Here is a 112366-nt window from a genome sequence, read left to right as displayed (position 1 = left end):
CTCGCTCGGCGACCTGCTGGTCGACCTCGCCAGCGCCCGCTCGCCGGACGAACCGCGTTCGGCGCATGCGCATCGCCGGCAGAAGGCATTCGCCGCGCCGCTGGTGATCGCGCTCGGCGCGGCGATCTCGGCGCATCCCAAGGTGCCCGAGATCGAGCAATTGCTGGCTGCCGGCGCGGCGGCGATGAACATGCTTAACGCGATCCACGCGCTTGGCTACGGCGGCTTCTGGTCCACCGGACCGGACAGTTATGAAGCGCGCCTGCACGACGCGCTCGGCTTCGCCCCGAACGAGCGTCTGCTCGGCTTCATCTTTGTCGGCACGCCGAAAACACCGGGGCAAGCGCCGACGCGTCCAGCGCGCAGCGCACACGTGCGCGAATGGCAACCGACGCAACCGGCTCAAAACTGAAGCAAGCGCCGCAACGGCGACAAACGTATAAGCACCCGACGCAGGCGCTGCGTCACCGCCCATCCGTCGCACGCGACAAGCGCTGGCCTGCGACGCGGCACCCGTCCCATCCGGCCGGCGCGATTCATGGACCGTGTCCATTCAGGAGCATCGATGAACTTTCGCTCTCAACACAGCAGCCGTCCGGAGCTGATCGACGATCATCCGGCCGACACCGCCGATGCGCCCGACCGCACCGTCCTGAGCGCCGTCCGCACATGGCTGCGGCCCGCTTGTGAAACGGCGCGCGGCGGCGTGCACTGGCGCGACATTCTCAGCGGCGTCGGTTTGCGGCAGGACGGCATCGAACACTTCGATCTGCTGATGCGCTCGCTGATGCACGTGTCGTATCGTCCGCTCGATATGCGCTGCCGCTGCGCGAGCGACCTCGGCAAGGACGAAGCCGTGATCCTGCAGACCATCGCGTTGCTGCAAAAAACGCATAGCGGCGCGGCGTTGCGCATGTTGAACGAATGGCTGCCCGCGCCCGCGGTGAGCGGCGTCCTGAAGCTGCTTCGCTGGTTCGCCATCGATCTGCTCGACGCCGGCGTGGAACTCGACGTGCAAGCACGGCGCGTCACCTACATGCATTGAGGAAGCAGGCCTATGTCATTGGAACTGAACCAGGCTTGCCCAGCGGCTTCGCGCGAGCGCGACAGCCGCGAGTCACGCGAAATCGTCGTTGAGCGCGGGGCCGGCGAAGCTGCCGTGCAGGCCGCCAGCATTGCACCCTTCACCGCGGCATCGCCCGCATTCCTGTGTCATCCGCTGACGCGCAGCTATCCGTACCACGTCGCCGCGCCGCGCGCAGGTGAGTTGCATCTTTGGCGGTTCCGCTGCGAATGGCTGCCGGTGCCGGTGCAGGAAGGCGATACCTGGTTGTCGAAGGGCGAACGCGAGCGCGCGCGGCTGCACCCGAACGCCGCGTTGCGCAAACGCTTTATCAGTGCGCGCGTGGTGGTGCGCTGGATCGTTGGGAACCTGTTCGACTGCGAACCGCACGCCGTCGATCTGCAAGACGACGGTAACGAGAAACTGCGGGCGCTTCATCCTCGCGACGGTCGTGGCATCACGATCGATATCGCGTACGGCGGCATCTGGATCGTGATCGGCGTGGCGTCGGCGACGCTGGGATTGAGCGTCGTCGTGCCCTCGCCCGGCGTGGCGCCCGACGAGACACCTGAAGCTTCGCGCCGGCGCGCTCGCTACGGCAGTCTTTGCAACGCGCTGCGTTACGCGCCGGCCGACATCGATATCGAACTGCTGTTCAGCCACACAGCAACCGGTGCGTTCGATTTTGCGGAACATGGCCGTTGGCATGTGCTCGATGTCCCGATGGCCGGCAAGATCCACGCGGCGGTCGCGCTTGCGCAGCCGGCCTGGCAGCCGCTCACTCACGTGCACACGTTCGGGTGGCCGAAGGCTTTGGCGTTCGGGCAGGCAAACGCCTAGCGCGCCGAGTCGGTCCGCGACTACCGGAAAGGGGTCACCGACCACGCTACGCATGCGGCGTAGGCGTCCGGTGCGGCAAGCCAGTACGCCGCGACATCGCGCATATCGGCCGGAATCTGCTTGCGCAGCGTCACGCGCGCACCCTCGCGCGGCAGCACCGTCAAATGCTGCAACCCGCGCGTGATGCCCACGCCCGTTGTTTTGACGAGCGCTTCCTTGGCGACCCACGCGTCGTAAAACGCAGCGCTCCGCTGTGCCGCGTCGAGCCGTTCGATCCACGCGGTCTCTTCCTGGTCGAGCGTCAATGCCGCAATCGAACGCCAATCGAATTTGTCACTGCACTGCTCGATATCGACACCGACGCGCCGAACCGCCGACATCGCGATCAATCCGTGCGCGCCCGCATGCGATACATTGAAATCGAAGCGATCCGAATCGGCGAGATGGGGGCGGTGGTTGGCGTCGGGCGCAAAACGCATGGCGTGCGCCGCGATATCGAGCCGCCTCGCGAGTTCTTCACGCAACGCTGCGCGTACGCTGACGAAGCGCAGCGCGTCTTCATGGCGGCGGAAATTGCGGGCTCGCGTGCGTTCGTCGTCGCTGAGAGATACAAAGGCAGGCGCGTCGAGCGAAGCAGTGAAGTCGATGTCGATCCGCCACAATGCAATGTCGGACGGGCCGTCGTGAGACAGCGGAACAGGGTCAATGGAATACATGGTTCGGACGTGATGGGTGCAATCGCGGACGTATAGCCGCGACTCTACCCGATATCACGTCCGAAGCCGTCGGTCTTCAGCGACCCTTCATGCCTTCGACGTATCGCTGACATGGTTCATCAACTGGCAAAGGGTGGGGTGACAGCGAAGAGACTGCGGCGCGTTCTCCACACAGTTCACGAACTGCCGCGAGCAGAGTGCCTCATTCGACGAGGTTGCCTTGGAACCACTGGCGATTTTTTCACGGCATGCCGCAAGCGTCGCGGCCAACGCTTTCGCACTCAAAGGATTGGCGTAATTGACCGTTGGGTAATCGCCGAACAACTGAGCTAATGGCGAATCGTCGACGGACGCTATTTCTCCGACCGCGAGTTGCGTGGCAATCTGCAACACTTCGCACTCGACTTCGAAAAAAAAGGATTCAGGCACGTCCACATCTGGCGCGTAATGGTTGATCCAGAGCAACGCCGATTCGACAAACTGCGCGGGAGAAAGCCATCTTCCGTCGACTTTCATCGACGCCAACTCTTGAACGACAAGGTCGCTAATCAAAAACAATTTCATCTCGTGTCTCTTTCCGGCCGAACGCGGGAAACTTCCCACGGGCAACGCACGAGGACATGGTGCGCCGGCACGAAGCAATCTGGCCCACCGAAACGTCACACCCTACGCATCCCTGCTCAACAAGCCGGCTAGTATGAGGCAGCACCTCAGCCACTTTGCTAAGAAGAATCTGATAGTCGGAAAGAAACAATTGAGAGAAATCGCGGGTTATTTACCGCGAGTTTCAGAGCAAGCGCGCGCAACAAATCATTACTATCGACGTCTTCCCAAATCTGCGTTGCGCAAGGTTAATTTTGATTGCACGAGGTGCTTAAGCGGCTAACGGACGCGCTTCACCATTTCGCGCCGGCATGTCGATTACGCCCTCGCGGGCATACCGTATCGCTTCGAGCAGCGTGGCGTGATCGCCGATATGGTTGGCAAGAAGCAGGATGAGTTGCGCATTGGCCGACTGGCTCTGCGCATCGTCGAGATCGCGATGCATATCGATCAATGCCTCGTAGAAATCGTCGGGGCGGGCGAGATTCGGTTGCGTGTTAAGTGTCATGTTTGTCTCCAGCTATTTTTTGCCGATGCCGCGCGCGTGTCACTCAAGCCGCGTTCTGCGCACGTTCAAGCCGTGCCTTCGACGCACAGCGCGCGCTTCAACGCATATCCGACATCACCCGCATCGAGTTGCCGCCAGCGCGCGCAGACATGCTGGTCCGGACGGATCAGATAGAACGTGCCGGGTTTTGCGTCGTAACGTGCGTGAGCCAGTCCTTCGATATCGTGCGCGACTTGCGCGGCCGACGACGTAACGGCGTGCGGATCGCCACGCGTCACCAAGACGAATTTCAACGGAATCGGTCCCGCGCGCAACGTGTCCAACGCGGCCTGACTCGACTGGTCGATACCTTGTTCGCCGCAGAACAGCACGCCGGTGAATTGCTGGCCGAGTTGCCGCAGCAGCCATGCCGGTTGTGCCGCGACTTGCACCGGCGCATCGACGCATGCCGCGCCCGGCAACATCGCTCCTTCAAACTCGTCACGGTCCGCGGTATTGAGCGGAGAATCACGCAACACCGCCGGCACGGACAGCCGGCCGCTGTTGGCCAATTGCCGCGCAAACGGATGATGGCGCGAGAGCTTCAGCACCGCGTCGCGGAACACGCGGCTGACAGGACTCTTCGGCGTAATGAAATCGGTGGAGCGCGTGGAGTTACGGATGTTCTCATCGGCGGCGAATTCGCGTTCGCTTGCGTAAGTGTCGAGCAAAGCATCCGCGGCTCTGCCTTCGAGCACCATCGCCAGTTTCCATGCGAGGTTTTCCGCGTCCTGCACGCCGCTATTCGCGCCACGCGCGCCGAACGGCGACACGCCATGGGCCGAGTCTCCGGCGAACAACACGTTGCCATGGCGGAAGCGCTCCATGCGCAAACACGAAAACGTATAGACGCTGACCCATTCCAGCTCGAACTTTGCGTCCGGTCCGAGCAACGCGCGCACGCGCGGAATCACACGCTCCGGCGTTTTTTCCAGCACCGGATCGGCGTCCCACCCTAACTGGAAATCGATCCGCCACACGTTATCCGGCTGACGATGCAGCAGCACCGATTGATTCGGATGAAACGGCGGATCGAACCAGAACCAGCGTTCGGTCGGAAATTCCGCTTCCATCTTGACGTCGGCGATCAGGAAACGATCTTTGAACGTCACACCTTTGCTATCGAGTCCCATCAGATTGCGAATCGGACTGCGCGAGCCGTCGGCGGCGACGACATAGCGGCCGCGTAACGCATACTCGCCATCAGGCGTGTCGACTGTCAGCATCACGCTGGCGTCGTGCGTGCCGGGCGTGCCATTTTGCTGCACGCCGACCACTTTGCTTTTCCAGCGGATCTCGAGATTCGGCATTTCCTGCGCGCGTTCGAGCAGGAAACCTTCCACGTAGTACTGCTGCAGGTTGATGAACGCGGGCCGACTGTGGCCCGCTTCCGGTTGCAGATTGAACGTGTACACCAACTCGTCTTTCAGGAACACTTTGCCGACGTTCCAGCTGATGCCCTTCTCCACCATCCGCTGACCACAGCCGAGGCGATCGAAAATATCGAGCGAGCGCTTCGAAAAGCAGATCGCGCGCGATCCCGTGGACAACGAACAATCGTCGTCGACCAGCACGACCGGCACGCCCTGCTGCGCGAGGTCGATCGCGGTAGCGAGACCCACTGGCCCCGCGCCGACCACGATCACGGGATAGGCCGCCTGTTCCGCGCCGCCCGGCGTGCTCTGTTCGCGGCACGGTCGATATTCGAACGACGGCGTCTGGTAGTTGATACTCATCTTGTGTCTCCGTCCTTCTCCGCTTTGCTGGCCTTGCTGTGCGTCTGTTCTTGTCAGGCTTGCAGCGCGTCCCACATTTCCTTGTCGCGCTGCGCGGTCCAGATACGCGGATGCGTGATGCCGCTCGCTTCGTCGAAAGCACGCGAGACGTCGAACGGCAGACAGTGCTCGTAGATGAAGACGTGGCCGAACTTCGGATCCATGGCCTTGCGCGTGTGTTCCATCGCGGCCTTCAGATCGAGCTTCTGTTCGACAGCTTCACGGCCTTGCTGCAGCAGCGTGGTGACGAAATCTTTCGTGTAATCGAGACCCTTGTTGACATCTTCCGGCGTGGTCAGCGCGGGGCCGCGGCCCGGCACGAGCTTGTCGGCTTTCAGCGCGCGCAACGCTTCGAGCGTGGCCGGCCACTGTTCGAGTTGCGCGTCGCCGCAATAGCAGGCCGCGTCGTACTCGACCAGATCCCCGGAAAACAGCACCTTTTGCGACGGCAGCCACACGACCGTATCGCCCTTGGTGTGACCCGCGCCGAGATGCGCGATGCGCACTTCGAGCTTGCCGAGGAACAGTGTCATCTCCTTCTCGAACACCAGCGTCGGCCACGTCAGGCCCGGCACCGTTTCGACGCCGGCAAACAGACGCGGGAAGCGTTCGATTTCCGACTTCATGTCCGCTTCGCCGCGCTCGACGATCATCTCGTACGTGCCGCGGCTCGCGATCACTTCCTGCGCGCCTTCCTCGAAATACGCCGATGCGCCGAGCACGCGCACCGCGTGGTAATGCGACAGCACGACGTATTTGATCGGCTTATCCGTGACGCTGCGAATCTTCGCGATGAGGTCTTGCGCCATGGCCGGCGTGGCGGTGGTGTCGACGATCAGCACGCCGTCGTCGCCGATGATCACGCCCGAGTTCGGATCGCCTTCAACGGTGTACGCGTAGGCGTTCTCGGATAGCTTGGTCCACGTGACTTTCTTGACTTCCAGATCGGCCTGCGATGCGAATGCCTTTGCCATGCTTGTCTCCCTCAAAAGTTGGACATAAGGCGAGACGGCCGGCTGCGCGAATGCCGCGCGGACTGACGGTATTGGAGGATTGTCTCGCCCCGTTTCTTGACTCTATAACTGCGCCGGTGTGTCGGGGTGAATGCATCTTAGGGCGGCGCCGGTTTATTTGTCAATAGCGAAATGTATCGCTATACGCTAATCTTGAGAGGCCTAATATGAGGCTAGGAAGGCACAAGCTTCGGCTAACATGGACCCTTTTTCACGGACGAGCGCGGGTGTGAGCAAAGCAGGGAAATCGGCCACGGGCAAAGGCGCGGGCGGCAGCGAGACGGCGGACGGCGGCAAGACGCAGCGCGGCATTCAGAGCGTCGAAGTGGGCGGGCGCGTGTTGCTGGCGCTGGCGCAGGCGCGCACGCCCCTCGCCTTGTCCGACCTCGCCGGCGCGGCGCAGATCGCGCCGGGGCAGGCGCACGCGTATCTGGTGAGCTTGAGCCGGCTGGGCTTGATCAAACGCGACGAATTGTCAGGCCGTTACGAACCCGGTCCGCTATCGTTGCGGCTCGGTTTGCTGCATCTGGAAAACCAGCCGGCGTTTCGCGCCGCCGTGCCGCGCGTGGCTGCGTTAGCTGAAGCGATCGGCTTCAGCGTCGCGATCTGTATTGCCGGGCCGCAAGGGCCAACCATCGTCCGCTATGAGCATGCGGGCTTTCCATTGCACGTCAATTTGCATGTCGGCACGGTGATGTCGTTGCCGGCGACGTCCACGGGACGGGTGTTTTGCGCTTATTCGCGGCGCGAGGTGCTTGACGCAATGTGGGCGAATCAATCGGGCGCGATTGGCAGCGCCATGACACCGGCAGATCAGAGCGCCGCTTTCGAAGCCACACTGGACGCGATCCGCGCGCACGGCCTCGAGCGCAGCGTGGATGTGCCGAGTCCGGGCATCAGCAGTCTGAGCGCGGCCGTGCTGGATGCCGCCGGCCGCCTGGCGCTCGCGCTGACGGTGATCGGCTCGACCGGCGCAATCGACGTCGCCGCCGACGGTCCGATCGCGCGCGCACTGCTTGCGACGGCGCGCGACATCGGCGCTGAACTGGCTATCGCCCCTTCCTTGCTGGCTTCTTCCGCATCGTGACCGATTCTTTCGACACTTCTCACACTCACCCCGCCGCCGATGCGAAACCGCAGCGCGGCATCCAGTCGCTCGATAGCACGGGCGAATTGTTGGCGGCGCTGGTCGCGGCGGCGCGGCCGTTGAACCTGCGCGATCTTGCGGCGGCTGCGGGCATGCCGCCGGCAAAGGCGTTTCCGCATCTGGTGAGTCTGCTGAAAATCGGCTTGCTCAATCGCGATGCATCGGGCTGTTTCGAAGCCGGGCCGCTCGCGCTGGAGTTGGGTTTGATCGGTTTACAGCGCTTGTCGCCGACGCGTGAAGCGGAGCCCGAAGTGGTCGAACTGGCGGCCTCGACGGGCATGAGCGTCGCGATGGCGGTGCTCGGTCCGCTCGGGCCGACGGTCGTGCGTCTGGAGGAATCGGCGCGGCCGCTGCATGTGAGCCTGCGGGTCGGCACGGTGATGTCGCTGGCGAATACGGCGATCGGCCGAGTGTTCGCCGCCTATGTCGCGGACGATGTGCGCGCGGGTTTGCTGGTGCAGGATCATCTGCGGTTGGCGGGGGCGGATGCGGCGGAGGTTTTTGCAGGAAAGCCGGTGCCGGCGGGCAAAGGTAAAGCGGCGGGCGGCACGGACACCGCGTCGGCGTTGCCGCCACTGACGCAAGCCTACGCGCAGCGTCTTGCGCAAATCCGTGCGGATGGAATCGATACGGCGCTCAGCCGGCCTGTCCCGGGCATTGATACGCTCGCCGCGCCGGTGCTGGATCATACGGGCAGCATCTGCCTCGTTCTGGCGTTGATGGGCCCGAGCGGCAGCTTCGACAGTGAATTGGCGGGTGGGCCGGCGCAGACTTTGCGCGCCGCGACTTCGAGGTTGTCGCGGCGTTTTGGGTGGATGGCATAGCTCCGCTGCCTCTCAATCTCCCGCCGCCTCCGGCTCATGCGAAGCCAGCCTTGCCTTCGCATGCCGCATCTTCTCGAGCGTCTTCGGCCCGGCCTTAAGCGCGACGCCGATCGCCAGCGCGTCCATGATGCAAAGATGCACGAGCCGCGACACGCCCGGCGTGTTCGGATCGATCGGGCTCGGCACGCGCAGCAGCAACGGAATATCCACTAGCCACGCAAGGCGCGAGCCGACATTGGTCAGCGCAATCGTGGTCGCGCCGCGCTCCTTGGCGATCTGAATGCTCTCGTTGACTTCCACACTGCGGCCCGAATGCGAAATCGCGAAAGCCACATCGCCCGGTTCCATCAGGCCCGCGTAAAGACGCTGCAAATGCCCATCCGTAAACGCCGTGGATGCGATATCGAGCCGCAGAAACCGCAGCGCCGCATCTTGCGCGACCAGCCCCGAACCCGAACCGACGCCGAAGAAGAACACTCGCCTCGCGCTCGACAACGCCGCGATCGCACTCTCGACCACCGCCGGATCCAGCGCGCCACGCGCATGCGTGATGCCGTCGACCGCCGCCTCGCCCACCTTGTCCATGAGCGTCTGCACGTCGTCGTCGCGCGCCACCGCCGTGGATGCATAGGGCAACCCGCCCGCCACGCTCTGCGCCAATTGCATCTTGAAGTCGCGCAGACCATGCGCACCGATAGCGCGGCAAAAGCGCGTGACGGAAGGCTCGGACACCTCGGCGCGCTGCGCGAGTTCGGTGATGCTCGCGCGCATCGCGAAGTCGACGTCGCTCAGCACCATCTCGGCGACCTTGCGCTCGGCGGGCCGCAAATTGGCGAGTGCGCTGCGGATGTGGGGAATCAAGTTCGGTGCGGACACCCGGTGTTCCTTCAAAGCGCCCCCAGACCTGTCGCTTCGCGCCAGGCCCCCGACGGGGTGAGAAAACCTGGGGCGGCCCGGCGCATTCTCATGCGTTAAATAAATCCGCGTCGCGTCGCAGCGTCAGTGCGCCTGAGGCAAGCTCGTATCGGCCTCAAACGGCAACACGCGGTTCAGACCAGCCTGCGTCCACTCTCCGTATCGAACAGATGAATATGTTCGGCCGGCAAGCGCAGCGTGACGCGCTGGCCGGGCTCGATTTTCGAGCGCTGACGAGTCGTCACGCACCACGTGCTGCCGCCTATTTTCCCGTACAAGTGAGTCTCCGCGCCAGTCGGCTCGACCACTTCGACTTCCATCGTCGCGTCGGGTGTCGGCGTCATGGTTTCGATGTGTTCCGGCCGCACGCCGAGCGTGACCTTCGCGCCGACCACCGCCGACGCGGGCGCACCTTCCAGCACGATCTCGCCGCCACCCGTGAGGTTCAACGCGAGGCCCTGACCTTGCGCGCGGCTCGCGATCACGCCTTCGGCAAAGTTCATCGACGGCGAGCCGAGAAAGCTCGCCACGAACAGATTCGCCGGATGGTCGTACAGTTCCAGCGGCCGGCCGATCTGCTCGATCCGCCCCGCGTTCATGACGACGATGCGGTCCGCCATCGTCATGGCTTCGATCTGATCGTGCGTGACGTAGATCACCGTATTCTTCAGCCGCTGATGCAGCGCCTTGATTTCGGTGCGCATCTGCACGCGCAGCTTGGCGTCGAGATTGGACAGCGGCTCGTCGAACAGGAACAGCGACGGCTCGCGCACCACCGCGCGGCCCATCGCCACGCGTTGCCGCTGGCCGCCCGAGAGCGCGCGCGGCAAACGGTCCAGATAGCCGCCGAGGTTCAGCATCTTCGCCGCGGCTTCGATCCGCGGCTTGAAACTCGCCGACGACTCCTTGCGAATCCGCGGTCCGAACGCAATGTTTTCGTAGACGGACAGATGCGGATACAGCGCGTAGCTCTGGAACACCATCGAGATATTGCGCTGCTGCGGCGCGAGACTGTTCGCGCGTGTGCCGCCGATCATCAGATCGCCGCCGCTGATTTCCTCGAGTCCCGCCACCATGCGCATCAACGTGCTTTTGCCGCAGCCCGACGGGCCGACCAGCACGACGAACTCGCCGTCGTCGATGTCGAGATCGATGCCGTGCACCACTTGCGTGTCGCCATAGCGTTTGAAGATGCCGCTCAGTTGCACTGCTGCCATGCTGTCCTCGCCGTCTTGCTTCGTTGACTCGATCTCGTGCTGATTGCGCTTTGCTTCAGGCGTTTCAGAGCGACTCGAGTGTCAGTTCTTCCGCCATCAAACGGTTGCCGGCCATCAGGCCGCCGTCGACCGGCAGCGCGACGCCGGTAATCACACGCGCCATCGGCGAGGCCAGAAACAGCACCGCGTCGGCGATGTCGTCGGGCGTCGCGAAGTCGCGCAACGGGTACCACTTTTTCAGATCTTCGAAGACCTGCGGGTTCTTGTCGACGCGCGCCTGCCACGCCTGCGTCTTCACGGTGCCCGGGCACACGATGTTCGCGCGAATGCCGTAGCGGCCTAGTTCGAGCGCGAGCGCTTTCGTATAACTGATGAGCCCGGCCTTCGCCGCGCTGTACGCCGGATGACCGAGCGCGGCCATGCCGTTTACCGAACCGATCAGCACGAGCGCGCCCTGCTGCCGCTCGATCATCGACGCGCGCACCGCTTCAACCGTGTGATACGTGCCGTTCAGATTCAGATGGATGTCGCGCTGCCAGCTCGCGACATCGGTCGTGGCGAGCGTGAGACCTTCGGCCGCGCCCGCGTTGGCGACCAGCACATCGACCGGACCGCGCAGTTCGACCGCGGCGGCCACCGCTTGCTGCACTGCGGCGGCGTCGCCGAGATCGACCGCGATCGGCGTGACGTGCGCCTCGCCGAGCTGCTCGCTCAAAGCTTTCAGCGCGGCGGCGTCGATGTCGAGCGCCAGCACGGTATCGCCCTGCTCCACGAAGCGCTTGCACAACACGCTGCCGATGCCGCCGCAAGCGCCCGTTACCAACACCACACGATTCATTGTCCGCCTCGTTGTTCAACCAAGCCGCCAGTCCGGATTAGCGTGTAAATTTCCTACAAATCCGTCAACGCAGCAGTTGCCTAGTCATCCCGAAGATTGGGTATCCGTGACATCGCATTGCGCAGAATATCCCTGCTTTACAGCATCTTAAGCACAAACTGGCTGGGAAAAAATATGGCAGACCCTACGTGACAAGCAATTTTTCCTCATGTAGGATTTTTACAAACAAAGCAACCCAAAGCGGCCGGCGACGGCAGCAAACCACCCCCCCATTGCTGGATGGGATCGGCGCAAGCGCTAAAACGTTCGCTCCGTTCGACCGCCTTGCGTGGGACCGGAGTCAGCACTAAAGCGCTAATTCCGTTCGACACAGGAGAGAGAGAAATGTCGTTGCATGCCCGTGCTTCCCTCGCGCTAGGCAAAGTTGCCGTGGCGCTCGCGTTTGCAGGTATCGCCGTCGCGGCTCACGCCGACACGGTTCGCGTGACCGTCGCGCACTACAGCGACGCGACCGCGCCGTACTTCGAAAAAATGGCCCGCAACTTCGAGAAGGCCAATCCCGGTACGACGATCAAGATCGAAGACGTGAACTGGGACACGCTGCAACAGAAACTGCAAACGGACATTTCCGGCAACGCCAACGCCGACCTCGCGATCGTCGGCACGCGCTGGCTGCTCGACTTCGTGAAGGACGATGTGGCCGAGCCGCTCGACGGCTACATGGACGCGAACTTCAAAAGCCGCTTCATCGGCCCGTTCCTCGCGCCGGGTGAAATCAACGGCAAGGTGTACGGCCTGCCGATCGCCGCGTCCGCGCGTGGGCTGTACTACAACAAAGACCTGCTCGCCAAGGTCGGCTATCCCGACGGTCCGAAGACCTGGAACGACGTGATCGAAGCGTCGAAGAAACTGAAGGCGCAGGGCATTGCCGGTTTCGGTCTGCAAGGCAAGGAAATCGAAACCGACGTCTACTATTACTACGCCCTGTGGACCAACGGCGGCGACGTGGTCGGCAAGGACGGCAAGGCGGCTTTCAATTCGCCGGCCGGCATCAAGGCAGCCACGCTGTACAAGACGATGATCGATCAGGGCCTGACGCAACCGGGCGTGACCGGCTATAGCCGTGAAGACGTGCAGAATCTGTTCAAGCAAGGCCGCGTTGCGATGATGATCTCCGCACCGTTCCTCGCCAAACAGATCAAGAAGGAAGCGCCGAACCTGAAGTACGGCATCGATCCGATTCCGATGGGCACGACGCACGCCACATACGCCGTCACCGACTCGATCGTGATGTTCAAGAACTCGAAGGTGAAGAAGTCGGCGTGGAAGTTCCTCGACTATCTGTTCACGAAGGAACCGCGCGTGGAGTTCACCACGACCGAAGGCTTCCTGCCGACCACCAAGGCTGAGGCAACCGATCCGGCATTCAACGACCCGGATACCAAGGCCTTCGTCGCGCTGCTGCCGACCGCCCACTTCGCGCCGACCGTGACCGGCTGGGAAGACACCGCGAAGGCCGTGACCGACGCAATGCAGTCGATTTATTTGGGCAAGGCGAAACCGGCCGACGCATTGAACGCGGCGGCCGCCCAGGCTAACAAGTCGCTCGGCAAGTAACACGCGCAGTCTCGCAGTGATCTGCTGAACCCGCAACGCGCGCCGCCCCTGCAAAGGCGGTGCGCGTTTCGGTCGTAATGCACTATCCGGCCCATCCCGTCGCGCCCGCCCATTAATGCGGGATGCGTCTTACGATCGAGCACGCATGAGCCGCTCCGCTTCTTCGCGCCTGCAAGCGCCCTGGTTGCTGATTGCGCCGAGTCTGGTACTGGCGCTTTTCATCATCAGCTATCCGATTTTCAACATCGTGTGGCAATCGCTGCACGAGGTCTCGCGCTTCGGCGCGATTCGCGACTTCACTGGTCTGCAGAATTTCTACACGATCTTCAGCGACCCCGCGTTTCTTGCCGCCGCCCGGCGGACCCTTGTCTGGACTATTTGCGTGGTGGGCGGCACGGTGCTGATCTCGGTGCCCGTTGCGCTGGTGCTCAACCAGGATTTCTATGGACGCGGTGTGGCGCGCACGATCGTCATGTTGCCGTGGTCCGTCTCGCTGACCATGACCGCCGTGGTCTGGCGCTGGGCCTTCAACGACGACTACGGCATGGTCAACGTCACGTTGCAGCGGCTCGGCCTGATCAGCGGCCCGATTCATTGGCTGGCCACACCGGAGCTCGCGTTTCCCGTCGAAATCGCAGTCGGCATTCTGGTGTCGGTTCCATTTACGGTGACGATTCTGCTAGGCGGTTTGTCCTCGGTGCCCGGCGATATTTACGAAGCCGCACGCATGGACGGCGCAAGCGCCTGGCAGCAATTTCGCAAACTCACCATGCCGCTGTTACGGCCGTTCATCAACATGACGATTCTGTTGAACGTGATCTATGTGTTCAACTCGTTTCCGATCATCTGGGTGATGACGCAGGGCGGCCCCGACAACAGCACGCACATTCTCGTCACGTATCTTTATGAGCTCGGCTTCCGGCTCGGGCGTCCCGGCGAAGCCGCGGCGGTGTCGCTGATCATGCTCGTCATGCTGTTCATTTTCTCGATCGCCTATCTGCGCCTGCAGCCCGCGAAAGAAGGAGATCCGTCATGAGTCTCAGCGTCAAGATGAAGCGCTCGCTGTGGTGCTGGCTCGCGCTGTCGCCGCTGGTCGTAGTAGTGTTGTTTCCGTTTGCCGTCATGCTGTTCACCGCGTTGAAGCCGGCTTCGGAGATTTTTGTGTATCCGGCGCGCTGGTTGCCGGTGCATTGGCAGTGGAGCAATTTCTCCGATATGTGGGTGGCGGCGAATTTCGGCGTGGCGCTGCGCAATAGCACGGTGATCAGTTTGCTATCGACCGCGCTTGCGCTGGCCGTCAGCTTGCCGGCGGCGTACGCGTTAGCCAGATTCCCGTTTCGCGGACGCGGGCTCTACCGTCAGTTTCTGCTCGTCACGCAGATGTTGTCGCCGATTCTGCTCGTGGTCGGCCTGTTCCGGCTGGCAGCGATGATTCCTTATGGCGACGGCAACCTGGTCGATTCCAAGATCGGCGTGATCGTCTCTTACGCGGCCTTCAACATCGCGTTTGCCGTGTGGATGCTGTCCTCGTACTTTCAGACGGTGCCGCGGGATCTGGAAGAGTCCGCGTGGCTCGAAGGGTGCGGACGGACCAAGGCGGTCTTCAAAGTGTTCCTGCCGCTCGCGGTGCCTGCGATCGTCGTCACCGCGATCTTCACGTTCATCAATGCGTGGAACGAGTTTGCCGTGGTCTATACCTTGATCCGCTCACCCGAGAACAAGACGCTGACCGTGCAGGTGACCGACATGGTCGCTGGGAAATACGTGGTCCAGTGGCACCTGGTGATGGCGGCCACGCTCTGCGCGACGTTGCCGGTTTCCGTGGTATTCGCGTGGTTGCAGAGGTATCTGGTGAAGGGGCTCGCGTTGGGCGCCGTGAAATAGATGCCGGGGCAAGCGCGAAACTGCATGAGCAGGTCGCGCTCGCCGTATCTTTCGCTTTCGTGTTACTCCGTGCCGCGCACAATCCGCAGATCGCGCTCGACGCCGTCGCCCAATGCCGCCAGCGCTTTCTTGTAGAGTTCGCTGTCGTAAGCGGCGATGGCCGCTTCGTAGGTCGGAAACTCGATCACGACCGTCCGCTCCTTCAAGCCTTGCTCACGAGCCTCTTCCGCTGCGCCACGCACGATGAACTTGCCGCCGGCAGCCGTCACCGCGGGTACCGCAAGCTGCGCGTACGCGGCCAGTTTGGTTGCGTCCTTCGTCGCGCGATATGACGTCACCCAATATCCCTTGCTCATTTGAAGCTCCTTTCAATGTTGGAAAAGCAGTCGTTATCGTGCACGACGGCGTAGAGGGATTATGACGCCTGCCGGCATCCCTGTTGCCCGCGCGATCGATGGCTCCAACTGCGGCAGGTGAATTGTAAGACGCCGGCTCGCGTTCCGTCACGAGCGCAGTCCTGCAAATACCGGCAATACGGGTTACGCTGTCTGCGGATTTCGTTTTGACACAGGACCGGAACACAGCAATGACCCAAGCGCTCACAATCGATTTTGTCTCCGATATCGCATGCCCATGGTGCGCGATCGGCCTCTCCTCGCTCCAACGCGCGCTCTCGCGTCTTGGCGATGCCGTCGACGCGCAAATCGTCGTGCATCCGTTCGAATTGAATCCGGACATGGGACCGGACGGCGAGACCATTGTCGACTATCTCAGCAAGAAATATGGCCGTACGCCGGAGCAGATCGCCGAAGCGCAGGCCGCGATCCGCGAGCGCGGTGCGAGCGTCGGATTTACTTTTGGCCCGCGCACCCGCGTGTACAACACCTTCGACGCGCACCGTCTGTTGCATTGGGCCGGCATCGAGGGTAAGCAGTTGGCGCTCAAGTCGGCGCTGCTGCAGGCCTATCATTCCGACGGCAAAGACCCGAGCGATCACGAAGTGCTGGTCGAAGCCGCACAGTCCGTTGGGCTGGATGCCGTGAAGGCGCGTGACGTACTGCAAAACGGAACCTATGCCGCTGAAGTTCGCGCAGAGGAACGGAATAACGAGGCAATGGGTATTCAGTCGGTGCCGGCCATTATCTTCAACCGTCGCTACCTGGTGAGTGGCGGACAGCCTGTCGAAACTTTCGAGCAGGCCATCCAGCAAATTCTGGCCGAAGCGGAAAACGAGGGTTCACAGGACACGTAACGCAGAGCGTCGTGCCCTCATCGTTCCGATCGCTCAAGCTTTAGAGCAACAAGCTCGCACGACAACGCATGCCCTGCAAAAACAGGGCATGCGTGTTCACATTACTCGACGCGAGCCTGCTTAGAACGCGTGACGCATGCCCACGGTGACCGCCACTTGCGTGTTGGTCGCGGACGGCGACAACGTGTTGATCATGGCATGCGAGAGGACGGAGTCCGCAGGCGCGCCGTGCACGTTCTGATAGACGCCTTCGAGATAGAAGTCCGTGCGTTTGCTGATCGAGTAGTCGGTTTGCAGCATGGCCGTGTTCCATCCCGGCGACGAGCCGTTATACGCGCCATGTGTGTACGTGTACGCGCCGGAAACGCTCAACGCCGGCGTAAGCGCGTACTTTGCGTTCACCTCGTAGTTGTCGAGCCGCAGCGAACCGCCCAGCGATCCAGCCGATGTATCGCCCGAACCGAGGTAGCTGCCCGTGCCGAACGAGAACACGCCCGACGCGTTGTCGATCTGAGCGTGGCTCCAAACCAGCCCGACCGTGGCCGGCCCGAACGTGTAGTTGCCACCCAGCGACCAGATACGCTGGCGTTGTGCGATGAAGTTCGCGCTTGCATCGCCCGAAGTCACCGCGCCGGCGCCATTGCCCGCGTTGTTCAGTTGCAGATAGCCGGCGGCAAGATTCACCGGACCTTGCGCATACGAAACGCCGAAACCGTAAGACCGGTTATTCCCGAAGTCGCCCGCCTTGTTGCTGAACGAGTACATCGTTTCGAACGTCACGCCGCGATAAGTCGGGCTCGCGTACTTCACCGAGTTGTTGATCACGACGGAATTCGCAGCAAGATTGTCGTTTTCGAACGGATGCGCGGCCATGCTGCCGCCCGACGTGTTGAACTCCGCGGTGAGCGGTCCGACGAGGTCGTTCATCACGTCGAACTGGCGGCCGAACGTCAAGGTGCCGTACGGATCGCTTTGCAGGCCGACCCATGCCTGAGAACCGAAACCATCGCCGGAGAATGCCTGCGCTCCGTTGTTCAGCAGGAAACCTTGCTCGAGTTTGAAGACCGCGTGCAGGCCGCCACCCAGATCCTCTGAGCCCTTGAGACCGAAGACCGTGTTCTGGGTCGAGCTGCTCACCATCTGCCAGTTGCTATGCCCAAACTGATTGTTCGTATAAACCAATCCTGTATCGATGAGGCCGTAGAGCGTCACGCTGCTTTGCGCATGCGCCGACATCGCAAATGCGCCGAAGAGCGCGGCCGCGAGTAAAGACTTTTTCATACTTGTTGGCTCCGTGATCAAGCGGTAATTGAGGGTATCAATTGCTCTTTCCACCAGCGCCGTGAACACGCATGCAATACATTTACAACCGTTGTTGCGCAAACTGCGAGAAGCATAAGTAATTATTGGATATTTATTGCGCGACACGTCAATTCAATGGCTATGCCGAGGCGTGCGCTTATCTATTGCATGGTTTTCAAGTCGGCTCAGTCGGCGCGTGCTAACCAGCGCGGCGGAAACGAGCCCCCCGATCATAGGGCGGTGAAAATAAATGCGGTGTCAAAAAATAAGCGGCGTGGCGTCAAAAGAACAATGAGGGGCCGAAGCTTATCGTGTTGCGGCGTGTGCCGGAAGTCAGTGTGGCGCGATATTAACGACGCAAATCGCGTGAAAGGAATACGTAATTTAACTGGAAGAACTCGTTTTGGTTCATCCATTCGTGGTCGTTCAACGCTTCCCGGCACTGCCGCTTAAGGTTCTCTTAAGGGACCGGCTTACATAGTTCGGCCACTCGCGGTTCGTCTTGTCAAAACAGCACGACGTGATTCCCGACGACTTCTTTCTGGCGGCGACCTGGTATTCAGCGGGTCGGCCGCCGCTTCTCCATTGCCACGACATCCATCAACATTCATAGAATTCTGGAGCGAGCCCGCCTGCGGCCCACGTTCCCACGAGTCCTGGTGCTGGAGTTTTTTCAAGAGCACGCTCGTGACCACTTCACGGCCGAACAGGTCTATAAGCTTCTCAACGAGGACATACGCAACATGAGTGTCGCCACGGTCTATCGTGTGCTCGGCCAACTCGTGGACGCGGATCTATTGTCTGGGGTGGCCTTTGGCGACGGTCGCATGGTCTACGAGCTGAATGACGGAACCCGGCACGATCATCTCGTCTGCACGGTCTGCGGTCGAATCTATGAGTTCTTCGATGCGGAAATCGAGGCGCGACAGCAGTCTATTGCGAACAGCCTCGACTTCACGGTGACGGGACGTCAGTTGGTTTTGTTCGGCATGTGTGCCGGCTGTAGAAAGAGCGGTGCGCAGGCAAATGCGGTAGCGAGGAAATAGAGACTCGCGACGCCGCTCGTTAGCTCATACTTGCGCCGGGGGAGCTTCTGCCGCTGCGGTTGCCGCGGCTGCGAAAGCTCGGAAGTTCGCCGGCTGGGCAAAGGCGAGATACTGTTTGTAGCGCCTGACTTGCAGGCACCGAGGCTCATGGTTTTTTGAAGGCGCTATACAGCGTCTTAGCGAGCGCGCTCAACTCGCCACCGCTCTCGCGAAGCGACGCGATCTCCGCACCGCTTTCAAGCGTCCCTTCCACTCTGCCACTCCGATCGCGCTTGATCGCGTCCAGAACAGCCTGCGGCAGCGCGGACAGTTGGTCGACTACGTCGAAATCGCCCAAGCCCGTGAGCATGGGATTGTCGGAGCCGCTGAGCATGGACCGCGCGTCGGCCTTGAAGAGCACGAGCGGTTTGCCCGCGTGCCACGCCAACGACGCCTCGACAACCGTGCCTTCATCGGCAACGCGGCCGTTGAGATTGGCGACGACCACATCGCAACGCCTGAGCAACTGATACGTATCCAGACTGAAGATGGCGCGGTCGAGCAGCTTCGCGGCTTCTTCAACCGACGCGCCGAGCTTCTCGAGTTCCGGCTTCAGCTTCGCGAACTCCAGACCGTCGCGATGCGGAAGAAATGTCGTCAAACCGGCAGCCTCCAGCGTGGCTGCAATCGAATCCATTTCGCTTCGTTCGGCTGCGTTGAAGAGCGGACCCGCGCAATACACTCGTGGCATCTTTTTTCGTCTCCTGAGGACGGAGAAATCGTGAAGTATTCTCGCAACGCGTGTCGGCATGCGATTGCGCTGCGAGGACCGTTTACGATAACCGTCGAGGAAGCAAAGTCAATGCAGAGCGTCGGCTACTCATTGCCAGGCATATGCGGCGCGCAGACAAGTACCTGCGCTACGCACTACGCCGCCCTCTCGCGCTCCGCTCAGTCGTAATGCCGATGCTTATGATGACGCTTGCCCGATCGGCCGCCACGGGAATAGTCGTCGGCGTAGGAGTTGGAGCGCGAGATGTTGCCGCCGAGCGCCGAACCCGCGCCGCCGCCCAAGGCTGCGCCCACGAGACCACCGCCGCGGCCGCCCATCGCATTGCCGGCCGCCGTGCCCGCGCCGCCGCCCAGCGCGCCGCCAATAATGGCACCCGTGCGCTCCCTGCGGTTCGACGTGACCGCGCCGCCGGCGCCGCCGCCCACTGCGCCGCCGAGCACGGCGCCCGTGCTGCCGCCTACCGCGCCGCCCAGCGCAGCGCCGGCCACGCCGCCGAGCGCGCCACCCAGCGCGTTGTTCATATCGCCGGCCATTGCCGACAACGACGCCGAAGCCGTGAGCGCTGCAACGGCAACAATCTTGAGGATTTTCTTCGACATAAAAAGCTCTTTCACAGTTGTTGACGGCGCCGAGTATAACCGCGCTTCTGAAAGGCTTTTGTAACCACGTCTCGCCACATCGGTAAGACGTGTAACAAAATGATCGAAGTGGCGAGAGCGGAGGCTTCTATTGCTTCAAGCCAAACATGAATAGAAGATCGTCCGTGGCTTCCTGAATATCCATCGGATAGCTAATTATATTGATAGTCGCGCCGACGAAAATGGCGAGCTGCCCGTAGACCCGAGCAGCTCGCCAACCGCGCATTCGAACCTTATCCGCGCCGCTTCTTTTTCAACTCCACCGTCTCGAACAATTCGTAGTTTTGCGTCGGTACTTGATCCGCGCCGGGCGCGTGATAGTAGTTCATCGTGATCGTGGTCTCGCCGCCCGGATGCCCCGGATCATGATCGAACACCGCGATACCGTAACCGGTGCCGGTATCGCGTTGCGCCGACCAGATCGCGTCTTCCACGGCGTCCGCGCTCGCGCGCACGAAAGTCCCGGCCGTCGCGCCGGCCACCGGGCGGTTGGGCCGCGTGAAAATACGCGCCTGCGGCAGCCCTGTGCCGGCATCCACGCCATAGACGTCCAGTGGCGCGCTCGTGCCGCCGCCGCCGAGAATCAGGTGAATGGTGCCGTGGCTCGTATCGAACGTCGATGCGCCCGGCGACACCGCCGACATCACCGGTTTCGGCTGCAACGTATCCACCGGCCGGCCGGTCGCGATGTCGGTGCCCTTATTGTGGTTGCAACCGCGCACGGGGTAGCTGCGCTCGTAGTCATGATCGTGACCGCACAGCACCAGGTCCACGCCGTAGCGATCGAACAGCGGCAACCAGGCCTCGCGGATGCCCTTATCGGACCCGTTGCCGGTCTTCGACGAACTCAGCGCGTCCTGATGCATCTGCACGATGATCCAGTCGACCTCGTCGTCTCCGGCAGCATGATGCAGTGTCTTCTCGAGCCAGCGCGTCTGCTCACCGGCGCTATAGCCGCGCACATAGAGCGACGTGCCGGGTTGAATGGGCGGATTGCCGGTGCTCGCAACCGGCACCAGCGGGTCCGGGCCGGCGACGAACGCGGCCGCGTCCTGATAGACGACATCGTCGGCATCAAGCGAAATGAACAGCACGGAGCTTACGCGGAAGCTGTACCAGCGGCCCTGAAAGCGCGTGTGATTGTCCGGCAGCGTATAGCGCGCGAGATACGAAGCAAGGCCCTGTTCGCCGTTGTGAAACTCGAGCTCGTGGTTGCCCGGACACGGCATCCACGGCCGGTTCGACGCGGACGTCTGGCAGTTGTTGCCGAAGTCGCGCCACACGTCCGGCTGGTGCGTCGGATTCAGATTGGCGTAACACAGGTCGCCGTTGAGCAAGTGAAACAGCGGCTGAAAGCGCTCGACCGCCTGCACCGCGAAGCGGCTTTGCGGCGACGACAAAACCCAGCCGGTATTCGGCGTGGCGAGATCGCCATAGCTGGTCCAGCGAAACGGCGCGCGTCCGCGCGGCGCAGTACGGAAACTGGCCGTGAAGGGTTGCGCCGCGTTGCTGTCGTTGTCGGCGCTCACCTCGTATTCGTAGCTCGTATCGGGTTTCAGGTCTCGCAGACGCGCGTGATATGTGAACACGATCTCGCCGTTGAGGCCGTCTGTATAGGTGCTTTGGACGCCATGCACCGTATGTTTCCCCTCGCGTGCGCCGCTCACGCGCACCTGCGGGTTGACCGCCGGCGCAAGCGACGCCCATGACACCGTGACCTCGCGGGTCGGATCGTTGCCCCAGGTCAGATGGACCTGCTCCGGTGTGCCGTCGGGTACGCTGTTCGCCGCGCGCGCGGCCGATGAAAGCGTGCCCGCCGCCGAAGCGAGACTGGACGCGCCGGCAAACTTCAGAAACCCACGACGCGAGACGATGGAAGCGCCTTGATCGGTCGGCGAAGCCTTAGCGATTTTTCTGTTCGACATGTCTGGTGTTGTTGTACGGAGGTGGAAGGACGCCGACGCGCAGGCCGGGCACACCGCGTTCTTCGTGAACGGCGAGTGCGCTGGAAACCGGCGCGTAACGGAGACGACCAGCCATCGTAGTCGCCAGGCTATGACACTCAGATGAAACCGCGTGAGGCGTGAAGCGTTCGCCCCCATTCGAAGCGCAACGGCGCGTCAACGACACGCGATGATTCGATGATGACGAGAAGCGAGTTTCGCGTTGAATACCGGTGTGCACCGAGCGAACGCCGGGCAGCGGCACATGCAGAGAATGAACGGACAATTGACGACACTCAGAACAGAGCGCCGGATTTGCCGGCGCATGGATTCCACCGTGGATCATGCGACCGGCGGCAAAGCATCACTCACGTCTGCGGATTCGTGTCGTCCGTAGGCTGGGTGTTGTCGGCGACGTCCTGCTTGTCGTCGTCTTTCTTTTCGATCATTGATTCCAGCTTGCCGGCGCCTTCAAAACCGGCGATAGCGGCGATGCCTTTCGTTAGCAAACCCGCTTCCGGGTCCACTTTTTCTGCTGCTTCAACGGCGGCGATCGCGCCCGCGATTTTTCCTGCTTCGTCCAAGAGTCCCATGTCGCTCTCCTCGAGAAAAAGTGAGCTTGCATCGTCTCATGAAGTCGACGCGTTGTCGTCAAATGTAAAACCGAAATGACGATTAGCTGACACCGCTGAAAGGAACGACGAACTTTACGTTTAGTAAGTGTCGGGGCTATCGTTGGGGCGGCTGCGGGTTATTCGCCGGGTTGGTATCGAATCGGGAGACGCGTTGTATTCCGTCTTCACGGACCAACTGCAATAGTTCGTTCTCCAAGATATCGGCAATATCTTTACCGTAAACTTCGCTGCCATTCACATAGACCGTAAACGAGCGCAAGTACTTCGCTTTCTTTTCCGGGTTCTCGATCGTCTCGCGGGTCCACTGATAGAGCGGATAGTTTTCCGTGCCCTCGCGTTCTGCTTCGCTTACATAATCGGCGAATGCATCGAACTGGCATTTCAACGTGGCGTCGTGCCGGCGCAGAACATTTCGGAGTGCGGCATGCGAAGCACAGGTCGGGTCAGCACGTAACGTGTCGGCCAATTCCGGCGAGACCGTAATCCGCAATTGAAATTGCAAGGCAGGTTCCATAGTCGCCTCAGTGTCGGCATTCATGAACGCTCATTCTTTATCCGCGGAATGCGCGGCAACCTTTTCTTCGATCCGCGCAATCTCGTGGCTTTGCACCGGCTTGCCGAGCAGAAAGCCTTGAGCATGCGTACATCCGCATACGCGCACGAAGTCCAGCTGCTCTTGCGTCTCGATGCCTTCAGCCGTAGTCGGTATGCCGATTTCCCGCGCCAACGCGACGATCCCGCGCACTACCGCCGCCGATTCTCGACGATGCACGGACTCCTTGACGAACGAGCTATCGATCTTGAGCTTGTCGAACGAAAAGCGCACGAGCGTCGACATGGTCGAAAAGCCTGTGCCGAAATCGTCGAGCGCGAGACCGATGCCTAACGCACGCAGCCTGCCGACATTGCGCCGGGTCACGACATCGTCGTCCAGCAGCACCGTCTCCGTGACCTCGATATTCAGGCGTTGCGGCGGAAGCTTCGTCTTGCGGAGAATCGCCGAAACGGTCGAAGCAAACGACTCCTCCCGCAATTGCACCGGCGATACATTCACGGCGACGGTGACTTTGTCTCGCCACGTCACCGCTTCCTTGCACGATTGCAGCAAAGCCCACTCGCCCAAGGACAGAATGAGGCCCGTACGTTCAGCGGTGGGAATGAACGCGGACGGCGACAGTTCGCCGCGCGTGGGGTGGGTCCAGCGCATCAGCGCCTCGCGACCGGTCACCGCACCGCTGCTGAGATCGACGATGGGCTGGTACTCCATGCGCAAACCGCTGAACGAATGCAGCGCGCCTTCCAGATCGCTGCGCAGAAGACTCAGGCTTTCATCCGACGCGTGCTTCGCCGCGTCGAAAATAGCGAATGCGCTTTTGCCGCTGCGCTTCACGGCATACAACGCGCGGTCGGCGCAAATCAGCAGTTGCGGGCCGGTTTTCGCGTGCTCTGGATAAAGCGAGACACCCACGCTCGCGCCGATATGCACCAGCGCCTCGCGCAGCGCGAACGGGCGCGCCAAAGTCTTTACGATGCGGTCCGCCAGAATGCGGACGTCGCGAGCCTGCCCCGTGCCATCGGAAAGCGCCACGAACTCATCGCCGGCCAGGCGTCCTACGAGATCGCCGCTCGGCAACACTTCACGCAAGCGAATTGCCGCCTCCTGAAGGATCTGATCGCCGGCGGCATGGCCCAGGCTGTCATTGATGGCCTTGAATCCATCCAGATCGATCAGTAGAACAGCGAACGATTGGTCTTTACGCAGCGCGCCCATCTCCGTGCGTTCGAGCAGCAGTTCACTGATACGCGCGCGATTGGGCAAACCGGTGAGGCTGTCGTGATGGGCGAGCCGGTGGCTGTTTTCCCGCGCCAGAAGCAACGCGACCGTGTCGCGATTGCTGCGCAGCGCAACCGTAAAGAACCCGGCGGCGCAGAACGGCGCCTGGAAAAGCAGCACCAGTTTGCCGGAGCCGGGCGACAGCGCCGCCCCGGCAGCCAGCAACCCGAGAATGAACGTGATCTGCAGCAATACGAGCCGAGGGGTACCCGCATTACGTCCGGCCAATCCGCCGATAACGCCCACGGCGCAAACGTTGCCAAGCAGGAACAGTGTCTGGTCTCCACTGATATTGCACAGCAAGGTGCCGTAGCCGAACAGTACGCTCCAGAGGAGGCTCGCAAACAGAAACGCGGAGGTAGGAGTCGGCTGACCCTTGGCGCTGCGCGAGCAGCACAACCAGATCAATACGAGCCGGGCAATCAGCAATGCAACAACGGCACTGCCCCAGCTCGCGTAAAGAGCCTTGGGATAAAGGTAGTAAGCGGTGGCGCAGACGCTGATTTCACAGATCGACGCGAACACGATCGATGCGGTTCGCGTGAACAGATTGGCAAGCAATATCTGGCGATTATCCGCGCTCAAATCCTGAGAGGAAGAGACGACCCACTTGAAAAATGGAGACCTTGGTTCGCTGAAAGCCATGACCTACGCATTTTTAATGGTTGATAAATCGAAACCCGCGCGTATTGCGATTATTGCGTAAACATAGAGGATCGGGTTAATTCGACTGACGAAACAAGTTGATCTCTCGCCGGGTGGAAAAAATGACCTACCGCGAGCCACGTGCCTTACGCTTGGTCCGCGCCTGTTCACGCTGCGTATCGGCCTGCTCGCGGATCATATCGATGAGCGCCCGTAACCCGGCGGGCGCGTGACGGCGGCCGGGATAGTACAAACACAGCCCGTCGAGCGGCGGAGTCCAGTCTTCAAGCACGCGCACCAGCGTGCCCGCCTGCAGATCCGCGGCGACATTCCATTCGGTCAGATAGGTCACGCCAAGTCCGGCGCGCGCCGCTTCCAGCATCAAACCCGGCTCGTCGAGCGTCAGCGCGCCTTTTCCGTCGATCCGCACCGTTTCGCCGCGCCGCTCGAACTCCCATTGATAGATCGCACCGCTCGGCATGCGGGTGCGGATACAGCGGTGCGCGTGCAGATCGGCGGGCGTGCGCGGCGCTTTGTGCTGCGCGAAGTAAGCGGGACTGCCGACGACCGCGAAGCGCTGCTTGTCGCCGAACGGCACCGCGATCATGTCCTGCGGCACCGTTTCGGCCAGACGGATACCCGCATCGAAACCATCGACAACGATGTCGATCAGCCTGCCCTCGGTGACGAGATCGAGCTTCATGTCGGGATAGCGCTGTAAAAACGCGATGAAGAGCGGCATGGCTTGCTTCGCCGCGCCCACCGACGCATTGATGCGCAACGTGCCCGACAGCGTGTCGCGAAAGCTGCCGGCCTGCTCGATTGCGACGCGGATCGTGGACAGCGCCGGCGCCACGCTGTCGACGAATTGCGCGCCCGCTTCCGACAGCGCCACGCTGCGCGTCGTGCGATTGAAAAGCCGCACACCGATACGCGCTTCGAGCGCCGCCACCGCATGACTGAGTGCGGACGTCGACACGCCGAGGTCGGTCGCGGCCGCCCGAAAGCTGCGATGGCGCGCAACGGCCAGAATCGCCTCCAGTTCACCCAGACCCGAAGTTTTCATTGTCCCAAATTGCTCAACGTAACGTGCGCGATTGTACGGCTAGTCAACGCAATGCCGACAATCTATTGTGGTTCGTTCGAGACTTCTCTGGAGCAGACATGCAAATCATCGACAGGATTTATATCGACGGCGCGTTCGTCACGCCGCACGGCAGCGAAATGTTCGACCTATTCAATCCGGCGACGGAGCAAGTGATCGGCCGGGTGCGCCTCGCCGACGCGCAAGACGCACGCGACGCCATCGCCGCCGCGAAACGCGCGTTCCCCGCCTTTTCGCGCACCAGCCCGCGTGAACGCATCGACATGCTAAAGCGCCTGCATGAAGCGGTCGTGGCAAAAGAAGACCAGCTTTACGAAGCGATCACCGAAGAATATGGCGCGCCGGTGTCGCGTGGCCGCTGGATGGCGCGGCATGCGAGCGCCGTGCTGCTCGAAGCGGCGAAGGTATTGCAGGACTATGCATTCACGCGCCGCGCGGGCAGCGCCGAGGTCGTGATGCAACCGTTGGGTGTCGCCGGTTTGATCACGCCGTGGAATAGCGATGCTGGCTTTATCTGCGGCAAGCTCGCCGCCGCTCTGGCCGCGGGTTGCACAGCCGTCATCAAGCCGAGCGAGATGAGCGCGATCCAGACGCGCATCGTTAGCGAGGCGCTTCATGAAGCGGGCTTGCCCGCGGGCGTGTTCAACATCGTGACCGGTCGCGGCGACACGGTGGGTGCAGAGATCAGTTCGCATCCCGATGTCGCGAAGCTGTCGTTCACGGGTTCCACGGCCGTCGGCAAAACGATTTTACGCGCGGCGGCCGACACGTTGAAGCGCGTGACGCTCGAACTCGGCGGCAAGTCGCCCGTGATCGTGCTCGACGATGCGGACTTCGACAACGCGGTGCCGCTCGCCATTCAAGCCGGCTTCATGAATAGCGGCCAGGCGTGTATCGCGGGTACTCGCATTCTGGTGCCGCGGCAAAGGCTCGCGGAGTTCGAAACGCGCGCGCGGGAAGAGGTCGCGCGCAGCCAGTCAGGCGATCCGCGCGACCCGCAAACAACCGTCGGCCCGATGGTCAGCCAGAAGCAATGGGAGCGCGTGCAGCGTTATATCCGCATCGGGATCGACGAAGGCGCGCGCCTGATCGCGGGCGGCGAGGGACGGCCGGATGGCGTCGAAGCGGGCTGGTTCGTGCGCCCGACCGTCTTCAGCGATGTCACGAACGACATGACGATTGCACGTGAGGAGATTTTCGGCCCGGTGCTGTCGATCATCGGCTATGGCGACATCGACGAGGCCGTCACGATCGCCAACGATACGAGCTACGGCTTGCAGGCTTATGTGTTGTCGCGGGACACGCAACGCGCGCACGAAGTCGCGTCACTGATCGAAGCGGGACGCGTCCTGGTCAATACGTTGGCTCACGAACCGGCCGCGCCGTTCGGCGGCTTCAAGCAATCCGGCATTGGGCGTGAATACGGAACGTTCGGGCTGGAAGCGTTTCTGGAGCCGAAGTCGGTGCTAGGTGTTTTCTGACGGGTCATCGCCGGCCTGGAAGCCTCGCGAGTCGAGTATCGATGTACGATGCCGTATAGTGGATGCACCGCTGATTTCCAGCGGCGTACCCGTAGATCGGCGCGATGGGGGACTACGAGATGACATTCGCAAATACATCGATGAACGGCTCTCGCGAGCCCGTGCCAGAGTCGCTGCAGACCTTGGTCGAGTATCTCGAACTCTCGCTCGACCGGGCGGCGAGCGTGGTCATGACGCGCCACACCAATGACGTTTGCACCGTCTACCTGGGCGACCCGGCCGGTCTGATCGAGGAAATGAAGAAGCTCGGCACGATTGCCATCCCGCTCGCCAATGAGATGCTGGAACTGACGCGCTCGGGCGTCAACGAGATGGAGATCGGCGGCCAGGCGTATCGCTTTGTGCGCACTTTCACGCAAGTCGAAGACGCCGCAGCGGTCGTTTTTTCGGCGGCCTAGACGGCGGTGCGGATTGGTTTTACGGCGGGTTGCACGACGGGTTGCCCGGCATGTCCGTCACTCGCCCGCGCTCGCGGGCGCGGCCGCGGGGACGCACTTTCCGGTCCGCCGTTGACGACCCGGCGATCCGCCGCGTTATACTCTGCCGATGGATACGAAGCCGATCACGCTGAACAGTTGGTGGCGCGCCTGACTTAGGCGGCCCGTTTCCACTCGACCATCGAAACGTGATGCCGCCAGTCCTGGCGGCATTTTCGTTTCTGCACGCCGACGGCTGGTGGTATCGACAAACGCACAACCCCAGACCATGACAGACGCAAAACCGACCACGAATCAACCCATTATCCTGACCGGCGACCGCACGACCGGCCCGCTGCATCTTGGCCACTACATCGGCTCGTTGCGCTCGCGCGTGCAGCTCCAGCACGAGGCGCAGCAGTTCCTTCTGCTGGCCGATGCGCAAGCCATGACCGACAACGTCGGCCGGCATCAGAAAGTCACGGAAAATGTCATTGAGGTCGCGCTCGACTATCTGGCCGTCGGCATCGACCCGGCAAAGTCGACCATCTTCATCCAGTCGCAGGTGCCCGAGCTGGCGGAACTGACCCAGTACCTGCTCAATCTCGTCACGGTCGCGCGCCTCGAGCGCAACCCGACCATCAAGGCGGAAATCGTGTTGCGTGGTTTCGAGCGGGACATCCCCGCCGGCTTTCTGACTTATCCCGTCAGCCAGGCCGCCGACATCACCGCCTTCAAGGCGACGCGCGTGCCTGTCGGCGACGACCAGTTGCCGATGATCGAACAAACCAACGAACTGGTGCGCCGTTTCAACAACACGGTCGATCAACAGGTGCTGGTCGAATGCGAAGCCGTGCTCTCGCACGTTGCACGGCTGCCGGGCATCGACGGCAAAGCCAAGATGAGCAAGTCGCTCGGGAACGCGATCACGCTGGGCGCGACGCCGGACGAAATCACCAAGGCCGTGAACAACATGTACACCGACCCCAACCATCTGCGCGTCAGCGATCCGGGCCAGGTGGAAGGCAATGTGGTGTTCGCGTTCCTCGACGCGTTCGAGCCGGACGTCCCGATGGTCGACGAACTCAAGGCGCATTACCGCCGCGGCGGACTGGGCGACAGCGCGGTCAAGCGCGTGCTCAACGAACGGCTGCAGTCACTGATCGCCCCGATTCGCGAGCGCCGCCGCGAATTCGAAGCCGACCGTGCCGAGGTGCTGAACGTCCTGCGCCGCGGGACGATGCGCGCGCGCGAAGTGGCGGGCGCAACGGTATCCGAGGTGAGAAATGCGCTCGGTCTGAACTACTTTCAGAACTGAACGAAAGCCGGCGAGCGGCGCTCCGCAGTCGAGCGTCCGCTTGCAAGGCCTATGATTTGCCTTTGAGCGTGAATGGAGCCAGCAGGGACTGCACATCGATCTGCCGTCCCTGAAGCAGAAGCAGCCTTGCGTGAAGCACCGTGTTTTCAAGAACCAGCTTGGCGGTGCTCAGAAGGTATAGCGCATGGATGTCGGACACCGACATGTTGCCGGCCTCGACCTGGTGGTGGCGCTCGACGAGCGAGGTCATCACCAGTCGCCTGAGCTCCTGCTCGCCGAAAGGAAGGTCGGCGTAGTCGATCGGGTCGTCGGCTTCGACTTCTCGCAGCATGTCAACAAGCGCTTCCGTGCTTACTTCCATGTTTCGGCTCCCACGTTGTCGGTTAGGAACAGCATCGCCAGACTGCGTCGTGCAATGTTCCCAGACTAACGGGTCTATTTGGGCGAGTCCAGTGGGAATGCGAGGCAACGCGCATAGCGGGTTAGGCCGTGCTGCGCGCGTGACGCGTGGCCAGCGCGGCGCGTGGTCAGCGCGGCGCGCCAGAAAAGTGCCGCCAGCAACGACAAACAGTTGGATCGCCGCCACGTCTTCCGCTCTCAGGTAGCCAACAGCGTCACCTTCACGTCGCTCGACTCTTGTCCACTTTCGCCGGAGCACTCGCGGACGTTTTGTTCTTCTTCAAATGGGTCTGGTTGTACACGATAGCGGCGCGGACGAGATTCTTTAGCGCGCGCGCATTGACCTTATCGCCTTCCAAAAAATCGATCGCTCGTCGCGCGTTGCCTTCGAGACCCGCGTTGAATAGCTTGTCAGGATCATCGAGGCCGGCCCCATGTGCAAAGGTAACCTTCACCTTCCCTTTGTGCGCGTTGGCGACCGCGATCATGCCGTCCCGAGACCACACCGGGCTGCCCATCCACTTCCATTCTTCGATGATCTCCGGGTCGGCCTCAAGCATGACCTTGCGGACACTCGCGAATGTTTTGCCACGCCAGTCCGTTAGTCCGGCAATTAGTTCGTCGATCCGTTCCGATGCATCTATTGGTTCTTTATTCATCGAATCTGGTCTCCTTTAATGCCGCCGCAAGCGAATGAGTGGGTATATCGTTTAATCGTCTGGAATATAAGCACTGAGATCGCGAGCGAGTCAAACGGGATACAGCGTGCCGTCCTTATGCACGAACTGGCCGTCGGCGTTGGCACTCATCATGTCGATGTCGGAGCAGGTGGTAAGGTCATGCGGGTTACGCGAACCCACCTCCAGATATACCGCCATCGCGGAGGAATGGTTGATCAGATGATGGCCATTGCCGGTCCCTTGCGCAAACGCCGCACAATCCCCCGCGCGCAATAGTGTCTCGCCGTCGTCTTCGATGAGCGTCACCTCGCCTTCGAGCACATAGACGAACTCGTCCTCGTGGCTGTGCCAGTGACGCTGGCTGGACCAACTGCCGGGCGGCAAGGTCATCAGATTGACGCCGAAATCGCGAAGGCCGCCCGCCTCGCCCAGACGCTTTCGCGTACGTGCGGCACAAGGCGCGTCGAATGGCGGTGGGTAGCCCGAGCCATTACGCGCAGGCACAGCGGCGGTGTCGACCTTGGGCATACCGGCTCCTTGTGCCGTTCAAAGACTCGCGGAAGGAAAGTCGCAAGTGCGCCAATCCGCAGCGGGATATGCCGACCGATTCTCTACGATTTCCCGCGACCTGTCGAATGAGGGAAATCAGCGCGTGTGTATCGCCGACAATTGGTATCCTGTCAGATCGAACTCACGGAACATGCGATGACAAAACCAAAAAAACTCGCGCTTCTCGCGCTGGCATTCACGATGTTCGGTCTGTACAAGTTATTTGTCGTTTTCCAGGACATGCAAACCGGCTGTATCCAGTTTCAAACTCATCGAACATGCAGCTACGAAAACGCGGAAAATTTCCAGGGCATGCTCGATCTCGAACTGATGTTGGCATGCGCTTGGGCCGCGGGCGCCGTGGTCTGCTGGATGGTCGCCGCGCAGGCGCATAAACAGGAGCGGTGACTGACCCATCACATCGATGCCCGGCAACTGAATTAATTCGCTTAACTGCTGAAAACCCAACTCGACGTCCCTGCGTGCGATAAGCGCGCCGACCGGAAAACCGGGCGGGGGCCTGCACAATAGAGGGGTCTGGATTGAAATCGCAAACTGCCGGATATACGGCGCCGGCTCGAAGAGAACACAGAAGCGGGGCGTAAAACGGGAACGGGCGCGCGGAGGGCTCGATAAAAAAACATGTCCAGCGCGATGGGATAAGCGGGCCACTCCGAGGGAGTAAGCTTGCCGTCGATTTGCAAGTTTGAGCCGCGCAACGCGTGCGGGTTTTTCCTGGTCTCAGCCTGCGTCGAAAGCGGCGTCACCGGATCGTCGTAGGAGTATGTCCAACTTCTGTAACGAAAGGAGAACACACCATGGCTACCGGAACGATCCACCTCCACCGCGTATTGCGCGCCACGCCCGAACGCATCTATCGCGCGTTCCTCGAACCGGATGCGATAGTGCGGTGGCTTCCGCCGTACGGTTTCACCTGTCAGGTCCACCACATGGATGTTAAGGTCGGCGGCACCCACAAGATGTCGTTTCGTAACTTCGGCACTGGCCACGGTCACTCGTTCGGCGGTGAGTATCTCGAGCTGGTGCCGTTCGAGAAGATCCGCTACTCGGACCGTTTCGACGATCCGAATCTGCCGGGCGAGATGCAGGCCACCATTTCATTGCGGCAGGTGTCGTGCGGAACCGAACTCACCGTTTTGCAGGAGGGCGTGCCCGAGGTCATTCCTGTGGAGATGTGCTACCTCGGTTGGCAGGAGTCGCTTGTTCAGTTGGCGAGGCTCGTCGAGCCAGTGATTCCTGATTAAAGACGCACGCGCCACCGGCGTGCCCGATGGCGCTCCAGATGCTTGCAGACGCGATCAGTCGAACTCGACCTCAGCCTCGCATTCCACAGGCACGTTGAGGGGAAGCGCCACGCCGACTGCCGACCGGGCATGCGTTCCGATGTCCGGCCCGAACAGCTCGAGAATCAAATCCGAGAAGCCGTTGGCGATTCGCGGCATCTGATCGAAAGTTGGCGCCGCGTTGATCATTGCAAAGACACGCACCCATGCCGTGATGCGATCGAGATCGCCGAGCGCGTTCTGAAGACTAGCCAATTGTGCAAGCGCTACAAGGCGTGCTGCTGCGTAGCCTTCGTCTGGCGAAACGTCGGCGCCGACTTTGCCGACGGGTTGTGCAATCGTTCCGTCCGGATTGAGCGGCACATGGCCCGAGACGAATGCTCGCGTGCCGCTCACGCGCACCCAGGCGAAGGGCAACGACATGCGCACGTTTGCCGGCATCTGCAACGGCTGTGGCAAGGTCAATCCCATTTGCGCCAGCTTTGCCTCGATTCTTGCCATCGCCGTCTCCTCAAAATCCGCGAAAAACGTTAGAGGCGGGCAATCCGCTTCTCAAGTCGAAACATGCGGATTGCCAATCAAGCGCCCCCTACCCGAGTTCGATAGGCTGTCCATGCGGCGTGCGGCGCGCCGCCGCGTCCCACGCGCCGCGGCGACGGAGAAGCGAGTCGTCGGTCACGAGTCCCTTGATCGTGCTGATGCGCTCCAGTGCTGTCAGCCAATGCGCGTAGTAAGTGTCGCCGTGGTCCGCGTCTCCGGCGGCCTGCGCGTCGCGAATTGCCTCGTTTAGGAACGCAGCCCACTCGCCCCAGGTGAACATGCCGCGCTCGTGCAACGCCAGCGTCATCGCAAACGCCTGCGCTTCCCACGGTGCGTTGAAAACCGGCCCTGTGTCGTCGCACGGCAGTGCCGGCAACGCAGCGCGCAGTTCGGGCAGTTTCGTTTGAGCGTCAGTCATCGTGGGCAGACGGTGGTTCGAGATAGGGTTCCCAACAGTCGACGCACACCGACGCCGCAGTCGTATCACCTCCCCATAGCTCCGCACCGTCGAAGCGCACCGTGTAGAGCCATTGCGGCTGCTCGCCCAGGCCGAGCGCGTTGGCGTCGGGAAAAACGTGCGCGCCATGCACGGCAACAATGTGCCCGCGTTTGCCGCGACAATAACGCGGCAAACGCGTGTGCGAGGAAGGATTCATTTCCCGGGCCCGCACCCAATCGCCGATGGCAAACTTCGCTTCCGCGCCTGCGGGCCGATCGACCGGACTGCCCCTGAACAGCGCCGCCGATACGTCTTTGGCCATCAACACGCGCGGAATAGGCGCCGCTTGTGTCCTCGACTCGCCTGACTCGATTTCGTCGGCCGTGGCGAGACCCGTGCTCAGGATGAGTGTCTTCAAACCCTCGAACCAGATCCGGTAGTAGCTGCTGGATAGATATTGCGCCGGCGGCAAACTCTCCCGCGCCGCACGCGACATGTCGATGTTCCACTTGCCGGTTGCGCCCATCGCGATCGTGGTCGCGTGCACCCTGCGCTCCCAGTCGGCGTGAAACGGCGAGACGTCGTTGTCCGGATTTATCGGCCCGAACGACTGCATGCCGCCAAGGTCCTGCGCGCCGTTCATGGTGTCCCCCGTGTCGAGTCAGGAGTCTTCGGCAATCCCGTGCCGATCATCGAATCACGCGTGACCAGTTCGGCCAGCGCCTCTTCGGAGAAGCCGTCAGTTCCTGGCGGCTGCATAGGCAACACGAGATATCGAACTTCAGCGGTGGAATCCCACACACGAAACTCGACGTCCACCGGTAATTCGAAGCCGAATTCCTTCAGTACACCACGGGGATCGATAACAGCACGCGAGCGGTAAGGCGCCGATTTGTACCACACCGGTGGCAGTCCGAGCACAGGCCACGGGTAGCACGAGCACAATGTGCAGACCACCATGTTGTGCGTCGCGGGTGTGTTCTCCAGCACGATCATGTGCTCGCCCTGCCGCCCCGTGTAGCCGAGTGATGCGATTGCCGCGGTGGCGTCGTCGAGCAGCCATTGCTTGTACTCTGGATCACGCCACGCCTTTGCAATCACACGGGCACCGTTGCGCGGCCCGACTTTGTGCTCATAGGTTTCGACGAGTGCGTCCAGCGCCTGCGGATCGACATACCCTTTTTCGACCAGCAGCGACTCCAGAGCACGAACACGCAGATCCATTTCCGACAAAGCACTACCGTGATGGTCGTGCGTGTGGGTGTGCGGGTGCGCGTGGGGGTCGCCATCGGAGTCGTTACCGTTCATCGCCATTCACCGCGAGCAATAAAGGAGAAAACAAGTATGGTTCGCACGGAGCGCAAATGCAATCTCGGCTAGGTCGAGCGTGCATTGCAGGGGCATCCTGCGAGGATAAAACCGATCGGCGCCCGCGAAATTCCAATAGAAAGCGCCATTCATGTGATCCGCTTCAACCGCGAAGCTCCCGCCGTCATTTCAACAATACTTGAAATATAAAAGCGAAGGGCGTATCGTTCGGTCATGAACTCGAACCTCGTGGTACGCGCGCTTGGCGCACTCGCTCATGAATCTCGCCTGGCGATTTTCCGCCTGCTCGTTGTCGCCGGAAAAGACGGCGTGGCGGCCGGTGAAATCGCGCAACAGCTCGGACTCTCGCCGTCCAGCCTGTCCTTTCATCTCAAAGACCTGACGCATGCTGAATTGGTGACGCCGCGGCAAGACGGCCGCTTCGTCATCTATTCGGCGAATTTCGATTCCATGACGGATCTGATCGGCTTCCTCACGGAAAACTGCTGTGCCGGCGCGACGTGCGCCGCCACGGATCATCCGGGCTGCTGGGAAAAATGACCAGTACTGTCAAGACGATTCGCGGCGCGCCGTCCGCGATTGGGTTCTTCGAGCGTTACCTGACCGTGTGGGTCGCGCTGTGCATCGTGTGCGGCGTCGCACTTGGACAGTGGCTGCCTCTGCCGTTCCAGGCGATCGGCCGTATGGAAGTGGCGCAGGTCAATCTTCCGGTCGGCATGCTGATCTGGGTGATGATCATTCCGATGCTGATCAAGATCGATTTCACCGCCATGACGCAGGTGAAAAGCCAGTGGCGCGGCATTGGCGTCACCTTGTTCGTGAACTGGCTCGTCAAGCCGTTTTCGATGGCGCTGCTCGGCTGGATTTTTATCCGGCATGTCTTTGCGCCGTGGCTTCCCGCCGCTCAACTCGACAGCTATATCGCAGGCCTCATTCTGCTGGCCGCGGCACCCTGCACGGCCATGGTGTTCGTCTGGTCGCAGCTCTGCAAAGGCGACCCGTATTTCACGCTCTCACAAGTGGCGTTGAACGACTCCATCATGATCGTGGCCTTCGCGCCGCTGGTCGCGCTTTTGCTGGGTCTATCAGCCATCACGGTGCCATGGGACACGCTGATCACATCAGTCGGTCTCTACATCGTCGTTCCGGTCATCCTCGCCCAGTTACTGCGGCGGCGTCTTCTGACCAGGGGCGACGCCTATTTCCAGCAGGTCGTCGCCCATCTCGGCCCCTACTCGATCGGCGCGCTGCTCGCCACGCTGGTGTTGCTGTTTGCCTTTCAGGGACAAGCCATTGTCGACGAACCGCTGGTCATCGCCATGCTCGCGGTGCCGATTCTGATTCAGGTGTTTTTCAACTCGGGACTTGCGTATCTGTTGAATCGCCGGCTCGGCGTTGCGCATTGTGTGGCGGGTCCGTCGAGTCTGATCGGCGCGAGCAATTTCTTCGAACTGGCGGTCGCCACGGCGATCAGTCTGTTCGGATTCCACTCCGGCGCCGCGCTGGCCACCGTTGTCGGCGTGCTGATCGAAGTGCCGGTGATGCTGCTGGTGGTCGGCGTCGTCAATCGTTCGCAGCACTGGTACGAGACGAAACACAGCGTGAAAGGACAACGTGTATGAGCGTCACGATCTATCACAATCCGGATTGCGGCACTTCGCGCAACACGTTGGCGATGATTCGCAATGCCGGCATCGAGCCGGAGATCATCGAGTATCTGAAGAGCCCGCCGGATCGGGACACGCTGAAGAACCTGATCGAACGCGCGGGCCTTACCGTGCGAGACGTGCTACGCGAAAAAGGCACGCCCTATGACGAACTCGGTCTCGCCGATCTCTCGCTCAGCGATGAGCAATTGCTCGACGCGATGCTTACCCATCCAATCCTCGTCAATCGTCCGATTGTCGTCACGCCGCTCGGTGTGCGCTTATGCAGACCTTCCGAAATCGTGCTCGACATCCTGCCCGCCGGGCAACAACGCGCGTTTGCAAAAGAGGACGGCGAACAGGTGATCGATAGTGCGGGGCGCAGGGTACGTTGATGCTGGAGTGACAGTCCCGCCGTTACTGACCCGACGCGTGTGACCTGAGAAACGCCACATAGCCGTTCTGGGTCTTGAGGATCTTCTCGGCGCACTCATCGTAGTCCGAACCCTTTGCATTGTCCGGCCCATACATACCGCGGCACTGCGCAAAGAGCGTCAAGGTCGCGCCCGAACCCTTTGCCGCGCGAGTCGCCGAAAACGCCACCTTGCCTGAACCACTCGGCACGTCGGTGTCGATTGCCACCGCGTCCGCGCGCGTCACGGCCGTATCGGAATGCTGCTCGATATAGCGTTTCGTCAGCGCCCAGGCGGCGTCGCAGTTCGCCGGTTGGCAGTCGACCGCCGCATTGCGTTGAGCGGCGGCAAGATTGGTTTCGTTGTGGAGGAACTTCTGCTCTTGCTGCTCCTGCTTTTCGGCAGACGAGCAAGCGGTCAATACGAGCGCAACGAGCGCAAATACGGCGGTCTTTTTCACGAGTAATTTCCCTGGCCATGTTCGAGCGCGATTATAGCTGCGCGCCGGAAGCGTTCGCGGATTCGCTCGAACGGCATGCGCCCATGATTGCCGCTTCTCACTTTCGCCAAGTAGCCGCGGCGTAGTGATGATTTGTTCGTCCGCCAGGTTTCGACAAATACAACGCCGAATCGCGAACCGCGTTACTCACTCGCCTTGCTGTTCCTTGACCCGCTTCCGGTGAGCGGCCACCTTCGCGCGATTCCCGCAAATTGCCATGCTGCACCAGCGGCGCGCGTGACCCCGCGTGTGATCCGCGAACATCAACGTACAGCGCGGCCCCTCGCAGGCCTTCACGTGCGTGAAGTCCTCGTCGCACACGAGGTTCGCCAGCGCTTCGGCGATCGGCATCAGCAATGACTCCGGCGACTTCCAGCGCCGGTTCGCCCGGAATTCAAAGGGCGGCACTTCGCCCGTCGCAGCGGCGACGATTTCTCCATATCGGTCGTCGCGCTCGAGCAGTTGATTCAGCGGCGCGAGTTCACGCAAATCTCTCGCGGTCAACGGCCGCCCCTTTCTCTTCCGCGCAAACACCCTGAACCACTCGCGCAGCGCGCGAGCCTGCGCCGCAACGGCGTCGAGTTCGGCCGGCGTGGACTGCGACCGCAGTGCCGCAAGCGCTGCACGCGGGACCATTTCAGCTTGCTCAAGCCAGTCCAGCAATCCGCCTCCATCGCTGATCCAGTCGACCTGTTCGTCCACCGGCGTCGCGATCGAGTTCAGAAAATCGAGGCCCGGCGCGTCGGCTATGAATATCGCGGGAATTTGGCGGTAGTCCATTTTCTTGTAATCAATCTGCAATGACGATGACAGTATCGTAACCGCTAAAAATCCACTTGACAAGTTACACCCTGAATAAGTAACCTTTAAAACAACTTCAAATAGGTTACAAAGAAAAAGCGAATCCGGCTGCATTTCGCAAGCAGCATTCGCTATCTTTAAAGGAGCGGGACATGTCTTCTGGCAATGTGAGCGCGGTGCTAGTGCACGGCGCATGGGCGGACGGATCGAGCTGGAGCAAGGTGATCGACGGTCTGAAGAAACAGGGGATCGATGCCGTTGCGGTTCCGCTGCCGCTTACGTCGCTGAGTGAAGACGTGGCCGCGCTCGACCGGACGCTTGAGCGGATCGAAGGCCCGGTGGTGCTCGCCGGTCATGCGTATGCCGGCGCTGTGATCGCTTCGAGCCGGTCCGAAAAAATTAGGGCATTGGTCTACGTCGCCGCGCTGGCACCCGATGAAGGCGAGACGGTCGGCGACGTGTTTTACCGCGGCGAAATGAATCCGCTGGCGCCGACACTCGCGCCGGATCGACACGGATTGATATGGCTGCCGCAAGAGGCATTCGCCCAAGCGTTCGCGCAACATGCAACTCCACAAGCGTTGGCGGTGCTCGCCGCGGTGCAGCGTCCGATTTCCGTGTCGTGTATCGGCGAAGCAGTCGGGCGCCCGCTGTGGAAAGACCGTCCAAGCTGGTTCCTGATCGCCGAACAGGACCTGATGATCAACCCTGAAACGCAGCATTTCATGGCAGTTCGCATGAATGCGCATGTGCGGTCGTATCAGGCCGACCACACGCCGATCGTGACCGCGCCGGACGCCGTCACGCATGTCGTTGCCGAAGCGGTCCAGGCAGTCTCCGCTCGTTAAGGTTATCCGCGAGTTCCGCGCGAGTTGCGATACCAACATCACACGTCGCGCGTCGTCACCCGTTCAACTCTGCTCCCTTCAGGAGAAAAATCATGACTTCAATCGCTTATCGTCACGCCGACGTCGACGGCTTCAAGGTGTTCTATCGCGAAGCCGGGCGCAAGGGCGCGCCAAAGCTGCTGCTCCTGCACGGCTTTCCGAGTTCGAGCCATATGTTTCGCGACCTGATTCCGAAGCTCGCCGACCGTTTTCATATCGTCGCGCCGGATCTGCCCGGCTTCGGCCAGTCAGACATGCCAAACCGTGACGATTTTGCGTACACGTTCGACAATATCGCCAACGTTATCGAGCGTTTCACCGAGGCGATCGGTTTCGACCGTTTTGCGGTCTACGTATTCGACTACGGCGCGCCGACCGGTTTCCGTCTCGCGATCCGACATCCCGAGCGGATCACCGCGATCATTTCGCAGAACGGCAACGCCTACGAAGAAGGATTGAGCGAAGGCTGGAATCCTATCCGTGCCTATTGGCAAGACGCTTCGCCGTCGAATCGTGATGCGCTTCGCGCTCTGCTGACGCACGAGACGACCGTCTGGCAGTACACGCACGGTGTATCCGATACGGCGTCCGTCTCGCCTGACGGTTACTCGCTCGACGACTTCTATCTAAGCCGGCCGGGTGCGCATGAGGTACAACTCGATCTGTTCCGCGACTATCAAAGCAACGTCGCGCTGTACCCGGCATTCCAGCAATACTTCCGCACGCATCAGCCGCCGCTGCTTGCCGTGTGGGGAAAAAACGATCCCTTCTTTCTGCCCGCGGGCGCCGAAGCATTCAGGCGCGACGTTCCCGGCGCCGTGGTGCGTTTCTTCGATACCGGCCACTTCGCGCTGGAGACGCACGCCACGGAAATCGCCGCGGCCATTTCGGACTTCCTCGACCACTGACCTATCTCAAGCGAGGGAACGCCCTTCATTCAATCATTCAATCAGGAGAAGCAACATGCCCAGCAAAGTCGCCATCGTGACGGGCGCAAGCCAGGGTATCGGCCGTTCGACGGCCGTCAGACTGGCGCGGGATTTTGATTCGATCGTGCTTGTGGCCCGCAACCGCGCGAACCTTGAAGAGACCGCCGTTGAGGTGAAGAAGGCCGGCGCGGAGACGCTCGTTATCGACGCCGATCTCGCCCGACCTGACGCCGCGCAACAAGTCGTCGAGCGAACGCTGGCGACGTTCGGGCGGATCGACGCCTTGCTCAACATTGCCGGCGCGGTGCCGCAAATCGATGTACTGGAGATGACCGATGAGCAATGGGACCACGGTCTCGCGCTCAAGCTGCACGGCGCGCGTCGACTGACGATCGCGGCGTGGCCGGCACTGAAGGAGAGCTCAGGATCGGTCGTGCTGATGTCGGGGAATTCCGCGCTGTTTCCCAAGGCGCCCTATGCCGCGGTAGGCACGATCAACGCGGCGATCGTGGCGCTCGCGAAAGCGTTCTCGGATCGCGGCATTGCCGATGGCGTGCAGGTCAACAGCGTGCTGCCGGGGCCTGTGATGACCGGCCGGCGACGCTCGTACCTGGTGCATTGGGCTCCGCTGCACAACATGTCCGTCGAAGAAGCGACAGCGAAGTTTCCCGTTGAAGCCGGTATCACGCGTTACGGCACGCCGGAGGAGATTGCCGAATTGATGGCGTTCGTCGTGTCGCCCGAGGCGCGCTGGATGACGGGATCGAGCTTGCGGATGGACGGTGGAGAAGTGAAGTCGATTTGAGACGCGGGCCGCGATGCTCGCGTGTCGCGGCTCTATTTCCAGGCAAGACGTACAACGTTGGGTGTGTGGTCCGCCCGCATCATCACGACTTCTCGCCCGCTGGCCGATGTCCGCTGACGTGCGCGCCGGCGTCGGGCGACAACGAAATAACATCGACTACCGCGATCACGCTCAATGCCGCCATGACCAGAAACGCGATGGTGAAATCAGCCGGCGCCAATGTTTGCCCATCGTGTCCATGCCACCATGCGGCGATCCGTAATGCGATTGCGCCGGCCGCGACGCCCATGCCCATTGTCATCTGACCCAAGGTGCTCGATAAGGTCGACGCGCCGCTCATCTGCTGCTTCGGCACATCCGCGAAACCGAGCGTATTGATCGCCGTGAATTGCAACGACCGCGCGACGCCGCTGACGAATAGCGCGAAGAGGATCCATCCATATGGCGTGGAGGCCGTGAGCAGACTCATGCTCGCCAGCGTCACCGCGGCGAACGCGCCGTTGTAGAGAAGCACGGAGCGAAAGCCGAAGCGCCGCAAGATCCGCGTCGTGACGAGCTTCGTCGACAGATTGCCGGCGAATACGCCAAGCGTCAGCAAGCCCGACTGAAACGGATTCATGCCGAAGCCGACCTGAAACATCAGCGGCAGTAGAAACGGCACCGAGCCGATCGCAATCCGGAACAGCGAGCCGCCGCCGATCGCCACCATGAACGTCTTGATCCGGAACGCCGACAGATCGACCATCGGGTGCGTGCAGCGTCGCAGATGAAACCACGCTCCCGCGCAAGCCGCGAGACCGATTGCGAGAAATACCAGCGCAATACGCCACGAGGAGTCCACACGGCCGATTGCCTCCATCGCGTACATCACCGAGGTGCCCGCGACGCCCGTCAGCACAAAACCCAGCATGTCGAACGGACGACGATCCGTGTCGCGTTCCGCGCTGATGAAGCGCCACGCCAACACCACGCCCGCGAGTCCGAGCGGCACGTTCAGATAGAAGATCCAGCGCCACGACGAGTACGTCGTAATGAAGCCGCCGAGCGGCGGTCCGAGAACGGGTGCGACCAACCCGGGCCACGTGATGATGGAGACCGCACGCATCAGGCCTTCTTTGGGCGTGGCGCGCAATACGGCAAGGCGCCCGACCGGCACCATCATCGCGCCGCCGATACCTTGCAAAATCCGCGCGCCGGTGAATTCGACGAGGTTGTCGGTCAATCCGCACAGCACCGATGCGACGGTGAAGATTGCAAGCGCCGCGGTGAACACCGTGCGCACGCCGGCCCAGTCGGCAATCCAGCCGCTGATCGGGATGAATACCGCGAGCGTCAACAGATACGAGGTGATGCCGACGCTCAGTTCGACGGGCGTGACATGAAACGAATGCGCCATTTGCGGCAGCGCGGTTGCGATAATCGAGCCGTCGAGGTTTTCCATGAACAGCGCGGCAGCGACCAGCGAGGTAATCAGCGAGGACGCGCCGGCGTGTGCGCTGGCGGATGACGAAGCCGACATCGGCTGACACTCCTGAAATGCGGGCGAGGCTGCGGGAAAGAATCGCTGCGTTAGTCTTTGTATTCGGAGTACTTTCGTGAGTCGCCGCGGACTTTGTCGGCGGGATATTTTTGCCGATTAAGCGCCATCTTTTCCAGCACGGCCTGAAACAGGTCGACATCCATCTTGTCGGCGAGGCGAACGAGGTACACCAGAACATCGGCCATTTCGTGCCGGATAGCGGTTTCCTTCGCTTCGTCGAGTTCGCTTTTGTCGCCCGAAACCAGCCATTGAAAAGGCTCGAGCAGCTCACTTGCCTCGACACTGAGCGCCGTTGCCAGATTCTTCGGAGTATGGAATTTGTCCCAGTCGCGCTCGCTGACAAACTTGCGAATGAGTTCGCGTAATTCCAGAAGGTCGTTTCGCAACTCAGTCTTTTTCACGTTGCTCCCGTGGTGCTTGCGTGGATCCGATTATTGAGGCCGATAGCATACTGGCAGGGGCCGGTCTTCGCCAATCATGATACGCAACACCGCCGAGGCTATGCCGCGGTCGTTTCACTCCATCGTCACGCTTATTTTCATCTTGTCAGCCTTGGGCGTTCCCAACACGTTGGAACCAATGGATTCGATCTCACGCCCGGACTCGAGAGCCGGTCCAGTTGCCCGGAGGCAATCTGGCAGTCGGCAAGCTGGTGGCACGAGTGTCTTAACGGCGGTTAGCATGTCACGCTAATTCATGGCTAATTATGCGCGTTCAAAATGGCGTCATCGAATCAGGGGACGTGACATCATGAAGCTCTTAAGAACCACACGCATAGCCTTGCCCGCATGCTTGATCGCCGTTGCGCTCACCGGCTGCGCCGTCATGCCGCCGACCGGCCCGTCCGTGGTTGCATTGCCGCCAGGCGGCAAACCGATAAGCGTATTCCAGCAGGAAGACTACGCATGCCGGGACTACGCGTTCCGCTCGGACGATGCCGCTGCACCGGCGCACAGCGCAATATCCGAAGGCGTCGGCAGCAGCGCAATTGGCACCGTGGGCGGAGCGGCCGCTGGCGCGCTGCTCGGCGCCGCGGCAGGCAACGCCGGCGTCGGCGCGGCGATCGGTGCGGGCGCAGGCCTGCTGCTCGGGAGTGCCGTGGGTGCAAACGGCGCGCAAGCCACTTCGGCCAGTCTGCAGGCGCGCTACAACGCCGCCTACGCACAATGTATGGCCTCGAAGGGCAACAGCATTTCCCAGCCGGCCGTCTATACCACGGAGCCTGTCTACGCTCCGCCTCCCGTCGCGTATGCACCGGCTCCCGTCGTCTACGGTTACCCGCAACGCTTTGGCTACTGGTCTTACTGACTGTCCCTGCTCACGGGCTTGTCACTCTGGCGCGTGAAGATACGGCCATGTACGAGAGCCGGCTTCATCGCAGCTTGCCCGGCCCGTCACGCGGTTCCGAATGCGCCTGTCTTTTCTCCGATATTCATCAGGCAGCCCGACATGTCGTGGATTAGACTTTTCTAGCTATGCGGCTTTAAAGCGTGGCCGACTCACGAAGGCACCATTGCGCGTGCTTTGGTGCACCCGTTCCTGGACACCTGATCCAACCAGGTGATCGGCCTCCTACGCGCTGCGATGTTAAGCGCTGATACTTCTGCTTACTGGACTCTCGTCATTGGGGGCGGGTAGTACGTGCCATTGGCCACGCCGTCAAGTGGACCGTAGTACCGGAACGTCAGGCGGTATTGCGTACCGCGCGGCGTCGGCAGCCAGTTGCCCGCTGGCGCATCCGCTGGTTTTTCCGCCGCAAAATACAGGGTCAGCGAGCCATCCGCACCGTACGTCAGACCCTGCGCGTCGTTGAGCAGATATTTCTGTTGCGGGTTATTCAGCACGCGGAACCGCTTGTCGTCGACCGCGATAACCGACCAGAAATATCGGGCAAAGCGCGTCGGCAACGCGTCTTTCGGGAAGGTCAGTTTGTAGACGTGATCGCCGCTCAACGGTGCGCCGTTTGCATCGATGGAACAGCGGTAATAGAGCACCTCCGGCTTGATGTTTGCCCAGATGCCGCCATAGTTGACCAAGGTTCGAGCGAGATAGTCGAGTCCGTACTCACCGACCACATCCGGGCGCGCCCAGCCATCGTGTATCGTGCCGTGCCCGATGATCGCGCCCGCCTTGCCGAACTCCTCCATGGCGCGCGTGCGCACGACGCGATCAATGCGCGCTCGCTCGGCGGGTTGAGTTGCCGCTTCGGCCACGCGACGGGTCAACTGCTGCATCGACTGGAAACCGGGGTTCAGATCGGGCTCGCTGTCGAGCGCCGTCCTTGCTGAATCAAAAGCCTCGACGCCCGGAAGTTTCTCCGGCTCGAACATCAAAGCTTTCGGAATGACGGGCAGCTTTGGAGAACCGGTCGCTGCCAATCTGAATTCGTGCTGCAGCGCGACTGCACCATCCCTGTCAGTGCCCAGCGCCACGCGCGCCAACATCCGTGCGGACTTGACCGGCAGGTCGATGCGGCGGGCTCCTTCCGGGAGCGACACGTTGGCTCCACGCAGGCACACCGCAAAGTCGCCGTATGGCTTTTGCGGAAACAGACGCTCGTTAATGTTGGCCAGGGTTTCACCCCAACCATTCAAGAACTGCACGGTGAAGTAGCGGCCCTTGATCTGCGGCACGCTTACGATAGTGCAGCTAGTCTCATCGACAGCCACCCACGCTTCGGAGTACGCGACATCCAGATTGGGATTGGGCCAGTCCACCGCGCCGGGCTTACGGTGGACCAGCTCGTTCCATCGGAAGCCCTCCTTAAAGTCGAGTTGCTCCTGGCGCGCGACCAGCAGCCGGCTGAGCAGGTAGAGATAGGACTGACTGATGTCCTCATCGGAGATCGTGTTGGCCTTAACGGCCGGCGACTCGCTGTTTTGCTGGGCGATTGCCGAGACGGGAAATACAGTGAGTGCCGCTATAGCGAGAACGAGGGTGAGGAGTCGTTTCACGAGACGGATTTTCCTTTGCTGCATGGATGCATCGCGACTGACTCTCGGCCAGTCGTAGCGGGATGCGAGGGTCCGCTGTTAGATATGAATAATGTAAATACAGTTCGCTAACAATGAATATTGGCTATGGAACTTGAATGACCATAGCGCCGCGGTAAATTTCGACTCGGGCACGTTGCGGGAAAAAGTTTCCACAGCCGCACCCACCACCTCCGCACACCCACATTTACTTGACATCTAAACTATCGAAGCCTAAATTACCCCCATCAGCAGTGTTCACATGGGGAACAAGCATGCGCATCGTTTGCATTGGTGGCGGTCCGGCCGGCCTGTATTTCGGGCTCTTGATGAAAAGCCGGAACCCGGCCTACGATGTCACAGTCGTCGAGCGCAACCGCCCGTACGACACCTTCGGCTGGGGCGTCGTGTTCTCCGACCAGACGCTCGGCAATCTGCGCGCCGCCGACGCCCCCAGTGCCGACGCCATCCTCGACGCCTTCAACCACTGGGACGACATCGAGATCAATTTCCGCGGCCGGCAAATCCGTTCGTCGGGTCACGGCTTCTGCGGCATCGGCCGCAAGCGTCTGCTGAACATCCTGCAGGCGCGCTGCGAAGAACTCGGCGTCAAGCTGGTTTTCGAAACCCAGGTCACGGACGACAGCGTCTACGAAGCCGACCTGATCATCGCCTGCGACGGCGCGAACAGCGCGGTCCGTCAAAAGTACGCGGCCACCTATCGGCCCGCCATCGACATGCGCGATTGCCGCTTCGTCTGGCTCGGCACTAAAAAACTCTTCGACGCCTTCACGTTCGCTTTCGAAGAAACCGAATTCGGCTGGTTCCAGGCGCACGCTTATCGCTTCGACGATCAGACCTCCACGTTTATCGTCGAAACGCCGGAGCGCGTGTGGCGCGCCGCCGGTCTCGACGAAATGAGCAAGGAAGACAGCATCGCCTTCTGCGAAAAGTTGTTCGCGAAGTATCTGGACGGCAACGCTCTGTTGTCGAACGCGGCGCATTTGCGCGGCTCGTCGCAATGGATTCGTTTTCCGCGTGTCGTCAACGACGAATGGGTGCACTGGCGCAAAAACGCGGACGGTACGCAGACGCCGATCGTCCTCATGGGCGACGCCGCGCATACCGCTCACTTCTCGATCGGCTCGGGCACCAAGCTCGCTCTTGAAGATTCGATCGAACTTGCCAACAGCATGGGCGCGCATCCGGGTGACCTTGCGGCCGCGCTCAAGCATTACACCGACGTGCGCAGCATCGACGTATTGCGCATTCAGAACGCGGCGCGTAATTCGACGGAATGGTTCGAGCATGTCGACCGCTATACGTCGTTCGAGCCGGAACAGTTCGCGTATTCGCTGCTCACGCGCTCGCAGCGCATCTCGCACGAAAATCTGCGTGAACGCGACGCGCAGTATCTGTCCGGTTTCGAAGACTGGCTCGCCCAGCGCTCCGGCGTGAATCGCGCGCCCGAGAAACACTCCGTGCCGCCCATGTTCACGCCCTTCACGCTGCGAGGCGTCACGCTAAAAAACCGCGTAGTCGTGTCGCCGATGGCGCAATACTCCGCCGTCGACGGCATTGCGGGCGACTATCACTTGATGCATCTCGGCGCGCGCGCCATGGGCGGCGCAGGGCTGGTCATGACCGAAATGACCTGTGTCTCGCCCGAAGCGCGCATCACGCCCGCGTGTCCCGGCATGTATGCGCCCGAGCATCTCACTGCATGGAAGCGCATCGTCGACCTGGTGCATCGTCAGTCGGATGCGAAGATCGGCATTCAGCTCGGCCATTCCGGCGCAAAAGGTTCGACACGTGTCTCGTGGGAAGGCATCGATCAGCCGCTCGCGGAAGGCAACTGGCCGCTCCTCTCAGCATCGCCGCAACAATATCTGCGTGGCATCAGCCAGCATTCGCGCGAAGCCACACAAGACGAGTTACGCGAAATCGAAGCGCAGTTCGTCCGCGCCACGCAAATGTCGGCTGAAGCAGGTTTCGACTGGCTTGAATTGCATTGCGCGCACGGCTATTTCCTGTCGAGCTTTCTGTCGCCGCTCACCAATCATCGCACTGATGAATACGGCGGCTCGCTGGAAAATCGTCTGCGCTATCCGTTGCAGGTTTTCAAGGCGATTCGCGCGGTCTGGCCGCAAGAAAAGCCGATTTCCGTACGCATCTCCGCGAACGATTGGGTCGAAGGCGGCACGACACCCGATGACGCAGTCAAGATCGCCCAAGCATTCAAAGCAGCCGGCGCCGACATGATCGACGTGTCGTCGGGCCAGGTCAGCAAGGAAGAAAAACCGGTATTCGGCCGCATGTTCCAGACGCCCTTCGCCGACCGTGTGCGCAACGAAGCAGGCATCGCCACGATCGCGGTCGGCGCGATCTCCGAGGCGGATCACGTGAATAGCATCATCGCTGCTGGCCGCGCGGATCTGTGCGCGATTGCGCGCCCGCATCTGGCGAATCCTTCGTGGACGTTGAACGAAGCGGCCAAGATTGGCTACTTCGACGTGATGTGGCCGAAGCCCTACACCGCGGCTAAGTCTCAACTCGAACGCAACCTCGAACGCGAGCGCGCTCAAGCCGCCGCGAACGCGGGGCTGTCGCCGCAAGAACGCGCGCAACGCGCCGAAGGAACCGTGTGAACACATTTAGTTCGACACTCGCGGGACAGCACGCGGTCGTCACCGGCGGGGGCAGCGGCATCGGCGCCGCCGTCGCGGAAGCTCTGCTACGCGCCGGCGCGCGCGTCACGTTAATGGGCCGCAACGCGGAACGGCTCGACGTGCAACGCGCGAAATGCCGGGCACTGGGCGACGTGGCTTGCATCAGCGTCGACGTCACGCAGGAAGACTCCGTCGCGAGTGCATTCGCCGAGGCCGGCGCAATCGACATCCTCGTCAACAATGCGGGCCAGGCGCAAGCCGCGCCGTTCACGCATACCGACATGGCGCTCTGGCAGCGCATGCTGGACGTGAACCTCACCGGCGTCTTTCTCGGCACGCGCGCGGCGTTGCCCGGCATGCTCGAACGCGGCCATGGACGCATCGTCAATGTGGCCAGCACGGCGGGGCAAATCGGCTACGCGTACGTCGCCGCCTATTGCGCCGCGAAACATGGCGTGATCGGTCTCACGCGATCGCTCGCGCTGGAAGTCGCAACGAAAGGTGTCACCGTCAACGCCGTGTGTCCCGGATACACCGAAACCGAACTGCTGCACGCATCGCTTGAACAGATCACCAGCAAGACCTCGCGCACCGAACAGCAGGCGCGCGAAACCTTGCTTCGCTCGAATCCGCAACATCGCTTCGTGAGTCCGGAACAGGTCGCCAACGCAGTGCTCTGGCTCTGCCAACCCGGCTCGGACGCCGTCACGGGGCAATCCATTTCCATCTCTGGTGGAGAAGTGATGTGACCAAGTCATCGAACATCAAGAAGCCCGCGGCGGCGGCGGCTGAAACGAAACCGCCGCGCAAGGGCGTCCCCAAACCCGCGGAGAACGTCGTGGACCTCGAAATGAGCACGGGCGCGGACAGCCACATGGGCCTGCGCCTATGGCTACGCATGCTGACGACGACCAACCTCGTGCAAGCCGAACTGCGCAAACGTCTGCGCAACGAATTCGACACCACGTTGCCGCGTTTCGATCTGATGGCGCAGTTGGAGCGTCATCCTGAAGGCCTGAAGATGACCGAACTGTCGCGCCGTTTGATGGTGACGGGTGGCAACATCACCGGCATTACGGATCAGCTCGAAAAAGAAGGCCTGGTGTCGCGCGATAACGATCCGAACGACCGGCGCTCGATCAGCGTGTGCCTGACGCCGGCGGGACGCAAAGCATTCGACAAGATGGCGATCGCGCACGAGCAATGGGTGGTCGAACTGTTCGGCGGCTTGAGCCTCGATGAAAAATCGCGCACCCATCAGCGCCTCGGCAAACTCAAGCAACATCTGCTCGACAGTCTGAAAGACTGATCGGCATCGAACCGCGGAGAGAGACTCATGACACGATCCAACGCTGACGGCCTGCTGGCCGGCAATCGCCTCACGCTAGCCGGCTACGAAGCGCGGCACTTCGGCTGGTCGGTCGCCGACAAGGTCGCGACGATCACGCTGAACCGGCCCGAGCGCAAGAACCCGCTGACCTTCGAGTCGTACGCGGAGTTGCGCGATCTGTTCCGGCAGTTGACCTATGCAACCGACGTCAAAGCAGTCGTGATACACGGCGCGGGCGACAACTTCTGCTCCGGCGGCGACGTGCACGACATCATCGCGCCGCTGATCGATCTGCCGATGCCGGAACTGCTGCTCTTCACGCGCATGACCGGCGATCTGGTGAAAGCCATGCGCCATTGCCCGCAGCCGGTGATTGCCGCTGTCGACGGCGTCTGCGCGGGCGCCGGCGCGATTCTCGCCATGTCGTCCGACATGCGGCTCGGCACCGCGCGCAGTAAGCTCGCTTTCCTGTTCTCGCGCGTCGGTCTCGCCGGTTGCGATATGGGCGCTTGCACGATTCTGCCGCGCATCATCGGCCAGGGGCGCGCCGCCGAACTGCTCTTCACCGGGCGCTCGGCAAGCGGCGAAGAAGGCCACGCATGGGGCTTCTACAACCGGCTATGCGAACCTGCCGCGCTGCTTGAAGAAGCGCACAAGCTCGCCGCGGATCTCGTCGCCGGCCCGACTTTCGCGCACGGCATCACCAAGAAGATGCTGCATCAGGAATGGAGCATGAGTATCGACGAAGCGATCGAGTCGGAAGCGCAAGCCCAGGCCATCTGCATGAGCACACGCGATTTCGAGCGTGCCTACAGCGCGTTTGCCGCGAAGTCGCGTCCCGTGTTCGAAGGAGATTGAGTTGAGCGCCAACACCGAACAGGATCTGCATAGCGCGCTCGCGTGGCCGTTCTTCGAGCCGCGTCATCGCGAACTGGCTGCAGGTATCGAAGCATGGTGCCGCGAGAAGCTGAAGCACGAAGACCACAAGGACGTCGACGCAACTTGTCGTCATCTTGTGCGTGAACTCGGCGCGGCGGGCTGGCTGAAATATGGCGTGGGCGGCGTCGCGTACGGCGGCCACGGCGACACGATCGACACGCGCGCCGTTTGCGTTCTGCGCGAAACGCTGGCCAAACACTCGGGACTCGCGGACTTCGCTCTGGCGATGCAGGGACTCGGTTCAGGCGCCATTTCGCTCGGCGGCACGCACGAACAAAAGACCCGCTATCTGCCGCGCGTCGCTAACGGCACGGCGCTCGCAGCGTTTGCGCTGTCCGAACCCGAAGCCGGTTCCGACGTCGCCGCCATGGCGCTCTCCGCCCGCGAGGACGGCGACACCTATGTGCTCGACGGCGACAAGACGTGGATCTCCAACGGCGGCATCGCCGATTTCTACGTGGTGTTCGCCAGAACCGGCGAAGCGCCGGGCGCACGCGGCATCAGCGCATTCATTGTCGATGCGGATACGCCGGGACTGGAGATCGCTGAACGCATCGACGTGATCGCACCGCATCCGCTCGCGCGTTTGCACTTTGCCGGCGCGCGCGTGCCGCGCAGCCAGATGCTCGGCGCGCCCGGCGAAGGTTTCAAGCTCGCCATGCGCACGCTGGATATTTTCCGCACATCCGTGGCGGCGGCATCGCTCGGCTTCGCGCGTCATGCGATGGCCGAAGGTATCTCGCGCGCAGCATCGCGCAAGATGTTCGGGCAGACGCTCGGCGATTTTCAACTGACGCAAGCCAAACTCGCGCAAATGGCGTTGACCATCGACAGCAGCGCGTTGCTGGTCTATCGCGCCGCGTGGCTGCGCGATCAAGGCGAAAACGTCACGCGCGAAGCCGCGATGGCGAAGTGGCACGCGAGCGAAGGCGCGCAACAGGTGATCGACGCCGCCGTGCAACTCTTTGGCGGCATGGGCGTGCAAAGCGGCACGGCCGTCGAGATGCTGTATCGCGAGATTCGCGCGCTGCGCATTTACGAAGGCGCGACCGAAGTGCAGCAACTGATTATCGGACGCGATCTGTTGAAAGCGCACGCTGCCGCGACTGCCGGAGACAACGCCCAATGAGCGCGTCTTTCGAACGGCCCGTACGTATCCGCTTCTCGCACTGCGATCCGGCGGGCATTGTGTTCTTTCCGCAATATCTGGTGATGACCAACGCGCTGGTCGAAGACTGGTTCAACGAAGGTCTGAGTATCGACTATGCGCACATGATCTCGCAACGCCGTGTCGGCTTGCCGATCGTCAAACTCGATTGCGAGTTTTCGCGGCCGAGCCAGATGGGCGAAACGATCACGCTGACACTTAACGTGGCGGCAATCGGCCGCCGCTCGATCAGCATCGATATCGTCGGCCATTGCAGCGGCGAAACCCGGTTTCGCGCGAAACAGGTGCTCGTCACGACGTCGCTCGAACGCGGCACATCCATCGACATTCCCGCTGACATCGCGAGCGCGCTCGCGAAGTTTGCCCCACAGCCGGACTCCACTGAGGCGCATCGCTCATGAAAAAAGCTCTTCTCCCCGCCGGCTGGGTCAAGCCGCGTGGTTACGCCAACGGCGTCGCGGCAACCGGCACGCAGGTGTTCATTGCAGGTCAGATCGGCTGGGACGAACAGGCACGTTTCCAGACCGCCGACTTCGCTGCGCAAGCCATCCAGGCGCTCAAGAACGTGCTTGCCGTTTTGCATGAAGCGGGCGGCAAGCCTGAGCATCTGGTGCGATTGACGTGGTACGTCACCGACAAACGCGAGTATCTCGCGTCGCTGAAAGACATTGGCCGCGCGTTTCGCGAATTGATCGGCGACTACGACATTGCAATGAGCGCGGTGCAGGTAGTCGCGCTGATCGAAGACGAAGCGAAAGTTGAAATTGAAGGGACCGCTGTGATTCCGCAGTAGCGCAGCACATTCAAAAAAGCCACCAAGCCAACCGAAGCGCATCTAGCCGGCTCAACGCCCGGGAGACCATGATGGAACCGTCAGCACACGTCGATACCTTCGCGCGCGACAATCTTCCGCCGCAGGATCAATGGCCCGTCTTTCTGCTCGACAACCCGGACGTCGCATACCCGGCGCGCTTGAACTGCGCGTCGGAGTTGCTCGACAGAACCATCGATGCGGGCCACCGTGATGATCCCGCGATCTGGTCCGATGTCGACGGGGCACCGCGCGCCACCACTTACGGTGAGCTGCTGGCACTTGTGAATCGCAGCGCGCACGTGCTGGTCGACGAAATGGGACTGCAGCCCGGCAACCGCGTTTTACTGCGCGGCCCGAACACGCTGCATATGGCCGTGACCGCACTCGCTGCGCTGAAGGTTGGGCTCGTCGTAGTGCCGACCATGCCGCTTCTGCGAGCCAAGGAACTGAAGCAGATCATCGATAAAGCGCAAGTTGGCGCGGCGTTGTGCGACGCGCGCCTGACCGCCGAACTCGCGCGCTGCAGCGATCCAGAAGACGAGTTTTACTGCGCGGGCTTGATGCAAACCCGCCTCTTCCACGACGACTCCCCTGATTCACTCGACACGCTCGCGGTCAACAAGCCCGACCACTTCACCGCGTGCGACACCGCCGCCGACGACGTCTGCCTGATCGCCTTCACCAGCGGCACGACCGGCGCGCCGAAAGGCTGCATGCACTTTCATCGCGATGTCGTGGCCATGTGCGATCTGTTTCCGCGTCACGTACTCAAACCTACGTCGAGCGATATCTTTTGCGGTACGCCGCCGCTCGCCTTTACTTTCGGGCTTGGCGGCTTGCTGTGTTTTCCATTGCGAGTGGGCGCGTCCACGGTGCTGATCGAGAAGCTCACGCCCGAGACTTTGCTGCAGACCGTCGAACGTTTTCATGCGACCGTCATGTTCACCGCGCCGACCTTCTATCGGCAAATGGCGCCGCTGGTTGCACACCACGACGTCTCTTCGTTGAAGAAAACCGTGTCGGCGGGCGAGGCGTTGCCGGATTCGACGCGGCGTTTGTGGCGCGACGCGACCGGCATCGACATGATCGACGGTATTGGCGGCACCGAGTTGATCCACATTTTCATTTCGGCGCAGGGCGACGAAATTCGCCCGAACGCCATCGGCCGCGCGGTGCCGGGTTACGCCGTGCAGGCCGTGGATGACGACATGCAACCGGTCGCGCCGGGCACGATCGGCAAACTGGCGGTGCGCGGCCCAACCGGCTGCCGCTATCTCGCCGACGAGCGGCAAATGAAGTTCGTGCGCGACGGCTGGAACTTGCCAGGCGATTCCGTCTATCTCGACGAAGACGGCTACGTGTTCTACCAGGCCCGCGCCGACGACATGATCGTCTCCGCCGGCTACAACATCTCCGGGCCCGAAGTGGAGAGCGTTCTGTTGCAACACGACGCGGTGTCCGAATGCGGCGTGATCGGCGTGCCGGACGAAACCCGCGGGCAAATCGTCAAGGCATTCGTCGTGGTGAATCCCGGATACGAGCGCGACGACAAACTTGTCGCGCAACTGCAGGAATTCGTGAAAAATAGCGTGGCGCCGTATAAATATCCCCGCGACATCGTTTTTGTCGATTCATTGCCGCGCACCGAAACCGGCAAGCTCAAACGTTTCGAGTTGCGTACCATGGCATAGCTCAAATTATCTGCATGGAGACACACCGCATGGCTGCCTCTTTCATCGAAGTCGTCGCCCAGGATGGCGGCCGTTTCAATGCCTACGTCGCGCGCCCCGCGCAAGGGTCGGGCCCGGGACTCGTGCTCCTGCAGGAAATTTTCGGCATCAACGACACCATGAAGGCGTTGGCCGATCGCTTTGCCGAAGAAGGGTATGTGGTGCTGGTGCCCGATCTGTTCTGGCGGATCAAGCCGGGCATCGTGCTCGGTTATGGCGAAGCCGACATGAAACAGGCGCTCGACTATCTCGGCCAGTTCGATACGGATCTGGCCATCGACGATATCGCGGCCACGCTCGCCGCATTGCGCGCCATGCCTGAACAGGCCGGCAAGATCGGCACCGTGGGCTACTGCCTCGGCGGCAAGCTCGCGTTCCTGAGCGCCGCGCGAACCGATGTCGACTGCGCGGTCAGCTACTACGGCGTCGGCCTCGAGGCCTATCTGGATGAAGTACCGGCAATTCGTTGCCCGATGGTGTTTCACTTCCCCGAAAACGACTCGCACTGTCCGGCGGAAACCCGCGAACGGATCAGCGCCGCATTGCGCACGCGGCCGCAAATCGAGCAATACGTGTACCCGGGTTGCGATCACGCGTTCGCCGCGCCGTCGCGCCCGCAATACGACAAACCCGCCGCGATGATGGCGTATTCACGCACGCTCGCGCTGCTGGGCAAGGTGCTTGGCCCGGTCTACGATCTCAACGCGCTGTGGGAAGCGCATTGCTATTACGAGTTCGCCACGCGCGACGTGGATGCCGTCATGCCGACCATGGTCGCGCAACCCTACGTCAATCACGTACCGACCATGACTGGTGGAGTCGGTCATGACAATCTGAAGCGTTTCTACACGCATCACTTCGTCAACTCGAATCCCGTCGATACGAAGCTGATTCCGATTTCGCGCACCATCGGCGCGGATCGCATCGTCGACGAATTCATTTTTAGCTGTACGCATAGCTGCGAGATCGACTGGTTGCTGCCCGGCGTTGCGCCGACCGGTAAGTATTTCGAGGTGCCCATGCTTGCGGTCGTTTGTTTCCGAGGCGACAAGCTCTATAACGAGCATATCTATTGGGATCAGGCTTCCGTACTGGTGCAGGTGGGCTTGCTGAACCCCGAGGGACTGCCGGTGGCCGGCATCGAAAGCGCGCGCAAGCTGCTCGACGAAACGCTGCCGTCGAATCAGTTAATGGGCAGCAAATCACGCGTGTGAGGTGCGACTAGAGGCCCGCCTCTGCGCAACGTCCTTATGATGTGACACTCCACTGGCCACCGTTACTCGACCCATGCTGATCGTCCATCATCTGAACAACTCCCGCTCGCAGCGTGTACTGTGGCTGCTCGAAGAACTCGGCGTTCCTTACGAGATCAAGCGTTACCAGCGCGATCCGAAGACCATGCTCGCGCCGCCCGAGTTGCGCGCGGTGCATCCGCTCGGCAAGTCGCCCGTGATTGCCGACGACGGCCAGACGATCGCCGAGTCGGGCGCGATCGTCGAGTATCTGATCGGCAAATACGGGCAGGGACGTTTTGCGCCGGCACCTGACACACCGGAGCGGCTGCGCTACACGTACTGGTTGCACTACGCTGAAGGTTCGGCGATGCCGCCGCTGTTGCTCAAGCTCGTGGCGCTGCGGATTGCCAGCGCGCCGATGCCGTTCTTCGCCAAGCCGATTGCGCGCAAGATTGCCGGCACGCTGCAATCGAGTTTCATCGATCCGCAATTGAAACTGCACCTCGGTTATATCAATCAGGAGTTGAGCAAGACCGGCTGGTTCGTCGGCAACGACTTCACGGCGGCGGACGTGCAGATGAGTTTCCCGCTCGAAGCCGGCACGGCGCGCGGCGGCATGGAAGGCCAGATTCCGGCGGTGGTCGAGTTCCTGAAGCGCATTCATGCGAGGCCGGCGTATCAACGCGCGCTAGAGCGTGGCGGCAAGTACGAATTGCTCGGCGGCGATTGAGGTTCGAGCCGACCTGGAACTCGTAGTTGTGGGTCGAAATTCGCGGGTGCTAGACTGACAAATCCCATTGTCGTCAACGAGTTGCCATACGGTTGGTCTGGACCGCGCCAGCATTTTTTGGCGCGGTATCTGTTTCAGCCGCGGCATGTTCGGCATCCCATCGACCATGCCTAAGGAGTCGCCCGCATGACCCATTCCATCCACGGTAACAAGCGCTGGCTCGCACTGATCGTGCTGTGCCTCGGCGTGCTCATGATCGTGCTCGATACGACGATCGTGAACGTCGCGCTGCCGTCCATCGCTGCGGATCTCGGGTTCACCGAAACGTCGCTCGTGTGGGTGGTGAATGCGTACATGCTGACGTTTGGCGGTTGCCTGCTGCTGGGTGGGCGGCTCGGCGATCTGTATGGGCATCGCAAGCTGTTTCTTATCGGCATTACATTGTTTACGCTGGCGTCGCTTGCTTGTGGGATTTCGAACTCACAAGGGCTGCTGGTGTGTGCGCGTGCGGTTCAAGGTGTGGCGGGCGCCATTGTCTCGGCGGTTTCGCTGTCGCTCATCATGAATCTGTTCACCGAACCCGGGGAGCGCGCGAAAGCCATGGGCGTGTATGGGTTTGTCTGCGCGGGCGGCGGCAGTATCGGCGTGTTGCTCGGCGGGCTGCTCACTAATCTGCTGAGCTGGCATTGGATCTTTCTCGTCAATCTGCCCATTGGCATTGCCGTGTACGCGCTCTGTGTCGCGCTCTTGCCGTCCGCGCGCGGTCATGCGCACGGCGAGCGGCTCGATGTGGCCGGCGCGGTGTCCGTCACTGTTTCGCTCATGCTCGCTGTGTATGCGGTGGTGAATGGCAATGAGGCCGGATGGACTTCGGCGCAGACGCTCGGTTTGCTGTTTGCGGCGCTGGCGCTGCTGGCCGTGTTCCTGGTGATCGAGTCGCGCGTGCAGCATCCGTTGATGCCGTTGGGTCTGTTCCGCTTGCGCAATGTGGCGACAGCGAATGTGGTCGGCGTGCTGTGGGCCGCGGCGATGTTTGCCTGGTTCTTTATCTCCGCGCTGTATTTGCAGCGTGTGCTTGGCTATCGGCCGCTGCAGGTCGGACTTGCGTTCCTGCCCGCTAATCTGATCATGGGGTTCTTCTCACTCGGGCTGTCGGCGCGGGTGGTCATGCGCTTCGGGCTGCGCGTTCCGCTGGCCGTGGGGCTGCTGGTCGCGGCTTGCGGTCTCGCGTTGTTCGCTCGCGCGCCGGTTGGCGGCAGTTTTGTGCTCGATGTCATGCCGGGGATGATTCTGCTCGGCTTCGGCGCGGGTATTGCATTTAATCCGATGCTGCTCGCCGCCATGAGCGATGTCGATCCGGCCGATTCGGGGCTCGCGTCGGGTATCGTCAATACGTCGTTCATGATGGGTGGTGCGCTTGGGCTTGCGGTGTTGGCGAGTCTTGCCGCCGCGCGCAGTGAGGCCGTGCAGGCGTCGTCTGGAGATGCTGTGGCGGCACTGAATAACGGGTACCACGTCGCGTTTTTGTTTGGGGCGATTTTTGCGGCGGTGGCGGGGATTCTAGGTGGCTTGTTGTTGCGGACGGGGCATGCGGGCAGTGCGGGTGCGCATGAAGACGCTCACGGTCACAACACGGCGGCAGCGGATGAACATTCCGCCGCCACAGGCAACAAAGCCGCGACCGAAAACTACTAAACGCGTTTCCACAAAACCGCAATCCCGATCAAACACCCCGCATCGGCGCTCGCTATGCTGGTTCCATGCTGACATGAGAGCCCAAATGAACCCGGTCGGAAAAGCGCTGTGGTTTATCGAAAGCCACTTTGCCCACGAACTGACGCTCGACGACATCGCCGGCTGCGGATGCGTGTCGCGTTTTCACCTGGCGCGCGCCTTCGAAGCGGCCACCGGATTTTCGGTAATGCGTTATGTGCGCGGGCGTCGCTTAAGTGAAGCGGCGCGGCGGCTGGCGAGCGGCGCACCGGATATCCTCGCGGTCGCCATCGAAGCCGGCTACGGTTCTCACGAGGCATTTACGCGCGCGTTTCGCGAGCAATTCGGGTTCACGCCCGACGCGCTGCGCGCGCGTGGCCATCTCGACACTCTCGCCCTCGTGGAGCCGATCAAAATGGACGAAACCCTGCTTACCCATCTCGAACCGCCGCGCTTTGAAGACGGCAAAGCGCTTCTCGTCGCGGGCCTGAGCGAGCGCTACACCAGCGAAACCTGCGCCGCGATTCCGTCGCAGTGGCAGCGCTTTGGCGACTACTTCGGCAAAGTGCCGGGGCAGGTCGGCAATGTGGCGTATGGCGTTTGCTATAACGCGGACGACAGCGGCAACATCGATTATCTCTGCGGCGTCGAAGTCAGCGACTTCTCGGCGTTGCCTGCTGAGCTGAGCCGTTTGCGTATTTCGCCGCAACGGTATGCGGTGTTTAGTCATCGCGAGCATGTTTCAACTATCCGGCGCACCTGGAATACGATCTGGAATCAGTGGCTGCCGACATCGGGACATATTCCTGCCGACGCGCCGAATTTTGAGCGGTATGACGAGAAGTTCGATCCCGTCAGCGGGATGGGTGGACTTGAGATCTGGTTGCCATTGAAGGGCTGAGGAGCCCGCGCGCTCGTCCGGCGATGCATGTGGTGGGCAAGTCGACGGCAAGCCCGCTATCGCGTCTTTCCCGGCTACGGCCGGAAATTTGCAACAGCCTGTTCGGGTTCGACCGCGAGGCGTTTCATGAGCAATTCAACTCCGACATCGTGCGGTTTTTTGAGGCAACCCTGCGATAGGAAACTTATCCTCTTGCGTGCGCTGGCCTGAATTGAATCTCGCGAGTGCCTGATTGCATGACTGCTTGAAAATCCGGAGAGGCCGCACGCTGTTGCGACCGCCCCGGAAAAAGATTGCCCTCGGATTACCAGGCACGCGCTACTCAGGCTGCGAGCACCTCACTGACCTCCCAGCTATCTATCCCCAACGCATCGCCGACCGGTTTGCAGGTGAGCCGCCCTTCATGCACATTCAAGCCGGGGCGCAGGTACACATCGTCGAGCAATGACTGCTTCCAGCCTTTGTTCGCGATGTCGACCACGAACGGCAGCGTGGCGTTGTTCAAGGCGAATGTCGACGTTCTCGCGACCGCGCCCGGCATATTCGCCACGCAATAGTGCACCACGCCATCCACGACGTACGTAGGCGCGTCGTGCGTTGTCGGACGCGAGGTCTCGCAGCAGCCGCCCTGATCGATCGCGACATCGACAATCACCGAACCCGGCTTCATGCGCGCCAACATCTCCCGCTTGATCAACTTCGGCGCCGCCGCGCCGGGCAGCAGCACGCATCCGATCACAAGATCGGCCCGTTCAAGCAGTTCCTCGACTTGCGCCTGCACCGAAAAGACTGTCTGGATCGCGCTGCCGAACTGCACTGTCAGACGCTTCAGAACATCGGCGGACCGGTCGACCACGGTCACCCTCGCGCCCATGCCGAGCGCAATCGTCGCCGCGTGCGTGCCGGACACGCCGCCGCCCAGAATCAGCACTTCTCCCGGCGGCACACCGGGCACACCGCCGAGCAGTACACCGCGGCCGCCCATCGATTTTTCGAGGCAACGCGCGCCCGCCTGTGGCGCTAACCGGCCCGCCACCTCCGACATGGGCGTCAGCAAAGGCAAACCGCCTGAACGCGAGGTCACTGTTTCGTATGCGATGCAGGTCGCGCCGCTCCTGATCAGATCGGCGGTCTGATCGGCGTCGGCCGCGAGGTGCAGGTAGGTGAACAGTATCTGACCGCGGGACAAACGTGCGCGCTCTATCGCCTGCGGTTCCTTGACCTTGACGATCAACTCCGCCTCCTTCCACAGACGCTCGACCGAATCCTGAATGCTTGCACCCGCTTTGACGTAGTCGCTGTCAGCGATGCCTGATCCTTCGCCCGCGCTTTTCTCGACGGCGACGCTATGGCCATGTCGAACCAGTTCGGCGACCGACACCGGCGTCAGACCAACCCGGTACTCCTGCGTTTTGACTTCCTTTGGTACGGCGATTTTCATTTTATGTCTCCTCGAGGTGGATCAGGCGCTTGCTTGTGGCAAGTGCGTTTGTGATCGCGTCGATTGCGCCTAGTGTTGCATCGACGGCAGCGTTCGCCTCCACGTGGGTTAGATAACGTGGCGGCGTGGAGTCAGAATATCGCTTTGAAGGACGGCGCGTCTAATGATGTCGTCGTCAAGAAGCGGTGCAGCAATGGGCGGCGTGACTGCGAGCGCTGGATCGAAGAAGATGCGGTTGATACGATTGGCGAGTTGGCTCCATGGCGGTCGGCCTTCCCTTGTCCCGCACAACGCCCATGATTGGGACTTCCGCCGGCGCATCGCGTAACGAATTACTCGAATCACGGCGCACATCCCGCGTGTTTCTGACGTGGTGGAGTGAATCGATCAGCGTCCGATTCGCTATACCTGCTGCTTTGCACAACGGGTGTGACGATAGGTTCACTCCTGCCTGACTGATCCAATCTGCTCCGCGCCCGGCGCCTCTCAGTTCTTGTCGCTGGCAATGACGCCCGAGAGCGGAGCGCAGGTGAGCGTTCGTCCCCCGGCGATTGTGATCAGAACAACGTATAGCGCTTTTCAGTCTGCCGTCATATCTTGCCGGCATCACTCATCGCACCTGATCGGGGTTAGCGTTTGCCGCGGCCGCCAGCGGGTTTGCCAGCCGGCATACGTGAGCCCGCGGCGGGCTTGCTGGCGGGTTTGCTGCGCGGCTTTTGCATGGCGAATGGGCTATTGCTGGACAAGCTTGTGCCTTTACTCGCGGCCACAGCGCCTTGCGCCGCAGGCTTGCGCTTGCTTTCGTCAATTTGCGGGCGCGGTTTCTTGCTGAGCGCCTGCACGGCGCCCGGCGCAGCTTGCGGCACTTTGGGCTTCTTAGGCTTCTTAGGCTTCTTGATGATCTGCCCCGTCGCGCTAGTTTGCGGCACGCGGTGTTCGGCTTCGAAGCCCGGCTCTTCCTCACGACGCAGAGTTTGCCGGATCAACGCTTCAATCGCGGCCAGTTGCGGCGCTTCATCGGCACACACAAGCGACACCGCTACGCCGCTAGCGCCCGCTCGGCCGGTGCGGCCAATACGATGCACATAGTCTTGCGCCACGATCGGCAAATCAACATTGATCACCAGCGGCAGGTTGTCGATATCAAGGCCGCGCGCAGCCACATCGGTGGCTACCAGCATACTGACTTCGCCCGTCTTGAAGCGCTCCAGCGCACGCAAGCGCGCGGGTTGCGGTTTGTCGCCGTGGATCGTGTCGACCGAATAGCCCGCTTTATCCAGTATGGCCGCCAGGTAATCCACGCCGTTGCGGGTTTTGACAAACACCAGCGCGTGCTCCCAATTGTTCTCGGCCACAAGGTGCATAAAAAGGTCGGGCTTGTTCTTTTTATCCACCGGCACCACCCACTGTTTGATCCTGCTGGCCGTGGCATTGGGCGGGCTGACGCTGATATTGACCGGGCCGCGCAAAATGCCCGCCGCCATGGTGCGGATATCATCGGTAAACGTGGCTGAGAACAGCAGGGTCTGGCGCTGAGCGGGCAATGCGGCAAACACGGCGTTGAGTTCACGCTCAAAGCCCAGATCCAGCATGCGGTCAGCTTCATCCAGCACCAGCGTTTGTACCTGATCGAACTGCACTGCGTTCTGGCGATTGAGATCCAGCAAACGGCCCGGCGTGGCAACGAGCACATCCACGCCTTTGCGCAACTTCATCATCTGCGGGTTGATGCTCACACCGCCATAGGCGGCCAGAAATCGTAAGTCGAGACCTTTGCCGTAAGCGACAAAGCTTTGCAGCACCTGTTCGGCCAGTTCACGCGTGGGCACCAGCACCAGAACACGCGCGCGGTTGCTGGACACCTCCGGGCCGTGCTGCACTAGCCGCTGCAACAGCGGCAGCGCAAAACCCGCCGTTTTGCCCGTGCCGGTCTGTGCCGCAGCCATGACGTCGTTGCCGCTGAGCACAGCAGGAATCGCCTTGACCTGCACCGGCGTAGGTGTCTGGTAATTGAGGTCCTGCAAGTTACGCAGCAAGGGATCGATCAGGCCAAGCGAGGCAAAAGACATTGGCGTATTCCGGGCTAAAGCCGCAATTCTAGCGGTTGCGCTCTGATTGCGCGGCGCGGACGTGTTCTCGGCAGATGAGAAACGCGCACTAGGCCGCTACCGAGACTTCGATTCTGCGGACTTGAGCGTTTGACAGGTAGCGCTTGAGCATGAGCCGTGTCTCCGCCATATTGCGCTCCTCGACTTGTCCATGTCGCCACCGTGAAAGCATATTCGTCTACCCGTTTCGACGCCGGGTGTCGTAAAGGGCTCGTCGCGCTTAAAACCGAGAAGCATCCGTTGCGTGTGGCCTTCCAGCGACCGGCCTTTGTCCAGATTTAAGTCGTATATCTTCAGTATCCCGCAACGTCAATAATGGCTTGTGCGAACGCTTGGGGCGCTTCCTGAGGGAGATTGTGACCGGTGCCTCCGCCGATAAGTCGGTGCGCGTATTTGCCGGAGAATTTGCTAGCATAGGCCGCACTGTCCGGATGTGGTGCACCATTGGCTTCACCTTCCAGGGTGATCGTAGGCACGGTGATAGCGGGTCTTGCGGCCAGGCGCTGCTCGAGGCCGTCGTACTTCGATTCGCCCTTGGCCAAGCCGAGCCACCAGCGATAATGATTAATCACAATGTCGACATAGTCGGGATTGTCGAAGGCCGTCGCGGTGCGGTCGTAGGTGGCATCGTCGAAGTTCCATTTCGGCGAAGCGAGTTGCCAGATGAGCTTCCCAAAATCTTTCCGGTGCTGGTCGTAGCCTGACCGGCCGCGTTCCGTGGCGAAATAAAACTCGTACCACCATGCGTGCTCTGCCGCCGGCGGAAGCGGTTTTGCATTGAGTTCGGGGCTGCCAACCAGATAGCCGCTCACAGAGACCAGGGCCTTGCAGCGTTCCGGCCAGAGTACCGCCATGTTGCAGACCGCTCCCGCGCCCCAGTCGAAACCACCCAGAACGGCCTTGTCGATCTTAAGAGCATCCATCAGGGCGATTGCATCGACAGCAGCCATCACCTGCTGGCCGTTCCGATAGGTTTCTGCCGAGAGAAAGCGCGTCGTGCCGTGACCGCGCAGATACGGAATGATCACCCGGTAGCCTGCCGATGCCAGCAACGGTGCGACGTCGACGTAGCTGTGGATGTCATACGGCCAGCCGTGCAGGAGAATGACCACGGGACCATTTGCCGGGCCGGCTTCAGCGTACCCGACGTTCAAGACGCCGGCGTTGATCTGCTTCAGTGGGCCGAACGACGTATTCGACCCAGGCTTGAAAGCAGGCAAACCTGGCGGTAGTGCGTTGCTGGACTGCGCGCGCGCAGATCCGATCATGCCGAACTGGACTGCGGCAATTGCCAAGGCCGCAGAGGTCATGAAGCCGCGACGGCGAGTATCGATCCTGTCTGTCATTTCTATGTCTCCTACTGATGTTGGAGTGAGCTGCAAGATTCCAGCTCACCTGTTTCTGTATGCACCCTCGCTCGAATAGAGCGAACGTAGCAAGTAGTCAACTCTCACGCAGATAAAGCAGTAATGGGCAGCCCGTGCCGGATCAGGACAGGCAATCAGTTGCCTTTATAGACTTCGTTGTTGAGCGACTTGAGTTGACCGTCCGTCTCGGACTGTTTCAATTCGGAACGAACCTGCGAACGGGTTTTCCGGGCAACCTGGTAATCGCCAGGAGACAGTTGCGCCGTTTGTACAACGCCCGATTGTTGTTCGCTTGTAGGTGTGGCATCCGAGGCGTGAGCAAGGCCAGCCGTCGTGAATACTGCAAAGGCGATCACGATCATTGAAGTTTTCATGTGATGCTCCAGGCGCTTAGTGGTGGGGAAGACGACGCTCGGATATCAAGGAGCACAAGCAGCAGTCTGAGCAGAACTGCGACGCGAATGGCTCTTGAAGTGCGGCGTTCACACACATTGGACTGCGCGGAAGTATCTGGCTTGTGTCAGGCAAGCGGCTCGGATGTAAGGCTGTGTGTCCGTTCGGCCGGCCGATACATTGCGATACAAATATCGCTCTGCCGTCTGACGGCCGATGGGCCCGAAGGATGGCACGGGTGCGCAAAACCAACCATGAGCACTATTGTCGCTAGACCGGCCGCGCAAGCAGTTCCTCACCCATCCGCTCAGAAAAGAAACAGCCCTGCACGTCCAGTGGGCTATCATGCCTATCCTCTCCGAAGTAGCTCCTTATGATTTCCGTCCGTAATGTCACGCTGCGCCGTGGCGTCAATGTCGTACTCGATAGCGCGTCCGTCACCTTCACCCCCGGCGAAAAGATTGGCCTTGTCGGCCGCAATGGCGCCGGCAAATCGTCCTTCTTCGGCCTTCTCAACGGCACGCTGCACGAAGACAGCGGCGAATTCTCGATTCCCGCTGCGTGGAAGATGGGCCAGGTCGCGCAGGAAATGCCGGAGACCGAGCAGAGTGCAACCGACTTCGTCATCGACGGTGACACCGTACTGCTAGCCGCGCAGGCCGAAGTAGCCGCCGCCGAGGCCAGCGACGACGGCATGCGCATGGCGCACGCCTACATGGCCCTGCACGACGCCGGCGCACATGACGCTCCCGCGCGTGCCCAGGCGCTGATCCTGGGCCTGGGTTTCAGTACCGCGCAGCTCAGCCAGCCGGTCAACAGTTTCTCCGGCGGCTGGCGCATGCGGCTGCAACTGGCGCGCGCGCTCATGTGCCCGTCCGACTTGCTGTTGCTCGACGAGCCGACCAATCACCTCGACCTCGACGCGCTGGTCTGGCTGGAAGCGTGGCTCAAGCGCTATCAAGGAACCCTGGTCGTGATCAGCCACGATCGCGAGTTCCTCGATGCGGTGACGCAAGTGACGGTGCACGTCGACAACGCCAAGCTCGTGCGTTATGGCGGCAACTACAGCAAGTTCGAAGACATGCGTGCTGAGCAACTGCTGTTGCAGCAGGCCGCGATGGCGAGGCAAGCGGACAAGATCGCCCACCTGCAGAAATTCATCGACCGTTTCAAGGCCAAGGCCTCGAAGGCGAAGCAGGCGCAGAGCCGGGTCAAGGCGCTCGAACGCATGGAGAAGATCGCGCCGGTGCTTGCCGATGCGGAGTTCACCTTCGAGTTCAAGGAACCGCTCAACGTCCCGAACCCATTGTTGTCGATGCTGGACGCGAGCTTCGGCTACGCGGCGCCCACCGACGCGCCGCCGGGCACGCCGCCGACGGTCATCGTGCGGGGCATCAACCGCTCCGTGCTGGCCGGGCAGCGCATCGGCATTCTCGGTGCCAACGGCCAGGGCAAGTCCACTTTGGTGAAGACGGTGGCGCACGAACTGGCGCCGATTGCCGGCGAAATCAGCGAAGGTAAAGGCCTGAACATCGGTTACTTCGCACAGCAGGAACTCGACGTGCTGCGTCCTCTCGACACGCCGATGGAACACATGATCCGCCTTGCCAAGGACACGTCTGCGCACATGCGTGCGCCCGGCCAGAGCGGCACCGAACAATCGCTTCGCACCTTCCTCGGCACCTTCAATTTTAGCGGCGACATGGTTCATCAGGCGGTCAGCACGATGAGCGGCGGCGAAAAAGCGCGGCTCGTGTTGTGCATGATCGTGTGGCAGCGCCCTAACCTGCTGCTGCTCGACGAGCCGACCAACCACCTCGACCTCGCCACACGCGAAGCGCTAGGCATGGCGCTAAACGAATTCGAAGGCACCGTAATGCTGGTCAGTCACGACCGGTCGCTATTGCGCGCGGTGTGTGACGAGTTCTGGCTTGTCACCAAGGGTGGCGTCGAGCCCTTCGACGGCGATCTGGACGATTACCAGCAGTTCCTGCGCGACGAAGCCCGTCGCATGCGCGAGCAGGCTGCGGGACAGTAAAAGGTCAGGAAGTGAGTTGCGAAACGCGTGCCGTCGGAACGATGTCGCTTGCGGGCTCTTTGTCGAACCCGTAAAACGAGTGCGGGGTCGAGCACAGGATTGCATCGACGAGCGAGGGCGCGAGACCTAAGTCCAGCAGCGCGGAAAGCGTCTGGCTGAAGTCTGTCGCGTGTTCAAATTGCGTGTGTGGCCAGTCGCTGCCCCACATCAGGCGTTCGGTGCCGAATGCGTTGATCAGTCGGTCCGTGGCATCGCGCATAAAATTCGAGCCAGGTTTTGAGCAACGATAGGCGCCCGAGATCTTGACCCACACGCGACCTGAAGGGCCAAGCGCCAGCAGGTCCTTGAACCCTGGGTCGCTGGTTCCACTGTCGGGGGCAGGGCGGCCAAAATGGTCCACGACGACAGGCAAGCCCACAGCCAGCAAGGAGTTGATGAGCGGAGCCAGGTCCGACGCTTCCCTGTGCAACTCGACATGCCAGCCGAGTTTCGACAAGCGCCGCCATAGCGTCGTGTAGGGTGCCGCGCTGAGGTCGGGGAGCGTCTGCCCGATAAGGTTGAGACGCACGCCTGTAACGCCTTGGCCGTTCAGTTGCGCGAGGTCGTCTTCCGAAATATCGGGAGAAACGACTGCCACTCCCCTCAGCCGGGTCCGGTCCCTCGTCAGCGCCTGTAAAAGGTAGCTGTTGTCGGTACCGAGAAAGCTTGGCTGGACCAGCACGGCATGTCCAATATCGTTTGCGTCCAGAAGCTTCCGGTAGGCATCCAGCGTTGCGTCATAGTCGGGTGCGTAGCGCCGTTCGTCCGCGAGCGGCAGTGCTTTTGCAAACACATGCGCATGCGTGTCAACCCGCGGCAGAGCTGGCCGCGCAATGGGTCGAGCCTGAATCATCGCTGGCTCCGGGGATGGTCAAGCGCGAAATCGGCATCGGCGACCGGTTGCGAAGCCTGCTCGACAGCAGTCGGCCGCAACCGCTTGCCGCGCGTTTCGGGAAGCAGCAACACGGCAACCATCGCCAGTCCGTACGCAATTGCCGCATCGATACCGATCGCGGCTCCCAGCGACATCGAATGACTCATGTACCCGACCAGCACAGGAAAACCCGCCGAAGCGATGCGGCCAAAGTTGTAGCAAAAACCGACGCCTGTCCCGCGCATGTCCGCAGGATAAAGCTCGTTGAAAAGCGCGCCCAGGCTGGCCGGGATGCCCGCGGCGAAAAAGCCCAGCGGGAAGCCGAGAACAAGCATCTGCGTATTGCTCAGCGGAAGCATCACGTAGGCCAGCACGGTGACGATGCATGAGAACGCAAAGAATGCGATGTTGCGCCGGCGTCCGATACGGTCGAGCAGGTAAGCGCTCGCCATACAGCCGCACCAGAATGCGACGATGACGACGGCAAGATAGCCACCCGTGTTCAGGACCGACAGATGTCTCTCCTTGGAGAGGAAGGTCGGCAGCCAGGTCATGATGGCGTAGTACCCGCCGTGGGCGCCCGTGCCCAGAATCGCGCCGATAACCGTAGTCTTGATGACGCGCGGCTGAAATACCTGCGCGATTTGCGCCCACACGGAAACAGCCGGTTCGGCCCGAGACGGGGCGACGCGCACGGGTTCGCGAAGATTGCGACGCACGTAGAGGACGAGCAGCGCGGGCAGCAGGCCAACGCCGAACATGACACGCCACGCCGTGTCTGACGGCAACCATGAAAAGGCGGCAGCGTACAGCAGCACCGCGCCGCCCCAGCCGACAGCCCAGGCGCTCTGCACTGCGCCCATGGCCTTGCCGCGATGCTCCGTGCTGATGGTTTCAGCCATCAACACCGCGCCCGCGGCCCACTCTCCGCCGAACCCGAATCCTTGCAGGGCCTTCAGGACCAGCAGTTGAGGAAAACTCTGGGCGAAGGCACAAAGGAAAGTGAATCCCGCAAACCAGAGGATCGTAATCTGCAGCGTGCGCACCCGGCCAATCCTGTCGGACAAAGCGCCCGCCAACCAGCCGCCCATTGCCGACGACACCAATGTCACGCCGCTGATGGCGCCCGCCTGGGTGTGGTCGATGCCGTAGGCTGCAATGATTGCCGGGATTGCCAGGGTGAACATCTGCACGTCGAGGGCATCGAGGCCCCAACCGGCGAAACATCCCCAGAAGGTGCTGCGCTCGAGGGGTGTTCCTCGCTTGTACCAGGTGAACATCGTCGTCTCCACGGGTCAATTCATATATTCATGTATATGACTATATGTTTAGTTTAAGCTCTTCCAGGAGGTTGTCATTGAGGATTTACCCTCGCTCCCGCAGATGTTGTACAGTCACTACTCCTGTGAACAACTATATGAATCATGGATATGCAATCGCTCTCAGGTAAGCCGGACGGTCGCTTGCCCCGCTACCAGCAACTGCGCGACGACCTTGTGCGCCGTATTGCAGAGGGCGAGTGGTCACCTGAAAAGGCGATCGCCACGGAGGCTGAGCTTAGTCAGTTCTATAACGTATCGACCGGAACGCTCCGCAAGGCGATTGATCTGCTGGTGGCCGACGGGGTGCTCACCCGCACTCAGGGAAAGGGGACCTTTGTCCGGCGCCCGCGATTCGATTCGTCGCTGTTCCGATTCTTCCGGTTCAAGTCAGTCGACGGCAAACCGGTCCGGCCGACGGCGAAGGTGCTCAGGCGCGAAGTCGTCAAGCCGAACGAAACAATTCGCTCAACTTTGCAGATGAAGGCGACCGAGAAGACTCTTCATCTGTCGCGAGTGCGGATGATTGAAGGGGAAGCGGTATTGTCGGAAGAAATATGGCTTCCTCGGAGCCGTTTCGAAGGGCTGGCGACACTGCCCCTCGGTGACTTCGAAGACTTGCTGTATCCGCTCTACGAGCGGCTCTGCCGGCAAATCGTGGCGTCCGCCACCGAGATTCTGAACGTCGAAAAGGCCACGGAAGCTGATGCAGCGCTGTTGCGCATCGAGGTCGGCAGTCCGGTAATCCTCGTGCAGCGTGTCGCATCCGATTTTGCCGGGACACCGATTGAATGGCGCACCACGCGCGGCGCCGCTGAAGCATTCCAGTATCAGGTCGACATTCGCTGACAACGCGGCTTCGTCGCCGCGCCTGCTGCTTTCGCCGGCGCCGACGACGATGAACGACGCTGTCGCATCTGACAGGCCGCGTTTTCGCGCGCGAGTCGGCTCCCACATTCGGCCTCAATCTCCCTTCCGTTGAGAACATTGGCGCGCGCAGCCTGCTGCCACGGCAGCGAGTTTGCGCACGCTCGTCCGGGTAATACCTGATTGCAGCTCGACTTCAAACATACAAACATATACATGACTATATCAATTTGCTTGTTTTCGTTCGGCTGGGCGTTTTGTGAGACGCCGGTCTCGCGGCTGCGGGCATAGACCTTGGAGCAAAGATGTCTACGCCTGCAACACGCGAGCAGAAGGTAATGAGGAAAATGGCATGGCGGCTGATGCCTCTGCTGATTGTCATGTTTCTCATCGCATTCATCGACCGGCAGAATGTCGGCTTCGCGAAACTGGAGATGGTCCACGCACTCGGCATGACAGAAGCCGCATACGGACTCGGAGCATCGCTGTTTTTCATTGGCTATCTGCTGTTCGAGGTGCCCAGCACACTCGCGCTACATCGTTTCGGTGCCCGGACGTGGCTTGCTCGCATCATGATCACGTGGGGCGTCGTCACAGTACTCATGGCGTTCACGCGCTCACTGCCAGTTTTTTACTCGTTCCGGTTTGCACTTGGCGTTGCTGAAGCGGGCTTCTATCCAGGCGTCATTTACTACCTGACGCAGTGGTTTCCTCAAAGCTATAGAACGCGCGTGCTCGGCCTCTTTACTCTTGGAAGCTCGCTGGCGAACATGCTCGGTGCGCTGGTGGGAGGGCTGCTCCTTTCCTTGGGCGGAACATTCGGACTGGCGGGTTGGCAATGGGTCTTCCTTGCCACTGGCATTCCGGCAATTCTGATTGCATTCGTAGCGCTTAAATTTCTCCCGAGCTCCGTCAGGGAGGCGAACTTCCTGTCGGACGAGGAAAGGGACATTGTGGACGCGGCGCTCAAGCGCGAAGCGTCCACCGAGGCAAAAGAGTCACGCCCATGGGCCGCATTGCTTGACCCAAAGGTTCTCCTGTTCGCAGTGACCTACATGCTGATGTCGACGTCGCTGTACGGCGTTACGTACTGGCTGCCTACGCTGGTTAAGAGTTGGGGGGTTTCGTCGAGCGTCAACGGCCTCCTCAACATGATTCCGTGGGCACTTGCGGCACTGCTTCTGCTTTGGCTCCCCGGTAAGCTCAAACGCGAACAGGTGGTGCTAAAAGCAATGGTCGTGGTCGCAGGCATCGGCGTCGTATGCTTTGCCTCCAGCCTCGTACTGCCGACCGTTTCGTTGCGCTTCATTGCTCTGTGTCTCGGCGGCGCCTGTATTCCTTTGCTCTACCCTTGCTTCTGGTCGCTTCCCCCGCGCTTCTTTTCCGGCGCTCGAGCCGCGGCAAGTGTTGCTGCCATCAACTGCATCGGCAATCTCGGAGGGTTCTTTGCACAGAATCTGATGCCGTACGTCGGCAAGGTAAGCGGTAGCCACATCGCACCCATGCTTGTTCCGACTGCATGCCTGTTAGCTCTTGCAATCGGCACCGCCATTGCGTGGAAAGTCGGCGGACATCGCAAGGCGGAACTTGCATCATCGACGGTGCCGCTTTGACGAGCGCGACGACGCTTCTGGGCTCGTTGCCCAGGAGCGTCGTGAATTCATTCGCGCCATTTTCGAGCGGTTGCCGCCTGGGTAAGCTCGACATCGCGATGGGCTAAAGTTATCTGAGGTGACGGGGGCCGTTCCATAACGAAATACCCCAACGTGATCGTCCGGCCACATGCTTACGCTTTCGCTTTCGCGCCCATCTTCACCAGTTCGAAAGGCGTCTCCCTCATCCGCTTCCCAGTAAGTCTAAAGACCGCATTCCCCACCGCCGGCGCCACCGAAGGACTCGACAACTCCCCCACACCGCCGGGTTTAGAGGTATCACCCTGCACAATCAAAATATCAACCTCCGGCAAATCACTCATCCGCATCACCCGATAACTATCAAAGTTCTTTTGCCGGATCTGCCCGTGCCGAATATCAACTCGATCCACCGTTGCATGCCCTAGGCCCCACATCAACCCGCCATAAAGCTGCTCCTCGACCCCGCCAGGCGAAACCGCCAACCCACAATCCGCCACACAGGTCAGCTTCTCAATCACAACTCCATCACCCTTCCGAGCCACCCGCGCCACCACCGCCACATAACTGCTATACGCCTGATTCGTCGCCACGCCCAAAGCAGTGCCGGCAGGCAACGCGTTCCCCCATCCGGCCCGCTTCGCCGCCTCCCGCAAAACAGCCTGATGCCTCGGATCCTTCATATGCGTGAGCCGAAACTCAACAGGATCTCGACCTCCCGCATGCGCGGCCTCATCCATAAACGACTCAACCGCAAACACATTCGGGATGTAGCTCACCGCCCGATACCAGCCAGTCGGCACACCTGTCTCATGCCGCACCCAACCAATATCCACATGCGGCGCGCCATAAGCGAATTCATACTTACTGATCGCTTCAGTGGTGCTGTAATCCATCCGGTCCGGCCGATCAAAGTACCCAGGCTCCCACTGCTCCGGTGAAGCAGGCATCACCGCCCGCAATTGCAACGTCGCCAAATTGCCGCGCGAATCGAGCGCTGCCTTCGCCCGATGAAAACTCGCCGAGTGGTAGTAAAGCGCGCGCATTTCATCTTCACGGCTATTCATCAACTTGACCGGCTTTCCAACTTTCAACGCGAGCCACGTCACTTCGAAAAGCCAGTACTTCGACTCACGCGACCCAAAGCTGCCACCTGAAACAAGCTCATGCAGCACGACACGATTCGCGGGAATACCGCCGATCACTTCAGCCGCCTCCTGCACCGTCGACGGCACTTGCAGCCCACCCCAATACTCGATTGAACCATCTTTCCTGGCCCACGCAGTCACATTGATCGGCTCAAGCGGACATTGCGCCTTATAAGGCATCGAATAAGAAGCCTCAATCACACGCGCCCCATGCGGAAACGCGGTCTTCAAATCGCCACTCTGAATAGTCGGCACAACCCGCGCCGCAGGATCGTCGAGCCACATCGCCTGACGCGCGGCAAGCGTGCTGCTATCGAAAGTCTCAAGCGGACTGTCTTCCCACTCCACGTGTAACGCCGCCTGCCCCTTATGCGCGGACCAATAATCATCGGCTAACACAGCAACACCCGCCTGATTGCCGCCGAGAATGTCGGGCCGACCAGGAATCTGCAACACCTGCCGCACACCCGGCACGGCCAGCGCGGCTTTAGCATCCACGCTACGCACGCGTGCGTCGATCACTGGTGCACGCGTGACCACCGCGACCAGCATGTCCGGCAACGACACGTCGATGCTGTACGGAAACGCGCCCCTCGCCTTCTCCACGGCGCCGCGTTTCTTCCGCAATTTGCCGATGTATTTGAACTGCGACGGGTCTTTCAGCACGACGTCTTTCGGTGCGGGCATTTGCGCCGCGACCTGCGCAAGCGACCCATAGTTCGCACGCATGCCGTTGGCCTTATTGACCACGAATCCGTTGTCCGTGGAACACGTCGACGGCGCCACATTCCACTGTTTTGCCGCAGCGGCAATCAACATGGCGCGCGCGGTCGCACCCGCACGTCGCAAGCGCTCGTATTCCAACGAGACGCTCGTACTCCCGCCCGTCGAAAACACCTTCCACAACGGGTGAATGTAGTCGCCGTAAAACGGATTCTCCGGCGTGATCACATCGACGCGAAACAGATCGACGTCCAGTTCTTCCGCGACCATTGCAGCGAGCGCGGTACGCGTGCCTGTTCCGGAATCGTGTTTATGGACGACCAGCTTGATCGTATCGTCCGGCAGCACGCGCACCCACGCATTCGGTTCGAATTCACCGGCTTGCGGGTTGGGGTCACCGCTTTTGTCGTCGCCCTTGGCGAAGGCTTCGGGCAACTGGAAGCCGATCGCGAGACCCGAGGCCAACAACGCGGAACTCTGTTTGATAAACCGGCGACGCGCAGCGCCGCGCGCGCTGGCGAACACCTCTTTGTCGTTGTTCATTCAGGCCTCCTCTTTCTTAACATAGGACGAGCACGCCGATGCACACTCATGCACATCCACAGCCGCCAACGCCGGGTCACCCGACGCCGCGCGCTTGATCGCCTTTCGAATCCGCGAGTAGCTGCCGCATCGACAGATGTTGCCCGACATGGCCGTCGTGATGGTTTCGTCGTTGACGGTTGGCTTGTCCTTGAGAAACGCGGCCGCCTGCATCAACTGGCCGGACTGGCAGTAGCCGCATTGCGGCACGTCCTCCGCGACCCATGCAAGTTGCAGCGGATGCCGCCCATCCTTCGACAAACCTTCAATCGTCGTAATGCGTTTGCCGGCCACGGCCACAGCGGGCAGCAAACAGGAGCGCACTGCCTCGCCTTCAAGATGCACGGTGCACGCGCCGCAAAAGCCGCCGCCGCAGCCGAATTTCGTGCCGGTCAATTTGAGCCGGTCGCGCAACACCCACAACAAGGGCATGTCTTCCGGTACATTGTCGAGCGAGTGCCGCGTGTCGTTGACCACGATCTCGATCATGCGCTGTCTCCTGAATGTCGTTGTGCAGCGCGACGCATGCATGAGTGGATGCGTGACAAGGGCCGCGTGCTTGCGGTCATTATTGAAAGCCGTTAAGCGCAACGCCAGCGACCATTTCTTCCACCGTCTGTCAGTCCGGCTAACACCATGTTGAAGCGCTACCCGTCCATTCAGTCGATGCAAGCCTTCCTGCAAGCCGCGCGCGTCGGCAGCTTTTCGAGCGCGGCGCGGCAGTTGTCGCTCACGCATAGCGCGATCAGCCAGCAGATCCGCACGCTCGAAGAGTTCGTCGGCCAGCCGCTTTTCGTGCGCGAAAGCGGTCGCGTGGTGTTGACGGATGCCGGCGTGCTGTTCGCAAATCAGTTGGCGGATGGCTTCGAGCAGATCGATCGTGCGTTGTCGTCAGTGAAAGAGCGCGCGGTCAAGCAATCCATTACGCTGGACGTCGATCCTGAACTCGCGCAGAGCTGGCTGGTGGCGCGTTTGCCCGCATTGCTCGGCGCGCTGACCGGCACGTCGCTCACGATGTTGTCAACGCCGCGTCATGACCGCAGCGCGTTTGAGCGCGTGGATATTGCGTTGCGGTATGGGTATGGAGAATGGGACGGCTTCGAAAACGCGCTCATTTGCGGCGACCGTCTGACGGCGATGGGTTCGCCTTCGCTATTGCAGGCACGCGGCCTCAGCGTGCCGCTCACGCCTGAGCAGCTGCTGGAGTTGCCGTTACTGGGTTATACCAAGCGTTCGTGGATTCCCTGGCTCGCCGCTGCGGGCCTGCCCGAGGTCGAGCCGGACGCCGTAGCGGTTTTCGATAACGCTGCAGGCCTGATCGCCGCGGCCAGCGCAGGCGTAGGCGCGGGTTTGGCGCGCGGCCTGCTCGCCGCCGACGCGCAACGAAACGGCAGTCTGGTCGAACTCACGCAAGTGGAAATTCCAACGCACTACAACCTCTACGCCGTGTGGCCGCGTGAGAAAGCCGAGCGCGTGGCGCCGCTAATCGACGTGATCCGCGACCTGGTCGCGCAAACTAACAGCGCGCGTTAGGTCGTACTAGCCGCCACTTCCCGCACGGTATCGAGAAACAACGACAACACCGGCGAAGGCGTCTCAGCACGACAGCGCGCGTGAAGCGACACTTCGGGACGCGGCGCGGCCACCGGCACGAACGCGACGCCGCCCGTCGATAACTGCCGCGCGGATGAAGGCAGCAGCGCCACACCCAGCCCTTCGCGCACGAGGCACAACAGCGTATGCACCTCGACCACTTCCTGTTCGATCCGCGGTGTGAACCCTGCTTCGACGCAACAGTCCTGTAAAAAGCGCGCCAGTTGCGACTGCCGCAAACCGAACGACACGAAGCGCTCGGCCTCCAACTCCCGCAACGCAATCTCCCCACGCGACGCCAGCGCATGCCCCAACGGCAACGCCACGACCGCCGACTCGCGCATCACCACTTCGCTGCGAATCTCGGGGTCTTCATGCGAAACGCGAAAGAAACACACATCGAGCCGCCGCTCTTTCAACGCGAGAATCTGCGCGGCCGGTGTCATCTCATGCAGCGTCCACCGCACTTGCGGATGCTTCTCCGCGAATACCCGTAGCGCGCGCGGAATCGGTTCGACCATCGCCGAACTGATGATGCCGATCTCGAGACTCCCCACTTCGCCACGTCCCGCGCAACGCGTCAGATCGATCGCGCGTTCGAACTGAGCGAAGATCAACGGCACCTGTTCTTTAAGTGTTTTCCCTGCCTCGGTGAGTTCGACACGGTGTTGCGAGCGTGTGAACAACGCGGTGCCCATCTCCTCTTCGAGGATGCGAATCTGCTGACTCAGCGGCGGCTGGGAAATGTGCAGCCGCGCGGCTGCCCGGCCGAAATGCAGTTCGTCGGCAAGCACCGCGAAGTAACGCAACAGCCGCATGTCCATATCGCCAACGTATCAAGATCGTGGTTAAAAAATATTGTACAGAGCGTTTTTATCTTGTGAGACTGCATCGCAAGCAGCAGTGCACATCAGTGTGACACTCGATGCCGGCGAGGGGAAGGCGCTCAAAAACAGCGCCTTGCAAAGGGCCGCATGGGCAAGCCCGACGGGCTCGGTTCCATCGATGCGCCTGCCCGCGATCCGGCAACTGGATACACCAGTTCCTCTCAAGGAGATCGAGTACATGATCATCGACACTAGCTGTTATCCGACCAACCTGGTCGACCTCGCGTGGCGCCATGACGGCGAGCCATTTTCCGGCGAGCGTCTGATCGAGGTGATGGACGGCCCCTACATCATCAACGGCAAGCCTCGCCGCATCGATAAGGCCTTCATTCAACCGCCGCAAGGCAACACCATCTATACGTGGACCGACGGCGAACGCTCAGGCCGCGAGTCGATCGACGACTACATGGCGTACACCGTCGAATGCGTTCAGAAGTATCCGGACCGCCTGCTCGGCTGTTTCGTCTACAACCCGCGTTGCGGTCCGGAGAACGGCGCCGAAGCGATCGAGTTCTATGCGAAGGAACACGGCTTCAAGATGGTGCAGTTACAGGCCAACATGCATGCGTATCGTCCCGACCGCGCGCTCGACTGGTTGCGCCCCGCGTTGCGTAAATGCGCGGACCTCGGCCTGCTGGTGAAGCTGCACACCGGCGACGGTCCGTACAGCATTCCGAGCGAGTGGTATCCGCTGATCCGCGAATTCCCGTCGGTGAATTTCATCATGGCGCACTTCGGCGTGCAGACCGGTGGCGTGTATTGCTTCGAGCCGTATCAAATGGCGCTCGACACGCCGAACGTGTATTGCGAATCGAGCTGGTGTTTGCAATCGCGAATCGTCGAATTCGCGAAAGTACTGCCCACGCACAAGATTCTCTACGGTTCCGACACGCCGCCGAACGAGCCGGGCATGTGGCTGCGTTTGCTCGAAGTGCTGTGTCACGAACCGCCGCAAGGCCTGAATCTCGACGAAGACACGCTCGAAGATTATCTCGGCAACAACCTCGCCCGCATGATCGGCATCGAGCCGAGCGCGCCGCCGAGGAGCGTGGAAGAAGCGCAAGCCTATCTGAAACACCACGCCGGCGCCGCGAAGAAACACGCGGGCCAGGCCGACTACGCAGGAGCCCGTTGATGATCATCGATACCCATCTGCACCCCACGAATCTCGTCGACGAAGCGTGGCGCCATACCGGCGAACCGTTCACCGGCGAACGCCTGCTGAAGATGATGGACGGTCCGTACATCATCAACGGCAAGCCGCGCCGTATCGACATGGGCTTCATTCAGCCGCCGCCGGGCAATACCGGCTATCGCGACGGCAATCGACGCGGCCGTGAAGGCATTCGCGACTACATGTCGTATATCGCCGAATTAACGCAGAAATACCCGGATCGTTTTATCGGCAACTTCACGTACAACCCGCGTTGGGGTCCGGAGAATGGCGCGGCTGAACTCGAATTCCACGTGAAGGAATACGGCTTCAAGATGCTCAAGCTGCACGCGAACATGCACGGCTACCGCCCCGATCGCGCGCTCGACTGGTTGCGCCCCGCGATGAAGAAATGCGCTGAGCTTGGTGTGGTCGTGCTGATTCACACCGGCGATGGCCCATACACGATCCCGACGCAGTTCTATCCGATCATCCGCGAATTCCCGATGGTGAATTTCATCATCGGTCACTTCGGAATTCAGACGGGCGGCAACTATTCGTTCGAAGCGTTCTGGATGGCGATGGATACGCCGAACGTGTATTGCGAATCGGGCTGGTGCTATCAGTCGCGCATCGTCGAATTCGCTCGCGAACTGCCGCGCAACAAGATCGTGTTCGGCACGGATTCGCCGCCGAACGAGCCGGGCATGTGGCTGCGCGAACTCGAAATGCTGTGCGGTCCCGCGCCGCAAGGCATGAATCTGGACGAGGACGGTCTCGAAGACTATATGGGCAACAACATCGCCCGTCTTGTCGGTATCGAGCCGACCAAACCGCCGAAGGATCTCGCCGAAGCGGAGAAGCGTTTGAAGGCGACTTATGTGAATGACGTCACGCAGCCGGCTTGACGCCGACTGATTGATGGTTCAAAGCAGGCGCGGTTAGCGCCGCGCCTGCCCCGGTTGTCTCACACGGAGTTCACTATGGCGGATAACCTCTTCCGCGCCACGCAGGATTTTCATCGCTTCGCGCTTGCGTATCGCGAGCACTATCCCGACGATGTTTTGACGCTTAAGCAACCGCTGTCCGCCGACCAGGACGTCACGGCGGTCGTCGCCGAACTCGCGGCGCGCGGGCAGCATCCCATGTTGATCTGCGAAAAGGTCGATGGGATCGCAACGCCTCTCGTCACGAATTTTTTTGCTTCGCGTACACGTATTGGGCGTCTGTTCGATGTCGACGCGTCCGGCCTGTTCGACGCATATCAACACCGCGCGAATGCGCCTATCGCACCCGTGTTCGTATCGAACGGTCCCGTACTGGATCAGGTCATTGAAGGCGATGCTGTCGATCTCGCGCAGTTGCCGATGATCCGCCACTTCGATACTGACCGCGGCCCGTACATCACGAACGCGGTGATCGTCGCCGAAGATCCGGTCACCGGTGTGGCGAACCTCAGTTATCACCGCTCGATGCGGCACGCGAAAAACGCCTTGGCCACCAGCCTGCATTCGCGCGGACACCTCTGGCGCATGCTGCAAACCGCCCAGGCACGCGGCGACACGTTGAAAGTCGCGATGGTGATCGGCGCGCATCCGCTGTTCATGCTGGCCGCCGCCGCGCGCGTGCCGTTCGGCACCGACGAGCGCGCAATCGCAGGCGGTCTGTTCGGTGCGCCGCTGCAACTGGTGCGCACGCCGCGCTACGGCATCGGCGTGCCCGCTTGCGCCGAGTTCGTGCTGGAAGGCACGATCGATCCTTCAGCTCACGCCGAAGAAGGCCCGTTCGGTGAATTCACCGGCTATTCATCGGACCGCTCGACGAACAACGTGCTGCGCGTCGATACGATGATGCGTCGTCACGATGCGTGGCTCGTCGATGTGGTCGGCGGTCCTTACGCAGAACATTTGACGTTGGCGCGCTTGCCGCGTGAAGCGGAGATGAGCGAGAAGCTGAAGGCGCGCTTCCCATCCGTCACGGCATTGCACTATCCCAACTCCGGCACACACTTTCACTGCTACGTCGCGCTGAATCAAACGCGCGACGGCGAAGCGCGCCAGATCATGCTCGCGCTGCTCGGCTGGGATCCGTATCTGAAGAACGTCGTGGCGGTGGATAGCGACATCGACATTACCAACGACTCGCAGGTGCTGTGGGCTATCGCCACGCATTTTCAGCCGCACCAGGACGTATTTATCGTTGATGGTTTGCCGGGCAGTCCGCTCGATCCATCGTCGTCCGCAGCGGGCACCACGTCGCGCATGGGCATCGACGCGACGCGCGGTTCGCATTTCGACGGCATCCGCGCGCGGATCAGCGAACGTGCCTCGCAAGAGGCCGTCGACATTCTGTCCCGCGCCGCCGGAGTACAGCAATGAGCACGCGGCGACTCGTAGTCGGCATCAGCGGCGCATCCGGCTTTACTTATGGCGTGCGCCTACTCCAATTGCTGCGTCAACTCGATATCGAAACGCATCTGACCGTCTCGCGCAGCGCGTTACTCACGATGACGCACGAGACCGACTACAAGTTCGCCGACGTCAGCGCGCTAGCCAGCGCCACCTACCGTTGCGACGACATGGCCGCGGCCATTTCCAGCGGCTCGTTCCGTTCGCTGGGCATGATCGTCGCGCCGTGCTCGATGAAGACGCTCGCCGAAATTGCCAGCGGCATGTCGTCGAGTCTGATCTCACGCGCCGCCGATGTCACGTTGAAAGAGCGCCGCCCGCTAGTACTGCTGGCGCGCGAAACACCGTACACGCTGGCGCATCTGCGCAACATGATAGCCGTAACCGAAATGGGCGCGATCGTCGCGCCACCCGTGCCGGCGTTTTACGCGCGCCCCGCTTCACTCGACCAGATGATCGATCACACGCTTGGCCGCGTGCTCGATCTGTTCGGTCTCGAAGCGGGCACCGTCAAACGCTGGCGAGAAGCTGAAGCACAAGCACCGTATATCGCCTAATAGCCGAACCGCAGTACGAACGAAGAAACGGAGATGAGCCATGAATCACATCCACACCACCCACAACGAAATCGAGAAAATCCCCGTCACGGTGCTGACCGGCTTTCTCGGCGCCGGTAAAACGACGCTGCTCAACTACATCTTGCGCGAGAAACACGGCCGCAAGATCGCGGTGATCGAAAACGAGTTCGGCGAAATCGGCATCGACGGTGGCCTCGTGCTCGAATCGACCGAAGAGATCTATGAAATGACGAATGGCTGCGTGTGCTGCGTCGGCGCGGTGCGCGAGGATCTGGTGCGGATCGTGCGCATGCTGGTGGAACGGCCGGACCGGCTCGATCACATCATCGTCGAAACCAGCGGGCTCGCCGACCCCTATCCGGTCGCGCAGACGTTCTTTCTCGACGATCCCATCGCCAAACAGGTCACTCTCGACGCCGTCGTCACGATGGTGGATGCGAAGCATATCGCCGCGCATCTGGACGATCTGGTGCTCGACGGCAGCGACAACCAGGCCGTGGATCAGATCGTGTGCGCGGATCGTATCGTCATCAACAAGGTCGATCTGGTGGGACCGGACGATATCGCCTCGCTTACGCAGCGTATTCGCGGACTCAATGCCACGGCGGAAATCGTCGAGTCGAGCTATGCGCAGATCGACCTCGGCAAGATTCTCGGCGTAGGTGCAAACGAGTTCTCGCAGATTCTCGTCGAGACCGACGGCTTGCATGAAGAAGAACATGCGCATGGTCATGAAGAACATGAGCACGAGCACGCCCATCACGACGACGATCACGCCGACCACCAGCACGACGAAAGCGTTTCCTCGGTCGGGATCGAAGTCGACGCGGATATCGACCTCGACGCGCTACAGGCGTGGCTCGCCGAACTGCGCAACTCGGATGCCGCAAACCTGTTCCGTATGAAAGGCATTCTCGCGGTGCAAGGCCAGTCGCATCGCTACGTGCTGCAAGGCGTGCACAACGTCATCGAACTACGCGCGGCGCAAGTGTGGGGCAGTGAGCCGCGTTCGTGCCGCATCGTTTTCATCGGACGCGATCTCGATCGCGCCGCGCTGACCGACCGCTTCCATGCCTGTCTTGCCGTGCCGGTTGCGGCCTGACGGGAGATCCGGTCGGCGCGCGTCGTAGTGCCGCGCGGCTAGGTCCGTGCGGCGCGCTCCGATCGATAACCATAATTTGGAGACACGTCATGAACACCGCCATACACCCCGTCGATCGCATTCTGCCGAAGCGCCAGATGATCACGCTCGGTTTGCAGCACATGCTAGTGGCTTACATCGGCGCCATTGCGGTGCCGCTGATCGTCGCGTCGGCACTGAAGATGTCGCCGGCCGACACCACCGTGCTCATCAGCACGGCGCTGTTTTGCTCGGGCATCTCGACGATTCTGCAAACCGTCGGCGTCTGGAAGTTCGGTGTGCGTCTGCCGATTCTGCAAGGCGTCGCATTCAGCAGTGTCGGGCCGGTGATCGCGATCGGCACGAGTCCGGGCGTCGGCTTTGCCGGCGTGTGTGGCGCCGTGATTGGCGCGGGTCTGTTCACGATGTTCGCCGCGCCGCTGGTCGGGCGCTTACGAAGATTCTTTCCACCCGTGGTGACCGGCTGCATCGTGACCGTGATCGGCTTGCAGTTGTTTCCCGTCGCGTATCAATGGGCTGGTGGCGGCGAGGCCGCGCAGCAGCAGTTCGGCGCGCTGCCCTTCCTGAGCGTCACGCTGTTCGTCGCGCTCGTGATTCTCGCGATCAACCGTTTTGCCAATGCGTTTCTGCGCAATCTGTCCGTGCTGATCGGTTTGATTGCCGGCGGCATTCTGGCATGTTCACTCGGCATGGGCAATTTCGCGAGCGTGGCACAGGCGCCGTGGTTCACCATGCCGCTGCCGTTTCACTTCGGCACGCCCGTTTTTTCGCTGGTGCCGGTGCTGACGATGATCGTCGTGATGGTGGTGCAGATGGTCGAATCCATGGGCCTGTTCGTCGCGATCGGCGACATCGTCGATAAGGACGTGAGCGAGGAGGACGTGGTGCGCGGCATGCGTGCGAACGGTCTGGCGAGCGCGATTGCGGGCATGTTCGCGGCGTTTCCGTTCATCGCGTTCATGGAGAACGTCGGGCTCGTCATTCTGACCGGCGTGCGCAGCCGCTGGGTGGTGGCGATCAGCGGCGTGCTGATGTGCGTGGTGGCGCTGGTGCCGAAGATCGGCGCGGTGGTTGCGTCGACGCCCTCCGCCGCGCTCGGCGGCGCGGGTATCGCGATGTTCGGCGTGGTGGTCGCGGCCGGTGTGCAGACGTTGGCGAAGGTGGACTTCGAGCGCAATCGCTACAACGTGCTGATTGTCGGCTTTACGATCGCCACCGCGTTGATTCCTGTAATGGCGCCGCAGGTCTTCAAGCACATGCCCGACTGGACGCAACCGTTCCTGCACAGCGGCGTGGTGCTGGCGTGCCTCGTTTCCGTCGTGCTGAACGCGGTGCTCAACGGCGCGCATGAAGAGGACGTGGTGCCGGCGCACAACATGGTCCGCGAATAAGCGGATGGTGCATGACGAGCGCGGCCGTCTTTGCAAAGGCGGCCGCTTCGCAGTAACCGAAAGGATATCGAATCGTGAGCATGCAAACTGAAGCGTTGCTGATCAAGAACCCTGTCGCGGTGATGAGCGGAATGAGCGGCGAGCGCGCGAGGCTCGGCCAGGTCGATCTGCGGATCCGCAATGGCCGTATCGAAACCATCGCGCCGAATCTCGAACCGCGTGCGGATGAACGCGTAATCGACGCGCGTTCCTGCGTGGTGTATCCGGGCTGGGTCAACACGCACCATCATCTGTTCCAGAATCTGTTGAAGGCCGTGCCGTCCGGTATCAATGCGGATTTGCAGGAATGGCTCGCCGCTGTACCGTATCCGCGTCTTGCGCGTTTTACGCCGGATCTGGCGCGCGTTGCCGCTCGCCTGGGTCTTGCCGAGTTGCTGCTCTCCGGCGTGACGACGTGCGCCGATCATCACTATCTCTATCACGCGGACGGCACCACCGAAACCGGCGATCTGCTATTCGACGAAGCGGCTTCGTTCGGCATGCGCTTCGTGTTGTGCCGCGGCGGCGCGTTGCAGGCGGCGGGAGATCATCCGGGTTTTTCCAAAGTCGCGCTCAAGCCCGAGACGCTCGATCAGATGCTTGCCGATATCGAGCGTTTGAAGTCGCGCTATCACGATGGCGGCGAGGCTTCGATGCGTCGCGTTGTAGTCGCGCCGACCACGCCGACGTTTTCCTTGCCGCCCGAACTGTTGCCCGAAGTCGCGCGCGCGGCTCGGCGGATGGGTTTGAGGTTGCATACGCACCTGTCCGAGACGACCCGTTATGTCGATTTCTGCAAGGAGCGCTTCAACAAACTGCCGGTCGAGTTCGTCGCCGATCATGAGTGGCTTGGACCGGATGTGTGGTTCGCACATCTCGTGCATCTGCAGGCGAGCGAGATCGCGATGCTCGCTGAAACCGGCAGTGGATGCTCGCATTGCCCGGTCAGTAACGCCAGGTTGGGCAGCGGCATCGCGCCCGCGCCGCAGATGGCGGCCGCCGGCGTGCCGATGTCGCTCGCCGTGGATGGCGTGGCGTCGAACGAATCCGGCAGCATGACCAACGAGGCGCATTTCGCGTGGCTCGTGCATCGCGCGTCGCAGGGCGCGTCGGCGACTACCGTCGAAGAGACGATTCACTGGGGCAGCGCGGGTGGCGCGGGCGTGCTCGGACTCGATGCGGTCGGCACGCTTGAAGTCGGCAAGGCCGCGGACTTCGTGCTGTATGACGTCAGCGATCTGCGCTTCAACGGCTTTCACGATGTCGCCGTTGCGCCGGTGACGGCGGGCGAGCCGGCGCGCGTTCGCTATAACGTGGTGAACGGCCGCGTGGTGGTGGATAACGGCGTGATTCCGGGTCTCGATCTCGACGCGCTGCGTTATGAAGCCGCTGAGGGCGTGAAGCTGTTGCTCGCCGATTAAAGCAAAGGGGACGCGTCAAGATGCAAAGCAAACGAATCCGGCTCGGTATTCTGACGCCGTCGTCGAACACCGCGCTCGAGCCGATGACGGCGGCGATGCTGAGCGAACTGCCGCACGTCAGCGCGCATTTTGCCCGCTTCACGGTGACGGAGATCGCGTTGTCCGAGCAGGCGCTCGGCCAGTTCGAGGTGAGCCGGATTCTGACGGCCGCGCGTCAACTGGCCGATGCGCGGGTGGACGTGATCGGCTGGAGCGGAACGTCGGCGGGCTGGCTGGGATTCGAGCGCGATCAGGCGCTGTGTCGGCAGATTACGCAGGCGACGGGCATTCCCGCGACGACTTCGGTGCTGGCGCTCAACGAGATCTTCGAGAAGACCTGTGTGCGGCGACTGGGTCTCGTATCGCCCTATACGGATGATGTTCAGCAGCGGATTGTGCGTAACTATGAGAAGCTCGGGATTGAATGCGTCGCGGAACGGCATTTGGGGCTGCGAGATAATTTCAGCTTCGCTGAAGTGCCCGATACACAACTCGCGATCATGATGCGCGAGGCAGCGTTCGCGAGACCGGATGCAGTGACGACCTTCTGCACGAATCTGCACGCGGCGCATCTGGTGCGTGCGTTCGAAATGGCGACGGATATTCCTGCTTATGACACGGTGGCGACGGTGGTCTGGAAGGCATTGAGGATGGTGGGAGTGGATATGAGGCCGTTGGCGAGATGGGGGCGGCTGTTTGCGTTTGAGTGCGACGTCATGCGTGCGACCTGAAGTTGAAAAATTGACACGCGATCATTGAACCGCTCGAAGATGTTTCTCACGCTGTTGTCTGTGCGTCGAGCCAACGCGTGGGAAATTCATTTTCACGGTTCAATGGCCTCGCCAAATCACAGCTTCGACGCCATCACAGGCGTTAGCGCCATCGACCTCAACCGTTCCACAGCCTCCACAAACGAAACCGTCATTTGCCGCCCATCCCGCAAGCGGATACTAATCGTCTGATCCCGCTCATCGCGCGAGCCCACCACAACCAGAAGCGGCACCTGTTTCTCGCGCGCATCGACAATCTTCTTCTCCAGCCGTTCAGGCCGACTATCAAGTACCGCCCTGACACCCGCATCGTCGAGCGCCTGCATGACCTCTTGCGCGTAAGCTCGATTCGTTTCGCTAATCGTCGCAACCACGACCTGTTCAGGCGCCAGCCACACCGGCAACCATCCCTCGTGATGCTCCAGCAGCATCGCGATGAACCGCTCCATGCTGCCGAGCACCGCGTGATGAATCATTACAGGCCGCTCACGCTCATTGCGCTCGTTGACGAACTCCGCGTCGAGCCGCTCGGGCAGCACGAAATCGAGCTGGATCGTGCCGCACTGCCAACTGCGCGCGCGGCTATCCAGCAGATGAAATTCGAGTTTCGGCCCATAAAAAGCGCCCTCTCCTTCGAGCACCTCGAATTCGAGCCCGGCCGCACGCGCCGCATTCGCCAGCGCATCTTCCGCGCGATCCCACGTTTGATCGTCGCCCGCGCGCATGGCCGGCCGCGTCGCGAGCGCGACCTTGAACCGGGGAAAACCGAGATCCGCATAGACCGTACGCAACAACGCACAGAAGCGGCCGACTTCTACCTCGATTTGAGCCTCCGTGCAGAACACATGCGCATCGTCCTGCACGAAAGCACGCGTGCGCTTCAATCCTTCGAGCGAGCCCGACGGTTCATCGCGATGACACGCGCCGAACTCGCTGTACCGCACCGGCAACTCGCGATAAGACCGCACGCGCTGATTGAATACCTGCACATGACAGGGACAACTCATCGGCTTCAGACACAGCGCGCGGCCTTCTTCCGCATCGGCTAACGAATACATCGCCGCGCCGAACTTCTCCCAGTGCCCGCTCTTCTCCCACAGCGAGCGCGCCAGCAATTGCGGCGTGCGAATCTCGCGAAAGCCCGCGCGACGCATGCGCGCACGCACATAAACTTCGAGCACGCGATACAGTTCCCAGCCGCGCGGGTGCCAGAAAACCATGCCGACGCCTTCTTCCTGTTGATGGAAGAGGTCGAGTTTATTGCCGATTACACGATGGTCGATATCGTTCACAGTCTTGCTCCATTTGATCGGTTACCGCGAATGGATGCCGCAAACGGAGGTCCAGAAATGCCAAAGGCCCCGTCCGTTTCCGGCGAGGCCTTTGGTGGTTTGCCACAGCGTCCTGCTTCTAGCGCGTGCAACCTCCAGACGACCCGCCTGTGAAGGTGGTCGTCGTGGTGGTGACGGCAGCGAAGGGAATCGAGTGGAAGTCCATGGATCGACAGTAAACGATTTTGTGACGGGACGTCAATCGCATTCTCGCCGCGCTCTGGTCAGAACGGCACATTAAACGCTACGATGTATGTCTGATCCGAAGCCCGTGCGTCTGCGCGAAACTTCGGTCTGCAACTCAACGATCCATCGAGCCTCTGACCTTGACTATCCATATCCGTCCCGCTCGCGCCGCCGACGCAGCGTTGATTCTTCGCTTCATCACTGAACTCGCGGTGTACGAGAAAGCGGAGCACGAAGTCGTCGCGACCGTCCACGACATCGAAGCGAGCCTGTTTTCCGCCGCTTCCAGCGCGAAGGCGCTGATCTGCGAGATGAACGGCGAGCCCATCGGCTTTTGCGTCTACTTTTTTTCGTATTCCACCTGGCTCGGCAAGCAGGGGCTTTATCTGGAAGACCTGTACGTGTCGCCGGCATCGCGTGGCAGCGGCGCGGGCAAACAGATGCTGCGTCACCTTGCGCGGATTGCCTGCGACACCGGTTGCGGCCGCTTCGAATGGAGCGTGCTCGACTGGAACGAGCCGGCCATCGGCTTCTATGAATCGATCGGCGCAAGCGCGCAAAGCGAATGGGTACGGTATCGGTTAGCGGGAGACGCGCTGAAGAAGTTTGCCGAGGGCGACGTGTGAGTGGTACGTTTATTCGCGCCGCAGACATAGCGACTTGGCGGCGATACCCACTGTGATACGTGCCTTGTTTGTCTGCAGCAAAAACCGCCTGCGCAGTCCAACCGCTGAGCAAGTGTTCGCCGGTTGGCCCGGCGTCGAGACCGACTCGGCCGGTCTCGGTGCCGATGCCGACCTGCCTCTTTCGCCCGAGCAGGTTCGCTGGGCCGACATCGTGTTCGTTATGGAGAAAGCGCATCGCGCGCGGCTGTCGGCGAAATTCCGCGCGTGCCTGAACGGCAAGAAAGTCGTATGTCTCGACATTCCCGACGACTATGCATTCATGCAGCCGGAACTCGTTGCGTTACTGGAATTGAAGGCGGGCAAGTTCCTTCGAAGCAAGTAGTGGTGCGCACTGGGCCCTACTCACTCACTGCGCCTCGCCATTCGCCACAGCGTCCACTTCGAACGCATCGCCCGTTGCAAAGAACGTTCCTCCGGCCACATAGTGACAGGTGCGCAGATCAGGATCGTCGCCGAAATGCCAGCGGTTGTTCGAGTACACGCGGCTATCCGCATACGCCGCGACGACTTCGCCGATGATCAGATCGTGGCGCTGGCTATCGTCCGGAATGACCTTGCACTCCATCCAGGTGATGCAACCCGCGAGCATGGGCACGTCGATCTGTTGCGCGGGGAACGTCTCCAGGTCGAAGGCGGAGAACTTGTCGAGTTCCGTGCCCGCGTTCGTACCCACCGCCAAGGTTTGCGCAGCGAATCCACGGCTCGGCAGTTGCAGCCCGAACACGCCGCTTGCCTCGATCAGTTGTCGCGTGAGCGTGCGGCTATCCACCACCACGACCACCTTCGGCGGGTTGAAGTCGAGCGGCATCGCCCACGAGGCCGCCATCACGTTCGAGCGGCCACCATGCGCGCTGGTGATGATCGTGACCGGACCATGATTCAGCAGTTGAGTGGCCCGCGGCAAAGCCACGGGTTCTCGGGTGATTTTCATACGTAGAATCCGCGTCAAATGAATGAGAGCGATTGTAGCGTCGGGGCTCGATACGCGCTGCGCACGCCACTTCGGCCCGATCCAGGTGAGAATGCAAGACGGTCGAACTTGTCGGAGAAACCATGCACATTGTCTGCCCGCATATCGCTGACAGTAGCGTCGTAGCACTCGCGAACTGAAGCGCGAATGTTCACCGAGTACATCGTCAAATGGGATCTGCAGCAGGACGGCGCGCCGATTCGCACGCACAGTAGCCGGCTGCTGCCGGTGCGCCGCCACGGTATTCCCGCGATGCTGAAAGTTGCACAGGAACCGGAAGAGAAATTCGGCGCGCGGTTGATGGTGTGGTGGGACGGCGAAGGCGCGGCCCGCGTGCTCGCGCACGATGCCGACGCCCTGCTGCTCGAGCGCGCGCAAAGCAGTCACGCGCTCGCGGACCTGGCACGCACCGGCGATAGCGACGCCGACGACCGCGCCACCGACATTCTCTGCGCCACTGCGGCGCAGCTCCACGCGCCACGAAGCAAACCGCCGCCCGCATTGATCGATTTGCCGCGCTGGTTCGCAAGTCTCTGGCCCGCCGCGCAAGAATACGGCGGCTGGTTGCACGACAGCGCCACTGTCGCGCAAGCCCTGCTCGCCGCGCCGCAAGACCCGGTGGTGTTGCACGGCGACATTCATCACGGCAATGTGCTCGATTTCGGCTCGCGCGGCTGGCTGGCCATCGACGCGAAAGGCCTCTACGGCGAACGCGGATTCGACTACGCGAACATTTTCTGCAATCCGGATGAGGCGTCGGCGTTGCGACCGGGTTGGTTCGAGCGTCGCGTCGAACGGGTCGCGCGGATGGCTGGACTCGATCGGCGCCGTCTGCTGCAGTGGATTCAGGCGTGGTCGGGGTTGTCCGCGGCGTGGATTCTCGAGACGGGCGAGGCGCCCGACATCGATACGAAGATCGGCAGGCTGGCTGCCGAGGCGCTCAAACTCTGAAGCGCTAAAGCGCAAGTAAGATCAGGCAAATCAGGGCGGCAACTCGCGAGCCGCCGCCCGGGTGTACATCAGTGCGGCGCTTTACCGTTGGGTACAGCGTCCAGCGGCTTGTGCTGTTCCTCGCCAAGTCCCGGGAAGAACGCGTTCCAGGCGGCGCGCACGCCTTGGGCCGCGGTGGCCTCGGCAGCGATCGATTCGGCTTCGCCTTCGCCGGCTGTCGATGGATCGGCGGACAAGCCGCGCCAGTGTGTGAACACGAGCAACGGTTTCTCGGTCCATACGCCGTCGCCAAACTTCGCGAAGGCCGTGTCCCCGCTCGTCAACTGCACCTCATACCAGCCTTCACGGACGGGCGTGTGGGCCTCAAGCTCAAACCACGGGGTCGGTTCGATTTCCTTCATGTCGTCTCCGGTCGGATAAATCATCATAGATAACCACAACAAAGGCTTTCTTCATGCCGGGGTCAGCAACGGCCCGGCAAGCGCGCTTGCGGCACCGCGTGTCACGCGATGTTGCAGTGCGGCGCGTGCGGCATGAGCTGCGGGCGATTCGTCGATGTCGCACACTCCGAAATCGCCGCGCATAAGCGACACGATAGCGCGACATGGGCCGCGCGGACAAACGCAAAAAGTTACACGCGCAACTTCGTGCCCGACGTGGCTGCCGGCCGGCGCTTCGGCTTGCCGTCCAACCCGGCCGCGAGCCCGGCCAGCACACGGATTGCGGGCGCCAGCCGTTCGGCCGGCGTATTGCCGTAACCGATCACGAGCCCATTCGTTTCGGCGCGCGGTTGCAATGCGAAGCCGGACAGCGCGCGCGGATTGAGCCCTTGCGCGAGCGCACGTTCGGCCAGCGTCCGATCGTCGATGCGCGGCGGCAAGCGCAGCGTCAGATGCATGCCGCAATTGCCGCCGAGAATCTGCGACGGCGCGAAATGCTCGGTCAGCGCATCGCGCAAAGCCTGCTGGCGCTCGCGATACAGACGCCGCATACGTCCGAGATGCCGCCCGAACTCGCCGCTCTCGATGAAATGCGCGAGCGCCAGTTGTTCCAGCCGATGTCCGCCGCGCAGCATCTCCTGCACCGCGATGGCGGTGTGCGCCGCGATCGGCTGCGGCAACACCACGAAGCCGATGCGCAGCGCGGGAAACATCGTTTTGCTGAACGAGCCGACGTACAACACCGGCGCGTCCTCGACCAGCCCTTGCATGCTGGCGATCGGCTCGCCGGTGTGGCGGAACTCGCCGTCGTAATCGTCTTCGATCAGCCACGCGCCGCTGCGGCGCGCCTGGGCGATCAGTTCCAGCCGACGCGCCACGGACAGCACCGAACCCGTCGGGTACTGATGCGCCGGCGACGTGTAGATCAGCTTCGGCGGTTGCGTGCGCCATGCGTCGGATGGCACCGCCATGCCTTCGGCGTCGACGGGAATCGGCAGCGTGGCCAGGTCGCCCAGATTGAACGCGGCCTTCGCGCCGCGATAGCCGGGATCCTCGACCCACGCCACGTCGCCGGGATTGGAGAAGAGGCGCACGCACAGGTTCAGCGCCTCCTGCGCGCCCTCGGTGATCACCACCTGCGAGCCTTCGCAGCGGACGCCGCGCGCCATGCGCAAATGTGCGGCGATCGCGTCGCGCAACGCCGGCTCGCCAGCGGGCGTGCCGTAGCCCAGCGCGAGGGGCGATGCGCGTTCCATCGAGCGTTCGAGCGCGCGCCGCCACGCAGTCAGCGGGAAACGGTCCAGGGCGGGCGTGCCGGGCGTCAGAGGGAAAGTGTTGTCGGCGTGGGTGCGCGTGGCCGCGAACTGCCCGACGCGCGACGCGTAGGCCACATCGGGCGCGGCCGGCTGCGAGGGCGGCTCACCGCGCGCGGATGGGCTGGAAAGCGGGCTCACGCGCGTGCCCTTCTTGTCGGCGACCACGTAACCCACGGCGGCAAGATGCTCGTACGCGATCACCACCGTGTTGCGCGACACGCCCATTTCCGCCGCGAGCAGGCGCGACGACGGCAACAGCGACCCCGCAGGCAAACGGCCCGCGAGAATCGCCTGCTGCAAGCGCTCGAGCAATTGTTTTTGCAGCGGCTCGGGCTTTGCGCCGCCGCCGGCGGCCGCCGACGCAGCCGGGCTGGCAAGCGGACCAATGATCTCGATCATCGCGGCTGGACCTATCAAATGACGTTGACGTGGATCTTTTTAACATACCACGTTTGCCGTATCTTTCTTTCATCATCGACGATCATTCGTAACCGACGGCAACTTTCAACCTTCCTGCATGGGACCAACGATATGGAATCCAGACGCAACGCATTCGACCAGCCGATAGGTGCCCCCGTGCCGGATTGGAACGGCGCTCAGGCTCCAAGCCGCGAGCCGCTGATAGGCCGCTATTGCCGGATCGAACCGGTAGACGTGGAACGTCACGCCGAGGACCTATACGACGCGTACAACTCGGCCACGGACGGCCGCGACTGGACCTATCTGGGCGTCGGTCCGTTCGAGAGTCTCGCTGCCTATCGCGAGCATCTGACGCGCGCCGCCGCGTCCGCCGATCCGCTGCACCATGCGGTGATCGATCTGGCGACCGGCAAGGCGGTCGGCACGCTGGCGCTGATGCGGATCGACCGCGCCAACGGCGTGATTGAAGTCGGCCACGTCACCTATTCGCCGCGCCTGAAGCGCACGCGCATCGCCACCGAAGCGATGTTTCTGCTGATGACCCAGGTGTTCGACAAACTCGGCTATCGGCGCTTCGAATGGAAGTGCGATTCGTTGAACGCGCCGTCGCGCGCGGCGGCTTTGCGCTACGGCTTCACGTTCGAGGGGATCTTCCGCCAGGCGATCGTGTATCGCGAACGCAATCGCGACACGGCGTGGTTTTCGATCATCGACAGTGAATGGCCCGCGCTGCGTTCGAGCTATACGCGATGGCTCGATACCGGCAATTTCGATGCGCAAGGCCAGCAGGTTGAGCGGCTGGCGGATCTGATCGCACGGCAGCGGGCAGTGACAAGCGGCGACGCTTAATGAGCTGATTGTCGAGCCGGCCGGCGCGCATGGCTTGCTCCATCTGACCGGCAACCGCGGCGCTCGCCGCGTGCCGGCTCAAACCGCGTGGGCCTGCCGACGCAGCACGATGGTCGGCTTGCCTTTGTACGTGGTGCGATGCTGCTCGCGATAGCCGCACTTGTGAGCAACGCGCAGCGACGGCAGATTCTCCGGCGCAACGATGCAGGCCGTTTCGCCATCCGGCCACTGCATGTCCGCCCACTCAAGCGCGGCGCGCACGGCTTCGGTCGCGTAGCCGCGGCCATGCACGGCCGGGTCTAGCGCCCAGCCGACTTCGGGCGCCATCAATGACGGTTCGATCTCGCGATGATAGTCGGCAAAGCCGACTTCGCCGAGAAACCGGCCGCTCTGCTTTTCCCGCACGACCCAATAGCCGTAGTTCAGCATCGCCCAATGGCCGGCGTAGCGCAGCAGACGCGCCCAGACTTCTTCGCGCGTGAAGGGCTTGCCGCCGATGTAGCGGATCACTTCGGGATCGGACCACATCGCGTAGCTTTCGAGGAAATCGTCGCGGGTGTGGGGTCGCAGGGTGAGGCGGGCGGTGGTGAGGAGCGTGGGAGCAATCGGCATTGCGTAGGAGCGGATAGTTGATGAATGGCTTGGCAATCAGCGGCTCGATGATCGCAGATTTTTTGCGCGCCAGGGACGTGGACAAAATCCTGCGTGCGCGCGTGCGGCAAAGCTATGGCATGCGAAGAGACTTCGCCCTACACTCGCCGGGTACGGCCAACCATCGTTGCCACGCGCTCACTACCGCTCCGTCGATGAAAACTCGCCTGCGCTACCTCACCGCGCTGATCGTGAACGTCGCCTTGCCCGTGCTCGCCTACCGGCTCGCTTTCCCGCACTGGGGCCAGCTTGGCGCGCTGGCCGCGTCGGCGCTGCCGCTGGTCGCCTGGATAAGCTGGGACCTTTTGCGCTATCGCCATTTCGACGCGCTCAGCGCACAAGTGCTGATCGGCATCGTGCTGTCGCTGCTGGCACTCAGCATCGGCTTCGGCGGCAACACGCGAATGCGCGAGATCGCAGACCCGATGGTCTCCGGCATGATCGGCGTATCGTTCCTGTTGTCGCTCGCGCTGCCCAAGCCACTGGTGTTTTACCTCGCCCGCTCGACCATGTCGCGTGAGGATCATCGCAGCGTCGAGAGCTTCGAAAAGCATTGGCGCGAACGTCCCTCGCTGGTCGCGTACATCCGCTTGATGACGCTCGTGTGGGGCATCGGCATGACGGGCGAGAACATATTGCGCAGTCTGATCGTCTGGCAATGGCCCGACGATCCGCGCTCGGTCATCGCTTCCAACGTGCTGAGATACGGCGTCTATGCCGGCCTGACCGTCTGGACCTTCTGGTGCCGCCGGCTGATCAAGCGAGACGCGCTACGTTATCCGGACGACACTGTAGACGCGACCAAGACAAACCACCTCGCCAGTTCATAAGCCCGAACCTCACGCCAGTTCGAGAAAGCGCGCCAGACAGGGATTGCGATTCGTCGGCGACCACGCCAACACCTGTTCGATCAGCGGCGCATCGACCAGCGGCCGGAACACCACGCCCGCGAGTTGCGCGCGGCGCATGGAAGCCGGCACGAGCGCTACGCCCACCCCTTCGTCGACGAGACTCAGCACCGTCTGTTGCAACTGCACTTCGAAACGTATGTCGGGTTCGAAGCCGCCCGAGCGGCAATGCTCGAGGATCGTCGCGCGCAATGTTGGCGCGACTTCCTCGGACGCGAGCACGAACGGCTCGCCAGCCAGTTGCGCGATCTTCAGACGCCGCGCGCGAGCCCGCGGATGACTGCGCGACAGCGCAACACATAGCGGCTCGCTGAGAATCGTGCGTGCGGCGAGCCCCTTGTCCGGCGCGTTCGGGAACATGATGGCCGCGTCGATCTGCCCGGTCAGCACCTGCGCAGCGAGATCGTTCGAGACGACCTCGCGCAAATTCAACGCGACCTCGGGATACGCCGCGCCGAAAGCCCGCGCATAACCCGGCACGACGCTATACGCCGCACACATCGTGAAGCCGATGGCGAGCTTGCCGGCGTCACCCTGCGCGGCGGCTTGCGCATTGCTGACCGCTTGCTCAACGGAGGCGAGAATCGCTTTCGCGTCGGCGTAAAAACGCTCGCCCGCAGCGGTCAAGCTCACGCTGCGCGGGCTGCGCTCGACCAACGTCACGCCGACGCTCGCCTCCAGCGCCGCCAGTTGACGGCTCAACGGCGGCTGCGACAGATTGAGACGCGCTGCCGCCCGGCCGAAATGGCGCGTCTCGGCCAGCGTCACGAAGTAGCGCAGCGGCTTGATATCAATCACGATGCCCTCACGCAAAATGACAATGCAAAAAAGGTATTATTAAGCACAGAAAACAGTATTGGATTGTATCGCCGCTAACCTCTACGCTGGCGAATCGCCACGCTTCCCCCACATCTCTGTGCCGATGTTAGCCACCCTCGAAATCCTGCTTCCCGTTTTCGGTTTGATTTTCGCGGGTTTCGCCTGCCGCCGGCGCAACGTGCTCGGACCAAACTCGGCGTCGGAGCTGAACCGCTTCGTGGTCTGGCTGGCACTGCCGGCGCTGCTGTTCGACATCATGGCGCACGCCACGTGGCAGCAGCTCTATCAACCGGCCTTCGTCGCTACATTTTCGATTGCGTGCGTTAGCGTGTTCGTGCTGATTCTGGCGATGCGGTTAATGACCGGCCGGCATCTCGCGGATGCAAGCGTCGATGCGATTGCGGCCTCGTATCCGAACACCGGCTATATCGGCTTCCCGCTTGGCATGATCGCGTTCGGCTCGGCGAGCCTGACGCCGACTACGATCGCCACGATCCTTGTCGCATGTGTGCTGTTCGCGGTTGCCATCGTGCTGATCGAAGTCGGTCTGCAGACCGAACGCACGCCACATAAGCTGGGTTTGAAAGTGCTGCGCTCGCTGGCCCGCAATCCGCTGATCGTGTCGCCGATTGCCGGCGTGCTGTTTGCCAGCCTCCACGTCGCGTTGCCGGCCAGCGCGGAGACCTTCCTGAAACTGCTGGGCGGCGCAGCGAGTCCATGCGCGCTGGTGAGCCTCGGTCTGTTCCTCGCCGAGAAGCGCCCGGCCGACGCCGGCGCACGAGGCATCTCCTGGCTGCTCACTGGCGTGAAGCTGCTCGTGCAGCCGGCGCTGACCTGGTGGCTCGCGGCACGCGTGTTTGGGCTCTCGTCGACGCTGGTCGAAATGGCGGTCATTCTCGCCGCGTTGCCCACCGGCACCGGCCCGTTCATGCTCGCCGAGTTCTACGAGCGTGAAGCGCACATCACCTCGCGAACGATCTTGCTCTCGACCGTAGGCTCGATCGTGACCCTCTCGTTGCTGCTGCTGTTGATGGGCCATCGCACGTAAGCGCACGCGAGCACACGTAAGCGCACATAAGCGCACATAAGCGAATCCACGCGCACCCGAACGCGCCGACCGGCGCGCAAGCTGCGCAGGCACGCACCTCGCGCTATGCTTCGCGAACGGATCGCCCCGGTCCGCGACCTTCGTCCGCAATGCGCAAAGCCTGAGCCAAGCCGCCGTGCCCAAAGCCCGCCCACCCGAACTCCACGACGACGCCGACGCCCGTTCGCTCGCGCGGCACTATCCGCGCGGACTGCGTATCGACCCGCACTCGCACACGTGGGCGCAGGTGCTGTACGCGGTATCGGGCGTGATGTGGGTCGAGGTCGGCCGCGAAGCGCTGGTCGTGCCGCCGCAGCGCGCCGTCTGGCTGCCGGCCGGCACGCTGCACTCCATCCACATGATGAGCGAAGTGGAGATGCGCAACCTCTATCTCCACGCGCGTAATGTCGGTCACCTGAGCCGCCGCAGCGACGTGTTCGAAGTGAACGGCCTGCTGCGCGAACTGATCACGTCGATCGCGGAGCATGAAGGCAGCGACTCGCGCGATCAAACCTATCTCGACGCCGCCTACCGTCTCGCCATGCTGGAACTGGGACACGCGCCGCGCTCGTCGCTGCGCATCGCGCTGCCCGACGCTTCGGACCGGCGGCTCGATGCGTTGTGCCGCGCGGTGATCGACAATCCGTCGATTGCGATCAGCTTCGAACAGCATGCGGCGTCGGTCGGGGCGAGCGTGCGGACGCTGGCGCGGCTTTTCACACGCGAACTGGGCGTCGGCTTTGCAGAATGGCGCCGCCAGGTGCAACTGGCGGTCGCCGTCTCCTGGCTCGCCGAAGGACGCCCGGTGAGCAGCATCGCACGCTCGCTCGGGTTTCAGCCGAGCAGCTTCAGCGACATGTTCCGGCGCGAACTGGGCGCACCGCCGACCGGGTTCGATCCAAGCGGCACATTGAGCGAAATCGCGTCCGCCGTCTCGCCCGAAGCCGCGAAAAGCCGCCAAAGTTGATCAGGTTCCCTGCGTACCAGCACGCAGGACTTGGAAACGTCTTGTCCGAATTTCGAAAGCCTTTGTCTCAACGCCTTTCTGCCCGCCACCTAGACTAACGTTCAATCTACCGCGCAACGCAGCCCGGAATCCAATTGGAGCCACAACCGATGAAAGCCATCCAGTTCAAATCTTTTGGCAGCCCCGAAGTGCTCGACTACACCGACCTGCCGACCCCGCAAGCCGATGCGGACAACGTCGTCGTGCAGGTCAAAGCAGCCTCGGTGAACCCGAGCGACGTCAAGAACGTCTCCGGGCATTTCGCACACACGGTGCTGCCGCGCACGCCGGGCCGCGACTTCAGCGGCGTGGTGGTGGACGGCCCGCAAGCCTGGCTCGGCGCCGAAGTGTGGGGCACGGGTGGCGACATCGGCTTCACGCGCGACGGCACGCACGCCGAATTCATCAAGCTGCCGCTCGCGGCACTCTCGCGCAAACCCAAAACGCTGAGCCACGCGGAAGCCTCCGCGATCGGCGTGAACTTTGTGGTTGCCTGGCTCGGCACGGTCGAGTACGCGCATCTGCAATCGGGCGAAACCATCGCCGTGATCGGCGCCGGTGGCGGCGTGGGCGGTGCGGTGGTGCAGATCGCCAAGGCGCGCGGCGCCCGCGTGATCGCCGTGGACCGTCACGCGCTAGACGCGAACACGCCGGCGGGCCGCCTGATCGACGACTACGTGCCGTTCGATGAAACCGTCACGGACCGCTTGCGAGCGCTCACCGACGGCGCGGGCGCGGACGTGGTGTACGACACCGTCGGCGGCGTAGCGTTCGAGACCGCGTTGAGCCTCGTCAAACGTCGTGGCCGCGTGCTCGAAATCAGCGGCACGGGCAAGCGCCGCGTCGAATTCGACCTGATCGACTTCTATCACAACGAGACGCAATTGCTCGGCGTGGACAGCGCGAAACTCGGCGTCGCGGAATCGGCGCCGTTGATGACGGCGCTAGTCGACGGCTTCGAAACCGGCAAGCTGACCGGCCCGGCGATCGCACAGACATTCCCGCTCGAACGCGCTCGCGAAGCCTACGAGGCCGTGGCCGCCGGCACACGCGGCCGGGTCGTCATCGCAATGTGATCGCCATCGCGACCGGCGGGCGTGGCAGCCCGCCTCTCACCCGGATACAACAGTCATGAAAGCGTATTTGATCTCGCTGGCCGCCGGCGTGCTGGTCGGCCTCCTCTACAGCGTGATGGACGTGAAGTCGCCCGCGCCGCCAACCGTCGCGCTGGTCGGACTGCTCGGCATGCTCGGCGGCGAACATATGATTCCGTTGGTGCGGACGTGGCTGGCGTTGGGCATTCATTAACTCGCCTCTTGCGGCTGCGTCTTTCAGAGGCACCTTTTCCGTCACCCTGCGTCACACGCTAAGATTGAGCCCGACGGGCTCGTGCGTCGCCCGCAGACGACAAGAAAAGCTTTGCCTCGGAGAATCAGATGCCTGAAGAATATGAAGTGCATGGTCCGCACGACCATGCCGTGGAACATGCCGGTCATCACGACGCGGATCCGTTTGCGAGCCGCATGGCCGTGATGACGGCCATTCTCGCGACGATCGGCGCGCTGTGCGCGTACCAGAGCGGCAACAGCGAAAATCTCGCGCTGTACTACAAGAACGAAGCCGCCATCAAAAAGACCGAAGCGTCGAACCAGTGGAACTACTACCAGGCGAAGGGCGAGAAGCAAAATCTCGCCGAACTGGGCGCGGCGCTGTCCGCCGGCAACACGGACGCGCATGCGAAATTCCTCGCCGACGTCGACAAATACAAGCAGCAAAAAGAGCCGATCCGCGCGAAGGCCGAAGCGATCGAAAAGGAAGTCGTCGATAACGACGCGCGCAGCGAAGCGTTGCTGCATGGCCATCATCGCTGGGCACAGGCCACCACGCTGATTCAGGTGGCGATCGCCCTGTGCGCGATCACATTGCTGACGCGCAAGAAATGGCTGCGCAACGTCTCGTTCATAGTGGCCGGCGCGGGCGTGATCACCGGCGCGTTGGCGTTTTTCTCGGCTTGATGGGCGAAGCGGCGTGCGGCGATAGCGCGCCGCACGCTGCGAATGAAGGAGTACAGCGTGGTTGATGGGTCCGCGGTTCTTGGCGTTTTCTCTGTGTACGTGGCCGGCGTGGTGATTCCCGGGCCGAACTTCGTTGCCGTCGCGCACAAGGCTGCATCGGCGACGCGCGTCGAAGCGCTCGCGATGGTCGGCGGCATCGTGCTGGTCAATCTGTTCTGGGCAAGCTGCGCGATTCTAGGCGTCGGCATCGTGTTCACGGCTTTTCCGTGGCTCGCATTGGCGGTAAAGCTGGCCGGCGCGGGCTATCTGATCTGGTTCGGCGCACGCCTGATCGTCAACGCGTCGGCGGGTAAACCGACCGCCGGCGTGAATGCCACGGCGGGCGGCTTTCGGCAAGCGTTCGCGCAAGGCTTCGCGACCAACATCGCGAATCCGAAGTCGATGGCGTTCTTCGCCGCCGTGTTCTCGTCCGCCGCGCCGGCGCATGTCAGCGTCGGCACGTTTGTGGCGATGCTCGGCATGGTGTGCGTGGTCGCAAGCAGTTGGTACGGATTCATCGCGCTGACCTTGTCGCATGAGCGCATTGCGACCGCGTACCGGAGCTGCAAGGCGTGGATCGATCGCGTTTGCGGCGGGTTGATCGTCGCGTTGGGCTTGCGTCAGTTGATCCGGTAGGTTCTATACGCTGACACATGAGGCGTGAGGGCAAAGTGTTTTTCACTTCAGCTCGCCTCGAACGGAGCGGATATTAAAGAGATACCCACGGCGTAGCTTCATGACATAAATTGAGGAGGACGTACCGTACGCGCGTCTGCAGCGAACACTGCAACCGGCGCGATCTGTCATGGAGGAACCGCTGTGAGAGAAACAACTGATCCGTCAGGCGATGTGAGCGCCGACCTTGATGAAAGTATTCTTCTTCCGCAACTCGCCTGTCCCGCAGGCAGGATCGGCATAGCTGTCGGCGATATGTTAGAGCGATCGAATCACGCCGTCATCATGAAGTCATTCGATCTGCTCGACTTGCACGCGAACGAGCGGGTGCTCGAAGTGGGCCTCGGCAACGGCGGCCACATCGCGCTCGTGCTCGAGCAGGCCGAGACACTACGCTTCACTGGCATCGATATATCGCCAACCATGATCGCCGCCGCTCGCAGACGCAACGCAGCCTTTGTGCGCGACGGCCAGGTCCGGCTCGAAACGGCCAACGTTGTTGGTATGCCGTTCGCCACCGCCTCGTTCGACAAAGCGGTGACGAGCAATAGCACGTATTTCTGGCCGCACCTGACGGCCGGCCTGAAGGAAATTCGCCGCGTGTTACGCGTGGACGGCACGCTGGTAATCGCGGCCATCACACCCGAGGCGGCAATCGAGATGCCTTTTGCCGAGTACGGTTTCACCGTGCATGACGCAGCGGCACTCGAAGCCGCCTGCCTGGCCGCGGGATTCGGTCGGATCGGCATCACCCGATACCTCGAACCGCTCAGCGACCCGCCACAGGAGCATGGCCCGCGCGAATTTTATCTGCTGCGGGCGTGCGCCGCCTGACACGGCGGCGTCCGGATGCAGCCTACGCGGTAACCTTCAATGCCCGATACCGTGCGCGCGTTCGAGCAGCAGCTCGCGCTCGCGCGCATTGCGCGTCATCCCGGCGGCCCGTTCGAATTCTGCGCGCGCTTCTTCCATGCGTCCCAGCTTGGCTAGCAGATCGCCGCGTACACTCGGCAGCCAGTGATAGTTCGCCAGCGCAGCGTCGCTTGCCAGTGCATCGACGATCTCCAAACCGGCCGCCGGACCGAACGCCATGCCGACCGCCACCGCGCGGTTCAACTCGACCACCGGCGACGGCGCCACTTGCGACAGCGCGTCATACAGCGCGACGATCTGCGCCCAGTCGGTATCTTCCGCGCGACGCGCACGGGCGTGACATGCGGCGAGCGCTGCCTGCAACGCGTACGGGCCGCTCGCGCCGCCCAGCGCATGCGCGCTGTTGAGCGCGGCCAGTCCACGGCGGATCAGAAGCGGGTCCCAGCGGCTGCGATCCTGATCGAGCAGCAGCACCGGACGGCCTTGCGCGTCCGTGCGCGCATGCGTGCGCGAGGCCTGAATCTCCATCAGCGCGACGAGGCCGTGCACTTCGCTTTCGTCGGGCACGAGACCGCTCAGCACGCGGCCGAGCCGCAGCGCTTCCTCGCAGAGCGCCGGACGCATCCAGTCGTCGCCGGCCGTGGCCGAATAGCCTTCGTTGAAAATCAGATAGATGACCTGCAGCACCGAAGCGAGCCGCGGCGCGCGTGCGTCCGCTTGCGGCACCTCGAACGGCACCTTGGCCGCCGACAGCGTGCGCTTGGCCCGCACGATGCGCTGTGCGACGGTCGGCTCGGGCACGAGAAACGCGCGCGCGATTTCGTCCGTGGTGAGGCCGCCGAGCAGACGCAACGTGAGCGCGACGCGCGCATCGGTCGATAGCACCGGGTGGCACGCGGTGAACACGAGCCGCAGCAGATCGTCGCCGATATCGTCGGCGCGGGCGGCATCGAGAGCATCGACGAAATCGGGCACGAGATGCGCCTCCATCGCGTCGAGATCGTGACCCAGCTCCTGGTGCTTGCGGGCATGCAGCGCTTCCTGCCGCAAGCGGTCGAGGGCACGGTTCTTTGCGGTCGCCATCAGCCATGCTCCCGGGTTGTCGGGCACGCCCGCGTCGGGCCAATGTTCGAGCGCGGACACCAGCGCGTCTTGCGCCAGTTCCTCGGCAAGCCCGACGTCGCGCACGATCCGCGCGACGTGGGCGATGACCTTGGCGGATTCGATCCGCCAGACTGCCTCGATGGCACGGTGGGTGGCTGCCGTGGTCACCGCTTCAGCCCGCCGCCTTGCCGTTCGGGTCCATGTAGATGAGCTCCCAGATGTGGCCGTCGATATCCTCGAAGCCGTGCCCATACATGTAGCCGTAGTCCTGCGGCGCGCGCGGCACGGTGCCGCCGGCGGCGAGCGCTTTGGCGACCAGCGCATCCACCTCCGCCCGGCTTTCGCACGACAGGCCCACCAGCGCTTCCGTGCTTTCCTTCGGATTGCACAGCGACTTGCGGGTGAACGACTTGAACAGGTCCTTGACCAGCAGCATCGCGTAGATGTTTTCGCCGAGGATGAGACAGGCCGCCTGTTCGTTCGTGAATTGCGGTTCGAAGCTCAAACCGATCGCGCTGAAGAAGGCTTTCGATCGTTCGAGATTGTCGACCGCGAGATTGACGTAGATCTGCTTATGCATGACGGAGTCCAATGATCGGTTGCGGACAGGGCGCGGCTGGAACGCCCTGCGCCGTGTTCAGCTCGCCTCGGCGAGCGTTTTCAGATTGTTCAGGCCGTCCTCGAAATCCTTGCCGACCAGCTTGTCCATGCTGAGAAACGCCTGAATCAGCTTCGAGATGAACGGCGCGCGCTTCGCGTTTGCGCTTCAGCGCTTGCCGGCGTCCAGTTCGCGGAACCGCTCCAGCTCCGGGCCGGGTTCGAAGTCGTCGAATTCAAACAATTGACGCACCTCGATTTCGCCGTCCGCCTGGTCGCCGAAGGGCGCCGGAAAGCGCCGCGCCCATTCCATGGCTTCTTCACGCGAGCGCACCTGGATCAGCGTATAGCCGGCAATCAGTTGTTTGGTTTCTGGAAACGGGCCGTCGACCACCGAGCGCGTCCCGCCGCTGTAGCGAATGCGCCAGCCTTTCGAACTCGGTTGCAGGCCGGTGGCGTCGAGCAGCACGCCGGCTTTAGCCAGCTCTTCGTGATACGCGCCCATCGCGGCCATCAGGGACGCTTCCGGCATCTCGCCGGCTTCGCTGGCCGCGGTCGCTTTTACGAGGATCATGAATCGCATCGCCGTGACTCCTTATCGTTGTGAGGGGGAGAGCCGCGCGCTTGGCTGGCTTCTTACTCACATGACGAGCAACGCTCGGCCGGATCGACACACTTGCCGATCCGCCAGGGAAAACCCCGAAACCATATGCCGTCGATGCGAGAACCGGCTAGAGGAAACAAGGTCCGAGCTTGCGGACTTCGACCGTGCACCACGTTGCGGCCGGGCAAGCTTCGGCAATCGCCACGGCTTCTTCACGCGTTTCGACATTGAGCAGGAAGAACCCGCCGACCATTTCCTTGGCTTCGGCGAACGGGCCGTCGAGCAATTTCGGCTGACCGTCGCGCACCTGGACGCGCACGGCGTCGTTCAGGGACGTGAGCGATTCGACCGCGACCAGTTTGCCGCGCGCTTTGAGATCGGCGGAGAAGCGGACCATCTGATCGTAGACTTCGCGGCCCGCGGCTTCACCGCGTTCAATGCGTTGATTCGGGGGTTCGACGATGAGCAGCATATAAGACATGGCGTCTCCGATTTTGATCGCGCCGCGGATGTGAACGCCCTGGAGGCGTATGAAGGCAAAAACGCGCGTGCGGTGGGCTGGCGAGAGGCAGTCTAACAAGCATGAAAGCCTCCGGCAAACCTGATCCGGCACGCGCGCGGCGGCCCATTGGGCGTTTTACGGACACTCGTAATATCCGCGCGTCATGGGGAGTATTTTTTTGGCCGGCACGGTAGCACCGCTTGAAAGCATTTCACCGGCGCCCAAGGATTAGCGCCGTTCCTTTCTTTCGTCGACGCGGCTGAATGAAAAAACGCCCACGAAGGGCGTTTCATTTGCGCGTATGAGAAAGAAGAAACGCGTGCAGTCGGCTCAGACCGTCGCTTCCGCAATCGCCTGCACCTGCGCGGACCTCATCAGCCCTTCGATCATTCGCGCTTCCGCGCTCGCGATCTCGCTCAGCGATGCCACGAACAGTTGTCCGTCGAGAATCGCCAACGCCGTGCACAAACGGGCGTATTCGCCGTCTTGCAATGCCCACGCGCCTTCGTCGTGTTCACGCATGTCGAGTTGCACCATCGCGGCATGTGCGCTTTCGATGTCGGACAGAACGTCTTCACCGAGGCCGAGGCGTGCAAGTTCCTGCGACACCAGCAGATGCCGGCTCAACGTCATATGCAGATTCCGCGAGCCGTGGCCGTGACGGAATGCATCGAGGGCGGTGTAGCACTGCAATAGCATCGCTGACGTAACCGGCTCATGAGCGGTGCGGCTATAGGTCAGCGCGCGCAACAACGGGGACATGGCCGACTGGTTGTGCTTGCGGACTCGCGATTTACTGGACATATCGGTTCAACCTCCTTCTCTGACTCTCGGCTTCGCCACCGAATTCTTTTGCGCCGGTGACAAACGCCGCCGATACGCCGGCGGCTTGACAGACCCTGATGTGAGTCTGTGCAGCCATCATGGCAAGCAACTATTAAGACAGACTTAAACGGCTTCAAGTCCGGTTTTCATGCAGCATCTCACACTACGCAACCAGCGGGTTGTTCAATTCCGCCAAAAGCGTAGCGCGTAGCGCAACGTTGGGATATCGGTTCGAACTTGCCGATTACAAGTCGCGTCGCGCGTCACGACGAAAAAAAACCCTGTTCCCGCGAGGGAACAGGGCCTGACAGGATGGAACAGTCGTACTCGCGCGTGGATGCTCGCCGACGTATAACCACCGCAAACTCGCAAAGCTGTTGTTACTTGAACTACACCTGCTGAAGCTGTGTTGCGTGAACTACCACGACAAATAAAACGTGCTGCCGATACTGCTGCTGCAAAACCATTCGTTTCAGAACTGCTCACTGCAATTACAGTCGGGTCCCTCGCCTTCAACATCGCCTGACTGCAACCCCCTGCTGATTCACGCGCAAATTACATGGATCGCGCGCCGTTTGCATTGCTTCGACTACCTACTGCTTTACTGCCCTGCCGCGTTCGACAACCGCGGCAAACTGCCATCAACGGTACGGTTCAAAACAACGCGGGGGAAGACCGCGTCGATGGGGCTCGGTGATTTGTCGCTCCATGGAAAACAGTGTATTCCGGCAGGTGCGAATGCAATTGGGCGAAGCGAAGGGATTTGGCAGGCCAGTTTGGCGAATCGGTGTAACAGGCCGGTTTTGTCAGAGGTGAGTGGCGCGCAGCCTGCGTCGCCACGGCAAAACATGCGGTTATCGCGCGGGCCAATTCGTCGCCGACGACCTCGGCCGCACAGCGCAGAAATGCGCGAGTCGCAATGGCAACGACGCGCGCGACGGCACCGTCGCTCGCTGATCTTTGAGCATGTGAGCTTGCAAGACGCGCAGCGCGATCTCGTCAGCCGCGTGCGGCGAAATCGCTGATCGTCAGCAGCACTTTTTCGCCTGGACGCGCCAGCAGTTTTCTCTCCGCTACAGCGGTGATGCGTTTGCGGCCGTCAGCGAACGTCTTCAGTACACGTTCCTCGCCGGCGCCGCGTTGCAACCAGAAGTGCTGCTCCAGGGCCTCACGCGTGACGGCGCATTCGAGGTCCCGGCCTCGCGTCGAAAGCTGGAAAATCACCGTGCGTCCGTCTGCCGAGACGCTTGGTTCAAACTCGATAATCTCCATGGCCCACCTCGCAAAGTTCGTTAAACCGCTCGCCGTGTTGAACGAACGACACCGAAAAAAACTGAATACAGATGCGAAACACGCGTTGAGTTCTTTCGACTGATCAATGCACGCTATCGCGCCACGGCCAGGCTCACTGTGCGCTGGACCACTGTCGGGTGGCCGAAGCATGCGCGCTGGACCCGCGCGGACGTTTCGCGCGGAACTCGTGCAGTAGCGCATTCAACCCTTCCGTTATGGCTTGCGTGCTGCGCCGCACGCCTCGCGACGCGGACGACAGCGCGAACCACGAATGCGGCGGCCGAAGCTCGTGGCACATGCCTCGCGCATCGGCAAAGCGCAGACAACCCGTGTCGGGATAAAAGACGAGCGTGATCGCGTCGCCGTCGACCCCGTGCGTGACCGTGAATGATTTCGTATTCAGCATTTTCGTTGTTATGCCAGGTGGCGTCGGTTATCGGCGGTTCGACGTTCGAACCCACACGCGCCAGCAATTCGCGAGTGAGGCAAAAGCAAAGCGCATGCCAATGACCGAAAACTTTGTCGCATGAGCCGCGGCGAACGCGACACCAAAAGCCGGCACCATGCGGCTAGCAAGCCGCAAACGCCGACTGCGCATGAAAAACCGTGTGCGATAGCGCAAGAATCCGCTACGCGGCTGACCTTATGACGAAGGCATCTGCGTAACCGGCGACTAGCGAACTCGAGAGGCACAAACATAACCGCGTGGTAAAAAAGCGCTGCTGGCGCGACAATTCACGACCATTCTTACTGGCCGCCGGCACGCCGGAAACGCTACCAACATGTCCGGTAAAGAATCTGTCTTCACCCTGCGCCCGGCATTGGATACGGACGAGGCCTTTCTATTCGAACTGCGCAAGGCGACCATGACGGAGCACTTGGCGCGCGTCGGCGAACCGTCGGACGACACCGAGCATCGCGCGCGTCTGCTGCATCGTTATGACACAGCGCGCGTGATTTGTATCGACGGCGCGCCCGCCGGTTTGCTCAAAGCGCATCGCACCGACGCCGAGTGGGTCGTCGTGCAATTGCAGATCGCGCCTGCGCTGCAAGGGCGCGGTATCGGCGAACGCGCGCTGCACACGGTGTTGCGCGCCGCGCAGGCCGACGCGTTGCCAGTCACCCTCAAGGTGCTCAAAGGCAATCCCGCGCAGCGCCTTTACGAGCGCCTCGGCTTCGAGATCGTCGGCGAAGATGAGAGACAGTTTCACATGAGGCGCGCGCCGCGCGCGTCGGCGGAAATTGAAGCAGAATGAATGTCGGATAAAGACAGATACGCAACGGACTTGATATGACCTTTCGCGACCTCTCCGCCATCACAAGCTGGCACGCCCATGTGTATTTCGATGCGGGCAGCCGCGACGCCGCATGGACTTTCCGCGAGCAGATTAGCGCCCACTGGGGCGACGCACTGCAACTGGGTCGCTTTCACGAGCGTCTGGTCGGACCGCATCCCATGTGGTCGTATCAGCTCGCCTTCACGCAATCGCAATTCGCCGACGTGGTCGGCTGGCTCACGCTCAATCACGGCGCGCTGGATATCTTCCTGCACCCCAATACCGGCGATGCGTTACGCGATCACCGCGACGCCGCCGTATGGATCGGCCATTCGTACGAACTGGTGCTGAGCGCGTTGAATTGACTGCGGTGAACGCGGCGCGCGGCGAACCGGATCGCGCGCCGCCTCTTGCGGCTCACATGTTCGAGTACGAACTGCACCAGCCGCGCGCCGCGACTTGCTTGTCGCCGAACAGCGTGCATCCGCCGTATGCGTCGCTGGCTTTGCCCTGGAACAGCGAGCAGTTGGCACAGCTTTGTCCGGCGGCGTAGCCCGGAAACTTCGCTTTGTCGACCTTGGACGCGTCCTCTTTATAGCCGACGGCTTGCGCCTTCGGATCGGATTCGCTGAGTGTATTTGCCGTGTCGGCGAAGGCGGCACGCGTGAGCACGAACGCAGAGCCCGCGCTCACGCCCAGCAGCAGAAAATGGCGACGCGATGTTTTCATATGGGTCCAATGGAAAGTGGGGACTTGCCTCGATCGCGATAACCGCCGTCAATCGAGAAATCGCGTGAACCGTTCAACTGGTTCGCGCTCGGTGCGTAACGTGTTGACCAAAGCGTTTTCGTCGGCGAAACCGAGTGACATGCCGCACACCAGTTGCTCTTCAGGCGGCAAGCCGAGTTGCTCGGCAATCACCCGATGAAACGGCGTAAAGGCGGCTTGCGGACACGTATCGAGACCTCGCCCGCGCGCGGCCGTCATGATCGCCTGCAGGAACATGCCGTAGTCCAGCCAGCTGCCGCGCCCCATCACCCGGTCGATGGTAAAGAACAAGCCCACTGGTGCGCCGAAGAACCGATAGTTTTGCGCATGCTGCTCGTGCATGCGCGCCTTGTCGCCTTTTTCGATGCCAAGCAAACCGTACAGATCCCAGCCGATTTTGCGGCGCCGGTCGATGTACGGCGACACCCATCGATCCGGATAGTACGGATACTCTTCCTGGTACAGCGCTTCGCGTTGCGGGTGGTCGTAAGCGTCGAGCAATGCCCGCGAGAGACGCGCCAGCGACTCGCCCGTCACCACGCAGACTTTCCACGGCTGCGTATTGGTGCCCGACGGCGCGCGGCTGGCGGCTTCAAGAATGGCTTCGATATCGGCGCGCGGCACCGGCGTGGACAGAAAGGCGCGAATCGAACGCCGCGTGAGGAGCGCGGCGTCGACGTTATTGACGGGGGTGGTCATCGGTGAATTCCGGTGGAACCAGCAATTGTGGCGGTCTCCGGGAATTCTAGCGCGAGCGCGCGCTTTCCCGCTGGCGCGCCGGCAACGCCGGCCGCGCGCAGCGCGGTTTAGCGCAGTGGCGTTTTCAGCGCATCGATGAGATCGAGCGGATCGTAGGGCTTGCGCATCAGCATCGCGTGCGGCAAGACCGCGCGCTGTGCCGGCGTCAGCACGAGGTCGTAGCCGGTCAGAAAGATCACGCGCAGATCAGGCCGCTCGCGACATACGTCGAGCGCTAGATCGACTCCCGACTTACCCGCCAGCCCCACGTCGGTCAGCATCACGCTGATCGCGTGTTCGCTGAGAATCTGCTTGGCGTCATGCTCGCCTTCGGCTTCCAGAATGTCGAAGTCGAACGTGCGCAGCAATTCGGCGGTGCTCACGCGAATCAGTTCGTCGTCTTCCACCAGCAGAATCCGCAGCCGCGTTTGAGTGACGAAACTATCGGCGCCATCCGGCGTCACGGGTGGATCGATCTCGAGAAGATGCTGCTCGGCCTCGGCAATTTCGGCCGCTTGCGGATTCTGCGCTTGCAGCACGTAGCGTACTTTGCGCGCCAGCGCTTCGTGCGTGTACGGCTTGCTGAGCAATTCGATGCCTTCGTCGAGCCGCCCTGAATGCACGATCGCGTTGTCCGTATAGCCCGACGTGAACAGCACCGCGATCGCCGGCAACCGCTCGCGCGCCTTGCGGGCGAGTTCGGTGCTGCGCAACGGGCCGGGCATCACCACATCGGTAAATAGCATGTCGATCGGCACGCCACTCTCGACAATCGCCAGCGCGCTTTGCGCGTCTTTCGCTTTCAGCACGCGGTAGCCGAGATCGGAGAGCATTTCGACCACGGTCGTGCGCACTTCCTCGTCGTCTTCGACCGCGAGAATCGTTTCCGTGCCGCCCTTGGCGGGACCGGCTTCGATATTCGTTTCGAGGTCTTCTTCCTGGCGCACCCGCGGCAGATAGATGCGGATCGTGGTGCCGTGGCCTTCTTCGCTGTAGATCTTCACATGGCCGCCGGATTGCTTGACGAAGCCATACACCATGCTCAAGCCGAGGCCCGTGCCCTGGCCTTCGGCCTTGGTCGTGAAGAACGGTTCGAACACGCGCTCGCGCACTTCCGGCGACATGCCGGCGCCCGTGTCGGTGACCGCCAGCATCACGTACTGGCCCGGCGTGACCTCCGCGTTGCGTTTGGCGTAGGCGTCGTCAAGCGCGGCGTTGCCGGCTTCGATCGTGAGCTTGCCGTGGCCGCTCATGGCGTCACGCGCGTTGATCGCCAGATTCAGCAGCGCGTTCTCGACCTGAAACGGATCGACCAGCGTATTCCACAAGCCGCCCGACACGATCGTTTCGATTTCGACGCCGTCGCCGAGCGCGCGTCTGAGCATGTCGTCGAGACCGCGCACGAAGCGGCCGAGATTGACGACCTTCGGCGCGAGCGGCTGACGCCGCCCGAACGCGAGCAGTTGCGAGGCGAGGTTCGCACCGCGCGCCACACCAGCCAGTGCATTGCGCACGCGCTGCTCGGGCTTCTCCGAACCGGCGACGTCTTTCGCCAGCAGTTGCAGATTGCCGCCGATCACTTGCAGCAGGTTGTTGAAGTCATGCGCGACGCCGCCCGTGAGCTTGCCGATCGCTTCCATTTTTTGCGCCATGCGCAGCGCTTCTTCGGCGTGCCGCAGCGCCTCGGTGGTTTCCTTATCCGCGGTGACGTCGCGGCCCACGCCGTGGATGCGCGTGGTATCGGGATCGAGCGCGAGTGTCCACGCGACCCAACGCCACGTGCCGTCGATCCGCTTGAAGCGGTTTTCGTAACGCACCGGCACGCCCGTCCTGCGCAGTTCGGCCAGGTGCGTGCGGACCGTCTCTACGTCATCGGGATGAACCAGATCGACATAGGAACGCGACATCAGCCAATGCACGTTATGACCGAGCGCCGTGCTCCACGATGGACTCACACGCTGCAAGCGGCCTTCGATATCGGCCACGACCAGCAGATCCTCGCTCAGCTCCCACAAACGGTCGCGGTCCGCTACCGTTTCGATCACGCGGCGCTCCAGCGTTTCGTTCAGATCGCGCAACGCGCTTTGCGCCTTGGTGCGCTCCGCGATTTCAATTTGCGCCGCCTGATACAGGCGTGCGTTGTCGATGGCAATCGCCGCCTGCGCCGCGATGCCGGCCACGATCCGCTCGGCGCGCTCGGTGAACACGCCAGGCTCCGGGTGCCCGAAGAACAGGCCGCCGACCACTTCGCCGCCACGCGATTGCACCGGCGCGGCCAGATAGCTGCGCACCTTCACATGGCCATCCGGCATGCCACGATGCGGCGCGTTGTGGCCATAGCGCGGATCCTGCGTGATGTCGTCGACGCGCACGATGCCGTCGCCCTGGAACGTGGGCGCGAACACCGCCGTGTTGCGCGGCATGGGCAACCGCTCGAACGCTTCCTTCTGCACGCCGGAGAGCGTGAACAGCATGTAGCTGCCGCCCTTCTGGTCGAGCACGTTGTAGAAGAACGAGCCGAACGCGGCGCCGGTCAGTTCGGTAGCCGCGTCCGTCACGATCTGCACCGCGCGGTTCAGGTCGAGTTCGGCCGCCACCGTGGAGCCGACGCGATTGAGGATCTCCAGCGTGCGCGATTCCTCGCGCAGCTTCATCTCGGTCTCGCGACGCAAGCGCGCGAGTTGCAGATTGCCCGATACGCGGGCCAGCAGCTCGCGCGCAGAGAAGGGCTTGGTCAGATAGTCGTCGGCGCCATGCTCGATACCGTCGACGCGCGCTTCCTCACCCGCGCGGGCCGACAGCATCAGTACCGGCGTGTCGCGCAAATGCGGATCGGCGCGCAGCGCCCGCAGCAGGCCGAAGCCGTCGAGGCGCGGCATCATCACGTCGGAGAGCACCAGATCGGGCGCTTCCGCGCGCGCGGCTTCGAGCGCGGCCTGGCCGTCGCTCGCGAGCCGCACGTCGTGGCCCGCCGCTCGCAAGATGCGGCTCATATACTCACGCAAGTCCGCATTGTCGTCGACGACCAGCAGCCGCGCGGCGGCGGCCGGCGCAGCCTCGGGCGACGTCTCGTCGGCCGATGCCGTTTCGATCGACGCGCCGTCCACGATCTCGTTCTCCGGGCTCCAGCGCAACGCGGCATCGACATAGCTGCGCGCGTGCTTGCTCATGGTGGCATGCACGCCTGCGTCCTCGCGCTCGGACTGCACGGCGCCGGACGGCAGCGACACGGTAAAGCACGCGCCTTCGCCGAGCACACTGTCGACCCGCACGGTGCCGCCATGCAGCTTCACCAGTTCCTGCACCATCGCGAGCCCGATGCCGCTGCCTTCGACCGAGCGGCCCGGTGCGCCCGCCACGCGATGAAAGCGCTCGAACAGACGCGGTACTTCTTCTTCCGCGACGCCGATGCCGCTGTCCGTCACGCTGACCTCGACGCCGCCTGTGACCGCGCGAACCGCGACCCGGACCGTGCCGAAAAACGTGAACTTGTACGCGTTCGACAGCAGGTTCATCACCACCTTTTCCCACATCTCGCGGTCGAGCTGCACGACCACGGGGGTAGCCGGAATCTCCACCTCGAGACGCAGGCCGGCCGCCTCCATCGCGGACTGGAACAGCGACGCGAGTTCAGCCGTGAAGGCCGCGATGTCGGTGGGCTGCGTGTGAATCTCGATGCGCCCCGCCTCGATCCGCGAGAAATCCAGCAATGCGTTGACGAGTTTCAGTAAGCGCAAGCCGTTACGATGCGTGATCTCGATCAGCGCGCGGTCGTCGATATCGCTGCGTGTCTGCGCGTTATTACCGCTCGGGCCCGGCTGCGGCCTCGCGAGCAGTTCTTCGAGCGGGCCGAGCATCAGCGTCAACGGCGTGCGGAATTCATGGCTGATGTTGGAGAAGAACGTGGTCTTCGCCCGATCGATTTCGGCCAGCGCTTCCGCGCGCCGCCGCTCTTCTTCATACGCCTGCGCGTAGCCGATCGCCGCGCCGATCTGGCCGGCGACCAGGTTCAGGAAGCTGCGGTAGGCGTCGTCAACCAGGCGGCAAGGATTCAGGCCGGCGATCAGCAGCACCGTCTGCGTCGACTCGCTGCCGGCCGACACCGGCAGGATGACCGCCTGCTCCGGCGCGAGATGCCACGGTCCCCTCGGCAACGCGGTGCCGAAACGCTGCGTCAAGTCGCGCACCATCTGCGGCGCCTGGATCTTGACGACGTCGGCGATCGGCCAAAGCGATTCACCGACGCGCATCGTCTGCGGCGCCGCCGGATGGCCCGGCTCGATGCCGCACGCGCCGACCAGCGTGACCGTATCGCTGCCGGGTTCGGCCGCATAAAGCAGCGCAAAGGGCAGGTCTTGCGGATTCGCCTGCAACGCGCGCGCGCTGAGTTCGCACGCCTCGCGCCAGTCGCGGCCGTTCGGGCTGACCGCCGCCAGCTCCTTCAACAGCGCCAATTGCCGTTCGCCGACCACCTGCGCCGTGTTGTCGCTGTTGGCGCAGATGATCCCGCCCGGTTCGCCGTCCTCGCCGGGAATCGGGCTGTACGAGAAGGTGTAATACGTTTCCTCGGGAAAGCCGTTGCGCTCCATGATGAGCAGCTTCTGTTCGACGAAGATGCCTTCGGCGCCCGCCAGCGCTGTATCCAGAAGCGGCTCGATGTCAGTCCAGATTTCCCGCCATACGACGCGGGTCGGTTGACCAAGCGCGACCGGATGCTTGCCGCCGATGATCGATTTATACGGATCGTTGTAAAAATAGAGCAGCTCGTCGCCCCAGCCGATCCACAGCGGCTGACGCGACGTGAGCATGATGCGGATCGCGATCTTCAGACCTTGTGGCCAGGTGTCGGGCGCGCCGAGCGCTGTCTGCGTCCAGTCGTAGGCGCGGATCAGCGCGCCCAGTTCGCCGCCGCCGGCAAGGAAGGACGGGGCGGCCGAGCCGACGAGCGGTGCATCCGACATGAAGCGGTCCGGCTGTTTCAACGCGATCTCCTCGACGCGGCGGGTCATATTCGTGCGGACCGCTATTGCAAAAGCGGTGCCTGATACGACGGATGGCTAACGATCACCACGCAATTAA

At 61.8% G+C, this 112366-nt stretch carries 114 protein-coding genes (1 of these 114 cut by a window edge); 60 read left to right on the top strand and 54 right to left on the bottom strand.

Translation table 11 applies throughout. The features are described from left to right. The 3 genes from BPHYT_RS35735 to BPHYT_RS35725 form a co-directional block, all read left to right on the top strand. Window positions 1-412, top strand: the 3' portion of a protein-coding gene (locus tag BPHYT_RS35735) for a nitroreductase family protein (protein WP_012429002.1). It extends 254 nt beyond the left edge of the window; the window shows 412 of its 666 coding nt (coding positions 255-666); its start codon lies beyond the left edge, outside the window; the stop codon is at window positions 410-412. A 153-nt stretch (window positions 413-565) separates the two neighbouring features. Continuing rightward, window positions 566-1045 carry a hypothetical protein gene (locus tag BPHYT_RS35730; protein WP_012429001.1) on the top strand — a complete coding sequence of 160 codons (480 nt, stop codon included), beginning with the start codon at window positions 566-568 and terminating at the stop codon, window positions 1043-1045. Between the two features lie 12 nt (window positions 1046-1057). Beyond that, window positions 1058-1903, top strand: a complete 846-nt coding sequence (locus BPHYT_RS35725) for a 4'-phosphopantetheinyl transferase family protein (RefSeq protein WP_012429000.1) — start codon at window positions 1058-1060, stop codon at window positions 1901-1903. A 20-nt stretch (window positions 1904-1923) separates the two neighbouring features. Here the strand turns inward: BPHYT_RS35725 and BPHYT_RS35720 are convergent, their stop codons facing one another. From BPHYT_RS35720 to BPHYT_RS35700, 5 genes are all read right to left on the bottom strand, one after another. Further along, window positions 1924-2619, bottom strand: a complete 696-nt coding sequence (locus tag BPHYT_RS35720; RefSeq protein WP_012428999.1) for a 4'-phosphopantetheinyl transferase family protein — start codon at window positions 2617-2619, stop codon at window positions 1924-1926. Between the two features lie 87 nt (window positions 2620-2706). Next, window positions 2707-3183 (bottom strand): hypothetical protein, encoded by a 477-nt coding sequence (locus tag BPHYT_RS35715; RefSeq protein ID WP_012428998.1) that lies wholly within the window; start codon window positions 3181-3183, stop codon window positions 2707-2709. 310 nt (window positions 3184-3493) lie between these two features. Continuing rightward, complete coding sequence (locus BPHYT_RS35710) at window positions 3494-3730, bottom strand: DUF2783 domain-containing protein (RefSeq protein ID WP_012428997.1); 237 nt, start codon at window positions 3728-3730, stop codon at window positions 3494-3496. 65 nt (window positions 3731-3795) lie between these two features. Continuing rightward, entirely contained in the window at window positions 3796-5505 is a 1710-nt protein-coding gene (locus tag BPHYT_RS35705) for an FAD-dependent oxidoreductase (protein ID WP_012428996.1), read from the bottom strand. Between the two features lie 53 nt (window positions 5506-5558). Further along, window positions 5559-6518: an MBL fold metallo-hydrolase gene (locus BPHYT_RS35700; protein WP_012428995.1), complete on the bottom strand. Its 960-nt coding sequence runs from the start codon at window positions 6516-6518 to the stop codon at window positions 5559-5561. Window positions 6519-6756: 238 nt separating this feature from the next. Between BPHYT_RS35700 and BPHYT_RS35695 the strand changes: the two genes are divergently transcribed. Then, complete coding sequence (locus tag BPHYT_RS35695) at window positions 6757-7644, top strand: IclR family transcriptional regulator (RefSeq protein ID WP_012428994.1); 888 nt, start codon at window positions 6757-6759, stop codon at window positions 7642-7644. Next, a complete protein-coding gene (locus tag BPHYT_RS35690; RefSeq protein ID WP_012428993.1) occupies window positions 7641-8528 on the top strand; it encodes an IclR family transcriptional regulator in 888 nt (295 codons plus the stop codon). Before BPHYT_RS35695 ends, BPHYT_RS35690 begins: the two co-directional genes overlap by 4 nt. Before the next feature lie 12 nt (window positions 8529-8540). Here BPHYT_RS35690 and BPHYT_RS35685 read toward each other — a convergent pair whose 3' ends face one another. The 3 genes from BPHYT_RS35685 to BPHYT_RS35675 form a co-directional block, all read right to left on the bottom strand. After that, window positions 8541-9404, bottom strand: a complete 864-nt coding sequence (locus BPHYT_RS35685; RefSeq protein ID WP_012428992.1) for a MurR/RpiR family transcriptional regulator — start codon at window positions 9402-9404, stop codon at window positions 8541-8543. Window positions 9405-9577: 173 nt separating this feature from the next. After that, the gene (locus BPHYT_RS35680) at window positions 9578-10660 is read right to left on the bottom strand and encodes an ABC transporter ATP-binding protein (protein ID WP_012428991.1); all 1083 of its coding nucleotides are present in this window, start codon (window positions 10658-10660) and stop codon (window positions 9578-9580) included. A gap of 64 nt (window positions 10661-10724) precedes the next feature. Beyond that, a complete protein-coding gene (locus BPHYT_RS35675) occupies window positions 10725-11498 on the bottom strand; it encodes an SDR family oxidoreductase (RefSeq protein ID WP_012428990.1) in 774 nt (257 codons plus the stop codon). Between the two features lie 384 nt (window positions 11499-11882). Here BPHYT_RS35675 and BPHYT_RS35670 point away from each other — a divergent pair, with 384 nt between their 5' ends. The 3 genes from BPHYT_RS35670 (at window position 11883) to BPHYT_RS35660 (ending at window position 14999) form a co-directional block, all read left to right on the top strand. After that, window positions 11883-13115 (top strand): ABC transporter substrate-binding protein, encoded by a 1233-nt coding sequence (locus BPHYT_RS35670; protein WP_012428989.1) that lies wholly within the window; start codon window positions 11883-11885, stop codon window positions 13113-13115. 145 nt (window positions 13116-13260) lie between these two features. After that, window positions 13261-14151, top strand: coding sequence for a carbohydrate ABC transporter permease (locus BPHYT_RS35665; protein WP_012428988.1), 891 nt, complete (start codon window positions 13261-13263; stop codon window positions 14149-14151). Further along, on the top strand, window positions 14148-14999 hold the full coding sequence (locus BPHYT_RS35660; protein WP_012428987.1) for a carbohydrate ABC transporter permease: 852 nt from the start codon (window positions 14148-14150) through the stop codon (window positions 14997-14999). Before BPHYT_RS35665 ends, BPHYT_RS35660 begins: the two co-directional genes overlap by 4 nt. A 62-nt stretch (window positions 15000-15061) precedes the next feature. On the opposite strand, the gene BPHYT_RS35655 is transcribed toward BPHYT_RS35660, so the two are convergent. Beyond that, window positions 15062-15355 carry a DUF1330 domain-containing protein gene (locus tag BPHYT_RS35655; RefSeq protein WP_012428986.1) on the bottom strand — a complete coding sequence of 98 codons (294 nt, stop codon included), beginning with the start codon at window positions 15353-15355 and terminating at the stop codon, window positions 15062-15064. Window positions 15356-15585: 230 nt separating this feature from the next. Between BPHYT_RS35655 and BPHYT_RS35650 the strand changes: the two genes are divergently transcribed. Continuing rightward, the gene (locus tag BPHYT_RS35650; RefSeq protein ID WP_012428985.1) at window positions 15586-16251 is read left to right on the top strand and encodes a DsbA family oxidoreductase; all 666 of its coding nucleotides are present in this window, start codon (window positions 15586-15588) and stop codon (window positions 16249-16251) included. 120 nt (window positions 16252-16371) lie between these two features. Here the strand turns inward: BPHYT_RS35650 and BPHYT_RS35645 are convergent, their stop codons facing one another. Then, window positions 16372-17532, bottom strand: a complete 1161-nt coding sequence (locus tag BPHYT_RS35645) for a porin (protein WP_012428984.1) — start codon at window positions 17530-17532, stop codon at window positions 16372-16374. Window positions 17533-18110: 578 nt separating this feature from the next. Here BPHYT_RS35645 and BPHYT_RS35640 point away from each other — a divergent pair. Further along, entirely contained in the window at window positions 18111-18599 is a 489-nt protein-coding gene (locus BPHYT_RS35640) for a Fur family transcriptional regulator (protein WP_083772127.1), read from the top strand. A 145-nt stretch (window positions 18600-18744) separates the two neighbouring features. On the opposite strand, the gene BPHYT_RS35635 is transcribed toward BPHYT_RS35640, so the two are convergent. The 7 genes from BPHYT_RS35635 to BPHYT_RS35605 all read right to left on the bottom strand — a co-directional run bounded on the left by BPHYT_RS35635 (window position 18745) and on the right by BPHYT_RS35605 (window position 26132). Beyond that, entirely contained in the window at window positions 18745-19329 is a 585-nt protein-coding gene (locus tag BPHYT_RS35635) for a nucleoside 2-deoxyribosyltransferase (RefSeq protein ID WP_012428982.1), read from the bottom strand. A gap of 200 nt (window positions 19330-19529) precedes the next feature. Then, complete coding sequence (locus tag BPHYT_RS35630) at window positions 19530-19970, bottom strand: hypothetical protein (RefSeq protein WP_012428981.1); 441 nt, start codon at window positions 19968-19970, stop codon at window positions 19530-19532. A 272-nt stretch (window positions 19971-20242) separates the two neighbouring features. Beyond that, on the bottom strand, window positions 20243-21934 hold the full coding sequence (locus BPHYT_RS35625; protein ID WP_012428979.1) for a purple acid phosphatase family protein: 1692 nt from the start codon (window positions 21932-21934) through the stop codon (window positions 20243-20245). 386 nt (window positions 21935-22320) lie between these two features. Continuing rightward, on the bottom strand, window positions 22321-22545 hold the full coding sequence (locus BPHYT_RS35620) for a hypothetical protein (RefSeq protein WP_012428978.1): 225 nt from the start codon (window positions 22543-22545) through the stop codon (window positions 22321-22323). Window positions 22546-22681: 136 nt separating this feature from the next. Then, window positions 22682-23101 carry a hypothetical protein gene (locus BPHYT_RS35615; RefSeq protein ID WP_012428977.1) on the bottom strand — a complete coding sequence of 140 codons (420 nt, stop codon included), beginning with the start codon at window positions 23099-23101 and terminating at the stop codon, window positions 22682-22684. A 30-nt stretch (window positions 23102-23131) separates the two neighbouring features. After that, a complete protein-coding gene (locus BPHYT_RS35610; RefSeq protein ID WP_012428976.1) occupies window positions 23132-25066 on the bottom strand; it encodes a putative bifunctional diguanylate cyclase/phosphodiesterase in 1935 nt (644 codons plus the stop codon). 127 nt (window positions 25067-25193) lie between these two features. Beyond that, window positions 25194-26132 (bottom strand): LysR family transcriptional regulator, encoded by a 939-nt coding sequence (locus tag BPHYT_RS35605; RefSeq protein ID WP_012428975.1) that lies wholly within the window; start codon window positions 26130-26132, stop codon window positions 25194-25196. A 98-nt stretch (window positions 26133-26230) separates the two neighbouring features. On the opposite strand from BPHYT_RS35605, the gene BPHYT_RS35600 reads away from it, so the two are divergent. The 3 genes from BPHYT_RS35600 (at window position 26231) to trpS (ending at window position 29446) form a co-directional block, all read left to right on the top strand. Continuing rightward, window positions 26231-27652 (top strand): aldehyde dehydrogenase family protein, encoded by a 1422-nt coding sequence (locus tag BPHYT_RS35600; RefSeq protein ID WP_012428974.1) that lies wholly within the window; start codon window positions 26231-26233, stop codon window positions 27650-27652. A gap of 119 nt (window positions 27653-27771) precedes the next feature. Then, complete coding sequence (locus tag BPHYT_RS35595; protein WP_012428973.1) at window positions 27772-28110, top strand: hypothetical protein; 339 nt, start codon at window positions 27772-27774, stop codon at window positions 28108-28110. Window positions 28111-28417: 307 nt separating this feature from the next. Continuing rightward, a complete protein-coding gene (gene trpS, locus BPHYT_RS35590) occupies window positions 28418-29446 on the top strand; it encodes a tryptophan--tRNA ligase (RefSeq protein ID WP_012428972.1) in 1029 nt (342 codons plus the stop codon). 49 nt (window positions 29447-29495) lie between these two features. Here trpS and BPHYT_RS35585 read toward each other — a convergent pair whose 3' ends face one another. The 3 genes from BPHYT_RS35585 to BPHYT_RS35575 all read right to left on the bottom strand — a co-directional run bounded on the left by BPHYT_RS35585 (window position 29496) and on the right by BPHYT_RS35575 (window position 31053). Further along, window positions 29496-29807, bottom strand: a complete 312-nt coding sequence (locus BPHYT_RS35585; protein WP_012428971.1) for a hypothetical protein — start codon at window positions 29805-29807, stop codon at window positions 29496-29498. 259 nt (window positions 29808-30066) lie between these two features. After that, window positions 30067-30504, bottom strand: coding sequence for a DUF1801 domain-containing protein (locus BPHYT_RS35580; protein ID WP_012428970.1), 438 nt, complete (start codon window positions 30502-30504; stop codon window positions 30067-30069). A 90-nt stretch (window positions 30505-30594) separates the two neighbouring features. Beyond that, a complete protein-coding gene (locus tag BPHYT_RS35575) occupies window positions 30595-31053 on the bottom strand; it encodes a cupin domain-containing protein (RefSeq protein WP_012428969.1) in 459 nt (152 codons plus the stop codon). A gap of 177 nt (window positions 31054-31230) precedes the next feature. On the opposite strand from BPHYT_RS35575, the gene BPHYT_RS35570 reads away from it, so the two are divergent. Together BPHYT_RS35570 and BPHYT_RS35565 are read left to right on the top strand one after the other, a co-directional pair. Continuing rightward, the gene (locus BPHYT_RS35570; RefSeq protein WP_012428968.1) at window positions 31231-31482 is read left to right on the top strand and encodes a hypothetical protein; all 252 of its coding nucleotides are present in this window, start codon (window positions 31231-31233) and stop codon (window positions 31480-31482) included. Between the two features lie 410 nt (window positions 31483-31892). Next, window positions 31893-32339: an SRPBCC family protein gene (locus BPHYT_RS35565; RefSeq protein WP_012428967.1), complete on the top strand. Its 447-nt coding sequence runs from the start codon at window positions 31893-31895 to the stop codon at window positions 32337-32339. 54 nt (window positions 32340-32393) lie between these two features. On the opposite strand, the gene BPHYT_RS35560 is transcribed toward BPHYT_RS35565, so the two are convergent. The 4 genes from BPHYT_RS35560 to nthA all read right to left on the bottom strand — a co-directional run bounded on the left by BPHYT_RS35560 (window position 32394) and on the right by nthA (window position 34671). Beyond that, complete coding sequence (locus BPHYT_RS35560) at window positions 32394-32879, bottom strand: RidA family protein (protein WP_012428966.1); 486 nt, start codon at window positions 32877-32879, stop codon at window positions 32394-32396. 88 nt (window positions 32880-32967) lie between these two features. Continuing rightward, window positions 32968-33336, bottom strand: coding sequence for a nitrile hydratase accessory protein (locus tag BPHYT_RS35555; RefSeq protein WP_012428965.1), 369 nt, complete (start codon window positions 33334-33336; stop codon window positions 32968-32970). Further along, window positions 33329-34000 (bottom strand): nitrile hydratase subunit beta, encoded by a 672-nt coding sequence (gene nthB / locus BPHYT_RS35550; RefSeq protein WP_012428964.1) that lies wholly within the window; start codon window positions 33998-34000, stop codon window positions 33329-33331. Before nthB ends, BPHYT_RS35555 begins: the two co-directional genes overlap by 8 nt. Beyond that, window positions 33997-34671 (bottom strand): nitrile hydratase subunit alpha, encoded by a 675-nt coding sequence (gene nthA, locus BPHYT_RS35545; RefSeq protein ID WP_012428963.1) that lies wholly within the window; start codon window positions 34669-34671, stop codon window positions 33997-33999. Before nthA ends, nthB begins: the two co-directional genes overlap by 4 nt. 228 nt (window positions 34672-34899) lie before the next feature. Between nthA and BPHYT_RS35540 the strand changes: the two genes are divergently transcribed. From BPHYT_RS35540 to arsC, 3 genes are read left to right on the top strand one after another with little or no spacing between them, the layout of a single operon-like run. Next, a complete protein-coding gene (locus BPHYT_RS35540; protein WP_012428962.1) occupies window positions 34900-35226 on the top strand; it encodes an ArsR/SmtB family transcription factor in 327 nt (108 codons plus the stop codon). Then, window positions 35223-36308: an ACR3 family arsenite efflux transporter gene (arsB, locus tag BPHYT_RS35535; RefSeq protein WP_012428961.1), complete on the top strand. Its 1086-nt coding sequence runs from the start codon at window positions 35223-35225 to the stop codon at window positions 36306-36308. Before BPHYT_RS35540 ends, arsB begins: the two co-directional genes overlap by 4 nt. Beyond that, a complete protein-coding gene (gene arsC / locus BPHYT_RS35530; protein WP_012428960.1) occupies window positions 36305-36727 on the top strand; it encodes an arsenate reductase (glutaredoxin) in 423 nt (140 codons plus the stop codon). Before arsB ends, arsC begins: the two co-directional genes overlap by 4 nt. A 22-nt stretch (window positions 36728-36749) precedes the next feature. Here the strand turns inward: arsC and BPHYT_RS35525 are convergent, their stop codons facing one another. Both BPHYT_RS35525 and BPHYT_RS35520 read right to left on the bottom strand, forming a co-directional pair. Next, window positions 36750-37205 carry a hypothetical protein gene (locus BPHYT_RS35525; RefSeq protein ID WP_012428959.1) on the bottom strand — a complete coding sequence of 152 codons (456 nt, stop codon included), beginning with the start codon at window positions 37203-37205 and terminating at the stop codon, window positions 36750-36752. Between the two features lie 186 nt (window positions 37206-37391). Beyond that, a complete protein-coding gene (locus BPHYT_RS35520) occupies window positions 37392-38024 on the bottom strand; it encodes a CGNR zinc finger domain-containing protein (protein WP_012428958.1) in 633 nt (210 codons plus the stop codon). Window positions 38025-38197: 173 nt separating this feature from the next. On the opposite strand from BPHYT_RS35520, the gene BPHYT_RS35515 reads away from it, so the two are divergent. The 3 genes from BPHYT_RS35515 (at window position 38198) to BPHYT_RS35505 (ending at window position 40666) form a co-directional block, all read left to right on the top strand. Beyond that, the gene (locus tag BPHYT_RS35515; RefSeq protein WP_012428957.1) at window positions 38198-38893 is read left to right on the top strand and encodes an alpha/beta fold hydrolase; all 696 of its coding nucleotides are present in this window, start codon (window positions 38198-38200) and stop codon (window positions 38891-38893) included. 92 nt (window positions 38894-38985) lie between these two features. Further along, window positions 38986-39840, top strand: coding sequence for an alpha/beta fold hydrolase (locus BPHYT_RS35510; RefSeq protein WP_012428956.1), 855 nt, complete (start codon window positions 38986-38988; stop codon window positions 39838-39840). A 55-nt stretch (window positions 39841-39895) separates the two neighbouring features. Beyond that, window positions 39896-40666, top strand: a complete 771-nt coding sequence (locus tag BPHYT_RS35505; RefSeq protein ID WP_012428955.1) for an SDR family oxidoreductase — start codon at window positions 39896-39898, stop codon at window positions 40664-40666. A gap of 82 nt (window positions 40667-40748) precedes the next feature. On the opposite strand, the gene BPHYT_RS35500 is transcribed toward BPHYT_RS35505, so the two are convergent. Together BPHYT_RS35500 and BPHYT_RS35495 are read right to left on the bottom strand one after the other, a co-directional pair. Then, complete coding sequence (locus BPHYT_RS35500) at window positions 40749-42185, bottom strand: MFS transporter (protein WP_012428954.1); 1437 nt, start codon at window positions 42183-42185, stop codon at window positions 40749-40751. A 50-nt stretch (window positions 42186-42235) separates the two neighbouring features. Further along, the gene (locus BPHYT_RS35495; RefSeq protein WP_012428953.1) at window positions 42236-42607 is read right to left on the bottom strand and encodes a nucleotide pyrophosphohydrolase; all 372 of its coding nucleotides are present in this window, start codon (window positions 42605-42607) and stop codon (window positions 42236-42238) included. Window positions 42608-42956: 349 nt separating this feature from the next. Here BPHYT_RS35495 and BPHYT_RS35490 point away from each other — a divergent pair, with 349 nt between their 5' ends. Continuing rightward, window positions 42957-43514 (top strand): glycine zipper domain-containing protein, encoded by a 558-nt coding sequence (locus BPHYT_RS35490; RefSeq protein WP_012428952.1) that lies wholly within the window; start codon window positions 42957-42959, stop codon window positions 43512-43514. 299 nt (window positions 43515-43813) lie between these two features. Here the strand turns inward: BPHYT_RS35490 and BPHYT_RS35485 are convergent, their stop codons facing one another. After that, window positions 43814-45160, bottom strand: coding sequence for a DUF1214 domain-containing protein (locus BPHYT_RS35485; RefSeq protein ID WP_041759934.1), 1347 nt, complete (start codon window positions 45158-45160; stop codon window positions 43814-43816). A 293-nt stretch (window positions 45161-45453) separates the two neighbouring features. Here BPHYT_RS35485 and BPHYT_RS35480 point away from each other — a divergent pair, with 293 nt between their 5' ends. The 12 genes from BPHYT_RS35480 (at window position 45454) to BPHYT_RS35425 (ending at window position 58407) form a co-directional block, all read left to right on the top strand. Further along, on the top strand, window positions 45454-47826 hold the full coding sequence (locus tag BPHYT_RS35480; RefSeq protein WP_012428950.1) for a bifunctional salicylyl-CoA 5-hydroxylase/oxidoreductase: 2373 nt from the start codon (window positions 45454-45456) through the stop codon (window positions 47824-47826). Further along, window positions 47823-48596, top strand: a complete 774-nt coding sequence (locus tag BPHYT_RS35475) for an SDR family NAD(P)-dependent oxidoreductase (protein ID WP_012428949.1) — start codon at window positions 47823-47825, stop codon at window positions 48594-48596. Before BPHYT_RS35480 ends, BPHYT_RS35475 begins: the two co-directional genes overlap by 4 nt. Continuing rightward, entirely contained in the window at window positions 48593-49156 is a 564-nt protein-coding gene (locus tag BPHYT_RS35470) for a MarR family winged helix-turn-helix transcriptional regulator (protein WP_012428948.1), read from the top strand. The genes BPHYT_RS35475 and BPHYT_RS35470 overlap by 4 nt, the downstream gene beginning before the upstream one ends. Window positions 49157-49183: 27 nt before the next feature. After that, a complete protein-coding gene (locus BPHYT_RS35465; protein WP_012428947.1) occupies window positions 49184-50035 on the top strand; it encodes an enoyl-CoA hydratase family protein in 852 nt (283 codons plus the stop codon). A 1-nt stretch (window position 50036) separates the two neighbouring features. Next, window positions 50037-51245 (top strand): acyl-CoA dehydrogenase family protein, encoded by a 1209-nt coding sequence (locus BPHYT_RS35460; protein WP_012428946.1) that lies wholly within the window; start codon window positions 50037-50039, stop codon window positions 51243-51245. After that, window positions 51242-51685, top strand: coding sequence for an acyl-CoA thioesterase (locus BPHYT_RS35455; RefSeq protein WP_012428945.1), 444 nt, complete (start codon window positions 51242-51244; stop codon window positions 51683-51685). Before BPHYT_RS35460 ends, BPHYT_RS35455 begins: the two co-directional genes overlap by 4 nt. Then, a complete protein-coding gene (locus BPHYT_RS35450; RefSeq protein ID WP_012428944.1) occupies window positions 51682-52077 on the top strand; it encodes a RidA family protein in 396 nt (131 codons plus the stop codon). Before BPHYT_RS35455 ends, BPHYT_RS35450 begins: the two co-directional genes overlap by 4 nt. Before the next feature lie 71 nt (window positions 52078-52148). After that, window positions 52149-53789, top strand: coding sequence for an AMP-binding protein (locus tag BPHYT_RS35445; RefSeq protein WP_012428943.1), 1641 nt, complete (start codon window positions 52149-52151; stop codon window positions 53787-53789). Between the two features lie 29 nt (window positions 53790-53818). Next, window positions 53819-55042, top strand: a complete 1224-nt coding sequence (locus BPHYT_RS35440) for a dienelactone hydrolase family protein (RefSeq protein WP_012428942.1) — start codon at window positions 53819-53821, stop codon at window positions 55040-55042. Between the two features lie 73 nt (window positions 55043-55115). Beyond that, complete coding sequence (locus BPHYT_RS35435; RefSeq protein ID WP_012428941.1) at window positions 55116-55793, top strand: glutathione S-transferase; 678 nt, start codon at window positions 55116-55118, stop codon at window positions 55791-55793. Between the two features lie 186 nt (window positions 55794-55979). Next, complete coding sequence (locus tag BPHYT_RS35430) at window positions 55980-57488, top strand: DHA2 family efflux MFS transporter permease subunit (protein WP_012428940.1); 1509 nt, start codon at window positions 55980-55982, stop codon at window positions 57486-57488. 85 nt (window positions 57489-57573) lie between these two features. Next, a complete protein-coding gene (locus BPHYT_RS35425) occupies window positions 57574-58407 on the top strand; it encodes an AraC family transcriptional regulator (protein ID WP_012428939.1) in 834 nt (277 codons plus the stop codon). Window positions 58408-58729: 322 nt separating this feature from the next. Here BPHYT_RS35425 and ald read toward each other — a convergent pair whose 3' ends face one another. From ald to BPHYT_RS35405, 4 genes are all read right to left on the bottom strand, one after another. Further along, window positions 58730-59848 carry an alanine dehydrogenase gene (gene ald / locus BPHYT_RS35420; RefSeq protein ID WP_012428938.1) on the bottom strand — a complete coding sequence of 373 codons (1119 nt, stop codon included), beginning with the start codon at window positions 59846-59848 and terminating at the stop codon, window positions 58730-58732. A 629-nt stretch (window positions 59849-60477) separates the two neighbouring features. Beyond that, window positions 60478-61917, bottom strand: a complete 1440-nt coding sequence (locus BPHYT_RS35415; RefSeq protein ID WP_012428937.1) for a DEAD/DEAH box helicase — start codon at window positions 61915-61917, stop codon at window positions 60478-60480. A gap of 332 nt (window positions 61918-62249) precedes the next feature. Next, window positions 62250-63302 (bottom strand): alpha/beta fold hydrolase, encoded by a 1053-nt coding sequence (locus BPHYT_RS35410; protein ID WP_012428936.1) that lies wholly within the window; start codon window positions 63300-63302, stop codon window positions 62250-62252. A 155-nt stretch (window positions 63303-63457) separates the two neighbouring features. Beyond that, window positions 63458-63697 carry a DUF4148 domain-containing protein gene (locus BPHYT_RS35405; protein WP_012428935.1) on the bottom strand — a complete coding sequence of 80 codons (240 nt, stop codon included), beginning with the start codon at window positions 63695-63697 and terminating at the stop codon, window positions 63458-63460. A gap of 392 nt (window positions 63698-64089) precedes the next feature. Here BPHYT_RS35405 and BPHYT_RS35400 point away from each other — a divergent pair, with 392 nt between their 5' ends. Further along, window positions 64090-65754, top strand: coding sequence for an ABC-F family ATP-binding cassette domain-containing protein (locus BPHYT_RS35400; RefSeq protein ID WP_012428934.1), 1665 nt, complete (start codon window positions 64090-64092; stop codon window positions 65752-65754). A 4-nt stretch (window positions 65755-65758) separates the two neighbouring features. On the opposite strand, the gene BPHYT_RS35395 is transcribed toward BPHYT_RS35400, so the two are convergent. Both BPHYT_RS35395 and BPHYT_RS35390 read right to left on the bottom strand, forming a co-directional pair. Then, on the bottom strand, window positions 65759-66646 hold the full coding sequence (locus tag BPHYT_RS35395; RefSeq protein WP_012428933.1) for an amidohydrolase family protein: 888 nt from the start codon (window positions 66644-66646) through the stop codon (window positions 65759-65761). Further along, window positions 66643-67947, bottom strand: coding sequence for an MFS transporter (locus BPHYT_RS35390; RefSeq protein ID WP_012428932.1), 1305 nt, complete (start codon window positions 67945-67947; stop codon window positions 66643-66645). The genes BPHYT_RS35395 and BPHYT_RS35390 overlap by 4 nt, the downstream gene beginning before the upstream one ends. A gap of 150 nt (window positions 67948-68097) precedes the next feature. On the opposite strand from BPHYT_RS35390, the gene BPHYT_RS35385 reads away from it, so the two are divergent. Then, window positions 68098-68835 (top strand): GntR family transcriptional regulator, encoded by a 738-nt coding sequence (locus BPHYT_RS35385; RefSeq protein ID WP_041759931.1) that lies wholly within the window; start codon window positions 68098-68100, stop codon window positions 68833-68835. Between the two features lie 323 nt (window positions 68836-69158). Next, window positions 69159-70466 carry an MFS transporter gene (locus BPHYT_RS35380; protein ID WP_012428930.1) on the top strand — a complete coding sequence of 436 codons (1308 nt, stop codon included), beginning with the start codon at window positions 69159-69161 and terminating at the stop codon, window positions 70464-70466. A gap of 173 nt (window positions 70467-70639) precedes the next feature. On the opposite strand, the gene BPHYT_RS35375 is transcribed toward BPHYT_RS35380, so the two are convergent. Both BPHYT_RS35375 and BPHYT_RS35370 read right to left on the bottom strand, forming a co-directional pair. Further along, the gene (locus BPHYT_RS35375; protein ID WP_012428929.1) at window positions 70640-72898 is read right to left on the bottom strand and encodes a xanthine dehydrogenase family protein molybdopterin-binding subunit; all 2259 of its coding nucleotides are present in this window, start codon (window positions 72896-72898) and stop codon (window positions 70640-70642) included. Next, on the bottom strand, window positions 72899-73426 hold the full coding sequence (locus BPHYT_RS35370) for a (2Fe-2S)-binding protein (RefSeq protein WP_012428928.1): 528 nt from the start codon (window positions 73424-73426) through the stop codon (window positions 72899-72901). Window positions 73427-73573: 147 nt separating this feature from the next. Between BPHYT_RS35370 and BPHYT_RS35365 the strand changes: the two genes are divergently transcribed. Continuing rightward, window positions 73574-74470, top strand: coding sequence for a LysR substrate-binding domain-containing protein (locus tag BPHYT_RS35365; protein WP_012428927.1), 897 nt, complete (start codon window positions 73574-73576; stop codon window positions 74468-74470). Here BPHYT_RS35365 and BPHYT_RS35360 read toward each other — a convergent pair. Next, on the bottom strand, window positions 74467-75354 hold the full coding sequence (locus BPHYT_RS35360) for a LysR substrate-binding domain-containing protein (protein WP_012428926.1): 888 nt from the start codon (window positions 75352-75354) through the stop codon (window positions 74467-74469). The genes BPHYT_RS35365 and BPHYT_RS35360 overlap by 4 nt on opposite strands. A gap of 241 nt (window positions 75355-75595) precedes the next feature. On the opposite strand from BPHYT_RS35360, the gene BPHYT_RS35355 reads away from it, so the two are divergent. From BPHYT_RS35355 to BPHYT_RS35320, 8 genes are all read left to right on the top strand, one after another. Beyond that, window positions 75596-76552 (top strand): amidohydrolase family protein, encoded by a 957-nt coding sequence (locus BPHYT_RS35355; RefSeq protein ID WP_012428925.1) that lies wholly within the window; start codon window positions 75596-75598, stop codon window positions 76550-76552. Beyond that, window positions 76552-77478, top strand: a complete 927-nt coding sequence (locus tag BPHYT_RS35350; RefSeq protein ID WP_012428924.1) for an amidohydrolase family protein — start codon at window positions 76552-76554, stop codon at window positions 77476-77478. The genes BPHYT_RS35355 and BPHYT_RS35350 overlap by 1 nt, the downstream gene beginning before the upstream one ends. A 75-nt stretch (window positions 77479-77553) precedes the next feature. Then, window positions 77554-78948 carry a UbiD family decarboxylase gene (locus BPHYT_RS35345; protein WP_012428923.1) on the top strand — a complete coding sequence of 465 codons (1395 nt, stop codon included), beginning with the start codon at window positions 77554-77556 and terminating at the stop codon, window positions 78946-78948. Continuing rightward, window positions 78945-79535, top strand: a complete 591-nt coding sequence (locus BPHYT_RS35340) for a UbiX family flavin prenyltransferase (protein ID WP_012428922.1) — start codon at window positions 78945-78947, stop codon at window positions 79533-79535. Before BPHYT_RS35345 ends, BPHYT_RS35340 begins: the two co-directional genes overlap by 4 nt. A gap of 40 nt (window positions 79536-79575) precedes the next feature. Further along, window positions 79576-80658, top strand: coding sequence for a CobW family GTP-binding protein (locus BPHYT_RS35335; RefSeq protein ID WP_012428921.1), 1083 nt, complete (start codon window positions 79576-79578; stop codon window positions 80656-80658). 89 nt (window positions 80659-80747) lie between these two features. Then, a complete protein-coding gene (locus tag BPHYT_RS35330) occupies window positions 80748-82088 on the top strand; it encodes a nucleobase:cation symporter-2 family protein (RefSeq protein ID WP_012428920.1) in 1341 nt (446 codons plus the stop codon). Window positions 82089-82168: 80 nt separating this feature from the next. Further along, the gene (locus tag BPHYT_RS35325) at window positions 82169-83548 is read left to right on the top strand and encodes an amidohydrolase family protein (RefSeq protein WP_407669305.1); all 1380 of its coding nucleotides are present in this window, start codon (window positions 82169-82171) and stop codon (window positions 83546-83548) included. A gap of 20 nt (window positions 83549-83568) precedes the next feature. Then, window positions 83569-84318 (top strand): maleate cis-trans isomerase family protein, encoded by a 750-nt coding sequence (locus tag BPHYT_RS35320; protein WP_012428918.1) that lies wholly within the window; start codon window positions 83569-83571, stop codon window positions 84316-84318. Window positions 84319-84434: 116 nt separating this feature from the next. Here the strand turns inward: BPHYT_RS35320 and thrS are convergent, their stop codons facing one another. Then, the gene (gene thrS, locus BPHYT_RS35315; RefSeq protein ID WP_012428917.1) at window positions 84435-85649 is read right to left on the bottom strand and encodes a threonine--tRNA ligase; all 1215 of its coding nucleotides are present in this window, start codon (window positions 85647-85649) and stop codon (window positions 84435-84437) included. 365 nt (window positions 85650-86014) lie between these two features. Here thrS and BPHYT_RS35310 point away from each other — a divergent pair, with 365 nt between their 5' ends. Further along, on the top strand, window positions 86015-86500 hold the full coding sequence (locus BPHYT_RS35310) for a GNAT family N-acetyltransferase (protein WP_012428916.1): 486 nt from the start codon (window positions 86015-86017) through the stop codon (window positions 86498-86500). 52 nt (window positions 86501-86552) lie between these two features. Next, on the top strand, window positions 86553-86882 hold the full coding sequence (locus BPHYT_RS35305; protein ID WP_012428915.1) for a low molecular weight protein tyrosine phosphatase family protein: 330 nt from the start codon (window positions 86553-86555) through the stop codon (window positions 86880-86882). 24 nt (window positions 86883-86906) lie between these two features. Here BPHYT_RS35305 and BPHYT_RS35300 read toward each other — a convergent pair whose 3' ends face one another. After that, the gene (locus BPHYT_RS35300) at window positions 86907-87491 is read right to left on the bottom strand and encodes a flavin reductase family protein (RefSeq protein WP_012428914.1); all 585 of its coding nucleotides are present in this window, start codon (window positions 87489-87491) and stop codon (window positions 86907-86909) included. A gap of 186 nt (window positions 87492-87677) precedes the next feature. Between BPHYT_RS35300 and BPHYT_RS35295 the strand changes: the two genes are divergently transcribed. Continuing rightward, on the top strand, window positions 87678-88481 hold the full coding sequence (locus BPHYT_RS35295) for an aminoglycoside phosphotransferase family protein (protein ID WP_012428913.1): 804 nt from the start codon (window positions 87678-87680) through the stop codon (window positions 88479-88481). Between the two features lie 68 nt (window positions 88482-88549). On the opposite strand, the gene BPHYT_RS35290 is transcribed toward BPHYT_RS35295, so the two are convergent. After that, complete coding sequence (locus tag BPHYT_RS35290) at window positions 88550-88882, bottom strand: hypothetical protein (protein WP_012428912.1); 333 nt, start codon at window positions 88880-88882, stop codon at window positions 88550-88552. Between the two features lie 230 nt (window positions 88883-89112). Next, window positions 89113-90636: a MocR-like pyridoxine biosynthesis transcription factor PdxR gene (gene pdxR / locus BPHYT_RS35285; RefSeq protein ID WP_012428911.1), complete on the bottom strand. Its 1524-nt coding sequence runs from the start codon at window positions 90634-90636 to the stop codon at window positions 89113-89115. Between the two features lie 132 nt (window positions 90637-90768). Between pdxR and BPHYT_RS35280 the strand changes: the two genes are divergently transcribed. Continuing rightward, on the top strand, window positions 90769-91506 hold the full coding sequence (locus BPHYT_RS35280; protein WP_012428910.1) for a GNAT family N-acetyltransferase: 738 nt from the start codon (window positions 90769-90771) through the stop codon (window positions 91504-91506). Between the two features lie 78 nt (window positions 91507-91584). Here BPHYT_RS35280 and BPHYT_RS35275 read toward each other — a convergent pair whose 3' ends face one another. Then, a complete protein-coding gene (locus tag BPHYT_RS35275; RefSeq protein WP_012428909.1) occupies window positions 91585-92118 on the bottom strand; it encodes a GNAT family N-acetyltransferase in 534 nt (177 codons plus the stop codon). 194 nt (window positions 92119-92312) lie between these two features. On the opposite strand from BPHYT_RS35275, the gene BPHYT_RS35270 reads away from it, so the two are divergent. Further along, window positions 92313-92987, top strand: coding sequence for a VC0807 family protein (locus BPHYT_RS35270; protein WP_012428908.1), 675 nt, complete (start codon window positions 92313-92315; stop codon window positions 92985-92987). A gap of 9 nt (window positions 92988-92996) precedes the next feature. Here BPHYT_RS35270 and BPHYT_RS35265 read toward each other — a convergent pair whose 3' ends face one another. Further along, entirely contained in the window at window positions 92997-93863 is an 867-nt protein-coding gene (locus BPHYT_RS35265; RefSeq protein ID WP_012428907.1) for a LysR family transcriptional regulator, read from the bottom strand. A gap of 124 nt (window positions 93864-93987) precedes the next feature. Here BPHYT_RS35265 and BPHYT_RS35260 point away from each other — a divergent pair, with 124 nt between their 5' ends. The 7 genes from BPHYT_RS35260 to BPHYT_RS35230 all read left to right on the top strand — a co-directional run bounded on the left by BPHYT_RS35260 (window position 93988) and on the right by BPHYT_RS35230 (window position 99540). Further along, window positions 93988-94932 (top strand): AEC family transporter, encoded by a 945-nt coding sequence (locus tag BPHYT_RS35260; RefSeq protein WP_012428906.1) that lies wholly within the window; start codon window positions 93988-93990, stop codon window positions 94930-94932. A gap of 175 nt (window positions 94933-95107) precedes the next feature. Continuing rightward, window positions 95108-95938, top strand: coding sequence for an AraC family transcriptional regulator (locus BPHYT_RS35255; protein WP_012428905.1), 831 nt, complete (start codon window positions 95108-95110; stop codon window positions 95936-95938). Between the two features lie 149 nt (window positions 95939-96087). Next, window positions 96088-97053, top strand: coding sequence for a quinone oxidoreductase family protein (locus tag BPHYT_RS35250; protein WP_012428904.1), 966 nt, complete (start codon window positions 96088-96090; stop codon window positions 97051-97053). Window positions 97054-97108: 55 nt separating this feature from the next. After that, window positions 97109-97285 (top strand): DUF1427 family protein, encoded by a 177-nt coding sequence (locus tag BPHYT_RS35245; protein ID WP_012428903.1) that lies wholly within the window; start codon window positions 97109-97111, stop codon window positions 97283-97285. A gap of 128 nt (window positions 97286-97413) precedes the next feature. Beyond that, entirely contained in the window at window positions 97414-97992 is a 579-nt protein-coding gene (locus BPHYT_RS35240) for a DUF4337 domain-containing protein (protein WP_012428902.1), read from the top strand. A 57-nt stretch (window positions 97993-98049) separates the two neighbouring features. Beyond that, window positions 98050-98667 (top strand): LysE family translocator, encoded by a 618-nt coding sequence (locus BPHYT_RS35235; protein ID WP_012428901.1) that lies wholly within the window; start codon window positions 98050-98052, stop codon window positions 98665-98667. A 324-nt stretch (window positions 98668-98991) separates the two neighbouring features. Further along, window positions 98992-99540, top strand: coding sequence for a class I SAM-dependent methyltransferase (locus BPHYT_RS35230; RefSeq protein WP_238535721.1), 549 nt, complete (start codon window positions 98992-98994; stop codon window positions 99538-99540). Window positions 99541-99576: 36 nt separating this feature from the next. Here the strand turns inward: BPHYT_RS35230 and BPHYT_RS35225 are convergent, their stop codons facing one another. The 7 genes from BPHYT_RS35225 to BPHYT_RS35195 all read right to left on the bottom strand — a co-directional run bounded on the left by BPHYT_RS35225 (window position 99577) and on the right by BPHYT_RS35195 (window position 104910). Further along, the gene (locus tag BPHYT_RS35225) at window positions 99577-100851 is read right to left on the bottom strand and encodes an RNA polymerase sigma factor (RefSeq protein ID WP_012428899.1); all 1275 of its coding nucleotides are present in this window, start codon (window positions 100849-100851) and stop codon (window positions 99577-99579) included. Window positions 100852-100855: 4 nt separating this feature from the next. Then, window positions 100856-101263: a VOC family protein gene (locus BPHYT_RS35220; RefSeq protein WP_012428898.1), complete on the bottom strand. Its 408-nt coding sequence runs from the start codon at window positions 101261-101263 to the stop codon at window positions 100856-100858. Between the two features lie 186 nt (window positions 101264-101449). Continuing rightward, on the bottom strand, window positions 101450-101863 hold the full coding sequence (locus BPHYT_RS35215; RefSeq protein WP_012428897.1) for a YciI family protein: 414 nt from the start codon (window positions 101861-101863) through the stop codon (window positions 101450-101452). Window positions 101864-102011: 148 nt separating this feature from the next. After that, window positions 102012-102365: a YciI family protein gene (locus BPHYT_RS35210; protein ID WP_012428896.1), complete on the bottom strand. Its 354-nt coding sequence runs from the start codon at window positions 102363-102365 to the stop codon at window positions 102012-102014. Window positions 102366-102716: 351 nt separating this feature from the next. Next, window positions 102717-103190: a hypothetical protein gene (locus tag BPHYT_RS35205; protein WP_012428895.1), complete on the bottom strand. Its 474-nt coding sequence runs from the start codon at window positions 103188-103190 to the stop codon at window positions 102717-102719. A 1020-nt stretch (window positions 103191-104210) separates the two neighbouring features. Next, window positions 104211-104483, bottom strand: a complete 273-nt coding sequence (locus BPHYT_RS35200) for a DUF1488 family protein (protein WP_012428894.1) — start codon at window positions 104481-104483, stop codon at window positions 104211-104213. A 133-nt stretch (window positions 104484-104616) separates the two neighbouring features. After that, entirely contained in the window at window positions 104617-104910 is a 294-nt protein-coding gene (locus BPHYT_RS35195) for a hypothetical protein (protein WP_012428893.1), read from the bottom strand. Between the two features lie 376 nt (window positions 104911-105286). Between BPHYT_RS35195 and BPHYT_RS35190 the strand changes: the two genes are divergently transcribed. Continuing rightward, complete coding sequence (locus BPHYT_RS35190; RefSeq protein WP_012428892.1) at window positions 105287-105760, top strand: GNAT family N-acetyltransferase; 474 nt, start codon at window positions 105287-105289, stop codon at window positions 105758-105760. A gap of 35 nt (window positions 105761-105795) precedes the next feature. Continuing rightward, entirely contained in the window at window positions 105796-106146 is a 351-nt protein-coding gene (locus BPHYT_RS35185; protein ID WP_012428891.1) for a DOPA 4,5-dioxygenase family protein, read from the top strand. A 52-nt stretch (window positions 106147-106198) separates the two neighbouring features. Here the strand turns inward: BPHYT_RS35185 and BPHYT_RS35180 are convergent, their stop codons facing one another. From BPHYT_RS35180 to BPHYT_RS35170, 3 genes are all read right to left on the bottom strand, one after another. Next, the gene (locus BPHYT_RS35180; RefSeq protein ID WP_012428890.1) at window positions 106199-106510 is read right to left on the bottom strand and encodes a high-potential iron-sulfur protein; all 312 of its coding nucleotides are present in this window, start codon (window positions 106508-106510) and stop codon (window positions 106199-106201) included. Between the two features lie 48 nt (window positions 106511-106558). Continuing rightward, window positions 106559-107248 carry a nitroreductase gene (locus BPHYT_RS35175; RefSeq protein WP_012428889.1) on the bottom strand — a complete coding sequence of 230 codons (690 nt, stop codon included), beginning with the start codon at window positions 107246-107248 and terminating at the stop codon, window positions 106559-106561. 107 nt (window positions 107249-107355) lie between these two features. Then, complete coding sequence (locus BPHYT_RS35170; RefSeq protein ID WP_012428888.1) at window positions 107356-112296, bottom strand: response regulator; 4941 nt, start codon at window positions 112294-112296, stop codon at window positions 107356-107358. Window positions 112297-112366 lie beyond the last annotated feature (70 nt).

The sequence above is a fragment of the Paraburkholderia phytofirmans PsJN genome (genome assembly GCF_000020125.1).
Classification (GTDB): Bacteria; Pseudomonadota; Gammaproteobacteria; order Burkholderiales; family Burkholderiaceae; genus Paraburkholderia; species Paraburkholderia phytofirmans.
This window is presented reverse-complemented; position numbering and strand designations above follow the sequence as displayed.

Bases quoted from the DNA above. Each gene is read 5' to 3' on its own strand.
- BPHYT_RS35730 (WP_012429001.1), top strand. From the start codon at position 566: ATGAACTTTCGCTCTCAACACAGCAGCCGTCCGGAGCTGATCGACGAT.
- BPHYT_RS35725 (WP_012429000.1), top strand. From the start codon at position 1,058: ATGTCATTGGAACTGAACCAGGCTTGCCCAGCGGCTTCGCGCGAGCGC.
- BPHYT_RS35720 (WP_012428999.1), bottom strand. From the start codon at position 2,619: ATGTATTCCATTGACCCTGTTCCGCTGTCTCACGACGGCCCGTCCGAC.
- BPHYT_RS35715 (WP_012428998.1), bottom strand. From the start codon at position 3,183: ATGAAATTGTTTTTGATTAGCGACCTTGTCGTTCAAGAGTTGGCGTCG.
- BPHYT_RS35710 (WP_012428997.1), bottom strand. From the start codon at position 3,730: ATGACACTTAACACGCAACCGAATCTCGCCCGCCCCGACGATTTCTAC.
- BPHYT_RS35705 (WP_012428996.1), bottom strand. From the start codon at position 5,505: ATGAGTATCAACTACCAGACGCCGTCGTTCGAATATCGACCGTGCCGC.
- BPHYT_RS35700 (WP_012428995.1), bottom strand. From the start codon at position 6,518: ATGGCAAAGGCATTCGCATCGCAGGCCGATCTGGAAGTCAAGAAAGTC.
- BPHYT_RS35695 (WP_012428994.1), top strand. From the start codon at position 6,757: ATGGACCCTTTTTCACGGACGAGCGCGGGTGTGAGCAAAGCAGGGAAA.
- BPHYT_RS35680 (WP_012428991.1), bottom strand. From the start codon at position 10,660: ATGGCAGCAGTGCAACTGAGCGGCATCTTCAAACGCTATGGCGACACG.
- BPHYT_RS35675 (WP_012428990.1), bottom strand. From the start codon at position 11,498: ATGAATCGTGTGGTGTTGGTAACGGGCGCTTGCGGCGGCATCGGCAGC.
- BPHYT_RS35670 (WP_012428989.1), top strand. From the start codon at position 11,883: ATGTCGTTGCATGCCCGTGCTTCCCTCGCGCTAGGCAAAGTTGCCGTG.
- BPHYT_RS35665 (WP_012428988.1), top strand. From the start codon at position 13,261: ATGAGCCGCTCCGCTTCTTCGCGCCTGCAAGCGCCCTGGTTGCTGATT.
- BPHYT_RS35660 (WP_012428987.1), top strand. From the start codon at position 14,148: ATGAGTCTCAGCGTCAAGATGAAGCGCTCGCTGTGGTGCTGGCTCGCG.
- BPHYT_RS35655 (WP_012428986.1), bottom strand. From the start codon at position 15,355: ATGAGCAAGGGATATTGGGTGACGTCATATCGCGCGACGAAGGACGCA.
- BPHYT_RS35650 (WP_012428985.1), top strand. From the start codon at position 15,586: ATGACCCAAGCGCTCACAATCGATTTTGTCTCCGATATCGCATGCCCA.
- BPHYT_RS35645 (WP_012428984.1), bottom strand. From the start codon at position 17,532: ATGAAAAAGTCTTTACTCGCGGCCGCGCTCTTCGGCGCATTTGCGATG.
- BPHYT_RS35635 (WP_012428982.1), bottom strand. From the start codon at position 19,329: ATGCCACGAGTGTATTGCGCGGGTCCGCTCTTCAACGCAGCCGAACGA.
- BPHYT_RS35630 (WP_012428981.1), bottom strand. From the start codon at position 19,970: ATGTCGAAGAAAATCCTCAAGATTGTTGCCGTTGCAGCGCTCACGGCT.
- BPHYT_RS35625 (WP_012428979.1), bottom strand. From the start codon at position 21,934: ATGTCGAACAGAAAAATCGCTAAGGCTTCGCCGACCGATCAAGGCGCT.
- BPHYT_RS35620 (WP_012428978.1), bottom strand. From the start codon at position 22,545: ATGGGACTCTTGGACGAAGCAGGAAAAATCGCGGGCGCGATCGCCGCC.
- BPHYT_RS35615 (WP_012428977.1), bottom strand. From the start codon at position 23,101: ATGGAACCTGCCTTGCAATTTCAATTGCGGATTACGGTCTCGCCGGAA.
- BPHYT_RS35610 (WP_012428976.1), bottom strand. From the start codon at position 25,066: ATGGCTTTCAGCGAACCAAGGTCTCCATTTTTCAAGTGGGTCGTCTCT.
- BPHYT_RS35605 (WP_012428975.1), bottom strand. From the start codon at position 26,132: ATGAAAACTTCGGGTCTGGGTGAACTGGAGGCGATTCTGGCCGTTGCG.
- BPHYT_RS35600 (WP_012428974.1), top strand. From the start codon at position 26,231: ATGCAAATCATCGACAGGATTTATATCGACGGCGCGTTCGTCACGCCG.
- BPHYT_RS35595 (WP_012428973.1), top strand. From the start codon at position 27,772: ATGACATTCGCAAATACATCGATGAACGGCTCTCGCGAGCCCGTGCCA.
- trpS (WP_012428972.1), top strand. From the start codon at position 28,418: ATGACAGACGCAAAACCGACCACGAATCAACCCATTATCCTGACCGGC.
- BPHYT_RS35585 (WP_012428971.1), bottom strand. From the start codon at position 29,807: ATGGAAGTAAGCACGGAAGCGCTTGTTGACATGCTGCGAGAAGTCGAA.
- BPHYT_RS35580 (WP_012428970.1), bottom strand. From the start codon at position 30,504: ATGAATAAAGAACCAATAGATGCATCGGAACGGATCGACGAACTAATT.
- BPHYT_RS35575 (WP_012428969.1), bottom strand. From the start codon at position 31,053: ATGCCCAAGGTCGACACCGCCGCTGTGCCTGCGCGTAATGGCTCGGGC.
- BPHYT_RS35570 (WP_012428968.1), top strand. From the start codon at position 31,231: ATGACAAAACCAAAAAAACTCGCGCTTCTCGCGCTGGCATTCACGATG.
- BPHYT_RS35565 (WP_012428967.1), top strand. From the start codon at position 31,893: ATGGCTACCGGAACGATCCACCTCCACCGCGTATTGCGCGCCACGCCC.
- BPHYT_RS35560 (WP_012428966.1), bottom strand. From the start codon at position 32,879: ATGGCAAGAATCGAGGCAAAGCTGGCGCAAATGGGATTGACCTTGCCA.
- BPHYT_RS35555 (WP_012428965.1), bottom strand. From the start codon at position 33,336: ATGACTGACGCTCAAACGAAACTGCCCGAACTGCGCGCTGCGTTGCCG.
- nthB (WP_012428964.1), bottom strand. From the start codon at position 34,000: ATGAACGGCGCGCAGGACCTTGGCGGCATGCAGTCGTTCGGGCCGATA.
- nthA (WP_012428963.1), bottom strand. From the start codon at position 34,671: ATGGCGATGAACGGTAACGACTCCGATGGCGACCCCCACGCGCACCCG.
- BPHYT_RS35540 (WP_012428962.1), top strand. From the start codon at position 34,900: ATGAACTCGAACCTCGTGGTACGCGCGCTTGGCGCACTCGCTCATGAA.
- arsB (WP_012428961.1), top strand. From the start codon at position 35,223: ATGACCAGTACTGTCAAGACGATTCGCGGCGCGCCGTCCGCGATTGGG.
- arsC (WP_012428960.1), top strand. From the start codon at position 36,305: ATGAGCGTCACGATCTATCACAATCCGGATTGCGGCACTTCGCGCAAC.
- BPHYT_RS35520 (WP_012428958.1), bottom strand. From the start codon at position 38,024: ATGGACTACCGCCAAATTCCCGCGATATTCATAGCCGACGCGCCGGGC.
- BPHYT_RS35515 (WP_012428957.1), top strand. From the start codon at position 38,198: ATGTCTTCTGGCAATGTGAGCGCGGTGCTAGTGCACGGCGCATGGGCG.
- BPHYT_RS35510 (WP_012428956.1), top strand. From the start codon at position 38,986: ATGACTTCAATCGCTTATCGTCACGCCGACGTCGACGGCTTCAAGGTG.
- BPHYT_RS35505 (WP_012428955.1), top strand. From the start codon at position 39,896: ATGCCCAGCAAAGTCGCCATCGTGACGGGCGCAAGCCAGGGTATCGGC.
- BPHYT_RS35500 (WP_012428954.1), bottom strand. From the start codon at position 42,185: ATGTCGGCTTCGTCATCCGCCAGCGCACACGCCGGCGCGTCCTCGCTG.
- BPHYT_RS35490 (WP_012428952.1), top strand. From the start codon at position 42,957: ATGAAGCTCTTAAGAACCACACGCATAGCCTTGCCCGCATGCTTGATC.
- BPHYT_RS35480 (WP_012428950.1), top strand. From the start codon at position 45,454: ATGCGCATCGTTTGCATTGGTGGCGGTCCGGCCGGCCTGTATTTCGGG.
- BPHYT_RS35465 (WP_012428947.1), top strand. From the start codon at position 49,184: ATGACACGATCCAACGCTGACGGCCTGCTGGCCGGCAATCGCCTCACG.
- BPHYT_RS35455 (WP_012428945.1), top strand. From the start codon at position 51,242: ATGAGCGCGTCTTTCGAACGGCCCGTACGTATCCGCTTCTCGCACTGC.
- BPHYT_RS35450 (WP_012428944.1), top strand. From the start codon at position 51,682: ATGAAAAAAGCTCTTCTCCCCGCCGGCTGGGTCAAGCCGCGTGGTTAC.
- BPHYT_RS35445 (WP_012428943.1), top strand. From the start codon at position 52,149: ATGGAACCGTCAGCACACGTCGATACCTTCGCGCGCGACAATCTTCCG.
- BPHYT_RS35440 (WP_012428942.1), top strand. From the start codon at position 53,819: ATGGCTGCCTCTTTCATCGAAGTCGTCGCCCAGGATGGCGGCCGTTTC.
- BPHYT_RS35435 (WP_012428941.1), top strand. From the start codon at position 55,116: ATGCTGATCGTCCATCATCTGAACAACTCCCGCTCGCAGCGTGTACTG.
- BPHYT_RS35430 (WP_012428940.1), top strand. From the start codon at position 55,980: ATGACCCATTCCATCCACGGTAACAAGCGCTGGCTCGCACTGATCGTG.
- BPHYT_RS35425 (WP_012428939.1), top strand. From the start codon at position 57,574: ATGAACCCGGTCGGAAAAGCGCTGTGGTTTATCGAAAGCCACTTTGCC.
- ald (WP_012428938.1), bottom strand. From the start codon at position 59,848: ATGAAAATCGCCGTACCAAAGGAAGTCAAAACGCAGGAGTACCGGGTT.
- BPHYT_RS35415 (WP_012428937.1), bottom strand. From the start codon at position 61,917: ATGTCTTTTGCCTCGCTTGGCCTGATCGATCCCTTGCTGCGTAACTTG.
- BPHYT_RS35410 (WP_012428936.1), bottom strand. From the start codon at position 63,302: ATGACAGACAGGATCGATACTCGCCGTCGCGGCTTCATGACCTCTGCG.
- BPHYT_RS35405 (WP_012428935.1), bottom strand. From the start codon at position 63,697: ATGAAAACTTCAATGATCGTGATCGCCTTTGCAGTATTCACGACGGCT.
- BPHYT_RS35400 (WP_012428934.1), top strand. From the start codon at position 64,090: ATGATTTCCGTCCGTAATGTCACGCTGCGCCGTGGCGTCAATGTCGTA.
- BPHYT_RS35395 (WP_012428933.1), bottom strand. From the start codon at position 66,646: ATGATTCAGGCTCGACCCATTGCGCGGCCAGCTCTGCCGCGGGTTGAC.
- BPHYT_RS35390 (WP_012428932.1), bottom strand. From the start codon at position 67,947: ATGTTCACCTGGTACAAGCGAGGAACACCCCTCGAGCGCAGCACCTTC.
- BPHYT_RS35385 (WP_041759931.1), top strand. From the start codon at position 68,098: ATGCAATCGCTCTCAGGTAAGCCGGACGGTCGCTTGCCCCGCTACCAG.
- BPHYT_RS35380 (WP_012428930.1), top strand. From the start codon at position 69,159: ATGTCTACGCCTGCAACACGCGAGCAGAAGGTAATGAGGAAAATGGCA.
- BPHYT_RS35375 (WP_012428929.1), bottom strand. From the start codon at position 72,898: ATGAACAACGACAAAGAGGTGTTCGCCAGCGCGCGCGGCGCTGCGCGT.
- BPHYT_RS35370 (WP_012428928.1), bottom strand. From the start codon at position 73,426: ATGATCGAGATCGTGGTCAACGACACGCGGCACTCGCTCGACAATGTA.
- BPHYT_RS35365 (WP_012428927.1), top strand. From the start codon at position 73,574: ATGTTGAAGCGCTACCCGTCCATTCAGTCGATGCAAGCCTTCCTGCAA.
- BPHYT_RS35360 (WP_012428926.1), bottom strand. From the start codon at position 75,354: ATGGACATGCGGCTGTTGCGTTACTTCGCGGTGCTTGCCGACGAACTG.
- BPHYT_RS35355 (WP_012428925.1), top strand. From the start codon at position 75,596: ATGATCATCGACACTAGCTGTTATCCGACCAACCTGGTCGACCTCGCG.
- BPHYT_RS35350 (WP_012428924.1), top strand. From the start codon at position 76,552: ATGATCATCGATACCCATCTGCACCCCACGAATCTCGTCGACGAAGCG.
- BPHYT_RS35345 (WP_012428923.1), top strand. From the start codon at position 77,554: ATGGCGGATAACCTCTTCCGCGCCACGCAGGATTTTCATCGCTTCGCG.
- BPHYT_RS35340 (WP_012428922.1), top strand. From the start codon at position 78,945: ATGAGCACGCGGCGACTCGTAGTCGGCATCAGCGGCGCATCCGGCTTT.
- BPHYT_RS35335 (WP_012428921.1), top strand. From the start codon at position 79,576: ATGAATCACATCCACACCACCCACAACGAAATCGAGAAAATCCCCGTC.
- BPHYT_RS35330 (WP_012428920.1), top strand. From the start codon at position 80,748: ATGAACACCGCCATACACCCCGTCGATCGCATTCTGCCGAAGCGCCAG.
- BPHYT_RS35325 (WP_407669305.1), top strand. From the start codon at position 82,169: ATGCAAACTGAAGCGTTGCTGATCAAGAACCCTGTCGCGGTGATGAGC.
- BPHYT_RS35320 (WP_012428918.1), top strand. From the start codon at position 83,569: ATGCAAAGCAAACGAATCCGGCTCGGTATTCTGACGCCGTCGTCGAAC.
- BPHYT_RS35300 (WP_012428914.1), bottom strand. From the start codon at position 87,491: ATGAAAATCACCCGAGAACCCGTGGCTTTGCCGCGGGCCACTCAACTG.
- BPHYT_RS35295 (WP_012428913.1), top strand. From the start codon at position 87,678: ATGTTCACCGAGTACATCGTCAAATGGGATCTGCAGCAGGACGGCGCG.
- BPHYT_RS35290 (WP_012428912.1), bottom strand. From the start codon at position 88,882: ATGAAGGAAATCGAACCGACCCCGTGGTTTGAGCTTGAGGCCCACACG.
- pdxR (WP_012428911.1), bottom strand. From the start codon at position 90,636: ATGATCGAGATCATTGGTCCGCTTGCCAGCCCGGCTGCGTCGGCGGCC.
- BPHYT_RS35280 (WP_012428910.1), top strand. From the start codon at position 90,769: ATGGAATCCAGACGCAACGCATTCGACCAGCCGATAGGTGCCCCCGTG.
- BPHYT_RS35275 (WP_012428909.1), bottom strand. From the start codon at position 92,118: ATGCCGATTGCTCCCACGCTCCTCACCACCGCCCGCCTCACCCTGCGA.
- BPHYT_RS35270 (WP_012428908.1), top strand. From the start codon at position 92,313: ATGAAAACTCGCCTGCGCTACCTCACCGCGCTGATCGTGAACGTCGCC.
- BPHYT_RS35260 (WP_012428906.1), top strand. From the start codon at position 93,988: ATGTTAGCCACCCTCGAAATCCTGCTTCCCGTTTTCGGTTTGATTTTC.
- BPHYT_RS35250 (WP_012428904.1), top strand. From the start codon at position 96,088: ATGAAAGCCATCCAGTTCAAATCTTTTGGCAGCCCCGAAGTGCTCGAC.
- BPHYT_RS35245 (WP_012428903.1), top strand. From the start codon at position 97,109: ATGAAAGCGTATTTGATCTCGCTGGCCGCCGGCGTGCTGGTCGGCCTC.
- BPHYT_RS35240 (WP_012428902.1), top strand. From the start codon at position 97,414: ATGCCTGAAGAATATGAAGTGCATGGTCCGCACGACCATGCCGTGGAA.
- BPHYT_RS35230 (WP_238535721.1), top strand. From the start codon at position 98,992: ATGAAGTCATTCGATCTGCTCGACTTGCACGCGAACGAGCGGGTGCTC.
- BPHYT_RS35220 (WP_012428898.1), bottom strand. From the start codon at position 101,263: ATGCATAAGCAGATCTACGTCAATCTCGCGGTCGACAATCTCGAACGA.
- BPHYT_RS35215 (WP_012428897.1), bottom strand. From the start codon at position 101,863: ATGCGATTCATGATCCTCGTAAAAGCGACCGCGGCCAGCGAAGCCGGC.
- BPHYT_RS35210 (WP_012428896.1), bottom strand. From the start codon at position 102,365: ATGTCTTATATGCTGCTCATCGTCGAACCCCCGAATCAACGCATTGAA.
- BPHYT_RS35205 (WP_012428895.1), bottom strand. From the start codon at position 103,190: ATGTCCAGTAAATCGCGAGTCCGCAAGCACAACCAGTCGGCCATGTCC.
- BPHYT_RS35200 (WP_012428894.1), bottom strand. From the start codon at position 104,483: ATGGAGATTATCGAGTTTGAACCAAGCGTCTCGGCAGACGGACGCACG.
- BPHYT_RS35195 (WP_012428893.1), bottom strand. From the start codon at position 104,910: ATGCTGAATACGAAATCATTCACGGTCACGCACGGGGTCGACGGCGAC.
- BPHYT_RS35190 (WP_012428892.1), top strand. From the start codon at position 105,287: ATGTCCGGTAAAGAATCTGTCTTCACCCTGCGCCCGGCATTGGATACG.
- BPHYT_RS35185 (WP_012428891.1), top strand. From the start codon at position 105,796: ATGACCTTTCGCGACCTCTCCGCCATCACAAGCTGGCACGCCCATGTG.
- BPHYT_RS35180 (WP_012428890.1), bottom strand. From the start codon at position 106,510: ATGAAAACATCGCGTCGCCATTTTCTGCTGCTGGGCGTGAGCGCGGGC.
- BPHYT_RS35175 (WP_012428889.1), bottom strand. From the start codon at position 107,248: ATGACCACCCCCGTCAATAACGTCGACGCCGCGCTCCTCACGCGGCGT.
- BPHYT_RS35170 (WP_012428888.1), bottom strand. From the start codon at position 112,296: ATGACCCGCCGCGTCGAGGAGATCGCGTTGAAACAGCCGGACCGCTTC.